The sequence below is a fragment of the Rhodanobacter sp. KK11 genome, from assembly GCF_033345435.1.
Taxonomy (GTDB): domain Bacteria; phylum Pseudomonadota; class Gammaproteobacteria; order Xanthomonadales; family Rhodanobacteraceae; genus Rhodanobacter.
The window spans coordinates 110,922-224,901 of sequence record NZ_JAWPMI010000003.1; the positions used below are offsets into that span (position 1 = coordinate 110,922).

General features: G+C 67.6%; 102 protein-coding genes, 1 tRNA gene and 1 pseudogene (2 of these 104 only partly in view). 54 read left to right on the forward strand and 50 right to left on the reverse strand.

Going from position 1 to position 113,980, the window contains the following annotated elements:
- Positions 1–298 carry the 5' end (the start) of a response regulator gene (locus R5H19_RS08410; protein WP_318158536.1) on the reverse strand. Its footprint begins 440 nt before the window's first position, so the window shows 298 of its 738 coding nt (coding positions 1–298); its start codon is at positions 296–298; its stop codon lies off the left edge, out of view.
- Positions 299–343: 45 nt separating this feature from the next.
- Between R5H19_RS08410 and R5H19_RS08415 the strand changes: the two genes are divergently transcribed.
- The 13 genes from R5H19_RS08415 (at position 344) to R5H19_RS08475 (ending at position 13,503) form a co-directional block, all read left to right on the forward strand.
- On the forward strand, positions 344–2,365 hold the full coding sequence (locus R5H19_RS08415) for a hypothetical protein (RefSeq protein WP_318158537.1): 2,022 nt from the start codon (positions 344–346) through the stop codon (positions 2,363–2,365).
- A gap of 50 nt (positions 2,366–2,415) precedes the next feature.
- The gene (locus tag R5H19_RS08420; RefSeq protein ID WP_318158538.1) at positions 2,416–3,018 is read left to right on the forward strand and encodes a YdbL family protein; all 603 of its coding nucleotides are present in this window, start codon (positions 2,416–2,418) and stop codon (positions 3,016–3,018) included.
- Between the two features lie 71 nt (positions 3,019–3,089).
- A complete protein-coding gene (rlmD, locus tag R5H19_RS08425) occupies positions 3,090–4,427 on the forward strand; it encodes a 23S rRNA (uracil(1939)-C(5))-methyltransferase RlmD (RefSeq protein ID WP_318158539.1) in 1,338 nt (445 codons plus the stop codon).
- Positions 4,428–4,540: 113 nt separating this feature from the next.
- Positions 4,541–5,062, forward strand: a complete 522-nt coding sequence (locus R5H19_RS08430; RefSeq protein WP_318158540.1) for a CYTH domain-containing protein — start codon at positions 4,541–4,543, stop codon at positions 5,060–5,062.
- Positions 5,056–6,069 carry a beta-N-acetylhexosaminidase gene (gene nagZ / locus R5H19_RS08435; protein WP_318158541.1) on the forward strand — a complete coding sequence of 338 codons (1,014 nt, stop codon included), beginning with the start codon at positions 5,056–5,058 and terminating at the stop codon, positions 6,067–6,069. The genes R5H19_RS08430 and nagZ overlap by 7 nt, the downstream gene beginning before the upstream one ends.
- Positions 6,066–6,629: a hypoxanthine-guanine phosphoribosyltransferase gene (locus R5H19_RS08440; protein WP_318158542.1), complete on the forward strand. Its 564-nt coding sequence runs from the start codon at positions 6,066–6,068 to the stop codon at positions 6,627–6,629. Before nagZ ends, R5H19_RS08440 begins: the two co-directional genes overlap by 4 nt.
- Positions 6,630–7,213: 584 nt before the next feature.
- Positions 7,214–7,975, forward strand: a complete 762-nt coding sequence (locus R5H19_RS08445) for an S-methyl-5'-thioinosine phosphorylase (protein ID WP_318158543.1) — start codon at positions 7,214–7,216, stop codon at positions 7,973–7,975.
- A 158-nt stretch (positions 7,976–8,133) separates the two neighbouring features.
- Complete coding sequence (locus R5H19_RS08450; protein ID WP_214557400.1) at positions 8,134–8,340, forward strand: cold-shock protein; 207 nt, start codon at positions 8,134–8,136, stop codon at positions 8,338–8,340.
- 82 nt (positions 8,341–8,422) lie between these two features.
- Positions 8,423–9,463 (forward strand): N(4)-(beta-N-acetylglucosaminyl)-L-asparaginase, encoded by a 1,041-nt coding sequence (locus tag R5H19_RS08455; RefSeq protein WP_318158544.1) that lies wholly within the window; start codon positions 8,423–8,425, stop codon positions 9,461–9,463.
- Complete coding sequence (locus R5H19_RS08460; RefSeq protein ID WP_318158545.1) at positions 9,460–10,203, forward strand: copper homeostasis protein CutC; 744 nt, start codon at positions 9,460–9,462, stop codon at positions 10,201–10,203. Before R5H19_RS08455 ends, R5H19_RS08460 begins: the two co-directional genes overlap by 4 nt.
- 251 nt (positions 10,204–10,454) lie before the next feature.
- Entirely contained in the window at positions 10,455–11,657 is a 1,203-nt protein-coding gene (gene fabV / locus R5H19_RS08465) for an enoyl-ACP reductase FabV (RefSeq protein WP_318158546.1), read from the forward strand.
- An 84-nt stretch (positions 11,658–11,741) separates the two neighbouring features.
- Positions 11,742–13,079: a hypothetical protein gene (locus R5H19_RS08470; protein ID WP_318158547.1), complete on the forward strand. Its 1,338-nt coding sequence runs from the start codon at positions 11,742–11,744 to the stop codon at positions 13,077–13,079.
- Positions 13,080–13,272: 193 nt separating this feature from the next.
- A complete protein-coding gene (locus R5H19_RS08475) occupies positions 13,273–13,503 on the forward strand; it encodes a hypothetical protein (RefSeq protein ID WP_318158548.1) in 231 nt (76 codons plus the stop codon).
- 68 nt (positions 13,504–13,571) lie between these two features.
- Here the strand turns inward: R5H19_RS08475 and R5H19_RS08480 are convergent, their stop codons facing one another.
- Complete coding sequence (locus R5H19_RS08480; RefSeq protein ID WP_318158549.1) at positions 13,572–14,864, reverse strand: hypothetical protein; 1,293 nt, start codon at positions 14,862–14,864, stop codon at positions 13,572–13,574.
- Here R5H19_RS08480 and R5H19_RS08485 point away from each other — a divergent pair.
- Complete coding sequence (locus R5H19_RS08485; RefSeq protein ID WP_318158550.1) at positions 14,847–15,614, forward strand: hypothetical protein; 768 nt, start codon at positions 14,847–14,849, stop codon at positions 15,612–15,614. The genes R5H19_RS08480 and R5H19_RS08485 overlap by 18 nt on opposite strands.
- Positions 15,615–15,837: 223 nt before the next feature.
- Here the strand turns inward: R5H19_RS08485 and R5H19_RS08490 are convergent, their stop codons facing one another.
- The 3 genes from R5H19_RS08490 to R5H19_RS08500 all read right to left on the reverse strand — a co-directional run bounded on the left by R5H19_RS08490 (position 15,838) and on the right by R5H19_RS08500 (position 18,651).
- Positions 15,838–17,364, reverse strand: a complete 1,527-nt coding sequence (locus tag R5H19_RS08490) for a tetratricopeptide repeat protein (protein ID WP_318158551.1) — start codon at positions 17,362–17,364, stop codon at positions 15,838–15,840.
- 193 nt (positions 17,365–17,557) lie between these two features.
- The gene (locus R5H19_RS08495; protein ID WP_318158552.1) at positions 17,558–18,178 is read right to left on the reverse strand and encodes a DedA family protein; all 621 of its coding nucleotides are present in this window, start codon (positions 18,176–18,178) and stop codon (positions 17,558–17,560) included.
- A gap of 152 nt (positions 18,179–18,330) precedes the next feature.
- Complete coding sequence (locus R5H19_RS08500; protein ID WP_318158553.1) at positions 18,331–18,651, reverse strand: hypothetical protein; 321 nt, start codon at positions 18,649–18,651, stop codon at positions 18,331–18,333.
- A gap of 351 nt (positions 18,652–19,002) precedes the next feature.
- On the opposite strand from R5H19_RS08500, the gene R5H19_RS08505 reads away from it, so the two are divergent.
- The 6 genes from R5H19_RS08505 to R5H19_RS08530 all read left to right on the forward strand — a co-directional run bounded on the left by R5H19_RS08505 (position 19,003) and on the right by R5H19_RS08530 (position 22,900).
- Positions 19,003–19,416, forward strand: a complete 414-nt coding sequence (locus R5H19_RS08505; protein ID WP_318158554.1) for a BON domain-containing protein — start codon at positions 19,003–19,005, stop codon at positions 19,414–19,416.
- Positions 19,417–19,433: 17 nt separating this feature from the next.
- The gene (locus R5H19_RS08510; protein WP_318158555.1) at positions 19,434–19,955 is read left to right on the forward strand and encodes a hypothetical protein; all 522 of its coding nucleotides are present in this window, start codon (positions 19,434–19,436) and stop codon (positions 19,953–19,955) included.
- Between the two features lie 239 nt (positions 19,956–20,194).
- Positions 20,195–20,608, forward strand: coding sequence for a response regulator transcription factor (locus R5H19_RS08515; RefSeq protein ID WP_318158556.1), 414 nt, complete (start codon positions 20,195–20,197; stop codon positions 20,606–20,608).
- Positions 20,609–20,714: 106 nt separating this feature from the next.
- The gene (locus tag R5H19_RS08520; RefSeq protein WP_318158557.1) at positions 20,715–21,251 is read left to right on the forward strand and encodes a DUF4199 domain-containing protein; all 537 of its coding nucleotides are present in this window, start codon (positions 20,715–20,717) and stop codon (positions 21,249–21,251) included.
- Between the two features lie 177 nt (positions 21,252–21,428).
- Complete coding sequence (locus tag R5H19_RS08525) at positions 21,429–21,980, forward strand: amino acid permease (protein ID WP_318158558.1); 552 nt, start codon at positions 21,429–21,431, stop codon at positions 21,978–21,980.
- Positions 21,890–22,900, forward strand: coding sequence for an amino acid permease (locus R5H19_RS08530; RefSeq protein ID WP_318158559.1), 1,011 nt, complete (start codon positions 21,890–21,892; stop codon positions 22,898–22,900). Before R5H19_RS08525 ends, R5H19_RS08530 begins: the two co-directional genes overlap by 91 nt.
- A gap of 65 nt (positions 22,901–22,965) precedes the next feature.
- Here R5H19_RS08530 and R5H19_RS08535 read toward each other — a convergent pair whose 3' ends face one another.
- Positions 22,966–23,466, reverse strand: coding sequence for a GNAT family N-acetyltransferase (locus R5H19_RS08535; RefSeq protein WP_318158560.1), 501 nt, complete (start codon positions 23,464–23,466; stop codon positions 22,966–22,968).
- A gap of 321 nt (positions 23,467–23,787) precedes the next feature.
- Between R5H19_RS08535 and R5H19_RS08540 the strand changes: the two genes are divergently transcribed.
- From R5H19_RS08540 to R5H19_RS08550, 3 genes are all read left to right on the forward strand, one after another.
- Entirely contained in the window at positions 23,788–24,327 is a 540-nt protein-coding gene (locus tag R5H19_RS08540) for an isochorismatase family protein (protein WP_318158562.1), read from the forward strand.
- Positions 24,275–25,276 carry a DJ-1/PfpI family protein gene (locus R5H19_RS08545; RefSeq protein ID WP_318158563.1) on the forward strand — a complete coding sequence of 334 codons (1,002 nt, stop codon included), beginning with the start codon at positions 24,275–24,277 and terminating at the stop codon, positions 25,274–25,276. The genes R5H19_RS08540 and R5H19_RS08545 overlap by 53 nt, the downstream gene beginning before the upstream one ends.
- A gap of 161 nt (positions 25,277–25,437) precedes the next feature.
- Complete coding sequence (locus R5H19_RS08550) at positions 25,438–26,385, forward strand: alpha/beta hydrolase (RefSeq protein WP_318158564.1); 948 nt, start codon at positions 25,438–25,440, stop codon at positions 26,383–26,385.
- Positions 26,386–26,495: 110 nt separating this feature from the next.
- On the opposite strand, the gene R5H19_RS08555 is transcribed toward R5H19_RS08550, so the two are convergent.
- On the reverse strand, positions 26,496–26,999 hold the full coding sequence (locus tag R5H19_RS08555) for a PepSY domain-containing protein (protein WP_318158565.1): 504 nt from the start codon (positions 26,997–26,999) through the stop codon (positions 26,496–26,498).
- A 252-nt stretch (positions 27,000–27,251) separates the two neighbouring features.
- Here R5H19_RS08555 and R5H19_RS08560 point away from each other — a divergent pair, with 252 nt between their 5' ends.
- Complete coding sequence (locus tag R5H19_RS08560) at positions 27,252–28,454, forward strand: serine hydrolase domain-containing protein (RefSeq protein ID WP_318158566.1); 1,203 nt, start codon at positions 27,252–27,254, stop codon at positions 28,452–28,454.
- A gap of 170 nt (positions 28,455–28,624) precedes the next feature.
- On the opposite strand, the gene R5H19_RS08565 is transcribed toward R5H19_RS08560, so the two are convergent.
- Complete coding sequence (locus R5H19_RS08565) at positions 28,625–29,395, reverse strand: SDR family oxidoreductase (protein ID WP_318158947.1); 771 nt, start codon at positions 29,393–29,395, stop codon at positions 28,625–28,627.
- A 101-nt stretch (positions 29,396–29,496) separates the two neighbouring features.
- Here R5H19_RS08565 and R5H19_RS08570 point away from each other — a divergent pair, with 101 nt between their 5' ends.
- Positions 29,497–30,399: a LysR family transcriptional regulator gene (locus R5H19_RS08570; RefSeq protein WP_318158567.1), complete on the forward strand. Its 903-nt coding sequence runs from the start codon at positions 29,497–29,499 to the stop codon at positions 30,397–30,399.
- A gap of 404 nt (positions 30,400–30,803) precedes the next feature.
- Entirely contained in the window at positions 30,804–31,856 is a 1,053-nt protein-coding gene (locus tag R5H19_RS08575) for an NAD(P)-dependent alcohol dehydrogenase (RefSeq protein ID WP_318158569.1), read from the forward strand.
- Positions 31,857–32,778: 922 nt separating this feature from the next.
- Here R5H19_RS08575 and R5H19_RS08580 read toward each other — a convergent pair.
- The 5 genes from R5H19_RS08580 to R5H19_RS08600 all read right to left on the reverse strand — a co-directional run bounded on the left by R5H19_RS08580 (position 32,779) and on the right by R5H19_RS08600 (position 38,777).
- The gene (locus R5H19_RS08580; RefSeq protein WP_318158570.1) at positions 32,779–34,551 is read right to left on the reverse strand and encodes an ABC transporter transmembrane domain-containing protein; all 1,773 of its coding nucleotides are present in this window, start codon (positions 34,549–34,551) and stop codon (positions 32,779–32,781) included.
- Positions 34,552–34,656: 105 nt separating this feature from the next.
- Positions 34,657–35,253 (reverse strand): YigZ family protein, encoded by a 597-nt coding sequence (locus R5H19_RS08585; RefSeq protein WP_318158571.1) that lies wholly within the window; start codon positions 35,251–35,253, stop codon positions 34,657–34,659.
- A complete protein-coding gene (locus R5H19_RS08590; RefSeq protein ID WP_318158572.1) occupies positions 35,250–36,176 on the reverse strand; it encodes a hypothetical protein in 927 nt (308 codons plus the stop codon). Before R5H19_RS08590 ends, R5H19_RS08585 begins: the two co-directional genes overlap by 4 nt.
- Complete coding sequence (locus tag R5H19_RS08595) at positions 36,173–36,727, reverse strand: RNA polymerase sigma factor (protein ID WP_318158574.1); 555 nt, start codon at positions 36,725–36,727, stop codon at positions 36,173–36,175. Before R5H19_RS08595 ends, R5H19_RS08590 begins: the two co-directional genes overlap by 4 nt.
- A 271-nt stretch (positions 36,728–36,998) precedes the next feature.
- A complete protein-coding gene (locus R5H19_RS08600; RefSeq protein ID WP_318158575.1) occupies positions 36,999–38,777 on the reverse strand; it encodes a VWA domain-containing protein in 1,779 nt (592 codons plus the stop codon).
- A gap of 107 nt (positions 38,778–38,884) precedes the next feature.
- Between R5H19_RS08600 and R5H19_RS08605 the strand changes: the two genes are divergently transcribed.
- Together R5H19_RS08605 and R5H19_RS08610 are read left to right on the forward strand one after the other, a co-directional pair.
- Entirely contained in the window at positions 38,885–39,358 is a 474-nt protein-coding gene (locus tag R5H19_RS08605) for a DUF1456 family protein (protein ID WP_318158576.1), read from the forward strand.
- A gap of 169 nt (positions 39,359–39,527) precedes the next feature.
- The gene (locus tag R5H19_RS08610) at positions 39,528–40,367 is read left to right on the forward strand and encodes an EamA family transporter (RefSeq protein WP_318158577.1); all 840 of its coding nucleotides are present in this window, start codon (positions 39,528–39,530) and stop codon (positions 40,365–40,367) included.
- 15 nt (positions 40,368–40,382) lie between these two features.
- Here the strand turns inward: R5H19_RS08610 and R5H19_RS08615 are convergent, their stop codons facing one another.
- Together R5H19_RS08615 and R5H19_RS08620 are read right to left on the reverse strand one after the other, a co-directional pair.
- On the reverse strand, positions 40,383–43,808 hold the full coding sequence (locus R5H19_RS08615) for a glycosyltransferase (RefSeq protein ID WP_318158578.1): 3,426 nt from the start codon (positions 43,806–43,808) through the stop codon (positions 40,383–40,385).
- 159 nt (positions 43,809–43,967) lie between these two features.
- On the reverse strand, positions 43,968–45,407 hold the full coding sequence (locus tag R5H19_RS08620) for a phospholipase (protein ID WP_318158579.1): 1,440 nt from the start codon (positions 45,405–45,407) through the stop codon (positions 43,968–43,970).
- A 116-nt stretch (positions 45,408–45,523) separates the two neighbouring features.
- Between R5H19_RS08620 and R5H19_RS08625 the strand changes: the two genes are divergently transcribed.
- A complete protein-coding gene (locus tag R5H19_RS08625) occupies positions 45,524–46,279 on the forward strand; it encodes a YdcF family protein (RefSeq protein ID WP_318158580.1) in 756 nt (251 codons plus the stop codon).
- A gap of 66 nt (positions 46,280–46,345) precedes the next feature.
- Here R5H19_RS08625 and R5H19_RS08630 read toward each other — a convergent pair whose 3' ends face one another.
- The 3 genes from R5H19_RS08630 to R5H19_RS08640 form a co-directional block, all read right to left on the reverse strand.
- Positions 46,346–47,779: an aldehyde dehydrogenase family protein gene (locus tag R5H19_RS08630; protein ID WP_318158581.1), complete on the reverse strand. Its 1,434-nt coding sequence runs from the start codon at positions 47,777–47,779 to the stop codon at positions 46,346–46,348.
- Between the two features lie 173 nt (positions 47,780–47,952).
- Positions 47,953–48,573 (reverse strand): HAD hydrolase-like protein, encoded by a 621-nt coding sequence (locus R5H19_RS08635; protein ID WP_318158582.1) that lies wholly within the window; start codon positions 48,571–48,573, stop codon positions 47,953–47,955.
- Positions 48,574–48,625: 52 nt separating this feature from the next.
- Entirely contained in the window at positions 48,626–48,778 is a 153-nt protein-coding gene (locus tag R5H19_RS08640) for a hypothetical protein (RefSeq protein WP_318158583.1), read from the reverse strand.
- Positions 48,779–48,911: 133 nt separating this feature from the next.
- Here R5H19_RS08640 and R5H19_RS08645 point away from each other — a divergent pair, with 133 nt between their 5' ends.
- Positions 48,912–49,727 (forward strand): AraC family transcriptional regulator, encoded by an 816-nt coding sequence (locus R5H19_RS08645; protein WP_318158584.1) that lies wholly within the window; start codon positions 48,912–48,914, stop codon positions 49,725–49,727.
- Positions 49,728–49,748: 21 nt separating this feature from the next.
- Here the strand turns inward: R5H19_RS08645 and xseA are convergent, their stop codons facing one another.
- From xseA to ccoN, 9 genes are all read right to left on the reverse strand, one after another.
- Positions 49,749–51,119, reverse strand: coding sequence for an exodeoxyribonuclease VII large subunit (gene xseA, locus R5H19_RS08650; RefSeq protein WP_318158585.1), 1,371 nt, complete (start codon positions 51,117–51,119; stop codon positions 49,749–49,751).
- A gap of 97 nt (positions 51,120–51,216) precedes the next feature.
- A complete protein-coding gene (locus tag R5H19_RS08655) occupies positions 51,217–52,683 on the reverse strand; it encodes a phospholipase D-like domain-containing protein (RefSeq protein ID WP_318158948.1) in 1,467 nt (488 codons plus the stop codon).
- A 172-nt stretch (positions 52,684–52,855) separates the two neighbouring features.
- Positions 52,856–53,044: a cbb3-type cytochrome oxidase assembly protein CcoS gene (gene ccoS, locus R5H19_RS08660; RefSeq protein WP_318158586.1), complete on the reverse strand. Its 189-nt coding sequence runs from the start codon at positions 53,042–53,044 to the stop codon at positions 52,856–52,858.
- Positions 53,041–55,299, reverse strand: coding sequence for a heavy metal translocating P-type ATPase (locus R5H19_RS08665; RefSeq protein WP_318158587.1), 2,259 nt, complete (start codon positions 55,297–55,299; stop codon positions 53,041–53,043). Before R5H19_RS08665 ends, ccoS begins: the two co-directional genes overlap by 4 nt.
- Positions 55,296–55,532, reverse strand: coding sequence for a hypothetical protein (locus tag R5H19_RS08670; RefSeq protein ID WP_318158588.1), 237 nt, complete (start codon positions 55,530–55,532; stop codon positions 55,296–55,298). The genes R5H19_RS08665 and R5H19_RS08670 overlap by 4 nt, the downstream gene beginning before the upstream one ends.
- On the reverse strand, positions 55,516–56,424 hold the full coding sequence (gene ccoP, locus R5H19_RS08675; RefSeq protein WP_318158589.1) for a cytochrome-c oxidase, cbb3-type subunit III: 909 nt from the start codon (positions 56,422–56,424) through the stop codon (positions 55,516–55,518). The genes R5H19_RS08670 and ccoP overlap by 17 nt, the downstream gene beginning before the upstream one ends.
- Positions 56,421–56,603, reverse strand: a complete 183-nt coding sequence (locus R5H19_RS08680; RefSeq protein ID WP_318158590.1) for a CcoQ/FixQ family Cbb3-type cytochrome c oxidase assembly chaperone — start codon at positions 56,601–56,603, stop codon at positions 56,421–56,423. Before R5H19_RS08680 ends, ccoP begins: the two co-directional genes overlap by 4 nt.
- Complete coding sequence (ccoO, locus tag R5H19_RS08685) at positions 56,600–57,262, reverse strand: cytochrome-c oxidase, cbb3-type subunit II (protein WP_318158591.1); 663 nt, start codon at positions 57,260–57,262, stop codon at positions 56,600–56,602. The genes R5H19_RS08680 and ccoO overlap by 4 nt, the downstream gene beginning before the upstream one ends.
- 12 nt (positions 57,263–57,274) lie before the next feature.
- Positions 57,275–58,741 (reverse strand): cytochrome-c oxidase, cbb3-type subunit I, encoded by a 1,467-nt coding sequence (gene ccoN / locus R5H19_RS08690; RefSeq protein WP_318158592.1) that lies wholly within the window; start codon positions 58,739–58,741, stop codon positions 57,275–57,277.
- 321 nt (positions 58,742–59,062) lie between these two features.
- On the opposite strand from ccoN, the gene ispG reads away from it, so the two are divergent.
- Both ispG and R5H19_RS08700 read left to right on the forward strand, forming a co-directional pair.
- The gene (gene ispG, locus R5H19_RS08695) at positions 59,063–60,322 is read left to right on the forward strand and encodes a flavodoxin-dependent (E)-4-hydroxy-3-methylbut-2-enyl-diphosphate synthase (RefSeq protein ID WP_318158593.1); all 1,260 of its coding nucleotides are present in this window, start codon (positions 59,063–59,065) and stop codon (positions 60,320–60,322) included.
- A 103-nt stretch (positions 60,323–60,425) separates the two neighbouring features.
- A complete protein-coding gene (locus R5H19_RS08700) occupies positions 60,426–61,226 on the forward strand; it encodes an HD domain-containing phosphohydrolase (RefSeq protein WP_318158594.1) in 801 nt (266 codons plus the stop codon).
- A 3-nt stretch (positions 61,227–61,229) separates the two neighbouring features.
- On the opposite strand, the gene aat is transcribed toward R5H19_RS08700, so the two are convergent.
- From aat to trxB, 3 genes are all read right to left on the reverse strand, one after another.
- Positions 61,230–61,955: a leucyl/phenylalanyl-tRNA--protein transferase gene (gene aat / locus R5H19_RS08705; RefSeq protein ID WP_318158595.1), complete on the reverse strand. Its 726-nt coding sequence runs from the start codon at positions 61,953–61,955 to the stop codon at positions 61,230–61,232.
- Positions 61,952–63,097 (reverse strand): GNAT family N-acetyltransferase, encoded by a 1,146-nt coding sequence (locus tag R5H19_RS08710; protein ID WP_318158596.1) that lies wholly within the window; start codon positions 63,095–63,097, stop codon positions 61,952–61,954. The genes aat and R5H19_RS08710 overlap by 4 nt, the downstream gene beginning before the upstream one ends.
- A gap of 100 nt (positions 63,098–63,197) precedes the next feature.
- Positions 63,198–64,163: a thioredoxin-disulfide reductase gene (gene trxB / locus R5H19_RS08715; RefSeq protein WP_318158597.1), complete on the reverse strand. Its 966-nt coding sequence runs from the start codon at positions 64,161–64,163 to the stop codon at positions 63,198–63,200.
- A gap of 211 nt (positions 64,164–64,374) precedes the next feature.
- On the opposite strand from trxB, the gene R5H19_RS08720 reads away from it, so the two are divergent.
- The 4 genes from R5H19_RS08720 to R5H19_RS08735 all read left to right on the forward strand — a co-directional run bounded on the left by R5H19_RS08720 (position 64,375) and on the right by R5H19_RS08735 (position 69,284).
- Positions 64,375–65,439 (forward strand): alanine dehydrogenase, encoded by a 1,065-nt coding sequence (locus R5H19_RS08720; RefSeq protein WP_318158598.1) that lies wholly within the window; start codon positions 64,375–64,377, stop codon positions 65,437–65,439.
- 29 nt (positions 65,440–65,468) lie between these two features.
- Positions 65,469–67,790 carry a DNA translocase FtsK 4TM domain-containing protein gene (locus R5H19_RS08725; protein WP_318158599.1) on the forward strand — a complete coding sequence of 774 codons (2,322 nt, stop codon included), beginning with the start codon at positions 65,469–65,471 and terminating at the stop codon, positions 67,788–67,790.
- 128 nt (positions 67,791–67,918) lie between these two features.
- Entirely contained in the window at positions 67,919–68,584 is a 666-nt protein-coding gene (gene lolA, locus R5H19_RS08730; protein WP_318158600.1) for an outer membrane lipoprotein chaperone LolA, read from the forward strand.
- A 7-nt stretch (positions 68,585–68,591) separates the two neighbouring features.
- On the forward strand, positions 68,592–69,284 hold the full coding sequence (locus R5H19_RS08735) for a YoaK family protein (protein ID WP_318158601.1): 693 nt from the start codon (positions 68,592–68,594) through the stop codon (positions 69,282–69,284).
- Positions 69,285–69,296: 12 nt separating this feature from the next.
- Here the strand turns inward: R5H19_RS08735 and R5H19_RS08740 are convergent, their stop codons facing one another.
- Positions 69,297–72,326 (reverse strand): diguanylate cyclase, encoded by a 3,030-nt coding sequence (locus R5H19_RS08740; RefSeq protein ID WP_318158602.1) that lies wholly within the window; start codon positions 72,324–72,326, stop codon positions 69,297–69,299.
- A 186-nt stretch (positions 72,327–72,512) separates the two neighbouring features.
- On the opposite strand from R5H19_RS08740, the gene R5H19_RS08745 reads away from it, so the two are divergent.
- From R5H19_RS08745 to R5H19_RS08765, 5 genes are all read left to right on the forward strand, one after another.
- On the forward strand, positions 72,513–73,850 hold the full coding sequence (locus R5H19_RS08745; protein WP_318158603.1) for a replication-associated recombination protein A: 1,338 nt from the start codon (positions 72,513–72,515) through the stop codon (positions 73,848–73,850).
- Positions 73,851–73,928: 78 nt separating this feature from the next.
- Positions 73,929–74,507, forward strand: a complete 579-nt coding sequence (locus R5H19_RS08750; protein WP_318158604.1) for a hypothetical protein — start codon at positions 73,929–73,931, stop codon at positions 74,505–74,507.
- Positions 74,508–74,740: 233 nt separating this feature from the next.
- Positions 74,741–76,021: a serine--tRNA ligase gene (serS, locus tag R5H19_RS08755; protein WP_318158605.1), complete on the forward strand. Its 1,281-nt coding sequence runs from the start codon at positions 74,741–74,743 to the stop codon at positions 76,019–76,021.
- Positions 76,018–76,383, forward strand: a complete 366-nt coding sequence (locus R5H19_RS08760) for an LrgA (protein ID WP_318158606.1) — start codon at positions 76,018–76,020, stop codon at positions 76,381–76,383. Before serS ends, R5H19_RS08760 begins: the two co-directional genes overlap by 4 nt.
- Positions 76,384–76,542: 159 nt before the next feature.
- Positions 76,543–76,632 (forward strand) — tRNA-Ser (locus tag R5H19_RS08765).
- A 210-nt stretch (positions 76,633–76,842) separates the two neighbouring features.
- Here R5H19_RS08765 and R5H19_RS08770 read toward each other — a convergent pair.
- Positions 76,843–76,986, reverse strand: coding sequence for a hypothetical protein (locus R5H19_RS08770; RefSeq protein ID WP_318158607.1), 144 nt, complete (start codon positions 76,984–76,986; stop codon positions 76,843–76,845).
- 461 nt (positions 76,987–77,447) lie between these two features.
- Between R5H19_RS08770 and R5H19_RS08775 the strand changes: the two genes are divergently transcribed.
- On the forward strand, positions 77,448–80,111 hold the full coding sequence (locus R5H19_RS08775; protein ID WP_318158608.1) for a TonB-dependent receptor: 2,664 nt from the start codon (positions 77,448–77,450) through the stop codon (positions 80,109–80,111).
- Between the two features lie 142 nt (positions 80,112–80,253).
- Here the strand turns inward: R5H19_RS08775 and R5H19_RS08780 are convergent, their stop codons facing one another.
- The 4 genes from R5H19_RS08780 to R5H19_RS08795 form a co-directional block, all read right to left on the reverse strand.
- Complete coding sequence (locus R5H19_RS08780; RefSeq protein WP_318158609.1) at positions 80,254–80,517, reverse strand: hypothetical protein; 264 nt, start codon at positions 80,515–80,517, stop codon at positions 80,254–80,256.
- Positions 80,518–80,685: 168 nt separating this feature from the next.
- Complete coding sequence (locus tag R5H19_RS08785; RefSeq protein WP_318158610.1) at positions 80,686–81,696, reverse strand: NAD-dependent epimerase; 1,011 nt, start codon at positions 81,694–81,696, stop codon at positions 80,686–80,688.
- Positions 81,697–81,711: 15 nt separating this feature from the next.
- A complete protein-coding gene (gene tviB / locus R5H19_RS08790) occupies positions 81,712–82,989 on the reverse strand; it encodes a Vi polysaccharide biosynthesis UDP-N-acetylglucosamine C-6 dehydrogenase TviB (RefSeq protein ID WP_318158611.1) in 1,278 nt (425 codons plus the stop codon).
- Positions 82,990–83,390: 401 nt separating this feature from the next.
- On the reverse strand, positions 83,391–83,825 hold the full coding sequence (locus tag R5H19_RS08795) for a low molecular weight protein-tyrosine-phosphatase (protein ID WP_318158612.1): 435 nt from the start codon (positions 83,823–83,825) through the stop codon (positions 83,391–83,393).
- Between the two features lie 645 nt (positions 83,826–84,470).
- Here R5H19_RS08795 and galE point away from each other — a divergent pair.
- On the forward strand, positions 84,471–85,472 hold the full coding sequence (gene galE, locus R5H19_RS08800; RefSeq protein ID WP_318158613.1) for a UDP-glucose 4-epimerase GalE: 1,002 nt from the start codon (positions 84,471–84,473) through the stop codon (positions 85,470–85,472).
- Between the two features lie 174 nt (positions 85,473–85,646).
- Here galE and R5H19_RS08805 read toward each other — a convergent pair whose 3' ends face one another.
- Both R5H19_RS08805 and R5H19_RS08810 read right to left on the reverse strand, forming a co-directional pair.
- A complete protein-coding gene (locus tag R5H19_RS08805) occupies positions 85,647–86,933 on the reverse strand; it encodes a divalent metal cation transporter (RefSeq protein WP_318158614.1) in 1,287 nt (428 codons plus the stop codon).
- 150 nt (positions 86,934–87,083) lie between these two features.
- Complete coding sequence (locus tag R5H19_RS08810; RefSeq protein ID WP_318158615.1) at positions 87,084–87,575, reverse strand: universal stress protein; 492 nt, start codon at positions 87,573–87,575, stop codon at positions 87,084–87,086.
- A gap of 630 nt (positions 87,576–88,205) precedes the next feature.
- On the opposite strand from R5H19_RS08810, the gene R5H19_RS08815 reads away from it, so the two are divergent.
- Together R5H19_RS08815 and R5H19_RS08820 are read left to right on the forward strand one after the other, a co-directional pair.
- Positions 88,206–89,009 (forward strand): universal stress protein, encoded by an 804-nt coding sequence (locus tag R5H19_RS08815; RefSeq protein WP_318158616.1) that lies wholly within the window; start codon positions 88,206–88,208, stop codon positions 89,007–89,009.
- A 4-nt stretch (positions 89,010–89,013) separates the two neighbouring features.
- Positions 89,014–90,006 (forward strand): cyclic nucleotide-binding domain-containing protein, encoded by a 993-nt coding sequence (locus tag R5H19_RS08820; RefSeq protein WP_318158617.1) that lies wholly within the window; start codon positions 89,014–89,016, stop codon positions 90,004–90,006.
- A gap of 6 nt (positions 90,007–90,012) precedes the next feature.
- Here the strand turns inward: R5H19_RS08820 and R5H19_RS08825 are convergent, their stop codons facing one another.
- A complete protein-coding gene (locus R5H19_RS08825; protein ID WP_318158618.1) occupies positions 90,013–92,049 on the reverse strand; it encodes a PAS domain S-box protein in 2,037 nt (678 codons plus the stop codon).
- A gap of 8 nt (positions 92,050–92,057) precedes the next feature.
- Positions 92,058–92,795, reverse strand: coding sequence for a response regulator transcription factor (locus R5H19_RS08830; RefSeq protein WP_318158619.1), 738 nt, complete (start codon positions 92,793–92,795; stop codon positions 92,058–92,060).
- A gap of 226 nt (positions 92,796–93,021) precedes the next feature.
- On the opposite strand from R5H19_RS08830, the gene R5H19_RS08835 reads away from it, so the two are divergent.
- Positions 93,022–94,005 (forward strand): zinc-dependent alcohol dehydrogenase family protein, encoded by a 984-nt coding sequence (locus R5H19_RS08835; protein ID WP_318158621.1) that lies wholly within the window; start codon positions 93,022–93,024, stop codon positions 94,003–94,005.
- Between the two features lie 57 nt (positions 94,006–94,062).
- Here the strand turns inward: R5H19_RS08835 and polX are convergent, their stop codons facing one another.
- The 3 genes and pseudogenes from polX to R5H19_RS08850 form a co-directional block, all read right to left on the reverse strand.
- Positions 94,063–95,790: a DNA polymerase/3'-5' exonuclease PolX gene (gene polX, locus R5H19_RS08840; RefSeq protein WP_318158623.1), complete on the reverse strand. Its 1,728-nt coding sequence runs from the start codon at positions 95,788–95,790 to the stop codon at positions 94,063–94,065.
- Between the two features lie 9 nt (positions 95,791–95,799).
- Entirely contained in the window at positions 95,800–96,231 is a 432-nt protein-coding gene (locus R5H19_RS08845; RefSeq protein WP_318158624.1) for a host attachment protein, read from the reverse strand.
- Positions 96,232–96,392: 161 nt separating this feature from the next.
- A pseudogene (locus R5H19_RS08850) lies at positions 96,393–96,818 on the reverse strand (SDR family NAD(P)-dependent oxidoreductase); the annotation flags it as partial.
- Between the two features lie 231 nt (positions 96,819–97,049).
- On the opposite strand from R5H19_RS08850, the gene R5H19_RS08855 reads away from it, so the two are divergent.
- From R5H19_RS08855 to R5H19_RS08875, 5 genes are all read left to right on the forward strand, one after another.
- Entirely contained in the window at positions 97,050–97,700 is a 651-nt protein-coding gene (locus R5H19_RS08855) for a BON domain-containing protein (RefSeq protein ID WP_318158625.1), read from the forward strand.
- 234 nt (positions 97,701–97,934) lie between these two features.
- A complete protein-coding gene (locus R5H19_RS08860; protein ID WP_318158626.1) occupies positions 97,935–98,522 on the forward strand; it encodes an OmpA family protein in 588 nt (195 codons plus the stop codon).
- A gap of 3 nt (positions 98,523–98,525) precedes the next feature.
- Positions 98,526–99,899: an alpha/beta family hydrolase gene (locus R5H19_RS08865; protein WP_318158627.1), complete on the forward strand. Its 1,374-nt coding sequence runs from the start codon at positions 98,526–98,528 to the stop codon at positions 99,897–99,899.
- 161 nt (positions 99,900–100,060) lie between these two features.
- Positions 100,061–100,504: an Hsp20/alpha crystallin family protein gene (locus R5H19_RS08870; RefSeq protein WP_318158628.1), complete on the forward strand. Its 444-nt coding sequence runs from the start codon at positions 100,061–100,063 to the stop codon at positions 100,502–100,504.
- A gap of 49 nt (positions 100,505–100,553) precedes the next feature.
- On the forward strand, positions 100,554–101,897 hold the full coding sequence (locus R5H19_RS08875) for an erythromycin esterase family protein (RefSeq protein ID WP_318158629.1): 1,344 nt from the start codon (positions 100,554–100,556) through the stop codon (positions 101,895–101,897).
- Between the two features lie 18 nt (positions 101,898–101,915).
- Here R5H19_RS08875 and R5H19_RS08880 read toward each other — a convergent pair whose 3' ends face one another.
- From R5H19_RS08880 to R5H19_RS08890, 3 genes are read right to left on the reverse strand one after another with little or no spacing between them, the layout of a single operon-like run.
- Positions 101,916–102,803, reverse strand: coding sequence for a universal stress protein (locus R5H19_RS08880; RefSeq protein ID WP_318158630.1), 888 nt, complete (start codon positions 102,801–102,803; stop codon positions 101,916–101,918).
- Entirely contained in the window at positions 102,743–103,228 is a 486-nt protein-coding gene (locus R5H19_RS08885; protein ID WP_318158631.1) for a DUF3775 domain-containing protein, read from the reverse strand. The genes R5H19_RS08880 and R5H19_RS08885 overlap by 61 nt, the downstream gene beginning before the upstream one ends.
- A 33-nt stretch (positions 103,229–103,261) precedes the next feature.
- Positions 103,262–103,414 carry a hypothetical protein gene (locus R5H19_RS08890; protein ID WP_318158632.1) on the reverse strand — a complete coding sequence of 51 codons (153 nt, stop codon included), beginning with the start codon at positions 103,412–103,414 and terminating at the stop codon, positions 103,262–103,264.
- A gap of 221 nt (positions 103,415–103,635) precedes the next feature.
- Here R5H19_RS08890 and R5H19_RS08895 point away from each other — a divergent pair, with 221 nt between their 5' ends.
- Positions 103,636–105,180 carry a thymidine phosphorylase family protein gene (locus R5H19_RS08895; protein ID WP_318158633.1) on the forward strand — a complete coding sequence of 515 codons (1,545 nt, stop codon included), beginning with the start codon at positions 103,636–103,638 and terminating at the stop codon, positions 105,178–105,180.
- Positions 105,177–106,097 (forward strand): ribose-phosphate diphosphokinase, encoded by a 921-nt coding sequence (locus R5H19_RS08900; RefSeq protein ID WP_318158634.1) that lies wholly within the window; start codon positions 105,177–105,179, stop codon positions 106,095–106,097. Before R5H19_RS08895 ends, R5H19_RS08900 begins: the two co-directional genes overlap by 4 nt.
- A 100-nt stretch (positions 106,098–106,197) precedes the next feature.
- Here the strand turns inward: R5H19_RS08900 and R5H19_RS08905 are convergent, their stop codons facing one another.
- Complete coding sequence (locus R5H19_RS08905; protein ID WP_318158635.1) at positions 106,198–106,707, reverse strand: CDP-archaeol synthase; 510 nt, start codon at positions 106,705–106,707, stop codon at positions 106,198–106,200.
- Positions 106,704–109,217, reverse strand: coding sequence for a magnesium-translocating P-type ATPase (gene mgtA / locus R5H19_RS08910; protein ID WP_318158636.1), 2,514 nt, complete (start codon positions 109,215–109,217; stop codon positions 106,704–106,706). The genes R5H19_RS08905 and mgtA overlap by 4 nt, the downstream gene beginning before the upstream one ends.
- 279 nt (positions 109,218–109,496) lie before the next feature.
- Between mgtA and R5H19_RS08915 the strand changes: the two genes are divergently transcribed.
- Positions 109,497–111,899, forward strand: coding sequence for a phosphoketolase family protein (locus R5H19_RS08915; protein WP_318158637.1), 2,403 nt, complete (start codon positions 109,497–109,499; stop codon positions 111,897–111,899).
- On the opposite strand, the gene R5H19_RS08920 is transcribed toward R5H19_RS08915, so the two are convergent.
- Together R5H19_RS08920 and R5H19_RS08925 are read right to left on the reverse strand one after the other, a co-directional pair.
- A complete protein-coding gene (locus R5H19_RS08920) occupies positions 111,896–113,095 on the reverse strand; it encodes an acetate/propionate family kinase (protein WP_318158638.1) in 1,200 nt (399 codons plus the stop codon). The genes R5H19_RS08915 and R5H19_RS08920 overlap by 4 nt on opposite strands.
- Positions 113,092–113,980, reverse strand: the 3' portion of a protein-coding gene (locus R5H19_RS08925) for a bifunctional enoyl-CoA hydratase/phosphate acetyltransferase (protein WP_318158639.1). 524 nt of this gene lie beyond the right edge of the window; 889 of the gene's 1,413 nt are visible here — the last part of the coding sequence; its start codon lies off the right edge, out of view; the stop codon is at positions 113,092–113,094. The genes R5H19_RS08920 and R5H19_RS08925 overlap by 4 nt, the downstream gene beginning before the upstream one ends.

Genomic DNA, 113,980 nt, shown 5'->3' on the forward strand with positions numbered 1-113,980 from the left:
TGGTGGCCACCGCGACGCTTTCCGCCGAGCGGGCCTGCTCGTCTTCGCGCAGTGCGGTCAGCACCTGCAGCGCGCCGGCGCCGGGCATGCGGCAGTCCAGCAGCAACAGGTCGAAGGGCTCGGTGCGTGCGCGCTGCAGCGCCGCCGTGCCGTCCGTGCAGGCTTCCGCGAAGGCCCCCATCGAGGCCAGCCCGTCGCACAGGAAACGGCAACTGCCGGGGTCGTCGTCGGCCACCAGTACCCGGGCACGGGTGGCGCTGGTCGGGTCGAAATCTGCGTTGGCGAGGGGACTGTCCATGACGAAATCCATATCGTTCATCTTGATTTGGCAGAATGGCCTGACATGCGCCCGACTTCAAGCTACTTCCTGCTGTGTTGCTGCCTGTTGCTGGGGATCGGCTGGGCAGCGCCTGCGTGGGCGGAGGTGCTGCTCACGGCGAAGTCGATCAGCATTCCCGGCGTCCATCTGCAGACGGTAACCCTGCGTCTTGGCGAGGACGCCGCCGGCGGACTCCGGCTGCAGCTGAGCGCCGGGCAGGCCGACGTGCCGGCGATGGGCTGGCGGCGGCTGGGCTTGAATCTTGACGGCAACCTGCAACGGGATGCCCGCCTGCGCTGGACCCTCGACGGCACCGTGCGCCTGGCCGGCGCGCCGGGCGGTGCGCTCAGCGACGCTCACGTGAACGTCCAGCTCAGCGAGGCCGCCAATACCGTGCAGGTCGATATCCTGCAGGGCAAGGCGCACGCCAGCACCGCGCTGCCGCTGGACCAGCCCACCCACGCGCAGATCAGCCTGGACAACCTTCCCGTCGGCTGGCTGCAGGGCCTGCTCGGCACGGTCTGGTCGGGGCGCCCCACCGGCGGCCGGCTGGATGCCGAGCTGGCGCTGGACCTGCGCGACCCGGGCCTGCAGTCGTCCGGGCGGTTCACCCTCAGCAATCTGGGTTTCGACACCCCGAGCGGCACCCTGGCGGGGCAGGGGCTGGACGGCAACGGGCGCTTCAGCCTCGACACCACCACCGGCCCGGCGCGGATCGAGCTGGACGCCGCCCTGCGTGGCGGCGAATTGCTGCTGGGCTCGATCTACGCCAGGCTGCCGGATCATCCGGTGCAGCTGGGTCTGCATGCGAATGCACAGAATGGCGCCTTCGAGTTGAGCCGCCTGCGGCTGGGCGATGCCGATGCGCTGCAGCTCGACGGCGCCATGGCCTTCGACGCGAAGGGCACGCTGAAGACCTTGCGGCTGGACCGCCTGCACGCGAGGTTCCCGGAGGCCTACCAGCGCTACGGCGAGGCCTGGCTGAGCACACTGGGCCTGCACAACATGCGCATCGCCGGCCAGCTGAGCGCCAGCCTGGACTTGCGCGCGGACGGTCCGCACGCCTTCGCCTTCGATACCGACGGTCTGAACCTGGCTGATGCGGATGGCCGGCTGGCGATCGACGGCCTGCAGGGCGGGCTGGACTGGGCGATCGACGGCGAGCGGCCGGCCACGACGCTGGGTTGGCGCACGCTGCAGTTCCACCGGATCGTGAACGGCGCGGCCCAGTCACGGTGGCAAAGCCGCGCCGGCACACTCAGTCTGCAACAGCCGCTGCTGGTGCCGGTGCTGCAAGGCCAGTTGCGGATCGGCCAGTTGGACTGGCGCCCGGCGGCGGCCAAGGGACAGCGGCTGGCGGCTTCGCTGGCGCTGACCGACGTCGACATGAGCGCCTTCAGCCGGGCCATGGGCTGGCCAGCGTTTCCCGGCACGCTCGGCGGCGCGATTCCCTCGCTGCGCTGGGTCGACGATCGCTTCGAACTGGACGGCGGTCTGTCGGCCAGCCTGTTCGGCGGTTTCGTCGACATCACCCGGCTCTCGCTGCAGCAGCCGTTCGGCGCCACTCCGGTACTGAACGGCGACATCGCGCTGAAACAACTGGACCTGGCCGCGATCACCAGCGTGTTCGACTTCGGCAGCATCACCGGCCCGCTGGACGGTTCGATCGAGGACCTGCGCCTGGTCAACTGGAGTCCGGTCGCGTTCAAGGCCAGCCTGCTCGCGGGCGAGGGCGGACGGATCAGCCAGCGCGCGGTGAACAACCTCACCGCGGTCGGTGGCGGCGGCATCGCCGCGGGCCTGCAGGGCGCCGTGCTGAAACTGTTCAAGACCTTCGGCTACAAGCGCATCGGCCTCAACTGCACGCTGCAGGGCTCGCTTTGCCGGATGAGCGGCCTGGAAAGTACCGACGACGGCTACACTATCGTCGAAGGCAGTGGCTTGCCGCGGTTGCAGGTGATCGGCCACCAGACCCAGGTCGACTGGCCGACGCTGGTGCGGCGCCTGCAGGACGCGATCCACGGAGAGACGCCGCAGATCCGCTGAGCGGAGCGTGGGTGGTGGCTCTTCCACCCTTTCAACTACGGGAGTTCGTCATGCGCAAGCTCGTCTACGTCATCCTGACCTCGCTGGCCGTGGCGCTGGTCGGCTGCGTCACCATCAACGTGTACTTCCCCGAGGCGGCGGCGCAGAAGGCCGCCGACCAGTTCATCGGCAACGTGCTGAACGAGGCGGCGCCCGCCGCTCCGTCGCCGAAGGTGCAGCAGCCGGCGGCAAAGGATGGCAAGCAGCCGTCGGCGATGCTGCTCGACCTGCTGGTGCCGGCCGCTTACGCCGCCGATACGCCGGACATCCGCATCCAGACCGCCGCCACCGAAGCGATCCGCGGGCGCATGCAGAGCCGTTTCCAGGGCGCGCTCGGCGACCTGCTCGACAGCGGCGCGGTGGGCTTCACCCGCGACGGCATGGTGGCCATGCGCGACGCCGCCAAGGTGCCGCTGAGCCAGCGCGCGCAGGCGAATGCCACGGTGGCCGACGAGAACCGCGACCGCACCGCGCTGTATCGCGAAATCGCCAACGCCAACAACCATCCGGAATGGGAAGCGCAGATCCGCACCACCTTCGCCAGGACCTGGATCGAGAAAGCGCACGCGGGCTGGTATTACCAGGATGCCTCCGGCGCCTGGCAGAAGAAGTAAGCCGCGGGCGCCATCCGGGCCGATCTGGGATAATCGGGGGCCAGCCCGCATGGCCCCATCGTCCGTAGCTCATGTCCCGATCCAACTCCGTTCCGTCGACGCCCTTCGAAGCCCACATCACTGCCCTCGGCCATGACGGTCGCGGCGTGGCCCGCATCGACGGCAAGACGGTGTTCGTCAGCGGCGCATTGCTGGGCGAACACGTGCTGGCCCGGCTGCGCAAGCGCCACCGCCACTTCGACGAAGCCGAAGTGGCCGAAGTCATCGCCGCTTCGCCGCACCGCGTCGAGCCGCGTTGCCGGCACTACGCGCAGTGCAGCGGCTGTTCGCTGCAGCACATGGACGCGGCCGCGCAGATCGAGGCCAAGCAGCGCGTGCTGGCGGAGAATTTCGAACGCATCGGCAAGGTGACGCCGGCCGCCTGGCTGCCGCCGCTCACCGCCGAACCGTGGGGCTATCGGCGCAAGGGCCGGCTGTCGGTGCGCAACGTGGCGAAGAAGGGCCGCGTGCTGGTGGGCTTCCGCGAGGAACAGAACCCGCGCTTCGTCACCGAGATCCGGCAGTGCGAAGTGATGCATCCGACGTTGGGCCCGAAGGTCGGCCTGCTCGCCGACCTGCTTGGCACGCTGGACGCGGTCAACGACATCCCGCAGATCGAGTTTGCCGCCGGCGACGATCTGATGGCGCTGGTGTTCCGCCACATGCAGCCGCTGGGCGAACGCGACCTGGCCGCGCTGACCGCGTTTGGCCAGCAACATGGTTTCGCGATCTACCTGCAGCCCGGCGGCACCAGCAGCGTGCATCCACTGTGGCCGGAGCATCCGCGGCTGGCGTTCCGCATCGGCAGTGGCGACGCACGTTTCGCCGACGTCGAGCTGGAGTTCCAGCCGCTCGACTTCGTGCAGGTCAACGCCGGCATGAACCAGCTGATGATGGCGCGCGCGCTGGAGCTGCTCGATCCGCAACCGGGCGACCGCGTGCTCGACCTGTTCTGCGGCCTCGGCAACTTCACCCTGCCGATCGCCCGCCGCGTGGCCGAAGTGGCGGGCGTGGAAGGCGAGCATGGCCTGGTCGAGCGCGCCGCGCAGAACGCCGCGCGCAACGGCATTGCCAACGCGCGCTTCCACGTGGCGAATCTGTTCGAAGACCAGCGCGCCGCCGACTGGGCGCGCGCACCGTGGGACAAGCTGCTGCTCGACCCGCCGCGCGCCGGTGCGGACCAGGTGCTGGACTACCTGCCGCACAAGGCCACCAAGCGCATCGTCTACGTCTCCTGCCATCCTGCCTCGCTCGCGCGCGATGCCGGCATCCTGGTCAACCAGCACGGCTTCCGGCTGTCCGCGGCCGGCGTGATGGACATGTTCCCGCATACCTCGCACGTCGAATCCATAGCTTTGTTTGAGCGGTGATGCTTGTGCATTCGTCCGTGAATGCGAAGATCAAGAAGCGGCCATCCATGGCCGCACTCTTCGATGAAGCCTCGCTTCATTCGGCTTTTGTCATTGGCTGAGAGCGTCTGTCCGTGCCTGTAGAGATCGAGAGGAAATTTCTGTTGCGCGACGACAGTTGGCACGCGCAGATCGAGCGCAGCGAGTCGATGGCGCAGGGTTACCTGGTCGGCGCGCAGGCGTTGCGCGACGGAACGGCGCGCGCCTCGGTTCGTGCCCGGCTCGCCGGTGCGCAGGCGTGGCTCAACATCAAGGCGGCCAAGCTGGGCATCGAGCGGGCCGAGTTCGAGTACCCGATCCCGATCGACGACGCCAGGAACATGCTGGCCACGTTGTGCGATGGCGTGCTGGAGAAGACGCGACACCATGTGCGGGTCGACGGAGTGCTGTTCGAGGTCGACGAATTCGGGGGCGACAACGCCGGGCTGGTCGTCGCCGAGGTCGAGCTGCCGGCGGTCGACGCGCCGTTTCCGCGGCCGTCGTGGCTGGGCCGCGAGGTGAGCGCGCTGGCGCGCTACTACAACGTCAACCTGATCGCGCATCCGTACCGGCAATGGTCGCCGGCGGAGCGCGCCGCCGAGGATGCCGCATGCTGATGATCGGCGTGGCCGCGCTGGAACTGGCCGAACGGGAGAAGCGCTGGCTCACCGCGCCGGGCGTGGCCGGGGTGCTGCTGTTCGCGCGCAACTACGCCTCGCGCGAGCAGCTGATCGCGCTGTGCGAGGCGATCCGCGAGGTCGGCGGCGACGACCTGCTGATCGCGGTCGACCAGGAAGGCGGCCCGGTGCAGCGCTTCCGCGACGGCTTCACCCGCCTGCCGCCGCTGGCGGCGATCGGCGCGGTGCACGGTCGCGACCCCGACGAAGCGGTGCGCCTGGCCGAGGAACACGCCTGGGTGATGGCCAGCGAGCTGCGCGCCAGCGGCGTCGATTTCAGCTTCGCGCCGGTGGTCGACCTGGCCCGCGGCAACGCGGCGATCGGCCTGCGCGCGTTCCACGCCGATCCGGCGATCACTGCCGAACTGGCCCAGGCCTACGTGCGCGGCATGCACCTGGCCGGCATGGCGGCGGTCCTCAAGCACTTCCCGGGCCACGGCTCGGTCTCCACCGATACGCACAAGGCGCCGGCGATCGATCAGCGCAGTCTGGAGCAGATCCGCCGCGACGACCTGCTGCCGTTCGCCGAATGCATCGAGGCGCGGGTCGAGGCGGTGATGATGGCTCACGTCACCTATCCGGCGGTGGACAGCCGGCCGGCCGGTTACTCGAAGGTGTGGATCGAACAGATCCTGCGCGGCGAACTGGGTTTCGCTGGCGCGGTGGTCAGCGACGACATCAGCATGGCTGCCGCCGGTGCAGCCGGCAGCGTGGGCGAGCGCGTGCGCGCGCACCTGGACGCCGGCTGCGACCTGGTGCTGGCCTGTTTCCCCGAGGTGGTGGACGAGGCGATCGCCGCGCTGCCCGGCGGCATCACGCCGTCGCCATCGCTGGCCGCGCTACGCGGCGCCATCGGCGCCAGCTGGGACAGCCTCACCGACAACCCGCAGCGCGACCGCTTCGTCGCGCGCATCACGGCACTCCATGCCGATCGAGGAACCGCATGACCACTCCGACCCCACTTCTGGCCGACGCGCTGGCGCAGGCCGAGCTGTTGTACGACCGCGGCACGCTGGAAAGCGTGATCGCCGACATGGGTCGGCAGGTCGACGCCGCGCTGGACGGCGAGCGCGCGGTGTTCCTCACCGTGATGAACGGCGCGCTGATCTTCGCCGGCCAGCTGGCGCTGGCGATCCGCACCGACCTGGAGTTCGACTACGTGCACGCCACCCGCTACCGCGGCGCCACCAGCGGCAGCGAGCTGCACTGGCTGCGCGAGCCGGCGGTGCCGCTGGCCGGCCGCACGGTGCTGCTGGTCGACGACATCCTCGACGAAGGCCACACGCTGAAGGCGGTGCGCGACGACTGTTACCGGCGCGGCGCGAAGCGCGTACTGATCGCCAGCCTGTGCACCAAGCGGCATGACCGCCTGGTCGAAGGCATCGCCTCCGATTTCAACGGCGTCGAGCTGCCGGACCGCTACGTGTTCGGCTACGGCATGGATTACTACGAACAGGGCCGCAACCTGCCGGGGATCTATGCGTTGAAGGATGAGGGCGGAGAGTAGGGCGCGGGCGTCTTTGCTCCTCCCCGCTCGCAGGGGATGGGGCAAAGCCGCCGTCGCGTGCTTTCTCCTTCCCCTATTGCGCAGGGGAGGGAGTAAAGCCGTCGTCGCGCGCTTTCTCCTCCCCCTGCTTGCAGGGGGAGGTCGGGAGGGGGTAAAGCTCTTGCCCTTGATTTGAAGATCAAGAGCGACCCCACCCCAACCCTCCCCTGCTGCGCAGGGGAGGGTGCAAAAGCCGCCGTCGCGTGCTTTCTTCTTCCCCTAGTGCGCAGGGGAGGGAGCAAAGCCGTCGTCGCGCGATTTCCCCTACCCCTGCTTGCAGGGGGAGGCCGGGAGGGGGTAAAGCTCTTGCCCTTGATTTGAAGATCAAGAGCGACCCCACCCCAACCCTCCCCTGCTGCGCAGGGGAGGGGGCAAAAGCCGTCGTCGCGTGCTTTCTTCTTCCCCTAGTGCGCAGGGGAGAGAGCAAAGCCGTCATCGCGCGCTTTCTCCTCCCCCTGCTCGCAGGGGGAGGTCGGGAGGGGGTAAAGCTCTTGCCCTGCCGGCGATGCATCCTTTCAACTTCAGCCCACCACCGGATCACCACGATGCCTCACCCTGACCACGCCCCGCTCGACCTCGCCGTCATCGGTGGCAGCGGCCTGTACAACTTTCCTGGCCTGGAAAACGTCTCCCGCCACAGCGTGGATACGCCTTACGGCCCCGCATCCGGCGACGTGGTGATCGGCGATTTCGCCGGCAAGCGCATCGCGTTCCTGGCCCGCCACGGCGAAAGACACACACTGCCGCCGCACCGGGTCAACTACCGCGCCAACCTGTGGGCGCTGCACAGCCTGGGCGCGCGCCGGGTGATCGGAGTCAACGCGGTGGGCGGCATTCGCGGCGACATGGGGCCGCGGGTGATCGTGGTGCCCGACCAGCTCATCGACTACACCCACGGCCGCTACACCAGCTACTGCGATGTCGAGGGTGCCGAGGTGAAGCACATCGACTTCAGCGAGCCGTACACCGAATCGCTGCGCCGGCAACTGCTGGCGGCGGCGCGCGCGGCAAACGTCGAGGTGATCGGGGGAGGCTGCTACGGCGCCACCCAGGGACCGCGGCTGGAAACCCGCGCCGAAATCGCCCGGATGAAGCGCGACGGCTGCGACCTGGTCGGCATGACCGGCATGCCCGAGGCGGTGCTGGCGCGCGAGCTGGAACTGGACTACGCCTGCCTGGCGCTGGTGGCGAATTTCGCCGCCGGCTGCGGTGACGAGGCGGAAATCAGCATCGAGGAAATCTTCGCGCATCTGGCCGCGGCCACCGCCGAGGTGCCGCGCATTCTCGCCGCACTGCTGAAAAGCTGAGCGCCGCGGCGAATTCGTGGACTGGCCGGATATTTTCGTATTGCATTCGGCCTTCACATGTTGATACTTTTCCCCGGCCAGGGCGGCGAACCGAGGGGAGAACGATGGTTCAGCGCGATTCCTGGCGCACCCATTCCATGGATCCAGAGGTTCACGCAATGCGTTTCGGTACGGTCAAATGGTTCAACGATGCCAAGGGTTTCGGTTTCATCGCGCCTGAGGACGGCGGGGAGGACGTATTCGTCCATTTTTCCGCGATCAATTCCAAGGGCTTCCGCAGCCTGCAGGAAGGTCAGCGCGTACAGTTCGAAGTGACCCAGGGCCCGAAGGGCGCCCAGGCATCGGCAGTCGAAGTGGCCGCCTGATCAACCTGGCCCACGTTGCACGGCAAGAATGAAACCCCGCATCCTGTGCGGGGTTTTTGCTTTTCATGAGCGGGAGAACGCGATGACCGACCGCAGGCAGTTCCTCAAGGCCTCCGTACTGGGGGCGTCGGTCTCGATGCTGGCCTGGGGCGGCAAGCTGGTTGCCGGGCCGGCGCGCCGCATGTCGGCGACGGCGGGCGTGCGGGTGGTCTCGACCTGGGACTTCGGCGTGGCGGCGAACCGGGCGGCCTGGACCGTCCTCGGCCAGGGCGGCCATGCGCTGGACGCGGTCGAGCTCGGCGTGCAGGTGCCGGAGTCGGACCTGAGCAACCACAGCGTCGGCAAGGGCGGCCACCCGGATCGCGACGGCCACGTCACCCTAGACGCCAGCATCATGGACGCCGACGGCAATTGCGGCGCGGTGGCCGCACTCGAGCACATCGAACATCCGATCTCGGTGGCCCGGCGGGTGATGGAGCGCACGCCGCACGTGCTGCTGGTCGGCGAAGGCGCGCTGCAGTTCGCGCTGGAGCAGGGTTTCAGGAAGCAGGACCTGCTCACGCCGGAAGCCGAGCAGGCCTGGCACGAATGGCTGAAGACGGCGAAATACCAGCCTTCGATCAACAGCGAAGTGCGCGACTACGGCAAGACCGGCCGCCCCGGCGGCAAGGACAACCACGACACCATCGGCATGCTGGCGCTGGACGCGCACGGCAAACTGGCCGGCGCCTGCACCACCAGCGGCATGGCGTGGAAAATGCGCGGCCGCGTCGGCGACAGCCCGATCATCGGCGCCGGCCTGTACGTGGACGGCGAGGTCGGCGGCGCCACCTCCACCGGCGTGGGCGAGGAAGTGATCCGCAACGCCGGCAGCTTCCTGGTGGTCGAGCTGATGCGCCAGGGCCGCACGCCGCACGAGGCCTGCAAGGAGGCGGTGATGCGCATCGTCAAGAAGCGCCGCGAGGCATCGAAGACCCTGCAGGTCGGCTTCCTGGCGATGAACCGCGCCGGCGAGGTCGGCGCGTACGCGATCCAGCACGGTTTCTCCTACGCCGTGTGCGATGCGCAGAAGCAGGACGCCTTGATCCCCTCGCAAAGCGTCTACACCACGAGCTACTCGTGATCCTGGAAATTGCCGCCAACTCGGTCGCCTCTGCGCTGGCTGCCCAGGAAGGCGGGGCTGGGCGGGTCGAACTCTGCGCGGCACTGGAGCTGGGTGGCCTCACGCCTTCGCATGCGCAGATCGCGCTGGCCAGGGAACGCTTGCGCATCCCTCTGTACGTGCTGATCCGCCCGCGCGCCGGCGACTTCCTCTACGGCGACCTCGAAGGCGAGACCATGCAGCGCGACATCGAGGCCTGCGTGGCGCTGGGCTGCGACGGCGTGGTGCTGGGCATGCTCGACGCCGAGGGCAACGTGGACGTGGCACGCTGCCGCGCCCTGGTCGCTGCGGCGGGAACCTTGGGCGTGACCTTCCACCGCGCCTTCGACCTCAGCCGCGACCCGGCACGCGCGCTGGAAGACATCGTCGCCTTGGGCTGCCGGCGCGTGCTGACCTCGGGCGCGCAGGCCAGCGCGGTGGAGGGCGCCACGCTGATCCGCGATCTGGTAGCACAGGCCGCCGGGCGCCTTGCGGTGATGCCCGGCGCCGGCATCACCGCGCAGAACATCGCCGCGCTGGCCGCCGCCACCGGCGCACACGAATTCCATGCCTCCGCCAAACGCCAGTTGCCCTCGGCCATGCGCCATCGGCACCCGCTGCTGGAGGACATGCAGGCCGGGGAGCTGCGCAGCGATGTCGGGCAGGTACGCGCCATGGCGGCGGCGCTGGCGACCGCGGCGCAGGACGCGACAAGACTCTGAGTGGGTTTCCATCGAGAGCCGCCCCTTCGCAGCGCCTCGCTCCCCACATCGTCATTCCGGCGCAGGCCGGAATCGCACTTCGGCGACGGGGCAGGCTATCCGGCGAACCGCTTGCAACAGCCAGTGCGATCCCGGCCTGCGCCGGGATGACGAGCAAGGGGCGCTCCCTACGGCAGCGCATGGCTGTCCCGCTTGGTTAATATGGCGGAATGCCTGATACCGGCAGCCGAATACCAGCAGGAGCCACCCGAGTGATCATCAAGCCCAAAGTCCGCGGTTTCATCTGCATCACCGCCCATCCGGTCGGTTGCGAGCACAACGTGCTCGACCAGATCAAGGTCACCCAGGCTGCGGGCCACGACAAGTCCAAGGGCCCGAAGCGCGTGCTGGTGATCGGCGCCTCCACCGGCTACGGGCTGGCCTCACGCATCACCGCCGCGTTCGGCTACGGCGCCGCCACGCTCGGCGTGTTCTTCGAGAAGCCCAGCAGCCACGAGAAGACCGGCACCGCCGGCTGGTACAACTCCGCCGCGTTCGACAAGGCCGCCAAAGCCGCCGGCCTGTACAGCAAGTCGATCAACGGCGACGCGTTCGCCCACGAAACCCGCGCGCGCGCGATCGAGATCATCAAGAACGAGATGGGCGGCCCGATCGACCTGGTGGTCTACTCGCTGGCCTCGCCCGTGCGCAAGCTGCCGGACACCGGCGAAGTGGTGCGCTCGGCGCTCAAGACCATCGGCGCGCCGTTCCACAACACCTCGGTCGACACCAACAAGGACACCGTGATCGAGGCCACTGTCGAGCCGGCCACCGAGCAGGAGATCAAGGACACCGTCACCGTGATGGGCGGCGAGGACTGGGCGCTGTGGATCGACGCGCTGAGCGCCGCCGGCGTGCTGGCCGAGCACGCCAAGACCGTCGCCTACAGCTACATCGGCACCGAGATCACCTGGCCGATGTACTGGCATGGCACCCTGGGCCAGGCCAAGCAGCACCTGGACAACACCGCGAAGCAACTGCGCAGCCGCCACCACGGCCTTGACGCCTATGTCGGCGTGATGAAGTCCGTGGTCACCCAAGCCAGCGCCGCCATCCCGGTGATCCCGCTGTACGTCTCCATCGCCTTCAAGATCATGAAGGAGAAGGGCATCCACGAAGGCCCGATCGAGCAGGCCAACCGTCTGTTCCACGACCGCCTCTATCGTGCCGATGGGAAAGCTGCACCCACCGACGACGAAGGCCGCATCCGCCTGGACGACTGGGAGCTGCGCGCCGACGTGCAGGAACCCTGCAAGACCCTCTGGCCCACCGTCACCACCGAAAACCTGCGCGAAGTCACCGACTACGCGGGGTACAAGCACGAGTTCCTGAAGCTGTTCGGGTTTGACCGCGACGACGTGGACTACGACGCGGAGATAGAGGCGGATCGGCGGTTTGATTGCGTGGAGATGTAATAAACATTGATTATTTGCAGGTGGAGCAAGAATCGTCCGATTCTGGTTTGACATTCGGGTGACGGCGGGTATAGGGGGAGGCAGATGAAGAATGCTTATGCGGAATTTCAGTCACTGCGTCGCGCATGGGAGGCACTCCGCAAGTCACGTCCTAGTGAAACAGATTTCACTCCATTTGGCCTGAAAGGCGGTGATGCCAAAGACTTTGACGCGTTGTTTGAGGAGTGGGAAGTAGCTCTATCTAACGCAGCGTCCAAGACCAAAGCACTGGGCGGAGATGACAAAGCTCTTGAATCGATTGTTGTAACGCTCATTGGGCAACTACTTGGCTTAGTGACTGCCGCGCCAAGCAATGGATATCCATGGCTATTCCAGTCAGGGTTTCCCGCTAAGCTCTCAGAGCTTAATGTCGCGCTCACTCCAATTTTGGACAGGCGCTTTCGTGTCCGCAAAGCAGTTATCGCGGCCGCTCAGGAAGAGCTCAATAACGACATCTCCCGAGTTGAGAATGCTGCCCCGCTAGCAGACAAGCTCGTCGAGCAGCAGGCCAAGATCAACCAGCAATCAGAAGATACCGGGACTGCACTACAAAGTGCACAGTCGGCTGCAGCTCAAGCCACTCAAGCTGCGGAGAAGATCGCGGAGTACCTGAAATCTGTTCAGCAAATTGCTCAGGACGCCACTTCAGCAAAGACTACATATGACGTGACCATTGAGGATGCTCAAAAGCTCCTTAAAGATGCAGGCATCAAGCTGGAAAGCGTCACGGTAGACAGGGAAACTGCGGATAAGAAAATTGTCGAGGGTGCAGATCTTTTAGCAATTGCAAACGAAAAGATTTCAAAAGCGATTGCCGACTTGAACCGGCAGGGGCTTGCGGGTTCATTCGCTAATAGTGCGAGGCGCCTCGGATACGAGAGGATAGGCTGGCTTGGCGCCTTCATTATTGCGATTGCCTACCTCATATGGATTGCCGGCAGCACCTTTTCAGCGGGTCCTAATAGCTTGTTAGAGCTGATTCGACAGTTTTCCAGCAATGCCGAGACCAATGTTCAATCCCCTTCGTTCTGGGAGCGCGTACTCCATTTCCTCCCCTTGTTTGCCCCGGGAATATGGCTTGGCTGGTTCGCTGCCCGCAATGCCAGCCTCACTGCACGTATCCAGCAGGACTACACCTACAAAGTGGCAACTGCACAGTCGTTTGAAGCGTACAAGAGGGAAGTCGAAGCATCTGGCGACAAAGAACTGGCTGCGAAACTTCTTGAGACAACTATTCGGAATTTTGGAGACAACCCGATTCGCATTTATGACGGAACCGGATTTGAGGGTCATCCATTGGAGTCTCTAAAATCTGTTATGGATGATAAGCAGTTCGACAAGCTCATCAAGCTCCTGGATACATTAAAGCCTTCTCTTAGGTGACATGCGATCGGAAACCCGGGTCAGAGTGCACTTTAGAGCGCCTTCTGCTGGCTTGAATCGATGCGGCGCACCCGCACCCGCAAGTCGCGAACGGCAACCGCGCCCACTCGGCATGCCTCCTGGCTTCGACCAGTAAGTCCTCGTGTGCGCCTTGTGCCACGAGGTCGCGCAGGTCGGCGACCCCGACAGTGACGTGCAGAACCTCGACGCAGACATCAGCCACGTCGACGGGGACGTTCTGAACTACGGAGGGAAGGTTCGGCACGTCGGCGAGGACGTACGGAAGGTCAAGGCAGAGCTTGCCAACCCCGACGGGGACGCTGCCGACCTCGGCATGGACTTCCCGGACCTCGACATGGAGGTTTCCGACCTCGACGAGGAAGTTCCCAGTTCAACCGGGACGGAGGGAGTTAGGTCCGAATAGGTACCAGGGACAATCTGGAGGCGTGCGCGGTACTTGGATTGTCCTTGACACCTTATTTGTATTTGGCCTCAGGCCTTGTCGTAGTCCAGCACGTAGTAGCGGACGCGGCCACGCAGCTTGGTGATCTGCTCGGCGAACTCGGCGGTTCCCTCGCCGTACTTGCCGATGTCCTTGGCGCGGGCAGTGGCTTCGGTCTTGCCCATGACCGAGCCGCCGACGCGTTTCATGTTCGCCCGGATCGGGGCATCGATGCCGCCGGCGTTGTCGGCCTGATAGACCTCCGGCGGCTTGATGGCGTCGGCGTAACAGTAGAAGCCTTGGGGGTGCAGCCGGGCCTTTGCCTTGACGATCGGATGCGAAGACGCGATCGCCACCTGCACGTCAACCACCCGGCTGAGATCCGATCCCATTTCCGCGCAGATCTGCAAGCCGAAGTCCAGTCCGTCCACCGAAAACAGGCTGTCCCGTGGCCCCGGAACCCAGAAGACGTCGTCCCCGTCCGAGGCGCGGTTCGTCTCGCCGCCGTTGTTGCGCTTGTGGTACTTCAGCACGGTCTTTCCCGCGTGCATCACGAAGCAGGTGTTCTCGGCCAGGTAGTACTGATTGCCGCTGGCGCGGTGCTGGTCGAAGCGGTTCTTGTCCGAGACCTCCGTGGCCAGCGCCGTGCGCCGCTGGTGGGCGCGTTTCCCGCGGTCGGGCCTGAACGCGGCGAACATGCCGGAACGGATCGCCGGCTTCTTCCACGCGATCGTGCCGGGGAAGAGCACCACCGAGGGGAAGCGCTTGCTGAGACCGGCCAGCTTGGCGAGCAGCCGATCCTTCTCGTGGTGCGTGATGAAATGCTCCGCTTCGTCCTTGGCGAACAAATACTCCGGCGCGGCAAACACGGTGAGCGAACGCGCGCCCTGGTTCGCTGGCTGGCCGTGGAAGTACGTGACGGCCTTGGCCACGCGTTGCTCAAGGATGTCCATGCGCTCGTCAATGGTCATGGTGCCCGTCACATTGGTGCCCAGTCGCTGCTCCGCTTCATCGCGGCCGCCGTTGACCACCATCGTGGGTACCTGCCACAGCGCCACGTTGATCCGATATGACGTACCCATGCCTTCCCCCCGGCTGCAAGCGGTAATGTTCAAGCATAGCGAAATGGTGTCGGCGACGAGCGGCGCCGGCTTGACCTCGTCATCCCCAGGCACGCGGTCAGCTTCACTTGCAGCCGTTTGAATTGCGGCTCCGGCTTGGCGCCGACCGCTTCGGTTGGATCTATATTTGCGTGCACTTCGGCCCAGGGGGGAAAGGCGATGCCCAAGCATGAGCAGGATGAGGAAGACAACCGCAAGTTCGGCATGGCGCTCGATGAGCATGGCAGCGTCGTTTTTGTCGGCCGGCCCGACTGGGCGACCAAGGCCAAGGCGATCAAGGTCAATCAAGATGCAAGGAAGGGGCCGGTGGAGGACCGCCGCCACCTGCTGCACTGGGACGAGCAGCTCAAGCCGATCCTCGCTTCCGTCATGGGGGCAATGTTCAAGGAACACGGCAATGCCGGGCCGAAGCTGAAGCAGGCGCTGCTGGGGCCGCTCAAGAGGCGCCTGCAACGCGTCACCGGCAATGAGACCGAGATTGCCGAGCGCGTGGCCAAGGAGATCAATGGCGCCGTGATCAACCTGGTGCCGGATCGCGCCGACATCAACAAGGCCATCGAGATCGTGCGCGAGCGTGTGCGCAAGCTCACCCGCAGACTCACGGACGATCCCGGGCTCACCACCCGAGTGGGCGAAGCCATGCGCAAGCCCTCGGCCAACGACGCCATCATGGAGGTCTACCTCGACGAGGCGTCGCAAGAGTTGCTGGGAGGAACCAGCGACGATACCGAGATCAAGTCGCAGGTCCAGGACATCTGCTTCCAGATCGTCGGCCTCGTGCAGTCCTGCCGCGCACCATGCGATTTCGTGATGCTGCTGCAGCAGGTGTCCGACTCGGTCACCTTCGACCTGTCGCAAAAGGCGCAGCGCGAGCAGACCAGACGCACGCTTGCGTGGCTGCGACAGATGGAGTCCAACGTGCGGGATCCCGCGGACAAACGCTACGAGGCGATGCTGACCTTGCTGGATTGATCCGGGCAGTTTCGGCGCCGCCTCGTTCTTGTTCGCCCCGCGGATGTCCGGCGCCGCCAGGCATAGCGAAACAGGGGTCTAGCGAAACAGGGGTCAGAGTGCACTTTGATCGGGCGGAGTTGAGGAAAGTCTACTCTGCCCTTGGTTTCGGAATGGTCCCTGACACACGATTTTTAAAGGCGGAACAGCGTGGGTGCCTGGGTCCATCACCAGCCCCTCGACACTAGCGCGACAAAAGCTCCCGCATCTGCCTGGCCGTGCGAGTATCGCCAATCGCATCGGCGGCCAAGGCCGCGCCGTGGAGTGCGCCCCGTCGGCCCGGCGCCACCGTCAGGGCGGTCTTGTAGGCCTCAAGCGCCTCCTGCGGCTTGTGCAGTTGCAGGTACAGGTCGCCGAGCTGCTCGCGCGCGGGAATGATCGGGCCTGGCGTCACCGGCAATTTCTCGATGGCGTCTTCCTGGTCGGCCGCCCGCCGGAGCATCGCGATGCCAGCGTCGGGATGCGCGCCGGCCGCTGACTGCCAGGCCCTGGCTTCCTTGCCGAGGATGTCGACCTGGGTTGCCCAGTAATCTTTCTTGCTGGCCAGCAACTGCCGCCGACAGGCGTCCAGTCGCGCGATGTCGGCATCGGCTGCCTGGGCATGCCCGGAGCGTGCGTTGGCCACCGCGCGGGCCCAGTAGACTATGGCTGCCACCTCCGGCGCCGCGCCGTCGCCGGCCTGCAGGCGCGAGGCATCGGACCATTGGCGGCCTTCCATGGCGAGGCGGATCGGCATCGCCGTGGCGGCGTAGCCGACCTTGAAGTCGGCACCGGCGTGGACGCCCATGCCGTCAAGCGAACGCACCACCTGTTCCGCGTCGGCGCGGCGGCCGCGCTGGAGATATGCGTAGGTGAGGTAGTCCATCGCATGGAGTTCCTCGCCAAGGTCGCCCTGGTTGTGCGCCGCGGCGCGCGCCGCCAGGTTCGAGGCGATGGAGTCGTCCCACAGGCCCAGCCGCGTGAAGATGTGCGATGGCATGTGCAGCGCGTGCGGTGCCGAAGGCGCGATCTTCGCGTAGGCGCGCGCCGGCGCCAGGCCGCGGGGCGCCAGTTCGGCACTGTCGTATGCGTGGATGAGGTAGTGGGCCACGCCGGGGTGGTCGGGATGTGTCTTGTAGATCGGCTCCAGGATGGCGCCCGCCTGTTTCTGGTTGGCGTGCGATGTGTCCTGCGGGGAGGCCGTGGCCAGCAGCGACAAGGCGTAGAGCACCTGGACTTCGGTGTCGGCCGGATAGCGGCTCGCCGCGACCGCCATGGCCGCTGCATAGGCCTTGGCCCGGGCGGGCGGCGGTACCTGCCCGGCATCGTGGTAATAAGCCGCGATCGCGGCGATCAACGCGCGTTCGCGCGCGGTCTTCGCGCCAAGGCTCGTGGCCCGGAGGGCTTCCGCTTCGCCCTTGGCCAACTCGTCCGGGGCGGGCGGGCTCCACAACGGGTGGAAGTGGGACATCGCGATGCCCCAGTGCGCCATGGCACAGGACGGATCGGCGTCGGCAACCTTCCGGAAGGCTTGCTCCGAGGCGGTATAGGCAAAGGAGTGGAGCAGGGCGACGGCGCGTTCGAAGTCGTGCGCTACCGCGGGCGCGCAGGAGGTGGGGAAACTGACCCGGCCCAGTTTTTCCGGTGCCGGGTGCGCATGCATTTCCTGGGAAGAAGCGGCCGGCGCGCAGGCGAGCGTGCTGGCCAGAAGCAGGGCAGTGAAAGTCTTCATCGCGCAGGCTCCGGCAGGCGGTGGGGACGATCATAGGCCCACTGGCAATCTTTATCGCCGCCGGCGGTGGGCCGGGAAGCCGGGCGCGAAGCGGCGCACCGAGGCGACCCGCCGACCGCACTCCGCCGAGGGGAGCGCTGACCATGCATGGCGCCCGAACCGTTTCCGGCGCCACGCTTCGGCGAGCGGCGGCTCACTCTTCGCGCAGATGCCGCACGTGGCGCCACACGTAATGGCCGAAGGCGATCAGCAGCACGGCGAGGATGAGCGCATCGAAGCGGTGGAACCAGCTGCCCAGGGTGTCCCAGTGCTGCCCCAGCTTCACCCCGATCCAGGCCAGCAGCGCACACCAGATGAGCGAGCCCAGGAAGGTGTAGAGGCAGAAGCGCCAGATCGGCATGCGCGCCACGCCGGCGGGAAAGGCGATGAAGGTGCGCACCACCGGCAGCAACCGCCCCACGAAGACGATGATGCCGCCGTGCTCGCGAAACCAGCGGTCGGCCAGATCCAGATCCCTGCGCGAGATCAGTACGTACTTGCCGTAGCGTTCCACCAGCCTGCGTCCGCCCCACGCGCCGACCGCATAGGCCACCAGGGAGCCGAGCACGCAGCCCATGGCGCCGGCCAGGACGACGAGCCACAGCTCCAGGGTACCCTGGAAAACCAGATAGCCGGAGAACGGCATGATCACTTCCGACGGCAACGGGATGCAGGCGCTCTCGATGCCCATCAGCAGCACGATGCCCAGATAGCCGCCGCGCGTGATCAGGTCAATGATGGCGGCGGCAAGCAGGCTGAACAGTTTCGCGACCATGGGTTTCCGTGAATGCGGGGAAGCGTGATGTGTGGGGCAGGGGATGCGCCTGGCTCACGGGTTGCGGCTGCCATGTCTTCGGCGATGGCCGGTGGCTCCGCGAGCCGCGGCCACGTCGGCATGCTGCCGCGCACCCGATCCAGCGGGACATGTTACTTCCTCAGGCGTTTTACATTGCTGCGCACGGTCTTCTGGTAAGGCGTGAGGCCGGCGCCGAGTACCCGCGCGGTGGCGCGCTGGAGTTGCGTGGCGGTGCGCGCGCGCCCGCCCCACAACGAAGCCAGCCAGAGCGATTGGCACGATGCCGCGGCGGTGAACGCCATCCCGGTCAACGACGCGGCGCAGGCATCGACCTTCTCGTCCACCATGCGTTTCATCTCGCGATCGTGCGCGGCGGAGGGGCGGGTGCCGGCCTTCGCCATGGCCGTGGTGCGCGTGGCGATCACGGTCGCCGAGCCCTGCATCATGTCCATGGAGCGTTGCGCGAGGTCGAACCAGGCGGCGGCGAGTGAAGGCGGGCGTCGTTTGATGATCGTGCTCCGTGACAGGGGGCGTTTTTTTTCGAGGCATGGGATCGCGCAGGCGCGCGCATGGGCTGGCGCAAACAACGACCCCACAGGTCTCATGGGGCGTGAGGAAGCGTGCGGCGCTTGCCATGAAGGGGGCGTGCAGTGGCAATGTGCCGCGTCTTCCGGATGAACAAAGCCACACCCGTCATCGGCGGCTTGAGGGTTGCTGCACGTGCACTTCACTCGCCGCCCCCGATAACGGACGTCCGCTGAGCAGTTGACCCTTTTGCGGTTCTCATTCGAAGGACACCATCCATGCGTCACATTCCCGCCATTCTCCTTTCAACCGCCACGCTGGCCCTGGGGCTGGCGATGACTGCGGATGTTTGCGCGCAGCAACATGCGTCCAGCAGCGCGGCCGGCATGTCGGTTCCTGCCGACAACTCGGGCGTGAACGCGCGCGATCGTTCATCGCAGACGGCCACGCCGTTCGACCAGTCCAATGACAAGACCGACATCAAGCTGGCGGCCGCGGTGCGGCGTGCCATCGTCAAGGACAAGTCACTCTCGATGTCGGCACACAACGTCAAGCTGGTGGTGGCGGGTGGCGTCGTCACGCTGCGCGGACCGGTCGACAGCGCTGACGAAAAAGCCAGGGTCGAGTCTGTCGTGCAAGGCGTCTCCGGCGTATCCCGCGTCGACAACCAGCTTGATGTGAAAACCCAATAATCAAGGATTCAAACTTTATGAACGCTTCCGTCTTTTGCACCACCAAGACCGTCGACCAGGCCGAGAACATCGTTCTCGAGCTGAAGCAGGCGGGCTTTACCAGCGACGACATTTCCGCCCTGCTTCCCGACAAGCGCGGCACGAAGGATTTTGCCCACGAGCACAGCACCAAGGCGCCGGAGGGTGCCACGACCGGTGGCGTGGCCGGGCTTGGTGCCGGCGCCGCGCTGGGTTGGCTCGCCGGTATCGGTGCGCTCGCGATCCCCGGCGTCGGCCCCTTCATCGCCGCCGGCCCCATCATGGCGGCGCTCGGCGGTGCTGCCGTCGGCACGGCGGCGGGCGGCATCATCGGCGCGTTGGTCGGCCTGGGCATCCCCGAGTTCGAAGCCAAGCGGTACGACGCCAAGATTCGCGAGGGCAACATCCTGATTTCGGTGCACACCGAAGATGGCAAGCAGAAGGAGATCGCCAAGGACATCTTCAAGCGCAACAACGCGGATGACATTTCCAGCGCATCGGAGGCGAGTGCGAAGAAGTAAGCCACCCCACGCCAACGCAAGTCGCTCAGGAAAAAGGTCGGGCCATCGTGCCCGGCCTTTTTTGCGGCTGGTGGCTCCTTTTCGTGCGCGACGAGACGAACCACGCCGCGATCAAGGTGACCACCGTGGCCGGCCACTGGATGAGTCTGTGTTGCCGCCGGAACGAACCGGGTGGCCATTTTCTTGCCGCCCGCGGACCGGCGCTAAGATGACCTCGTGCGGGACGGGCGGAGACGGCGATGTGGAAGCAGGTGGTCGGCTACGGGGCGCTGCTGGCGGCGGGAACGCTGGCCCTGCAGTGGCTCGACTACCAGCGCCTGGTGCGGATGCATGCGGGCGACGTCTACCTGTTCCTGGTCGCGGCCGCGTTCCTGGTGCTCGGCATCGTGCTGGGCGTGCGGGTGTTCGCCGCGCCGGCGCCGGCTGCCTTCGACGGCAACCCGAAGGCGCAGGCGGCGCTGGGCCTGAGCGGGCGGGAGCTGGAGGTGCTGCACGAACTGGCCGCCGGCCACTCCAACAAGGAGATCGCGGCGCACCTCCACGTGTCGCCGAACACGATCAAGACGCACGTGGCGCGGTTGTTCGAGAAGCTTGGCGCGAAGCGGCGCACCGAGGCGATCCGTCGGGCGCGCGAGCTGGGAATCGTGCCCTGAGGGCGGTGCATTCGGGGGAATCGGCCACATTCACCCGTTCGGGTGATTGCCACGGCGGGCGGGGCGGCGGTCAATGGCGACACCAACCATCAAAGGGGAACGGCTCATGTGGATCACGATCTTGAAATACGGCGTCATCGCGGGCGTGGTCGTCGGCGGGTTGATGTTCGCCACCTTCCTCGGGTTCGACGGCATGCCGCCGCTGAAGTACGGCATGCTGATCGGCTACACGACCATGCTGATCGCGCTGAGCGCGGTGTTCGTGGGGATCAAGCGACACCGCGACGTGGACCGCGGCGGCGTGGTCGGGTTCTGGCCGGCGTTCGGGATCGGCCTGGGCGTCAGCTTCATCGCCGGGATCCTCTACGTGGTCGCGTGGGAAGCGCTGCAGGCGATGACACACATGGATTTCGCCACCTCGTATTCGAACGCGATCATCGCCAGCGAGCAGGCAAAGGGCGCGAGCGCCGAGGCGTTGGCGAAGCTGACTGCCGACATGGAGACGTTCAAGGTGCAGTACGCGAACCCGATGTTTCGCCTGCCGATGACCTTCGCGGAGATCTTCCCGGTCGGCGTGCTGGTGTCGCTGGTATCGGCGGGGCTGCTGCGCAACAGCCGGTTCCTGCCCGCGCGGCGGGGTTGAAGCGTTTTACGAACGTCGGTGGGTCGGGTGGCGTGCTGCGCGGGTTTCAAACCATGCGGGCTTTGTCTGCGAAGGACTGCTCCCCCCGACCCAAGCAAACATTCCCATGACTCAACCTGAGGGCGCAGGATCTCCCGGTGCGAGTAGGCTGGACACCTCCGGCAACGAGCCCTCCGTATGAGCCTGTTCCGCACCAAGTCCATCGAGCAGTCGATTGTCGACGCCGCCGAGCCCGGCCACCAGCTCAAGCGCTCGCTCAGTGCCTGGGACCTGATGATCCTGGGCGTCGCAGTGGCGGTCGGAGCCGGGATCTTCTCGGTCGGCGCGCGCGCTGCCGGCAGCTTTGCCGGGCCCGCGGTCACGGTGTCGTTCCTGTTGGCGGCGCTGGCTTGCGCACTGGCGATCATGTGCTATGCCGAGTTCGCCTCGACCATTCCCGTGGCCGGCAGCGCCTACACCTATACCTACGCCACCCTCGGCGAGCTGCTGGCCTGGATTGTCGGCTGGGACCTGCTGCTGGAACTGCTGACCGCGGCGGCGGTGATCGCCAAGTACTGGGGCATCTACCTCAGCACGGTGTTCGCCCTGCTCGACGTGCACATCCCGACCACGCTCCATCTGTTCGGACTGGCGGTGGAGTGGGGCCCCTGTTCATCGTCGGCGTGTTCACCGGCTTGCTGGTCCTGGGCACCAAGGTATCGGCGCGGGTCAACAACGTGTTCACCATGATCAAGGTCGGCATCGTGCTGTTCGTGATCGTGGTCGGCTTCACTTACTTCGATGCCGCCAACCTCGTGCCGTTCGTCCCGCCGGCAGTACCGAGCGCGGGCAGCAGTGCGGACGTCTGGTCGCAGTCGTTGCTGTCGTGGGCTACCGGCGATGCGCCGGCAAAATACGGCATCGCCGGCGTGCTGTCCGGGGCTGCGCTGGTGTTCTTCGCCTTCATCGGCTTCGACGTGGTCGCGACCTCGGCCGAGGAGGTCAAGGACCCGCAGAAGACCTTGCCGCGCGGCATCTTCGGCGGCTTGGCGCTGGTGACGACCCTGTATCTGCTGGTCGCGCTGGCGCTGACCGGGATGGTGCCGTACACGGTGCTGGCCGAGGCGACGAATCCATCGCTGGCCACCGCCTTCATCGCCGTCGGGGCGAACTGGGCGGCGCAGCTGATTTCGGTGGGCATTCTGATCGGCTTGACCACGGTGATCATGGTGTTGCTGATGGGAATGTCACGGGTGCTGCTGGCAATGAGCCGCGACGGCCTGCTGCCGCGCTGGCTCAGCGTCACCTCCGAAAGCCGCAAGACGCCGGTGCGCCTGCAATTGATTTGCGGTGCAGTGGTGGCCTTGATGGCAGGCTTGACCCGCGTCGAGATTCTCGAGGAGATGATCAACATCGGCACGCTGTCGGCGTTAGTGCTGGTGAGCATTGGCGTGGTGGTCCTGCGGCGCACGCGGCCTGACCTCAGGCGCGGCTACCGGGTGCCGTTCTCGCCGTTGCTGCCGGTGGCGTCTACGCTGCTGTGCCTGTACCTGATGCTCAACCTGACCACGCTCACCTGGGTGCGCTTCCTGGTCTGGCTGGTCGTGGGCATCGTGATTTACTTCGCCTATGGCCGGCGCCATGCGCGGGTGGGGATGGCGCCGAAATAATGAACGGCAAGCAGGAGTACCGCTTTCGCGACCCAAGGCGGAATGCAAGCCAGGGCTGGTAGCCATCAGGTTGCTTGCCGCAAGCCTTCCGCGTGGTAGCGCATGGCCACGTCGCATCTTTCGTAGCGTGCGCCATATCGAGCCATGATCTCGGCATCGTGCTGGAAGCCAAGCTTCTCGTACAGATGAATGGCAGCGGCGCATTTGGCGTTGGTGAGCAGGTACAGCGGCTCGGCGCCCAATGACCTTGCGCGGTCGATGATCGCGGAGAGCAGGAACTCCCCGGCCTTCCTGCCGCGTGCCGACTCGCGCACGCCCATCTTGGTGAGCTCGTAGCTGGTGGCCCCCGTCTTCTGCAGGGCGCATGCGCCAACGATCCCGAGCCCGCTTGCCTCGACGAAGAGAATGACGCCACCCGCGTCGATGATCCTCGCCCGCGGGTTCTCCAGCACGTCGCGGTCGGTTGCTTCGAGGCGGAACATGGCGTTGATCCATTCCGCATTGATGTCGCGGAAGTGCACGGCGAATTCGTCGCTGAACTCGCGGATGGCAAGGACGTCGCTCATGGCGCTCCGGGCTTCACTAAGGTGGAAAGTATCGTAACTGCTGCCGGGGCGAAGTGGCTGGCGGGCAAGGCGCGAAACGAAGGCCCGCGCCGTCGCGCACGCCACGCTCATGACCTGCCTCCACCATTCGTCGGACGGGAAGCCCGGTGTGACGACCGGGGCGCGGGGCGCCGGTTGCGCGCCCGCCTGCGGCAGGCTCGCCCTTGCCGACCGGCGGACTGGCCCGATCCGTCCGCTCGTGGTCCGCCGCGGTGCTCGTTCGCCACATGCGCGCTGCCTACAGTGGCGACTCCTTTCCCGATGGAGTTGCCCATGTCCACGATGCCTGCCGTGCTGGTCATCGACGTCCAGCAGTCGTTCCTGCATGCGCCGTACTGGCGCGAGGACGATGTGCCCGTTTTCCGCAAAAACCTGGTGCGGCTGCTCGATGCGGCGGCGGCGCGCGGCTGGCCGATCGTGCGGATCCTGCACGAAGACGACGACGCGCATTTCAGCGCGGCGTCCGGCCTGGTGCGACCGATGGACTGGGTTCCGGAGGCGCACGACGTGGTGTTCCGCAAGCACGTCCACAACGCCTTCACCGATACCGGCCTGCAGGTCTGGTTGCGCGAGCGCGGCATCGAGCGGGTCATCGTCAGCGGCATCCGTTCCGAACAGTGCTGCGAGACCACGGCGCGCGTGGCGTCGGATCTCGGCTTTGCCGTCGACTACGTGACCGAGGCGACGCTGACGTTCCCGATGGTCCATGCCGGCAGCGGAACTCGCTACGATGCGCAGGACATCAAGCAGCGTACCGAGCTGGTTCTGGATGGCCGTTTTGCCCGCATTCGCACCGTCGATGACGTCCTCGCCGATCACTGAGGTGTGCTTCGTGCTGCCGCCGGCGCTGATCCTGCTGGATCTTGCCGGCGCGGCCGATGCCTTCAGGATCGCCGCGTCGATGGGCTTGCCGGTGCACTTGCGGATGGTGGCGCCCATACGGCGCGGCGAGGCAGCCTCGACCGCGCTGGGCGTGGGCCTCGCCGGCATCGAGCCGTTGCCGGCCCGGCTCGGCGAGCACACGCTGATCGTGGTTTGCGGCGCCACCGGCAGCGGCGAGGCGGTGTTGTCGTCGCCCGCCAGCCAGGCCCTGGTCGAGTGGCTGCGGCGGCATGGCGGCAACGGCCGGCCGCTGGCCTGCGTCTGTTCCGGCGCGTTGATGGCCGGCGCCGCTGGCTTGCTGGATGGCCGACGCTGCACCACCCACCACAGCCTGCTCGACACGCTGCGCCGGCTGGCGCCCGGCGCCGACGTGCTGGACAGCCGCGTGTTCGTCGAGGACGGCGAGGTGTGCACCAGCGCCGGCATCACCGCCGGTATCGATCTGGCCTTGCACCTGATTGCCCGGATCGGCTCGCCGTGGCTGGCCGCTGCCGTGGCGCGCGAGATGGCCGTCTACATGCGGCGCGCCTCCGGCGATCCGGCGCTGTCGCCGTGGCTGGAAGGGCGCAACCACATGAGCGTGGCGATCCATCGCGTGCAGGATGCATTGGCACGGGCGCCCGACCAGGACTGGCCACTGGCGCGCCTGGCCGGCATCGGGCACATGAGCGTGCGCAGCCTTACGCGCCATTTCCGCGAGGCCAGCGGCATGTCGATCAACCGCTACCACGCCCGCCTGCGGCTGGCGCTTGCCCGCCAGGCGCTGGCCAGCGGCGACAGCGTGGAACGCGCGGCCGAACGCGCCGGGCTGGGTTCGGCACGCCAGCTGCGTCGATTGTGGTCGGCGCACGCCGACGACAGCCCCGCCTCGGCGCGCCGGCGGCACTGAAAGCCGTTCGGCGTTGCCGGCGCGGGCAGCACGGACTGTCCCCGGCCTGCCCGAAGAAATCCATGGAAGCGGCAGCAGCGCGCCCGATGCGGCGCGCAGCATGCAGGGCCTGTCTGCCGCGTTGATCGCACAGCGGGTGGGCGCCGGAACGGAGAAGCGTCATGAGGCCTTGGATCATTGCCGTATGTCTGCTGGCGGCATGGGCTGGCGCGTCTGCGAAGACGCTGGTCTGGCAGCCCGCCGCCGGGCATGCGCAGGTGCCGTTGTGGCCCGCCACGCCGCCGGATCCCCAGCCGCTGCCGGGGCCGGAGTACGCCGCCACCGGCAAGAAGCTGATCGGCGGCAAGACGATCACCGGCGTCTACAACGTGTCGCAGCCCACGATGACGTTCTACGCCCCCACTGGCATCAACACCGGCGCGGCGGTGGTGGTGTTCCCCGGCGGCGGCTTCCAGGGCCTGGCGATGGACCTGGAAGGCACCGAGGTCTGCGACTGGCTGACGACCAGGGGCATTGCCTGCGTGCTGCTGAAGTATCGCGTGCCGAGTATCCCTTATGTCTGGCAATGCGATTGCCGCCCGCACAACCGCGAGCTGTCGGTGCCGTCATTGCAGGACGCGCAGCGAACGATGCGGCTGGTGCGCCATCGCGCCACGGAGTGGCATATCGATCCGCACAAGGTGGGCGTGCTCGGGTTTTCGGCGGGCGGCTATCTGGTGGCGGAGATCAGCACCAACTTCGCACGCCCCCTGTATGCGCCCGTGGACGCTGCCGACGCGGAAAGTGCCCGCCCGGATTTCGCCATGCCGATCTATCCCGGGCATCTGGCGACCGATGGCGGCAAGTTGAATCCCAATATCCCGGTCTCGCGCGAAACGCCGCCGACGTTCCTGCTGCAGGCCGAAGACGACGACGTGGACGGTGTGGACCAGGCGCTGGTCTACTACGCCGCGCTGAAGAACGCCGGCGCGCCGGTGGAGATGCACCTGTATGCCCACGGCGGCCATGCGTTCGGGCTGAGGCCGACGTCGGATCCGATCACCCAGTGGCCCGCCTTGGCCGAGACATGGCTGCGCAGCATCGGAATGCTTCCCGCGGCAGGCCGATAGATGGGTCCAGGGAAACCGATGGCTGAGAATGTCCGATTTCGACGGTGGACATCACCGAAAGCCCGATGCGTTGCGCACCGGGCTTTTGTGACCGTCGCAGGCGCAATGCGTCAATCGCGCGACTTGGCTACCACGCTGCCATCGTCCGGATCGACCAGCAGGTCGACATCACTACCGTTCGTGGTCCTGGCGTCGGCACTCCACAGGCCGTGCTCGTACTCCACGTCATGGACGTTCTGGTAGCCAGCTGCCGCCAGTTTGGCCGTGACCTCATCCTTGTTGAGTCTGGACGGTGCATCGTTGACGTAGACCTTGCCGCTCACCGGCCCCGCGGCGAGCTCGACCCATTGCTTGTTGCCGCCGCGGGCCTTGCTGCGCCATACGCCGTCCTTGAACTCCAGCCCCTTGACCTCCTTGTAGCCGGCGTCGGCGATCGCGGTCTTGATGGCCTCCTCGTTCAACGCGCCGGTCGGTGGTTGGGAAGTCCTGGTCGAGGTCGTGGTGGTGGTCTGGGTGGTCGTTGTCGTCGACTGTGCGGCGGCAGGCAGATCCTGTGCGAAGGCCGCACTGCCAAGCGACAGTCCGATCAACAGGGGAAGTACGTGCTTGATCATGGGGGACTCCTTCTGGTTTGACGCGGCACGCGACGCCGGAGCCGGCGTGCCCTGGCGGTGGGGGACTGATGGGACCACCGTGCCCGGAACGACGGCGTGAAGATGCAAGCCCGAACCCGAAAGCCTGACCGAAGCACACTGGGTGCGCGCCGGCGTGCCCGGCCGCGTGCGAATCGCGCACGTCCTGCAGCGACCGACATGGGCACAAGTCGCTAAAATGGCGGTTTCGCCACCGATTCGGCAAACACCACCATGTGTCCAACCTTCCGGGTCCGTCTGCTTGCCGCACTGTGCTTGCTCGTCGCGTTGCCATCGGTCGCCAGCGAGCCGGGCACGCCGACCATCGGCCAGCAACGCGAAGCCGTGCTGTTCTGGCCGCAGGCACAGCGCGAAGTGCAATTCCGGCAGATGGGCAAATTGTTTCCCAGCGATCGCGCCGCGCGCGGCACGCATGTCCACGCCTTGCCGCAGGGCAAGCCGCTGGCGCTGGGCGGGCAGGGTGCTTCCGGGTTGCTGGCCAGCTACATGGACCGGCACCACCTCGCCGGCGTGATGGTGCTGCAGAACGGTCGCGTGCGCCTGCAGCGTTATGCGCTGGGTTTCGGGCCGGCGCAGCGCTGGGAGTCGTTCTCGGTGGCCAAGTCGGTGACTTCCGTCTTGCTGGGGATCGCGTTGCAGCGTGGCGACATCCGCAGCCTGGACGACACGCTGGGCATGTACATCCCGGAGTTGCGCGACAGCGCCTATGCCGAGGTCACCGTGCAGCAGCTGCTGACGATGACCTCCGGCGTGCAGTGGAACGAGGACTATGCCGACGCGAAGTCGGACGTGGCGCAGATGTACATGCACGCCTGCGTCGACGGCCAGGCGCACATCGTGTCGTACCTGAAGAAGCAGCCGCGGCAGTGGCCCGCCGGCACGCACTGGAACTACAACACCGCCGAAACCGACCTGCTCGGCATCCTGGTGCAGCGGGCCACGCACCGTTCGCTGGCGGCGTATCTCTCGCAGACGATCTGGCAGCCGTACGGCATGGCCGCCGACGCGACCTGGATCAAGGACGAGTGCGATGGCAGCGACACCGGCGGCAGCGGCCTGTCGGCCACGCTGGGCGACTACGCCCGGCTGGGGCAGTTCATGCTCGACGGCGGGCGCATCGCGGGCAAGCCGGTGATCGCCGAGGCGTGGCTGGACGGCGCGCTTCGCCGCCAGGAAAGCGTCGACGACCCCGACCGCGGCTACGGCTACCTGTGGTGGACCGATACCGACGGCAGCTATGCCGCCATCGGCATCTTCGGCCAGATGGTCTACGTCGATCCGTCGCGCCAGCTGGTGATCGCGCAGGTCGGCGCGTGGCCGCATGCCACGTCCGACGAGCTGGTCGCCGCGCGGCGCGAGTTCGTGGCCTCGGTGAAGCTGGCGGTGGATGCGGAACGGAAGGCGACGACGTACTGAGCCGCGAGGCCATCAGGGCAGGTTTTCCTGCTCCCTGCGGCGAGCGCGCGGAGTCTTTTCATAAGTGAGGCGGCGCGCCGCGAGGGATGAGGGCGCCGGCGCAGCGGGACTCCGGCCTCCGCCCGTACCCGCGCGGCGCTGACGGAAGCACGCAATCAGGTCGCTCGGCCTTACAGGAACATGCCGCCGGACGCCTCGACGCGCTGCGCATTGATCCAGCCGCTGCCGGGGGCGAGCAACGCGGCAACCGCGCCGCCGATGTCGTCGGGCAGGCCGGCTCGGCCCAGTGCCGTGGTGCCGGCGACCAGTGCATTGAGAGCATGGTTGTCGCGCACCGCGCCGCCGCCGAAATCGGTTTCGATGGCACCGGGCGCCAGCGTGTTCACGCGGATGCCGCGCGCGCCGAGTTCCTTCGCCTGGTAACGGGTGAGCACTTCGATGCCGCCTTTCATCATCGCGTACGCGGCGTAACCGGGCAGGGTAAAGCGGGCCAGGCCGGAGGACACATTGAGGATGCGGCCGCCATCGGCGATCAGCGGCAGCAACGCCTGGGTCAGGAAGAACGGTCCCTTGAGGTGGACGGCGCTCATCAGGTCGAACTGCGCGGGCGTGGTGTCGGCGAAGGAGGCATGCGCGCCCGACCCGGCGTTGTTGAGCAGAAAGTCGAAATCGTCGCGCTGCCAGTGACTGGCCAGCGCCTGGCGAACCGTGTCGGCGAAGGCCGCAAAGCACCCGATGTCGGTCAGGTCGAGTGGCAGGGCCACGGCGCGACGGCCTAGCGCTTCGATCGCGCTGACCACGGCCCGTGCTTCGTCGGCGTGGCTGCGGTAAGTGAGGATGACGTCGGTGCCCTGGCGGGCTAGCGCCAGCGCAGCATTGCGACCAAGGCCACGGTTGCCGCCGGTGATCAGGGCGATGGGAGAGATGACGGTCACGGGTATTCCTGCTTCGGTGGGAGGGTGGGCATCAAGTTATTGGTTTCAATCATCGGCATAAACAATGAAAATGAAATCTGTCTGTTCATTCATGGATAACAAATACCGTGCACGACATCGACGCCATGAAGGTCTTTGCCCGCGTGGCCGAGCGCGGCAGCTTCACCCGGGCCGCGGCGGATCTGGGCCTGCCCAAGGCCAGCGTCTCGATCGCGGTGCAGCAGCTGGAGACACTGCTCGGGACCCGCCTGCTGCATCGAACCACCAGGCGCGTGGAACCGACCCAGGATGGATTGGCGTTTCTGGAGCGCTGCCGCGACATGCTCGACGACATCGACGAGCTGCAGTCGATGTTCCGCGACGACGAGCGCGACCTGCGCGGCCGCCTGCGCGTGGATATGCCGACCACCTCGGCACGCCTGTTCGTGTTGCCGCAGCTGCCGGATTTTCTCGCCGCACATCCCGGCATCGAACTCGAGCTGAGTTGCGCCGATCGGCGCGTCGACCTGATCCACGAGGGCTTCGACTGCGTGCTGCGCGTCGGTGCGCTGGAGAATGTCGACAATCTGGTGGCGCGGCCGCTCGGGCAGCTCGTCATTGGCACCTTTGCCAGCCCGGGCTATCTGGCGCGTCATGGCGAACCGCACAGCCCTGACGATCTGGGCGGCCATCGCATGGTGCACTACGCGCAGAGTTTCGGTGGACAGCCGGATGGCTTCGAGTACGTCGACGCCGATGGCGTGCAGGTGCGGCCGGTAGCGGGTGCGCTCACGGTCAACAACACCGAGAGTTATCAGGCTGCTTGCGTCGCGGGGCTGGGCCTGATCCAGGCACCGACGGCCGGCCTGCAGCCCCTGGTCGACGCCGGTCAGCTGAGGGAGGTGCTGCGCGATTACCGTGCCGCGCCGATGCCGATGAACCTGCTGTATGCGCATCGACGCCATCTGCCTCGTCGCGTGCGCGTGTTCATGGAATGGCTGGCCGGGCGCCTGGCACCGATTCTGGTCTAGCCGAAGCGGCCGGGTTCCGGCCGCACGGATACCTCGCCGGCGAGCTGCGCGTCGCCCCGCCGTTGCGTGGCATGGCGGCGAACGCGCCCGGTGCCGCTGCGACTTTCGAGCCGGGCGCAGGCCGCGCCTGGCCCACCCATCCGCCGGGATCGTCACCGCGGGGCAAGGCTGGGCCCGCAGCGAGGCGGGCCGTTCGTGGGGATCAATGCCCGGCAACATCTCCGCTGCCCGTCGAACCGCCGGCACTGGCGTCGGCCACGCCGATCGCCGCGATGGCCTGCCTCCCCTCCGGGAGGCGAAGCACGGCGAGGCGGTCGAGTAGATAGAGAAGATGACTGATGAGGAATATCTTGTGGGTCCGACCGCCTGACCCCATTGCCCCATTCCCCAGCAAGGAAAACCCCATGACCACCAAAGCCTACGGCGCCCACGCCGCCGACAAGCCGCTGCAGCCCATCGACATCGCGCGCCGCGTGCCCGGCCCGCAGGACGTGCAGATCGAGATCGCCTATTGCGGCGTGTGCCATTCCGACCTGCATACCGTGCGCTCCGAGTGGGGCGGCACGCTGTATCCCTGCGTGCCCGGCCACGAGATCGTCGGCCACGTCAGCGCCGTGGGCGGCGAGGTGACCGGCTTCAAGGTCGGCGACACCGTGGGCGTGGGCTGCCTGGTCGGCAGCTGCCAGCATTGCGCGGCCTGCGACGAGGGACTGGAGCAATACTGCGAGAACGGTTTCGTCGGCACCTACAACGGCCCGACGAAGGATGCGCCCGGGCACACGCTGGGTGGTTACTCGCAGCGCATCGTGGTCGACAAGAAGTTCGTGCTGAAGATTCGCCATCCCGAGGAACAACTGGCCGCGGTCGCGCCGCTGCTGTGCGCGGGCATCACCACATACTCGCCGCTGCGGCACTGGCATGCCGGCCCGGGCAAGAAGGTCGGCGTGGTCGGCATCGGCGGGCTGGGTCACATGGGCGTGAAGATCGCGCATGCGATGGGCGCACACGTGGTGGCGTTCACCACCTCGGAAGGCAAGCGCCAGGATGCACGGGACCTGGGTGCGGACGAGGTGGTGGTTTCGCGCAACGCCGACGAGATGAACGCGCATGCCAACAGCTTCGATCTCATCCTCAACACCGTGGCCGCCAGCCATTCGCTGGATGCCTTCACCGGGCTGCTCAAGCGCGACGGCACGATGGTGCTGGTCGGCGTGCCGGAGCATCCGCACCCGTCGCCGAACGTCGCCAACCTGATCTTCAAGCGCCGCGCCATCGCCGGCTCGCTGATCGGCGGCATCGCCGAGACCCAGGAGATGCTGGATTTCTGCGCGGACAAAGGCATTGTCGCCGACATCGAGATGATACGTGTGCAGCAGATCGACGAGGCCTACGACCGCATGGTCAAGAGCGATGTGAAGTACCGCTTCGTGATCGACAACGCCACGCTGGCCGACTGAGCCCTGCTTCCCCCCTCCCCTGCGCAGCAGGGGAGGGCTGGGGGGTGCTATTGATCTTCAAATCCAGAGCAAGAGCGTCACCCCCTCCCAACCTCCCCCTGCGAGCAGGGGGAGGGGAAATGACGCGATGCCGGCTTCGCTCCCTCCCCTGCGCAGCAGGGGAGGGCTGGGGTGGGGTGCTCTTGATCTTCAAATCCAGAGCAAGAGCGTCACCCCCTCCCAACCTCCCCCTGCGCGCAGGGGGAGGAGAAATGACGCGATACCGGCTTCGCTCCCTCCCCTGCGCAGCAGGGGAGGGCCGGGGAGGGGTGCTCTTGATCTTCAAATCCAGAGCAAGAGCGTCACCCCCTCCCAACCTCCCCCTGCGAGCAGGGGGAGGGGAAATGACGCGATACCGGCTTCGCTCCCTCCCCTGCGCAGCAGGGGAGGGCTGGGGTGGGGTGCTCTTGATCTTCAAAAATCCAGAGCAAGAGCGGCACCCCCTCCCAACCTTCCCCTGCGAGCAGGGGGAGGGGAAATGACGCGATGCCGGCTTCGCTCCCTCCCCTGCGCAGCAGGGGAGGGCTGGGGTGGGGTGCTCTTGATCTTCAAATCCAGAGCAAGAGCGTCACCCCCTCCCAACCTCCCCCTGCGCGCAGGGGGAGGAGAAATGACGCGATGCCGGCTTCGCTCCCTCCCCTGCGCAGCAGGGGAGGGCTGGGGTGGGGTGCTCTTGATCTTCCAATCCAGAGCAAGAGCGTCACCCCCTCCCGGCCTCCCCCTGCGCGCAGGGGGAGGAGAAATAACGCGATGCCGGCTTTGCTCCCTCCCCTGCGCAGCAGGGGAGGGCCGGGGAGGGGTGCTCTTGATCTTCAAATCCGGAGCAAGAGCGTCACCCCCTCCCGGCCTCCCCCTGCGAGCAGGAGGAGGAGAAATCATTCCCTCACGCCACGAACTGCAGCCTTGCCAGCTCCGCGTACAACCCGCCCTCGGCCAGCAGGCTTTCGTGCGTGCCCTGCGCCACGATGCGGCCGCCATCCATCACCACGATGCGGTCGGCACGCTGCACAGTGGCGAGGCGGTGGGCGATCACCAGCGTGGTGCGGCCTTGTTCCAGCCGCGCCAGTGCCTGCTGGATGGCGGCTTCCGATTGCGCATCGAGTGCCGAGGTGGCCTCGTCCAGCAACAGCAGCGGCGCATCGCGCAGGATCGCACGGGCGATCGCGATACGCTGGCGCTGGCCACCGGACAGGCGCACGCCGCGCTCGCCCAGTTCGGCGTCGTAGCCGCGGTCCAGCGCGCTGATGAACTCGTGCGCCTCGGCGGCGCGGGCGGCTTCGCGCACCTCGTCGTCGCCGGCGTCCTGGCGGCCGAAGCGGATGTTGTCCGCGGCGCTGCCGGCGAAGATCACGGTCTCCTGCGGCACCAGCGCGATCGCGCCGCGCAGGCCGGCCAGGGTGGTGGCACGCAGGTCGATGCCGTCGATGCGGATGCTGCCGCTCTGCGGATCGTAGAAGCGCAGCAGCAGGGCGAACACCGTGCTCTTGCCGGCGCCGGAGGGGCCGACCAGGGCCACCGTCTCGCCCGGCTGGACGATTAGCGTGAAGTCGTGCAGCGCCGCCGCATCGGGGCGGGTGGGGTAGTGGAAGGTCACGCCGTCGAAGCGCAGCTCGCCGCGCATCGGTTGCGGCAACGCCTGCGGCTGCGCCGGGTCGACGATGTCGGCGCGTTCGGCCAGCAGTTCGCCGATGCGTTCCATCGCGCCGGCCGCACGCAGCACGTCGCCCCATACTTCGGACAAACCGGCTACCGAGCCGGCAGCGAATACCGCGTACAGCACGAACTGGCCCAGCACGCCGACGCCGAGGGTGCCGGCCAGCACGTGGCGCGCGCCGACCCACAGCACCAAGGTGATCGCGCCGAACACCAGCACGATCACCGCCATGGTCAGCAGCGCGCGCATGCCGATGCGCCGGCGCGCGGTGGCCAGCGCGCGGGCGATCGCACTGCCATAGCGGGTGCTCTCGATGCGCTCGCGCGCATACGCCTTCACCGCGGTGGAGGCATTCAGGGTTTCGTTGGCGATCGCCGCGGCGTCGGCAAGGCGGTCCTGGCTGGCCCGCGACAGTTTCTGCACGCGGCGGCCGAACAGCAGGATCGGCAGCATCACCGCCGGAATCACCAGCGCGGTGAGGCCGGCCAGCGACGGTGCGGTCCACACCATCATGGCGCTGGCGCCGATCAGCATCACCGCGCTGCGCAGCGCCACCGACACGCCCGAGCCGATCAGCGCCTGCACCACTTCGGTGTCGGCACTGAGGCGTGACAGCAGCTCGCCCACGCGGCTCTTCTCGAAGAAGCCCACGTCGAGCCGGATCACGTGCGCGTACAGCGTCTGCCGCAGCGCGGCCAGCGCGCGCTCGCTCAGCAGGGTGATGCAGAAGTAGCGCGCGGCGGTGGCGAAGGCCAGCACCAGCGCCACGCCGAACAGCACGATGAAGGTCTGGTTGATCACCGCCGGGCTGGAGTGGCCGAAGCCCTGGTCGATGATGTGGCGGAAGGCCATCGGCAGTGCCAGCGAGGCGCCGGAGGACAGCGCCAGGAACAGCAGCCAGCCCAGCGCGAGCGCACGGTGCGGCTTCAGGAACGGCCAGAGTTCGCGCAACGCGCCGAGGCGGTGGACGGGGCGGGAGGTGTCGGTGGCGGGGTCGCTCATGGGCACTCGCAGGCGGATCAAGGATGCACGCGGCCCGCGCACGGGCGATCCGTTCAAGGTGGGGCGGCTTGCCGCCGATTCAATCCAGAGCTGCGTGATGGTGGCTCAATCCAGCCGTCGCGCTTCGCTGCGGCCGCGGCTGATGTCGCTGATTCGCAGGCAGGCTTCGGCGACGCGGCTGTCCGGCAGGCGCAGTTGCAGTTCCACGCCGTCGGCGCCGAATGCCTCGTGTTCGACCTCGGCCTGCAGGTCTTTCAGGCGGGCCTTGAGCAGGGCCAGCTCGGCGAAGTCGCAGCGCAGGCCCAGCCGCGCCATCGCCACGATCGGCACGCGCTCGGCACGGCGCAGGCATTCCGCCGCGGTGCCGCCGTAGGCGCGCACCAGGCCGCCGGCGCCCAGCTTGATGCCGCCGAACCAGCGCGTCACCACCACCGCGACGCGGTCCATCGCCTGGCCCTCGATCGCCTGCAGGATCGGCCGGCCGGCGGTACCGCCGGGTTCGCCGTCGTCGTTGAAGCGGTAGTCCTGGCCGAGGCGGTAGGCCCAGCAGTTGTGCGTGGCGGTGGGGTCGCCCACCTCGCGCACGAAGGCCAGCGCCTGCTCGGCGGACTCGACCGGGGCGGCCTGGGCGAGGAAGCGGCTTTTCCTGATCTCTTCCTGATGGCGACACGGCTGGGCCAGGGTGGACAGCGTTTCGCTCATGGCTTGCGCAGTTTCGCCTGCAACTCCGGCGGCAGCTCCCATTGCGGATGTGCGTGGCGGAACGCGGCCAGCCGCTGCTGCGCCTGGTCGTCGTGGCCCTGCGCGAACAGTTGCCGGATCTTGTCCAGTTCCTGCGCCGGCGTGTCGCTGGCGTTCGCCGCGGTGTCGGCGGCGGCGGGTGGCGCCGGCGCGGCGGCCATCGTGGCTTGCCGCATGTACGGCGCACCGGCGGCGGCTTCCGCTTCCGCAGTCGCGGGCCTGGCCACCTTGGCGGCAGCCTTGCTGGCGGCTTGTGCGTTCGCGTCGGCTGCGGCGCGCCGCGTGGCGTCTGCCAACTGCTCTTCGCGGGCGGCGGTTGAGGCCTGCTTGTCGGCCACGGTCCGGCGTGGCCTGGTGGCCATGGACGCGGGAGGCACTGCGGCAAGGGGCGGCGGTGCAGCTTGCTCCGGCGGTGCGCCTGCCGGAGCCGGTGGCGCAGGTGCGTTCGATGCCGCCGCGACCACCTCGGCCTGCGCCGGCGCAACGCTGCCGCTCGCCACCGGCGCGGATTCGCTTCGGGGTGATTCGTGCATGCGCCAGGCCAGTCCGGCGGCGAGCACGAGGGCGGCGGCGCTGCCCAAGCCGAGCAGCCAGCGCGGCCGGGGTTTCCTGGTGGCTCCCGCCGACGCTGCGGGAGCGACGGCAGCGGGCTTCGGATGCACCCAGTCGCCGCGCTCGCGCGGGGCCTTGCGGCGCTCGACCGGGACGGCGGCTCGCGTGCCATCGGTTTCCAGCGCCTGAGCGGCCGCGCGCAACACGGCCGCGTCCAGCGCCGGGCCGGGTTCGTGCTGCGGCAGCTGGCGATACAGCGCGGCCAGCTCGGCTTCGCCGGGCAGCGTCTCGTCCGGCTCGCGTGGACCGTGTGGTGGCAGTGGCGTGGTCATTCGGACAGCACTTCGCGTAGACGGGTCATGGCATAGCGCAGGCGCGACTTCACCGTCTCGCGGCCGGCGCCGGTTACCGCGGCGATCTCCTCCAGGCTCAGTTCCTGTTCCAGCCGCAGCAGCACCGCCGTGCGCTGCTCGTCCGGCAACTGCTCGATCGCGCGCTGCAGGCCGCGGCGGCGCTCGAACTCGGACAGCGCATGGTCCGGTTGCTCGCGTTCCGGCGTGGCGAGGTGGGCCAGCGCGGCTTCGGCCTCGTCGCCGTCGGCCATCGGCCGCTGGCGGCGTGCGTTGTCGATCATCAGGTTGTGCGCGATCTGCAGCAGCCAGGTGCTGAACTTCGCCTGCGGCTGGTAACGCGCCCGTGCGCTGATCACCCGGCTCCAGGTTTCCTGGAACAGCTCGTCGGTGCGATGCGGATCGCGCACGCTGCGCAGCAGGAACCGGTACAGCATGCCGCGATGGCGCGCATACAGCGCCTCGAACGCGGCCAGGTCGCCGCGCGCGTAGGCAAGCATCAGCATGGCATCGGGATCGACCGCGGCATCCATGGAGGGCGAGGGTAAGGCAAATTGCCGGAGAACGGGTAGGTGGCGAGGGCGTTCCGCGAAAAGCCTCACCCCCTCCCGACCTCCCCCTGCACGCAGGGGGAGGAGCAAAGTCTGGCGGCACCGTGCCTGGCAGGCATGGCTGCGCTGCCCCCCTCTCCTGCACATGGAGAAGGGCCGGAGCGTGCCGCTCCTGCTCCCTCCCCTGCGTGCAGCGGAGGGCCGGGGTGGGGTGCTTCCGGATGACGCACCCCGCGCCGCAAGGCAAGCAGGCTCAGCGTGCCGCCGTGTCGCTGGCGTCGTCATGTCCGTGTGCGGCCAGCCCACCGGCGAGTTTCACCAGTTGCACCAAGCCGGCGCGGTAGCCGTCGGCATCGCTGCCGCGGGCACCATGGGCGAGCTGCGCGATCTGCGCGTAGCCGTAGCCGTCCAGGTACTTGCCGCCGCGCAGGGCGTCGGCGAAGGCGGCCACCGCGGCGGCGAAGCGCAGGCGTTCACTGGCCTGTGCTTCGGTCTGCGCGGCGATCGGCCGTTCGATCAACTGGCTATCGGACTGTCCCGGCAGCTTGTAGCGCAGGCGCAGGAAGGCCAGTTCGTTGCCGCTCCCGGTCGGTGCGGACGGGTTGCCGTAGCGCAGCGGGTCGATGCGTGCGGCGGCCGAACCCTTCGGGGTGATCTCGTAGATCGCGGTGACGTTGGCGCCCGCGCCGATCTCGCCGGCGTCGACCTGGTCGTTGTTGAAATCCTCGCGCTTGAGCAGACGCTTCTCGTAGCCGATCAGGCGGTATTCCTGCACCTGCGCGGGGTTGAATTCGAGCTGGATCTTCACGTCCTTGGCGATCGTCAGCAAGGTGGCGGACATCTCGTCGACCAGCACGCGGCGGCCTTCCTGCAGGCTGTCGATGTAGTGGTGGCTGCCGTTGCCCACATCGGCGAGCATCACGGCCATCGCATCGTTGTAATTGCCTTCGCCGAATCCCAGCGTGGTCAGCGCCACGCCACTCTTCCGGTGATCCTCGATCATGGTCTTCAACGCTTCTTCGCTGACCGTGCCCACGTTGAAATCACCGTCGGTAGCCAGCATCACCCGGTTCACGCCGCCCTTGATGAAACCCTGTTCGGCCTGCGCGTAGGCCAGTTCGATGCCGGCGCCGCCATTGGTGGAGCCGCCCGCGCCGAGGCTGTCGATGGCTGCATTGATGGTGGCGTGCCGGTCGCCGGCGGTGGAGGGCAGGGCGACGCCGGCAGAGCCGGCATAGGTGACGATTGCCACCCGATCCTGTTTGCGCAGTTCGCGCACCAGCTGTTTCAGCGAGGCCTTGAGCAGCGGCAGCTTGTCCGGCTCGTTCATCGAACCGGAGGTGTCGATCAGGAACACCAGGTTCGAGGCGGGGATCTGCGCCTTCGGCACGCGATAGCCCTGGATACCGATCAGCAGCAGTTGGCGCTGTGCATTCCACGGCGCCGGCCCCAGCTCGGTGGTGACGCTGAATGGTTGTTCGCGGTCGGCCGGCGGCGTGTAGCCGTAGTCGAAGTAGTTGATGAACTCCTCGGCGCGCACCGCGTCGGCCGGCGGCAGCCAGCCCGCGTTCAACATGCGTCGCACGTTGGTGTACGCGCCGGTGTCGACGTCGATGCCGAAGGTGGACACCGGCTGCTCGCTCGCCAGTTGCACCGGATTGCTGTCGCGGTGGGAGTAGTTCTCGCGGTTGATGTCGCCAGGCATCGGTTGCATCGGCAGGAGCGGCGCCGGCATGTAAGCCATTCGCTGTGCGCTATGGGACGTCGCGGCGATCTCCGCCGCCACGGGCGGCGCGGGAGGAGCGGGCCTCGTTGCGGGCTGGCGGTCGATCCGGCCATCGGCCTTGTCCCGATGAAGGTTCCGCGCCATGGCCGGGGCCGATTTGGCGATCGGCTGTTCGACGGGTGGAGCTGCGGATGCGCGCTCGATCCTGCGCACCGGGCGGTCGGCGTCGGGCCGGGATACGCTGCAGCCGGCGCCGATCGCCAGCAGGGCCAGCAGCAGGCTGCGCAGCAGGACTTTCACGTTCATGGGGCGGTTCTCCTCCGGTGGGTGGAAGATGGAACGCCGCTTCGTGCCGGATGGGGTTGGTCGCCGCGCGGTAACATGGCGCCTTCGACGGGATCCACCGGAACACCATGATCAACAACGACGTACTGCGCGCCATCCGCTACATGCTCGACCTCAGCGACGCCAAGGTGGTCGACATCATCCATCTGGCGGATCCGTCGGCTTCGATCGGGAAGGAGGACGTGCAGGCGTTCCTGAAGAAGGACGACGAGCCGGGCTACGCCGAGTGCAGCAACAAGGTGCTGGCGCTGTTCCTCGACGGCCTGGTGTTCCATCGCCGCGGCAAGGACGACAGCCGACCGCCGCGCCCGCCGGAGAAGCGCGTCACCAACAACGTGGTGCTGAAGAAACTGCGCGTGGCGTTCGAGCTGAAGGACGTGGACATGCACCAGATCCTGGAAAGCGCGGGTTTCCCGGTTTCCAAGCCCGAGCTGAGCGCGCTGTTCCGCCAGAGCGGGCACAAGAATTTCAAGCTGTGCGGCGACCAGCTGCTGCGGAATTTCCTGAAGGGACTGACGATGCGGATGCGCGGCGCCGGCTGAGTCGGTCGCGCCGCGTACTGCTGCCAGGCGCTGTCAGCAATGACGGTCGCAAGATGGCTGGCACGATGGGCTTCGCCTGGCGGTTCGAGCATCATGGGCGAATCCCCCCGTCGCCACTGCACCCATGTCGTCACGCTCCGCCGTTGCCCCGCTCGTGTTTGCCGTCGGCATGCTGTTGATCAGCATGGTCTCGTACCAGTGCGGCGCGTCGCTGGCCAAGCACCTGTTCCCGCAGGTTGGCGCGCAGGGCGCCACGGCCTACCGGCTGGGGCTGAGCGCGCTGATCCTGCTGTTGTGGCGGCGGCCGTGGCGACGCTCGGGCGAGCGGCGCGACTGGCGCGCGCTGTGGGGCTACGGCCTCGCCATGGGCGCGATGAACCTGGTGTTCTACATGTCGTTGCGCACGATTCCGCTGGGCATCGCGGTGGCGCTGGAGTTCACCGGGCCGCTGGCGCTGGCGCTGTTCGGTTCGCGCCGCCTGCTCGACTTCGTCTGGATCGCGCTGGTGGTGGCCGGGCTGGCGCTGTTGCTGCCGCTGCGCGGACAGCTGCACGCGCTCGATCCGGTAGGCGTGATGTACGCGCTGGCGGCCGGCGCCGGCTGGGCGCTGTACATCGTGCTGGGCAAGCGGGCGGGGGCGAGCCACGGCGCGGACGCGGTGACGCTGGGCACCTCGGTCGGCGCGCTGCTGGCGATCCCGTTCGGCATCGCGCATGCCGGCAGCGCGCTGCTGTCGCCGGCGCTGCTGCCGTACGCGCTGGGCGTGGCGGTGCTCAGCTCGGCGTTGCCGTATTCGCTGGAGATGATGGCGCTGACCCGCCTGCCGGCGCGCACCTTCAGCACCTTGCTGAGCCTGGAACCGGCCATCGCGGCGGTCGCCGGCGTGGCCTTGCTGGGCGAACGGCTCAGCCTGCTGCAGTGGCTGGCCATCGCGACGATCATCGTGGCGGCGGCAGGTACCGCGTTGAGCGTGCAGCGGCCCGCACTGGCGGAGCCGCTGGCGAACTAGGCGGCGCGCCGCCGCTCACGATCGCAATGCCTCGCTGGCATTCACCGTCGCCTTGCGCTCCTGCTTGCCCCAGCCCACCGACGGTCCCTTGATGGCGGTCCATACCGAGCGCACCACCACGTAGTACATCAGCTGGCGGTAGCCGAAGCGTTGCAGCACCAGCCACCACAGCAGGCTCCACTTTTCCTTCTTCTCCAGCGCGAACGCCAGCGCCGACGCGCCCAGGTCGACCGCCATGAAGGCGGCGTAGAACGCCAGCATGCGCAGCAGGTTGGTGTCGTCGAACTGGGCGCGGTGCTGCAGGTAGTCCATGCCGGTGCTGACGATCTGCCACACCAGTACCAGGTCGACCAGCGGCGACACCACCGAGAACAGGATCTGGAACAGCCACACCTGCGGCAGCGCCACCGTGCCGAGCGCGCCGTAGCGCGGGTTGAAGGTGGCGTCGCGGTGCTTCCACAGGCACTGCAGGGTGCCGTAGGCCCAGCGGAAACGTTGGCGGGCGAGGCCGCGGGCGGTGTCGGGCGCCTCGGTCCAGGCGACCGCCTCGGCGTCGAACAGGGCGTGGTAGCCGGCTTTCTGCACCGCGATGGTGAGGTCCTGGTCCTCGGCCAGGGTGTCGGCAGGGAAACCGCCGAGCCGTTCCAGCGCCTCGCGCCGCCACGCGCCGACGGCGCCGGGCACCACGGTGATCGCGCCCAGCGCGGCCAGCGCGCGGCGTTCGAGATTCTGCGCGGTGATGTATTCCAGCGCCTGCCACAGCGTAATCAGGTTGATCCGGTTGCCGACCTTGGCGTTGCCGGCCACCGCGCCGACCTTCGGGTCGGCGAACCAGCGCACCAGGCGCGAGATGGTGTGCGGCTCGAACTGGGTGTCGGCGTCCAGCGCCACCACCACGGCGCCGTGCGATTCGCGCAGCGCGGTGTTGACCGCGTGCGCCTTGCCGCCGTTGGGGATGCTGATCAGCCGCACGCGCGGCTCGGCGGCGTAGTGCTCGCGCACCACTGCGGAAGTGCCGTCGGTGGAGCCGTCGTCGACCACGATCACCTCGAGGTGGGCGTAGCGGCTCTTGAGGATGCGGCGGATCGAGCTGGCGATCACCTTCGCCTCGTTGTAGGCGGGAATCAGCACCGAGACCAGTGGGGGTTCGTCCGGCAGGGCCGGCGGTGCGCGCCGGCGCTCTTGCCAGCGGTTGACCAGCGCCAGCCCGCCAAGCAGCAGCAGCCGGGCCACGCCGAGCGTGATCGCGGCGGTGAGCAGCCAGCGGATCAGGTGGCCGAACCAGCCCAGCGCGAGGAACACCGAGCGGTCGGCCCACTGCGACAGCGAACCGGGCGCCAGCGACGGCATGGTCTGTTCGCGGCTGAGCCCGGCCAGCGTCGAGACGGTGGCGAAGTCGTAGCCCTTCGCGCGCAGGCCATCGATGATGCGCGGCAGCGCCGCGATGGTCTGCGAGCGTTCGCCGCCGGCGTCGTGCAGCAGCACCACCTGGCCGGTGCGCTCGGAGTTGCTGGCGGCGACCTGGCTCAGCACGTTGTCGACGATCCGGTCGACGCCGGGGCGCTGCCAGTCTTCCGCGTCGACGTGCAGGCCGACCGAGATGTAGCCCATCTTCTGGGCGATGCCGATCGGCACCAGTTCGTCGGCGGTGGTCGGTTCGGCGTCGCCGAAGTAGGGCGCGCGGAACAGCCGCATCGAATGGCCGGTGAGCGCCTCGAACAGGCGCTGGGTGGCGTTGAGTTCCAGCGACACGATGCCTGCGGGGCTGTCGCCGAGGTTGGGGTGGGTGAAGGTGTGGTTGCCGACATCGTGGCCCTCGGCGACTTCCCGCTGCACCAGCTTGGGCGACATCTCGGCGTTCTCGCCGACGATGAAGAAGGTGGCCGGCACGTGCTTCGCCTTGAGAATGTCGAGGATCTGCGGTGTCCACTGCGGGTCGGGGCCGTCGTCGAAGGTCAGCGCGATCTTGTGCGGCAGCGTGCCGGCACGGCGGATCACGTAGGAGCTGGGCAGCGCGCTGTAGCTCTCGTCGTCGATGCTGCCGTCGTCCTTGTCCACTTCGATGCTGCGTGCGCCGGGCGACGGCTGCGCAGCAATTTCCAGCACCTCGCCCTGGCCCTCGATGTCGATGTCCTCGCCCTGACCGATGGTACGCAGTTGCTCCGGCGCTGCCGCGCCGTAGGGCCGGCCGAGCACCGACCACACCGACGGGTCTTCCGAGCCCAGCCGCCACAGCGCGTAGCCATAGGGTCGGTAATCGTCGGCGGCGTGGATCTGGTTGTAGGCGGTGACGCCGTCGAGGAACCAGACCTGGTGCGTGCTGCCGTCGTCCTCGCTGTAGGAGAAGTTCGGGTTCTGCGTGTCCGGGTCGAACGCGATGTCGGCTTGCGCGTCGCCGGCGCGGTCCATCGCGTCCTGGAAGGTCAGCGCCTCGGCGTTCTGGCCGTGTGACCAGTCGTAGCCGTAGCTGCCGATTGCGACGATGACCTGGTCCGGGTCGAGCGCCTTCATGCGCTTGTCGAGGGTGCTTTCAAACCAGTCCTGGGCGGCGATGCTGCCCGGGTCCTTGCCGGCCCAGTGCTGGTCGTAGGCCATCAGCAGCTCGAAGTCGACGATGTCGGCGTAGCCGGCGTAGTCCCAGCTGGCGTCGTCGAACGGCACCGACAGCACGATGCCCCAGCCATGCGGGTCGAACGCGTCGTTGAGTTCGTTGAGGAAGGCCTTGAGATCCTTCTGCGAGGTTTCGGGCACTTCCTCGAAGTCGACGGTCACGCCCTGGAAGCGGTTGGCGCCGAGGAACGCCACGATCTGCGCGATGCGTGCCTGGCGCACGGCCGGGTCGGCCAGCATGCGCGCCAGGCCGGGGCCGTCCCAGTTGCCGTTTGCCGCGTTCTGCAGCAGCGGCAGGATCGGCGTGGACGGTTTCTGTGCGCGGATCAGGTTCAACGCCTTGGCGTCGATGCTGGTGTGCAGCGCCATGTCCGGGCCGCTGAGGCTCATCCAGGTCGGGATGACCCAGTCCAGCGTGGGCAGCGCGCGCTTCAGCGACGGGTAGCTGTTGTCGTCCCAGTTGACGTAGAAGCCGATCGCCAGCGGCCGGCCGGCCGGCTTGTCCAGCGACGGCGGCGGCGTGTGCGTGGAAGCAGCCTTGCTGGCGTGCGTGTGTCGCAAGTGCAGCAACTTCTGTCGGGCGCGCACCTCGGCGGCCAGCCGGGCCGCCGGCTTCAGCAGTTCCGGTTCGGCCGCCTTCACGCCGGCCAGCGCGTGCCGGGTCCGGCTGTGCTCGCCGATGTGCAGGCCGGCCATGCTGGGCCACACGAACAGGCTGGCCGCGCACGCCACCACGAACAGCGTGCTGACCACCGCGGCAACCAGCGCCAGCCGCGAGACGTGGCTGGCCCGCCGGCCGGTGGGGTCGAAGAAAATCGGTTTTTTCTGCATGCGGGGATCGGGTCGGCGAACGCCGTGCTGCGTGGCTCTGCGTGGATCTCGGCGCCGCCCTGGCTTGGCGCGGCGCCGGGATGCGCAGTATCGCCGATCCGGATCCGGCCACGCAGCGGGCCGGTGAAGGCGGTCAGCCTGCGTTGCCCATCCGCCGGCTCAGCCGATCAGCGGTCCCGCCACCGGTTTGCTGAAGTCCTGCGGCGTCAGCGTCTGCGTCAGCCGGAACACGCCTTCGTGGATCTTGCGTGGCAGCACCACGTCGAGCACGGTGGTCTGGTGCGGCCCGAGCATGGCGAACAGGTCGTCACCGGCGTCGCTTCTGGCCAGCGCGTGATGGACCAGACCGTCGAGGTCGACCGGCCGCACGCTGGCGCCGTAGGGGCGGTGGCTGGCGACGGCGGGGCGCAGTGTCTTGCGGCTGTTGCGCGGGTCGGCCACGCGCTCGTCGCCGGCGAGCAGGCTGTGGTCGAGGAACAGCGAGATGGTGGTGCGCTGCTTCGAGTTGGCCTGGCGGTCGAGCAGGAAGCCGTCCGGCAACAGGTTGGGGCTGGCCTGGCTGCCTGCGGTGAGCAGGAAACCGGCACCGGTCAGCGCTTCGCCGGCCTCGTCGGCGAGCCGCACGATCAGCAGGCTGCGCGGGTCGTGGATGTGCACGCGCGGGGCGAACGGCCCGGCCGGTTCCAATTCCACCTTGTCGGCGTCGCGCGCGGCGTTTTCACGCTCGAAGGCGTCGCACAGGCCTTCGTAGTCGTCGGCGCCGCGCACCTGCAGGCAGCGCAGGATCGCCTGCACGGTGGCCGGCGCGGCGCTGGCCATGATGCCGCGCTCTTCGCCCGAGTGCGCCGCGCCGGCGATCAGCTTGAACGCGCAGCGCGGTCCGCGGCTGAGGGTGAGCGCCAGCGTGTCGATGCCACCGGCGCCGCTGGCCTGCGGCGACAGCACGGCGTGGTGGGCGTTGAGGTTGGCCGCGGCGATGCGCACCACGCCGTCGGAACCGTCCTCGCCGGTGTAGCTGTTGAGGTGGTCGTACAGCTGGCGGTCGGGTCGATCGCCGGTCAGCACGAACAGGAATTGCCCGCGCTGCGCCGGGTCGTCGCCATGGATGTAGTCGAGGTTGAGCGACAGCGATGCGGCACTGCCCAGTTCCAGCCAGTCGAGGATGCGCTGCCCCGGTTCCACCCCGCCGAACCATGCCTTGAGCCGGCCGAGCAGGCCCTTGCCCAACTGCGCCAGCGCCGAGCCGAAGTTCGCCGGTGCCAGCATCACCAGGTGGCTGAGCCGGATCGTGCTGTGCGTGGCCGGCTTGTCGCGTTGCGCGCGCAGCCACTCGCGCACCACCGGACCGCCGGTGGAGTGGGTGACGCAGGCGAAGCTGGCGTCGAGCAGGTGCAGGTCACGCAGCGCGTGGTCGAACGCGCGCACCAGGTCGGGCATGGTCACCGCGTCGTCGAAGCTCACGTATTCGGACAGCCAGATGTCGGCCAGGGTCAGCGCGAGGCCGGCGGCGGCCGCCTGCTGCTGCAGCTGCTGCGGCAGCTGGCCGTAGGTCGAGGTATTGGTGACGCTCCAGCCGTGGACGAAGACGAGGGTGGTCATGGCTCAGCTCCGGTGCAAGGGTCCGGTCCGGCGAAGACTGTGCGCAGAGCGGTTCAGTCCGCGCCATGCCTCGGCATAATGGCACCCTCGCCCCGCCATCTCCACCGGCCTTGCCCATGACCGTGAACGTGCTGCTGATCCTGATCGTGCTGGCCGTGGCGTTGGCGCGGCTGCGTTGGCGCCGTTGCAGCTACGCGCTGCTGGCGTCGGCGCTGGCCCTGCTGCTGGCCACCGGCTGCGGGCCGTTGCCGATCTGGTTGCTGGCGCGGCTGCAGGCGGGCTATGCGACGCAGGCCCCCGCCTGGGGCCAGCGCAACGCGATCGTGCTGCTGGGCGCCGGCACGGTGCGTGCAACCGGCGGCGAGGTCGAGCCGAGCCTGCTTGCCTACGGCCGCATCAGCAAAGCCGCCGAGCTTTACCGTGCGTGCCGACAGGGCGGGCGCGAGTGCAAGGTCGAGGTGAGCGGCGGCGACGCGCGCGGACTCGGCCGGCCGGAGGCGCTGGTCTATGCAGGCAACCTGCAGCGGCTCGGCGTGGATGCCGCCGACCTGCTGCTGGAGCCGCGCAGCATGAACACCTGGCAGAACGCGCAGTTCAGCGGCCCGCTGCTGCAGGCGTACGGCGCCGACCGCGTGCTGCTGGTGTCGTCCGGCTACCATCTGCGCCGCGGCCTGCTGTACTTCGCGCACTTCGGCGTCCATGCCGAAGCGGTGCGCGCCGATTACGTCGACGGCGTGCGGTCCTGGTTGCCGCTGTCGTACAACTTCGCCATGGCCGACCTGGCCCTGCACGAGTACGCCGGCATTGCGCGCTACCGCGTGTACAACGCGATGGGCTGGAACGCGCGGGCGACGAAACCCGGCGCACTGTAGGAGCGCACCCCGTGCGCGATGGCTCTTCACCACGTGACGGAAAGCATTCGCGCACAGGGTGCGCTCCTACATGGATTCGCGCATCACCATCAGGCGAATCTCGCTCATGTCCTCGATGGCGCTGCGCACGCCCTCGCGGCCGAGGCCGGACAGCTTCACGCCGCCGTAGGGCATGTTGTCCACGCGGAAGCTGGGGATGTCGTTGACGATCACGCCGCCTTGTTCCAGCTCGTTCCAGGCGCGCATCGCATGGTCGAGGCTGTCGGTGAAGATGCCGGCCTGCAGGCCGTAGTCGGAGTCATTGACCATCGCGACGGCGTCGTCGAACTTCTCGAACGGGGCGAGCAGGGCGAACGGGCCGAACGCCTCCATGCGGTTGGCCTTCGCATCGGCCGGCACGTTCTCCATCAGCGTGGCGTCGAGCATGTTGCCGTGGCGCTTGCCGCCGCAGAGGATTTTCCCGCCGGCCTTCTTCGCCTCGAGAATCCAGCCGTGCAGGCGTTCGGCGGCGGCCGCGTCGATCATCGGGCCGAGGAACACGCTGTTGTCCTTCGGGTCGCCCGATTTCAGTTTCTTCGTGGCGGCGACCAGCTTGCGCTTCAGCGCATCGTAGACATCGGCATGGGCGTAGATGCGCTGCACGCCGATGCAGCTCTGGCCGGACTGGTAGAACGCGCCGAATACCAGCCGCTGCACGATATGGTCCAGCTTGCCGTGCTGATCGGCGTCGACGATGCACGCGGCGTTGCCGCCCAGTTCCAGCGTTACCTTCTTGTGCCCGGCGCGCGCCTTGAGCGCCCAGCCGATCTGCCCGCCGGTGAAGGAGAGCAGCCTGAAACGCGGATCCTCGACCAGCGGAGCGGCATGCGCGCCGTCCAGCGGCAGGATCGAGAACGCGCCGCGCGGCAGGTCGGTCTCGGCCAGCACCTCGCCGATGATCAGCGCGCCGATCGGAGTCTTCTCCGACGGTTTCAGCACGAACGGGCAACCGGCGGCGATCGCTGGCGCCACCTTGTGCGCGACCAGGTTCAGCGGAAAGTTGAACGGCGTGATGAAGGACACCGGGCCGATCGGCACGCGTTTGGTGTAGCCGTGATAGCCGTCCAGTCGCGCGGCCAGTTCCAGATTGATCGTCTCGCCGTTGATGCGCACCGCCTCCTCGGCGGCGATGCGGAACGTCTCGATCAGCCGCGTCACCTCGCCGGCCGCATCCTTGATCGGCTTGCCGGCCTCGATGCACAGCGCCTCGGCCAGTTCGTCGCGGCGCTCGGCGAAACGCGCCGCGCAATGCTGCAGCACCGCCTGCCGCGCCCACGGCTTGAACTCGCGCATCGGCTTCGCCGCTTTCACCGCGGTGGCGATGGCCTTCTCGACGGCCCTGGCATCGGGCACCGCCACGCGGGTGGCGAGCTTGCCGCTGAACTTGTCGAAGACGTCCAGCATCGTCTTCGCGGTCTGCGGCTGGTTGGCGAGGTAGTAGGGGTAGCTCTTGTTCAACATGGTGCTTGCCTGCGGCTGCGATCCGACAAGCATAGGGCGTCGCGGTGTTCAGGGGTCGTGAGGCGGGGTGCCCGTGTGGCGCGCGTCACGCCGCGCTGATGCCCGGCGCGAAGTGGTTGGTGGTGTTGCCCGATGGCCCGACGGCAAGCGGGACCACCGCGGTTCCGGTGCACTCATGCGGCCAGCGCGATCAGGTCTTCCACGCAGCAGAACAGGTGTTCCGGCTGGATGAGTTCCAGCGAAGCGCGCGTGGCGTAGCCCCACGCGACGGCGCCAAAGGCCACGCCGGCCGCGCGGGCGGCCTCGGCATCGGTGGCCTGGTCGCCGATGTAGATGGTGCGGGCCGGATCGATGCCGGTGGCGTGCAGGGCGCGCGCGATGCGACGGCGCTTGCCGAAGATCGACGCGCCGCACTCGACATGGACCAGCCGCTGCCAGTGAGCGTCGCCGAGGATCCTCCGGCAGTTGCCGGCGGTGTTGGACGAGACCAGGGCCAGCGCCGCTCCGCTCTGCTGCAGGCGTTCCAGCACCGGGCCGATGCCCGCGAACAACGGGATGTCCGCCTCGCGCATCAACCTGGCGAAGCTGCGCGCGACCAGCGGCAGCTTCCAGCGCGGCAAGCCCACGTGGCGCATGATCTCGCGCGCCGGGCGACCGCGCAGCGTCTCGATTTCCGCCGGCGCGATACGGCGGAAGCCATGGCGGTCGGCGAGCTGGTTGTGCACGCTGACGAAGAACGCGAAGGAATCGGCAAGCGTGCCGTCCAGGTCGAAGATGATCAGGTCGTATGGCATGGAAAAGCCCGGGCGGCGCGCGTGATGCGCACCGCCCCTGGGGGTGAAGTGCTCAGGCACCCGTCTCGCCGCAACGGCACGGCTGGCCGGTGCCGCAGCCGCAGCCGCAACCGGACTGGCTGGCAGGTGCGGCCTGGCAGCCGCAGGTGCAGGTGGCGCCGGCGCAGCTGGGGCAACGGCAGGCGAAGGTGTCGATGGTGTTCATGGTCGTGTCCTCGTTGGGTTCGGAAAGGGCTACGGAGGCTTGCTCCGTGGTGCCATTGTCGGCATCGCCCCTATCGGGCGCTTGAACCAAGGGGCTAACCTTCGCACGTCCTGTCTCGACGCGAAGAGCCGCCATGCCCCGATCCACGCCTGCCGCAGAACCCCGTCGCGCGGTCGTCGGCGTCGGCCGCGTGGCGATGTGGAAAGGCGGCAGCGTGTGGATCGGGCGCGACACGGGCCAGGCGCAGCCGCACAGTCACCACGCCATCCAGATCACGCTGGCCGCGGCGCAGCCGTTCCGCATCCGTGGCGCGGCGGCGGGCGCCTGGCAGCAGACCTCGGCCGCCATCGTCATGCCGGATCGGCCGCACTTGTTCGACGGTTGCGGCCACACGGTGGCGCTGGTGTTCGTCGAGCCGGAGACGCTGGCCGGTCGCGAACTGATCGCGCGCCATCGGCAGCACGACGTGGACCTGTTGCGCGACGAAGGGCTGGCGGCCCGCACGGCGGCGCTGCATGCCGTGTTCGAAGCACGTGGTACGGACGTTGCGCTGGTGGAGGCCGCGCAACGCATCGTCGAGCATCTGGCAGCCCAATCCACGGGACCGCAAGCCGTCGATCCGCGCATCGCACGGGTGCTGGATCGCATCCGCGAGCGCCCCGATGCAGAACTCACCCTGGCCCTGGCGGCCGCCATGGCGCACCTGTCGCCGGGCCGCTTCCGGCATCTGTTCGTGGCGCAGACGGGCATCTCATTCCGTGCCTACCTGTTGTGGGCGCGCGTGGGGCTGGCCGTGGCGCGAGGCATGGCGGGTGACTCGTGGACGGACGCGGCGCAGCAGGCTGGCTTTGCCGACTCGGCGCACCTCAGCCGTACCTGCCGCCGCATGTTCGGCATCGCGCCGACGATGCTGGTGCGCGAGGACGCGGCGGGACAGAACCGGGTCTAGGCAAAGCCGGACCGGACGCGCTTACCCGCGCGGCTTCGCCGGCCGGCACTCCCTCACCAGTAGCCCCAGTTCCCCATCCACCAGGCGCGCGCGCAGCGCGCTGCCGGCTGCGACACCCTGCACCGAGCGCAGCACCTGGCCGTTTGCATCGAACAGGATCGCGTAGCCGCGTTCGAGCGTAGCCAGCGGGCTGACTGCGTGCAGTGCATGGCCGGCGTGGCGCAGCACTGTCTGCCGGCGTTCGAGGGCGTGCGCGATCGCGCGGCGCAGGCGCTGATCCTGTTCGGTCAGCCGGCGCGCCAGCAGTGGCAGGCGTGCACGCGGATGCTGGGCCAGTAGGCGCGCGTGCAGGCGCTCGAGTCGGGTGCGGCGACGCTGGCCTTGCTCGCGCAGCACGGCAGTGAGGCGGTGCTGCAGGTGCTGCAGCCGTTCGCGGTCGCGTTGCAGCCGCGCCTGCGGCCGCTGCGCCTGCAGGCGCGCCAGCAGGTGGTCCACGCGTTGCGCATTCGCCTGCATGCGGCGTTGCTGGAGGGTGGCCAGGCGTTGCTGCAGCTGGCGCAAGTGGCGGCCGACCGCCACCGCGTCGGGCACCAGCAATTCGGCGGCGGCCGACGGCGTGGGCGCGCGCAGGTCGGCGACGAAGTCGGCGATGCTGAAGTCGATCTCGTGGCCCACCGCGCTCACCACCGGCACCGCGCTGGCGTGGATCGCCCGCGCCACCGCTTCGTCGTTGAACGCCCACAGGTCTTCCAGCGAACCGCCGCCACGGGTCAGCAGCAGCGCGTCGTAGCGCGCACTGGCCGAGGCCTTGCGCAACATGTGGACGATCGCGGGCGGCGCTTCGCGCCCTTGCACCGGCACCGGCAACACCTCGACCTCGGCCAGCGGCCAGCGCCGTGCCAGCACGCTCATGACGTCGCGCACGGCCGCGCCGGTGGCCGAGGTGATCACGCCGATGCGTCGCGCGTAGCGGGGCAGCGGGCGCTTGCGCGCGGTGTCGAACAGGCCCTCGGCGTCGAGCCGCGCCTTGAGCTGCTCGAACTCGCGCTGCAGCGCACCTTCGCCGGCCGGCTCCATGGATTCGACCACCAGCTGGAACTCGCCGCGCGGTTCGTACAGGCCGACCCGAGCGCGCAGCAGCACCTGCATGCCGTCGGCCGGACGAAAGCGCAGCGCGGTCGCCTTCATCTTGAACATCGCGCAGCGCACCTGGGCGCCGCTGTCCTTCAGGGTGAAGTACAGGTGCCCGGACGCGGGCTTGGCCACGTTCGACAGTTCACCTTCGATCCACACCAGCGGCAGCGCGTCGCCCAGCAGGTCGCGCACCAGCCGGTTGAGCGAGCTGGGGGTAAGGACGTGGCGTGGCGTGGAGTCGTCGAATGGCGCTGGCATAAGGGCGCGAGCCTAGCACGCTGACGGTATCAAATTGCGGGAAAACATCTGCTTGACGCAGGAAACGAATGAAAAGCCTCAAGAGATGAAGTCGGCTTCAGTCGTCATCGGCGTGGCGCAGTTCGCGCCAGCGGCGCTTGCGCGCGCGCCAGCTGCGGATGCCCAGGTTCAGCGCGAACCAGGCGGCGAGGGTGCCGAACGGCCAGCCGATCCACGCCGGCCATACGAATGCGATGGCCGCCAGCGCGGCGAGCGCGAGGGTACCGAGCACCAGCGGCCCGCTGCCGGCGTCGCCGAGCACGCGGCGGTTGGCCAGCACGGCGCCCATGCTGTTGGCGAGGCGCAGGGCGCCGGCGGCGGCGCGGCCGGAGCTGCCGCCGCCATGGCGCACCCGCGGCGACCGGGCGTTGCTGCTGCGGACCCGCTCGCGGTTGCCGTGGCCATGGCGGCGAGGGCGCGAGGCCAGCACGATCTCGGTGGCGTTGTCCAGGTCCTGCTCGTATTGCGCGACGAGCTGGCCGGCAAAGCCGGCGTCCTCGATGGCCACGTCGAGTTCGCGGTTGCCGAGCCAGCTGGCGATGTTGAGGTTGGACGAACCGACCCGCGCCCACTGGCCGTCGGCCACCGCGGTCTTGGCGTGCAGCATCGAGCCGTTCCATTCGAACACGCGCACGCCGGCCTTCAGCAGCGGTCGGTAGCCCGAACGCGACAGGCTCGCCACCGCGGGGATGTCGCTGCTGCCGGGCACCAGCAGGCGCACGTCCACGCCGTCGCGTGCGGCTGCCACCAGCGCCTGCACGTACGGCGCCAGGCCCACGAAGTAGGCATCGGTGAGCCACAGTGTCTTGCGTGCCATCGCGGCGATCATCTGGTCGAGCCGGTACATGCCGGCGGTGGACGGCTGGGTGGCGATCACCCGCAGTGCCACCTCGCCGGCCGGCGCGGCGGCTTCCGCCTGCACCGCGAACGGCCCCAGCGCCGGCCCGGTCTCGGACCAGCTCTGCGCGAACGCGACCTCCAGTTCGGCCACCGCGGGGCCGCGCAGCGCCACGCCGGTGTCGCGCCACGGCGGCACGCCGCGCCGCGGGTTGCCCAGCCACTTGGCGCTGATGCACACGCCGGAGAGGAAACCGTGGGCGCCGTCCACCACCAGCAGCTTGCGGTGGTCGCGGCTGACCCAGCCGAACGGCTGGCCCAGCTGCGGCGGGTTGAACACCCGCACCTCGCCGCCGGCCGCGCGCAGCGGTGCCCAGAACGCGCCGCGCGACTGCCCGAGGCAACCGAGCCAGTCGACCACCACCGCGACGAACACGCCTGCCTGCGCGCGTTCGACCAGCGCGTCGCGGAAAGCGCGCCCCACCTCGTCGTTGCGGATGATGTAGTTCTCCAGCAGCACGCGCTGCCGCGCACCGCGGATCGCCGCCAGCCAGGCGTCGTAGTGGGCGGCCGCGTCGATCAGCAGTTCCACCGCGTTGCCGCCCAGCAGCGGCGCGCCGGCGGTGCGGCTCAGCGCCTGTTCGGCGAGCAGTCGGCTCGGGGCGGAAGGAAGCAGCGGCGTGGGCATGGCCCGAGTGTAGGCGATGGTTCGGCGGTGCGTCGCCATCACGGGGCTTTCGGCGTGACCGTACATGCCGCCGGCCGCCTGGCACCACGCCGCCATCGCAGGAACCCGCTCGCGGGCAATGCTTTCTGCTGTTGCGGATCCCGCATACCGGAACCCGGCCTTCAGGGCATCCCTAGGGCGGGTCCGTGGGATGGGGTTCGGCGGGCGATGCCGGCACGGGCTGATCGTCGTCCAGCAGCGGCAGTGACGCCGGGCTGTCCAGGTCGTCGAACTGCTGGTGGTTGACCGCCCAGAAGAACAGCCACACCCCGACCCCCACGATCAGCGAGGTGACCGGGATCAGCACCAGCAGGATGTTCATGCGTGCAGCTCGCGCGGGCGCAGTGGCGGGCCGGGGACGTCGGCCGGAGCGACGGCTCCGGTGTTGCCGACGCGCAGGGCGTACAGCACCACCAGCAGCGAACTCAGCGACATGCCGATCGCGGCGAGCCACGGCGTCACCAGGCCAAAGGCGGCAAACGGCACGGCGGCCAGGTTGTACCACAGCGACCAGCGTCGGCCCCGCCGGGTCACCTGCCGCAGCTGACGGGCGATGGCGCGGGCATCCGCCAGGCTGCCGAGGTGGCCGTCGAGCAGCAGCAGGTCCGCGTGGGATTGCGCCAGCTCGGTGCCCGAGGCCAGTGCGGCGGAGACGTCGGCGCCGGCCAGCAGCGGAGCATCATTGCTGCCGTCGCCGACGGCGAGCGTGATGCGGCCTTCGGCGTGCGCCGCCTGCAGTCGGGCCAGCTTGTCGTCGGGCGACTGCCGCGCGTAGCGGTCGGCGACGTCGAGGCGGTCGGCCAGCGCGCCCACGCGGGATTCGTGGTCGCCGCTGGCGATGGCGATGGCGATGCCGTCGGCGCGCAGCGTGTCGAGCAGGCGGCGAGCCCCGGCGCGTGGCTGTTCGGCGAGATGGAAGGCGGCGATCGCGCCGTCGGCATCGGCCAGCACCAGTGCGTCGGCGTCGGCCGGCAGCGGGTGGCCGGCGGGCGCCAGCGCGAAATCGGCGCGACCCAGCCGCAGCATGCGGCCGTCGACCTCGCCGCTGATGCCGGCACCGGCATGCACCCGCACCGATCGCGCCTGCAGCGGCAGCGCCTGCTGGCGGGCCGCGTCGGCCAGCGCGCGGGCCAGCGGGTGCGAGCTCTCGTGGGCCAGCGCGTCGGCCAGTTGCAGCACGTGCTCCGGCGTGTCGCCGCGCAACGGTTCGATGGCGCGACGGTCCAGCTGCGGCACGCCGAGGGTGCCGGTCTTGTCGAACAGCGCGTAGTCGACCCGGGCCAGTGTGTCCAGCGCCTTGCCGTCGGTGACCAGCACGCCGCGCGCGGCCAGCACGCCGAGCGCGCGGGTCAGCGCGGCCGGGCGGGCCAGCGCGAACGAGCAGGGGCAGGCCACCACCAGCACCGCCACCGCGGCCTCGAATGCGCGCGACGGATCGACCAGCAGCCAGCCCAATGCGGTGAGTGCGGTGAGCACCAGCACGCGGGCGACGAAGCGGCCGATCTCGCGGTCGCTGGGCGCGATCAGCGAACGCGCCTGCCGCGCACGGGTCGCCAGCGCGCCCAGCCGCGCCGCGACGGTGGTGGCGCCGCTGTGTTCCACGCGCAGTTCGGCCGGCCCGGACAGCAGCACGCTGCCGGCGACCAGGCGCTGGCCGCGCGCGCGCCGTACCGGGCGCGACTCGCCCGACAGCAGCGCTTCGTCCACCTGCGCGCCGGCACTTTCCAGCACGCCGTCCGCCGGCACGGTGCCGCCTTCGGCGATGTGCACGCGGTCGCCGGGCAGCAGGGCGATCGCGGGGACCGTCTCCAGCTCGCCGTCGGCGCGGCGTCGCTGCGCCAGCAGGGGCGCCGCATCGATGGCGGCGTCGCCCAGCGCGCCGCTGCGGTGGCGCGAGCGCAGCTCCACATAGCGCCCGGCCAGCAGCAGGAACACGAACATGGTCACCGAATCGAAGTAGATCTCGCCGCTGCCGCGCAGCGTGTTGAATCCGCTGGCCAGGAATACCAGCAGCACCGCCAGTGCCACCGGCAGGTTGATGCCGAGCCGGCGCCCGCGCAGCTCGCGCACGGCGCCGGCAAAGAACGGCTGCGCCGAGTAGAACACCACCGGCAAGGTGGTCAGCAGGCCGAGCCAGCGGAACAGGCTGCGCGTGCTGAAGTCGACGAAATCGACCACGCCGACGTAGATCACGAACGCGTACGTCATCACCTGCATCGAGCACATGCCGGCGACCAGCAGGTGCTTCAGCGCCTGGTGCTGTTCCCGCGCGCGGGCGTCGTCGATGCTGTCGCGCGGCAGCGGCTGCGCCGGGCAGTCGGCGGCGGCGAAACTCTCGAGCAGGGCCGGCAGCGGGGTGCGTTGCGCGTCCCACACCACCCGCACGCGCTGCGCCGGCCGGTCGATGGCCACGCGCCGCACGCCGGGCAGCGCGCGGATTCGTTGTTCCAGCCACAGCACCTGGCGTGCGTCGTGCAGGGACTCGACCCGCAAGGCGATTTCGCTGCAGCCGTCGCGGCGCGGGCGCAGCACCTGCGCGGCGAGTTGCGGGTGGGCCCAGGCCGCGTAGCCGTTCATCGCGGCGGATCGGTGGGCGGGTGCGGCGGTGTGGCGCTGCTGTGCGCGCTCACCGGCACGCCGAACACGGTGTGCGGGGTATCCAGCGGCGTGTCGGCATGGTTTGCGCCGAGCACGATGATCCACACGCAGCCGGCCAGCGAGGCCACGAAGATGAAGGCGCCCAGCCACAGCACCGGCTGGCGATACCAGGCCGATGCCGTGCGGGCGACGATGTCATTGCCTGCCTTCATCGGGCTGGTGCGACAGTTGGTAGACGTAGGCGGCGAGCACGCGGATCTGGTCGTCGGACAGGCGCGGGCTCCACGCCGGCATGTGGCCCTGGCGGCCCTCGCCGATGCTCTTCTCGATGTCGGCCACGCTGCCGCCGTGCAGCCACACCTTGTCGGTGAGGTTGGGTGCGCCCAGCGCATGGTTGCCCTTGCCGTCGGCGCCGTGGCAGGCCGCGCAGGTGGTGAACAGCGGCTGCGCCGCCGCCGCCTTGGCCGCGTCGTGCGGCGAACCGGACAGGCTCAACACGTACTGCGCGAGGTTCTTCACGTTGTCTGCGCCGAGGCTGGCCCACGGCGGCATCACGCCGCTGCGACCGTCGTGGATCGAGGTGACGATGTCGCTGCCGCTGCCGCCGTACAGCCAGTCGTCGTCGCTGAGGTCGGGCGCACCGAGCGTCACGTTGCCCTTGGCGCTGCGCTGGTGGCAGGCGGCGCAATTGTCCTCGAACAGCACCTTGCCCATCTGCAGGGCGGCCGGGTCGTTGGCCAGCTGTTCCACCGGATACAGCTTGAAGCGCTCGACCAGTGGGGCGCGCCTGGCTTCGTTGGTGGCCACTGCCTGCGCCAGTTCGCCGTGCGAAGTCCAGCCCAGCACGCCCTTGAAGCTGCCGAAACCGGGGAACAGCACCAGGTAGACGAAACCGGCCACGAACATCGCGCCGGACAGCACGATCCACCACATGGGCAACGGACGCACGCCTTCGCGCAGCACGCCGTGGGCCCAGACGTGGCCGCTGGTGCCGTCGGGCAGGGTGGGGATCTTCGCGCGCGGCCCCCACAGGTACAGGAAGAACGTGATGCCGAGGTTCAGCACCACCAGGAACATCACCCAAAACGACCATCCCGTACTCATGGGCGATCCTCCTTGCTGTCGAACTCGGGCTCGTCTTCCATCGGCAGGCGTGCCATGCGGTTGAACGTGGGTACGTGGTACTTGCGCCAGGCCCAGAACCAGATGCCGATGAAGGTGAACATCATCAGCAGGATCAACACCCCGGCGAGGTGGCCCCAGAGCGGATTCATCGGCGTCATGGCGTGCCTCCCGTGCCGGTGGATGCGGTGGCCTTGGCGCCAGCCGCGTCGGGCTCGTTCTTGATGCCGAGTCCTTGCAGGTAGGCGATCAGCGCATCCATTTCGGTCTTGCCTTCCACCGCGGCGGGTGCGGCGGCGATGTCGGCGTCGCTGTACGGGTCACCCAGCTTGCGCAGGGTGCGCATGCGCGCCTGGATGTCGGCGGCGTCGAGTTTCTTGCCGACCAGCCACGGGTAGGCCGGCATGTTCGACTGCGGCACCACGCTGCGCGGATCCAGCAGGTGCATGCGCTGCCAGGCGTCGGAGTACTTGCCGCCCACCCGGGCCAGGTCCGGGCCGGTGCGCTTGGAGCCCCACTGGAACGGGCGGTCGTAGACCGACTCGGCGGCGGTGGAGAAGTGGCCGTAGCGCTCGGTCTCGAAGCGCAGCGCGCGGATCATCTGCGAGTGGCACAGATAGCAGCCCTCACGCACGTAGACGTCCTTGCCGGCCAGCCGCAGCGGGTCGTACGGGTGCACGTTCGGCGGCGCTTTCAGCGAATGCGCCTCGACGAACAGCGGGGTAATTTCGGCCAGGCCGCCCAGCGAAACCATGATCGCGGTGAAGATGCCGAGCAGGCCGGCGTGTTTCTCGATCAGTTCGAAATGCTTGTAAGCCATGATGGATCTTCCTCAGCCGGCAGCAGGCAGTGGTGCGGGCACCTGGTGCGGCACCGGCTCGGGAATGGGGACCGGGATCGGCTTGATCAGCCGCGCGCGCGCATCGGCCGCGGTGTGCCACAGGTTCCACGCCATCACCACCATGCCCGACAGGATCAGCACGCCGCCCAGCCAGCGGATCAGGTACATCGGCTTGATCGCGATCAGGCTGTCCAGGAAGCCGTAGGTGAGCGCGCCGTCGGGCTGGGTGGCGCGCCACATGTGGCCTTCCACGCCGCCGGCGGTCCACATCGCGCCCACGTACAGCAGGGTGCCCATGATGTGCAGCCAGAAATGCACTTCCATGCCCTTGTGCGAATACATCTCCGGGCGGCCCAGTGCACGCGGCGCCATCGCGTACAGCGAGCCGATGGTGATCATCGCCACCCAGCCCAGCGAGCCGGAGTGCACGTGGGCGACAGTCCAGTCGGTGTAATGGGTGAACTGGTTGACCGTCTTGATCGCCATCATCGAGCCTTCGAAGGTCGACGCGGCATAGAACACCAGCGACATCACCATGAATTTCGCGGCAGGGTCGGTCTTCAGCTTGTGCCAGGAGCCGTTGAAGGTGAGCAGGCCGTTGGCGGCCGAACCCCAGCTCGGCATCAGCAGCACCAGCGAGAACGCCATGCCCACCGACTGCACCCAGTCAGGCAGCGCGGTGTACATCAGGTGATGCGAACCGGCCCACATGTAGACCGAGATCAGCGCCCAGAAATTGACGATCGAGAAGCGGTAGCTCCACAGCGGCTGCTGCGCCTGGCGCGGCACGAAGTAGTACATCATGCCGAGGAAGCCGGCAGTGAGGAAGAACGCCACCGCGTTGTGGCCATACCACCACTGCACCATCGCGTCGACCACGCCCGAATAGATCGGGTAGGACTTGGCCCAGGACACCGGAATGGCGAGGTTGTTGACGATGTGCAGCAGGCCCACCGCGATGATGAACGCGCCGTAGTACCAGTTCGCCACGTAGATGTGCTTGATGCGCCGGCGCGCCAGGCTGCCGAAGAACACCACGCCGAAGCTCACCCAGACGATCGCGATCAGGATGTCGACGAACCATTCCGGCTCGGCGTACTCCTTGCTCTGGGTCAGCCCCAGCGGCATCGTGGTCATCGCCAGCACGCAGACCAGCTGCCAGCCCCAGAAGGTGAACGCGGCCAGGTTCTTGAACGCCAGCCGGGCGTGGCCGGTGCGCTGTACCACGTAATAGCAGGTGCCCATCAGCGCCGAGCCGCCGAAGGCGAAGATCACGCCGAAGGTGTGGTCGGGGCGGATCCGGCTGAAGGTCAGCCAGGGGATCTCGAAGTTCAGTACCGGCCACATCAGTTCGGCGGCGGCATACACGCCGACCGACATGCCGATGATGCCCCACACTGCCGCGGCCAGCAGGAACTGGCGTACGACCTTGTCGTTGTAGTACTCGGTGTTCGGCATGGGCTTCCCCGAAAAAATAGCGGCGCATTTTGGCGCGAAGCATGCAGCGGCATCATGACTTCGATCAAGCAACTGCGGCAATCCGTCCATTGCACGCGGGCAGTATGCGCCGTACCGGGCTGACCGGCGCATCGCGTGCGGCGGGTCGGCAGCGGTTCGCCCGGGGAGACGAGTGGCGCGCGGATCGCTCCCGGCGATTGGCTGGTTGCCGGCGCACGTTTCTGCGACCGCGGCACGGGCCTGCCGCGGGGAAAGGCGGCCGATCGGGTATTCTTGGCGGGTCGTCGCGGACGATCGCGACCTGTCATTTCGGTTGATTCCATGAGTGAGCTTGTTTCGCAGGAACCGCGTCCGGCCGCCCCGGCTCCGCGCCGGCCCAGCGTGGCCGTACAGATAGGCAAGGTGAGGGTAGGTGGCGGCGCGCCGGTGGTGGTGCAGTCGATGACCAACACCGACACCGAAGACCCGGCCAGCACCGCGAAACAGATTGCCGAGCTGGCCCGCGCCGGTTCCGAACTGGTGCGCATCACGGTCAACACGCCGGCCGCCGCCGCGGCGGTGCCGCGCATTGCCGAACGGCTGGCGATGATGGGCGTGGACGTGCCGATCGTCGGCGACTTCCACTACAACGGCCACCAGTTGCTGGAACGCGAGCCGGCCTGCGCTGAGACGCTGGCCAAGTACCGCATCAATCCCGGCAACGTCGGCTTCGGCAAGAAGCACGAAAGCCAGTTCGCCTCGATCATCGAAAAGGCGCTGCGCTACGGCAAGCCGGTGCGCATCGGCGCGAACTGGGGCTCGCTGGACCAGGGCATGCTCACCGCGCTGATGGACGAGAACGCCCGTCGCGCCGATCCGTGGGACGCCTCGCACGTGGGGCGCGAGGCGCTGATCCGCTCGGCGCTGGACTCGGCCGCGCTGGCCGAGAGGATCGGCCTGCCGCGCGAGCGCATCATCCTGTCGTGCAAGGTCTCCGGCGTGCAGGAGCTGATCGCGGTGTACCGCGACCTGGCCGCACGCTGCGACTACGCGCTGCACCTGGGCCTGACCGAGGCCGGCATGGGTTCCAAGGGCATCACCGCCTCCAGCGCCGCGCTGGCGGTGCTGCTGCAGGAAGGCATCGGCGACACCATCCGCATTTCGCTGACGCCGGAACCGGGCGCCTCGCGCACCGGCGAGGTGATCGTGGCGCAGGAACTGCTGCAGACCATGGGCCTGCGCTCGTTCACCCCGCTGGTCACCGCCTGTCCGGGCTGTGGTCGCACCACCAGCGAGTTCTTCCAGGAACTGGCCAAGACCGTGCAGGAACACGTGCGCGAGCAGATGCCGATCTGGCGCATCAAGTACGACGGCGTGGAGAACCTCACGCTGGCGGTGATGGGCTGCATCGTCAACGGCCCGGGCGAGTCCAAGCACGCCAACATCGGCATCTCGCTGCCCGGCAACGGCGAGGCGCCGGCGGCGCCGGTGTTCATCGACGGCGAGAAGGCGATGACCCTGCGCGGCGACCGCATCGCCGAAGAGTTCGTGGGCATCCTCGACGATTACGTCGCGCGCAAGTACGCGATGCGGGCGGGCTGAGGCGCCGGTCACAGCGTCACGCCGGGCCTTGATTCATATTCTCGTCGACGTGCAGGGCGCGCGGCACGTGCGTGCGCCGAATGAGCCTGGCAGGGGAGCGTCTGTGAGAATCAGCCCGCAGTTCCGTACGGTTCTGCTCTACGTGTTGCTGTCTGCGTTGTGGATATGGTCGTCCGATCGCGTGCTGGATGCGCTGGTGCGCACCCGGGCCGAACTGAGCTGGTTGCAGAGCATCAAGGGCTGGCTGTTCGTGGCGTGTACCGGCGCGCTGCTGTACTGGATGATCGCGCGTGACCTGCGTCGGCTGCAGGCTGCCAACCGCAGGCTGCTGGACGGGCATGAGCAGGCTCTGCGCGTGCTGGTGTCGGCGATGGACATCCGCCACCGCGAAACCGGCGACCATTCCGACCGGGTGATGCGCATGGCCACCGGCTTGGCCCGGCTGGCTGGTGTGCATGGCGAGGCGCTGCGCAACCTCAGCTTCGGCGCGCTGCTGCACGACATCGGCAAGCTGGCCTTGCCGGACGCGGTGCTGATCAAGCCGGGCAAGCTGGACGACGAGGAGCTGGCGGTGATGCGCCAGCACCCGCAGCTTGGCCACGAACTGCTGCAGCGGGTGGATTTCCTGCGCGACGCCGGCGATATCCCGTACAGCCACCACGAACGCTGGGATGGCAGCGGTTACCCGCAGGGCCTGCGCGGCGAGGAAATTCCTTTGGCGGCGCGCATCTTCAGCGTGGTCGACGTGTGGGATGCGCTGATCACCGCGCGCGTGTACAAGCCGGCGTGGCCCGAGGCGGACGTGCTGGCCTATCTGCGCGCCGCCGCCGGCAGCCAGCTCGACCCGGACCTGGTGGCGCTGTTCCTGGGCAATTACGACGAGCTCAAGGCGCTCGCGCGCTGACCTTCAGCCGCCGCAGGGCTGGATCAACCGTGGCGTGAAGGCGGCCCAGCTGCCGACCAGTCCGGGCCGTTGGCCGAGCCGGGCGATCTGCCGCAGGAACTCCGCGCGCGGTACCTCGACGGCGCCCAGACCGAGCGTGTGCGGGTTGCTGACCTGGGTATCGAGCAGCGGGAAATCCATTTCGTGCAGCAAACGCGCCAGCGCGACCAGGGCGAGCTTGGAACCGCCGCTCTCGGCGCTGAACATCGATTCGCCGCAGAACAGCCGGCCAATGGCCACGCCATAGATGCCGCCGACCAGACGCTCGCCGTCCCACACCTCGACGCTGTGCGCATGACCGAGCCGGTGCAGTTGCACATACGCGTCGATCATCGCCGGCACCAGCCAGGTGCCGGAGTCGTTCGCACGCGGCGCGGCGCAGGCACGGACGACCTGCTCGAACGCGTGGTCCACGCTGAGCCGCCACCGCTTGCCCCTGAGCTGGCGGCGCAGGCTGCGGTTGATCCGCGGGTTTCGGGTATGGAACACGCAACGCGGATCGGGCGACCACCACAGGATCGGCTCGTGTTCGCCGAACCATGGGAAGATGCCCAGGCTGTACGCGGCCAGCAGCCGCCGCGGCGACAGGTCGCCGCCGAACGCAAGCAGGCCGTTCGGCTCGGTCAGCGCCTGGCGCGGATCGGGAAAGCGGTCCCAGGCCTCGGGGTCCAGCAGGGGCAGCCGGTTCATCGTGCGACCTTGCCGTGTTCGGCATAGGGGCTGTGGTCCAACAGCTCGGCGGCATAAGCGTCGACCGCTTCGGCTTCGCTGGCAAGCGCCTTCGCCACCGCGGCACGGAAGTCCGGGTTCGCCAGGTAGTGGCGCGAATGCGTGCGCGCCGGCAGGAAGCCGCGCGCCAGCTTGTGTTCGCCCTGCGCGCCAGGCTCGAAGCGCTGCAAGCCCCGGGCGATGGCGTACTCGATGCCGCGGTAGTAGCACAGTTCGAAATGCAGGCCCGGTACCTCCGCTGCCGCACCCCAGTAGCGGCCGTACAGCACGTTTCCACCCTGCACGAACAGCGCCATCGCCACGATGGTACTGCCGTCGCGGGCCAGTGCCAGCTGTGCGGTCGATCCCAGCGTGCCGAGCCGGCGGAAGAACGCGGCAGTCAGCGCCGCGTGGTTGCCCTTCATGTCGAAGGTGGCTTCGTACAACGCATGCACGCGCTGCCATTCGTCGTCATCGAGCGTGTCGCCGCTGCGCCACTCGATGGCCAGTCCACTGGCCGCCACCTGGCGGCGTTCGTGCAGGATGTTCTTGCGCTTCTTGTGGCTGAGCGCGGCGAGGAAATCCGGGAAGTGGCGGTAACCGCGGTTGTGCCAGTGGAACTGCACGTCGGAGCGCGCCAGCCAGTTGTCGCCGAACGCGGCCAGTTCGGCGGGTTGCAGGAAATTCGCATGCACCGACGACAGGCCGAGCCGTGCCGCCTCGTCGTGCATGGCATCGACCAGCGCGCGCTGCAGCCGCGGCGTGCGTCCGTTGCTGCCGGCCAGCAGGCGCGGACCGGGCACGGGCGAGTAGGGCACGCCGTTGAGCAGCTTCGGGTAGTACGCGCCGCCGGCGCGTTCCCACGCGCGCGCCCAGCCCCAGTCGAACACGAACTCGCCGTGCGAGTTGCCTTTCAGGTACAGCGGCGCGGCGGCGACCAGTCGATCGCTTTCGTACAGGCCCAGGTGATGCGCCTGCCAGCCCCAGTCGGGGCGGATGCAGCCGCTGCGTTCCAGCGCGAGCAGGAATGCATGCGACACGAACGGGTTTTCGTCGGCGCGCAAAGCGTCCCACTCCGCGGCAGGCAGTTCGGCGATCGCGTCGTGGAAGCGGATCTCGAGCATGGCATGGCTTGGCGTAAGAGCCCGCTCGCGGGCGATGCTTTTGGCCGGGATTCTCAAAAACAAAAGCATCGCCCGCGAGCGGGCTCCTACAGTGCGGGCGTCAGCCGGCCGGGGCCTGCTGGTCCAGCCAGCGTTCGGCATCCAGCGCGGCCATGCAGCCGAAGCCGGCCGAGGTGACGGCCTGGCGATAGATGTGGTCGGCCACATCGCCGGCGGCGAACACGCCGGGCACCGAGGTCATCGTGGCCATGCCGTGCTGGCCGCTGCGGATCCTGATGTAGCCGTCGTGCATGTCGAGCTGGCCTTCGAAGATGCCGGTGTTCGGCGTGTGGCCGATCGCCACGAAGAAACCGGTCGCCGCGATGTCGCGGGTGGCGCCGGAGTTGACGTCCTTCACGCGCACGCCGGTGACACCGGAATCGTCGCCCAGCACTTCGTCGATGGTGTGGTTCCAGACCAGCTCGATCTTGCCGGCAGCAGCCTTCTCGAACAGCTTGTCCTGCATGATCTTCTCGGCGCGCAGCTTGTCGCGGCGATGCACCAGGTAGACCTTGCGGCCGATGTTGGCCAGGTACAGCGCTTCCTCGACCGCGGTGTTGCCGCCGCCGATCACCACCACGTCCTGGTCGCGGAAGAAGAAGCCGTCGCAGGTGGCGCAGGCGGACACGCCCTTGCCCTTGTACTTCTCCTCGCTTTCGATGCCGAGGTACTTGGCGGTGGCACCGGTGGCGACGATCAGTGCGTCGGCGGTGTATTCGCCGGAATCGCCCTTGAGCCGGAACGGGCGCTGTTTCAGGTCGACCGTGTGGATGTGGTCGAAGATCATCTCGGTGTGGAAGCGCTCGGCGTGCTCGGCCATGCGCTGCATCAGCGCCGGACCCTGCAGCCCCTCGACGTCGCCCGGCCAGTTGTCCACGTCGGTGGTGGTCATCAGCTGGCCGCCCTGCTGCAGGCCGGTGATCATGGTCGGCTTGAGGTTGGCGCGGGCTGCATACACCGCGGCGGTGTAGCCGGCGGGGCCGGAGCCGAGGATCAGCAGACGGCTGTGTCTGGGGGCGACGCTCATGGTTATAATCCTTGGGTTTTCTGGTGATTTGAGTGGTTATTCGCTCGAGCCCCTGCGGCGGTTTCCCCGGGGGCCGCATCGGTGATGACGACGGAGCGCATGACCCCCGAAGAATGGGGAATGTGCAGCACCGATTCAAGGCATCGGCAGACCGGCGAGCTTGCCGCGGCGATTGCACGATGGATTCACCCTCCCACAGGATTCCTTCTTCATGCGCATCGGCATTCCCTCCGAAACCAAGACCCTGGAGGGCCGTGTCGCCCTCATTCCCGCCGCTGCCGCCGACCTGGTGCGTCGCGGCCACGACGTGTTCATCCAGTCCGGAGCCGGCCTGAAGAGCGGCTTTGCCGACGCGGCCTACGCCGGGGAAGGCATCCGGGTCGTGCCGGACGCCGCCGCGCTGTACGAGGCCGGCGAGTTGATCGTGAAGGTGAAGGAGCCGATCGCCGGCGACCTGGCCTTGCTGAAGAAACACCACCTGTTGTTCTGCTACCTGCACCTGGCCGCCGAACCCGAGTTGACCAGGCGCCTTCTCGACATCGGCCTGACCGGCGTGGCGTTCGAGTCGGTGACCGAGAACGGCGTGCTGCCGCTGCTGTTGCCGATGTCGGTGATCGCCGGCCGCATCGCCATCCAGCTCGGCACCACGCTGCTGCATCGCCCGCAGGGCGGCAAGGGCAAGCTGCTCGGCGGCATGGCTTCGACCACGCGCGGCAAGGTGGTAGTGCTCGGCGCGGGCGCCGCCGGCGGCAATGCCGTGGCGCTGGCCGCCGCGACCGGTGCCAACGTGGTGGTGTTCGACAAGCGCCAGGACCGCCTGGCCGACATGATGGTGCTGGGCCCGAACGTCACCGCGCTGTATGCCTACGAGTCGTCGGTGGCCGAGGAAGTGCGCGATGCCGACATCGTGGTCGGCGCGGTGCTGATCCCCAGCGCCCGCGCGCCGCACGTGGTCAGCGAGGCCATGGTGAGGACGATGGAGCCCGGCAGCGTGCTGGTGGACATCGCCATCGACCAGGGCGGCTGCTTCGAGACCTCGAGGCCGACCACCTGGGAGAAGCCCACCTACGACGTGCACGGCATCACCCACTTCTGCGTGACCAACATGCCCGGCGCGGTGCCGCAGACCTCGTCGCTGGCGATCTCCGCCGCGATCCTGCCCTACGTGCAGCGCCTGGCCGCCGGCAACGAGTGGCGCCAGTTCGAGCCGCTGAAGGTCGGCATCAATGTCGACGGCGGCAAGCTGGTGCATCCGGCGCTGCAAGGTATGCTCTGACCTTGGCAGGCAAGAAAGGGGCACCCAGGGTGGCGCGCAGCACGAACGTCAGGCAACAACCGAAGGAAGGCCTCAGCGAGGAGCTGAAGCGCCGGCTGCGCGAAGCCGGTGCCCTGCTGCTGCTGCCGCTGGCGCTGTACCTGCTGGTGTGCCTGTTCAGCTACGACCCGCACGACCCCAGCTGGACCAACGCCGGCCAGCTGGAGCACGCACGCAATTTCGGCGGCACCGTGGGCGCCTACATCGCTGACCTGCTGCGCTGGATCTTCGGCCTGGTCGCCTACTGCTTCCCGTTGCTGTTGCTGTTGCTGGGCGTGCAGGTGTTGCGCCAGCGCGGCGAGCAGGTGGTGCATCCGTGGGAGCCGGCATTGCGCCTGATCGGCTTCGTGTTCTTCTTCATCACCGGCCCGGCGCTGCTGTACCTCAATTTTCATGAACAGGTTCTGCCGCAAGGTGTCGGTGGCATCGTTGGTGAGTGGACTGGCAAGGCCCTGCTCAGCGCGTTCGGCGACAAGGGAGCGCCATTGCTGCTGCTGGCCGTGTTCCTGATCGCGGTGACCCTGGCCACCGGCTTGTCCTGGTTCAAGGTGATGGACCTGACCGGGCATGGCGTGCTGAAGCTGCTCGACTGGGCCAAGGGCAAGCTGCGCGAGGCGCCGCAGGCACTGGCGGCGCGGCAGGCGCGCAGCGAGCGCGAGGTGGTCAAGAAGGCCGATGCGGTGCGCCAGGCGAAGCGCGAGCCGGTGCGCATCGAGGCGCCGCCCGCGCCGGTGACCAAGAGCGAGCGGGCCAAGCTCGAAACGCAGATCCCGTTGTTCGTCGGCGCCGCCACGCCGGGCGAACTGCCGCCGCTGTCGCTGCTGGACGAGGCGCCGCCGCAGGGGCCGGGCTATTCCGAGGAAACCCTCGAGGTGCTCTCGCGCCAGGTCGAGTTCAAGCTGAAGGACTTCAAGATCGACGTGAAGGTGGTCGGCGCCTATCCGGGCCCGGTGATCACCCGCTTCGAGATGGAGCCGGCGCCCGGCGTGCGCGGCTCGCAGGTGTCCAGCCTGGACAAGGACATCGCGCGCGGCCTGTCGGTGGTCAGCGTGCGCGTGGTGGACGTGATTCCCGGCAAGAACGTGATCGGGCTGGAGATCCCCAACACCCACAAGCAGATCGTCTACCTCTCCGAGATCCTGCGCTCGGACAAGTACGACCAGACGAAGTCGCCGCTGTCGCTGGCGCTGGGCAAGGACATCGGCGGCAAGCCGGTGGTGGTCGACCTGGGCAAGATGCCGCATCTGCTGGTGGCCGGCACCACCGGCTCGGGCAAGTCGGTGGCGGTCAACGCGATGGTGCTTTCGCTGCTGTACAAGGCCAGCCCGAAAGACGTGCGGATGATCATGATCGATCCGAAGATGCTGGAGCTCTCGGTGTACGAGGGCATCCCGCACCTGCTGGCGCCGGTGGTCACCGACATGAAGGAAGCGGCCAACGCGTTGCGCTGGTGCGTGGCCGAGATGGAGCGCCGCTACAAGCTGATGGCCGCGGTGGGCGTGCGCAACCTGGCCGGCTTCAACAAGAAGGTGAAGGACGCCGAGAACGCCGGCCAGCCGCTGCTGGACCCGCTGTTCCGGCCGAACCCGGAGATGCCGAACCTCGCCGCCGAACCGCTGGAGCCGCTGCCGTACATCGTGGTGTTCATCGACGAATTCGCCGACATGATGATGATCGTCGGCAAGAAGGTGGAGGAGCTGATCGCCCGCCTGGCGCAGAAGGCGCGCGCCGCCGGCGTGCACCTGATCCTGGCTACCCAGCGCCCGTCGGTGGACGTGATCACCGGCCTGATCAAGGCCAACATCCCCACCCGCATCGCGTTCCAGGTGTCCAGCAAGATCGACTCGCGCACGATTCTCGACCAGAGCGGCGCGGAGACCCTGCTCGGCCACGGCGACATGCTGTACCTGCCGCCGGGCACCGCCACGCCGGAACGCGTGCACGGCGCCTTCGTCGACGACCACGAGGTGCACCACGTGGTGGCCTGGCTGAAGTCGCAGGGCGCGCCCAACTACATCGAGGGCGTGCTGGAGGAAGTCCAGGCCACCGCCGACGGCAAGTTCATCAACGACGCCGGACTGCCGCAGGAAGGCGAGGAAGGCGGCGACGCCGATACCCAGCTGTACGACAAGGCCGTGGCGGTGGTCACGCAGACCCGGCGTGCCTCGATCTCCGGCGTGCAGCGCCACCTGCGCATCGGCTACAACCGCGCCGCGCGGCTGGTCGAGCAGATGGAGCAGGACGGCGTGGTCAGCGCCCCGCAGCACAACGGCAACCGCGAAGTGCTGGCGCCGCCTCCGCCAAAGAACTGAAGTCACTCGGCAGGGCGGGCACGGCCCGCATCCTGCGAAGCCCGAAGAACATCGCCCGCCGCTCCTACCGATCCGTTAAGCCGGCACTGTCCACAATCCACCGCCACCGCCACGTTCCGGGGAATCCGATGAAACGCTTCATGCTTGCCCTGTCCGCCGTCGTGATGACGCTGTCGCTGAGCGCCGTGGCGCAGGCTGCCAGCGGCTCTGCGCGCGCCCGGCTGGACGCATTCGCCACCGGCCTGCATTCGCTCACCGGCCACTTCAGCCAGACCCTCACCGACATCAACGGCCACGCCGGCAAGAACAGTTTCGGCACACTGGCGCTGCAGGCGCCGCGCCAGTTCCGCTGGGACACGCTTGCGCCGTACAAACAGACCATCGTCGCCGACGGCAGCCGGGTGTGGATGTACGACCCCGAACTCGAACAGGTCACCGTGCGCGTGCAGAGCACCGAGGAGGCGCACAGCCCGCTCACCGTGCTGACCGATCTCAAGCAGATGGACAAGGACTTCAAGGTGGTCGAGCAGGGCGAGCATGACGGCCTGCTCTGGCTGCGGCTCAGCTCCACCGCGAAGGACCCGCAATTCGACTACGCCGACCTCGGCTTCGACGCCAACGGTCTGGCCCGCATGACGTTCCGCGACCAGCTTGGCGCCACCACCGACATCCGCTTCTCCAACTGGCAGCGCAACGCGCCGATTCCGCCGGCCACCTTCAACTTCGTGCCGCCGAAGGGCGCTGACGTGATCGGCGATGCGCCGGTGATCGACGTGCAGCCGCTCAAGGACTGATGCGGTCATGCCCGTGCTGCGCCGATTGCCGCGCTGGGCCTGGATCGGTGGCGGCATCCTCGCCTTCATTGCCGGCATGGTCAACGCCGCCGGCTACATGGGTTTCCGCCACCAGTCGATCACCAACCTCACCGGCTCCACCAGCCTGCTCGGCATTGCGGTGGGCACCGGCGACGGCGGCGAGACATGGCACTGGCTGCTGTCGATCGGCGCCTTCGTGCTTGGCGCGCTGCTCAGCGGCCTGATCGTGCAGCAGCACACGCTGAAGCTCGGCCGTCGCTACGGGGTGGCGCTGGTGCTGGAATCGCTGCTGCTGTTTGCCGCGGTGCCGCTGCTGGACAAGGGCAGCTCGTACGGCCTGGACCTGGCCGCGATGGCGGCCGGGCTGCAGAACGGCATGGCCAGCACCTACAGCGGGATGGTGTTCCGCACCACCCATGTCTCGGGCATGTTCACCGACCTTGGCATCTACGTCGGCCAACGCCTGCGCGGGCTGGAGGTGGACACCCTGCGCATCCGTGTCTGCCTGCTGGTGGTCATCACTTTCACTTTCGGCAGCGCGGTGGGCGCCATGCTGTTCCGCGTGCTCGGCGAGCACACCCTGCTGATTCCGGCCGTGCTCACCGGCCTGTGCGGCGTGGGCTACGGCGTCTATCGCCAGTACACGCTGGTCCGGGGCATCGACGCCGATGCGACCTGAGCGCGGTGCGCTTCAGCTGGCGACGGCGCAGCGGTTGCGGCCGGCGCGCTTGGCCTCGTACAGCGCCTTGTCGGCGCGCGACAGCCATTGCTCGATGGATTCGCCCGGACGCAGCGCGGCAACGCCGATGCTGGCAGTCACCGGGATCGGGCGCCCGTCGTGCTTCACCGTGGTGGCGGCCAGCGCCGCGCAGATGCGTTCGGCGATGTCCCGCGCCAGCGGCAGTGGAGTATCGGGCAGGCACAGCACGAATTCCTCGCCGCCATAGCGGCCCACCAGGTCGCCCTGGCGGCAGTGCTGCCTGATCACCTCGATCGCGCCGCGGATCACCGCGTCGCCGGCCAGGTGGCCGTGAACGTCGTTGATCAGCTTGAAGCGGTCCAGGTCGAACAGCGCGATGCAGGCCGACCCGCCCTGTGCCCGCTCGCGCTCGCGCGCGGCCAGCTCCAGGAAGCGGCGGCGGTTGTAGACGCCGGTCAGCCCGTCGGTGCTGGCCAGTTCGTCCAGGCGGCGGTTCGCCACGAGCAGGTCGCGCGTGCGTTCGTCGACCTGCCGCTGCAGCTGGGCTGCCTGCCGCCTGAGGTACAGGGTGCGCAGATGCACCAGCGCAGCCATCAGCGCCAGCAGCAGCAGGGCGGCAATGGTCCGGCTGAGCGTGGTTTCGTACCAGCGCGGCCTGACCTCGACCGCAAGGTCGGTCTCCACCGTGCGCGGCTGCAGGCCGCGGGTGGTGGCGCGCAGGCGCAGCCGGTAATGGCCGTGCGGCAGGCTGGTGTAGATGGCGCTGGGCGGGTTGCCTTTGGGGATGACTGTCCAGCCCTCGTCGAGGCCGTCCATGCGGTAGCTGTAGGCGGTTTCCGTCGGTGCCTGGTAGTCGAGCAGGGCGAAGTCCAGGCGCAGGTTGCGGTTGCCGTGCTCCAGCGCGATCTTTCCGCCGCTGGCGGGCAGGCGGCCGAACGGCATGGTGGCGCCGCCGACGATGGCGTTGGTGATGGCCAGCGCCACGTTGGCGACCGGCGGCGACTGCCAGTGCGGGCGGATCACGGTCAGCCCGCCCAGCCCGCCGAACAGCAGCTCGCCGCCGGGCGTGCGCGCCGCAGCGACGTTGACGTAGCTGGCGATGTGCAGGCCGTCGCGGGTGCCGAGGTTGGCGGCTTCGAACGTGTCGCCGTCGATCCTGGCCACGCCGTTGGACAGGCTGGCCCAGAGCCGGCCGTGGTCGTCGGTCAGCACCGCATTGACCTTGTCGCTGGACAGGCCCTGCGCCAGGCCGACCGTGCGGAAGCTCCACGGTTCGCCGTCGAGCGGAGGGGTGACGACGCCGAGCCCGCCGAAGGTGCTGACCCATACCTGGCCGTGCGGACTGCTGCTGATCGAGCCGATCAGGTTCTGCGGCAGGCTGTCCGGGTCACCGGCGCGGTGGCGCAGGTTGGTGAAACGGCGCGGCAGGCTGTTGCCGCGGGCGATGCTGATGCCGTTGCCGGTGCCGTACCACCAGTCGTTGCCTATTCGCGCGATGTGCCGCACGGTATCGCCGGCGAGGCTGTCCGGGTCGTTCGGCACATGGCTGGCGTGGTCGAGTGCGCGGGTATGCAGGTCGTAGCGATAGAGGCCGTCGTAGGTGCCGATCAGCAGGCGCGGGCCGTCCGGCCGCAGGCTCAGTACCGGCTTGTCGTGCAGTGCTGGCAGCACGGAGTCCTTGATCGCAAACGTATCCGGGTCGACCTGCGCCAGCCCCTGGGTGCCGACCCAGATCGAGCCGTCGGCGGTTTCGGTGAGGCTGCGCACGTCGCGTTGGGTCTGGCTGCCGCCCAGGCGAAGGTGGCGCATGTCGCCGGCCTCGAGGTCGATCACGTCGATGTGGCCGGCACCGAGGCCGAGCCAGATCCGCCCGCGCGAGTCGACGAAGATGCTGTGCACGTTGGTGTCGGACAGCGCGTTGCGTTCCAGTGGCGAAGGCAGCAGCGAGAACGCGGTGCGCGCCTGCGGATTGTTGCGGGCGACGCCCAGGTCGGTGGCCGCCCAGATATTGCCCCAGCGGCCGCGCAGCAGTGCGCGCACCGCGTCGCCGGGCAGGGACGAGGGCACCGCCGGGTCGTGATCGATCCGGCGCACGCCGGCTTCGCCGGGCGCGTATTCGATCACGCCGCTGCCGTCGGTGGCGATCCATACCTTGCCGGCGTCGGTCTGCAGGAAATCGCGCACGGTGGGGTGGCGCATGCTGCCCGGGTAGCCGCTGAAGCCCGGCACGCCGTGCCAGCGGTCGCCGGTGTCCCGGTAGGCTGCGCCGGCCTGGCCGCTGCCGACCCAAAGGCGGCCTTCGCGGTCCTGCATGATCGCCCAGATCTGGTTGCCGAGCACCGTGGCGGCAGGTTCGTCCGTCGCCATCGGGCGCACGAAGGCGTCCGTGCCGGCGCGACGCACGAACAGGCCGTTGTTGTTGCCCAGCCACAGGTTGCCGTGCCGGTCCTGCATCACGCTGAAGTTGCGCGGCGAGGTTTCCGGCCCGGTGCCTACCCGGCGGATCCTGCCGGTGCGCAGGTCGAGGTGGTCCAGTCCATTGTCGGTGGCGATCCAGACGCCGCCGGCATGGTCGTCGCCCAGCGCGAAGACCTTGCGGTCGGAGAGGCCGCCGGCACCGATCGGATAGACGTGGAAGCTGTTGTCCGCCTGCTCGAAGCGGGCCAGGCCGCCGGCATTGGTGCCGATCAGCAGGTCGCCGTCCGGCAGCGCGAGCAGGCTGCGCACGTAGGCATCGGGCAGGCCGGGAACCTTGTCGCTAGCGGCGCCGAACACCTGCAGGCGATAACCGTCGTAACGGACCAGGCCGCCCATGGTGCCGATCCAGATCAGGCCGTCGCGGTCCTGGGCGATGGCCGTGGCGATCGAGTGCGGCAATCCGTCGGAAATGCCCACCTGGTCGAACCAGGGGGCATCGAACGGCGCCCACGGGTCGCGGCCGGCATGCAACGGGGCGCACAGGCAGAACAGCGACAGCAGCAGCCCGGCAAGGGTCGGACAGAAGCGGCGGACGGCGTTCATGCGTTGGGCGACAAGCCGGTCCGTTGCGCCCAGGCACGGCCTGTCGCGATGGAAGGAACTTGCGTCCTCGCCTTCACCTGCGTCCTGCCCCCGGCACTGCGTTGCGGAGCAAGGCCGCAACGTGCGGGCATCATAGCGGCAATCGCCCGACCGGATGAACCGGCAGGCATGGCTTATCATGCCCGCATGCCCCGTCCCGCCTCGCCATCTGCTCCCGGTCTGTTTGCCGAACCCGACGCACTCAAGCCGCTGGCCGAGCGCATGCGTCCGCGCAGCCTTGACGAAATCGTCGGCCAGCAGCGCCTGGTCGGTCCGGACAAGGCGCTGCGCCGTGCGCTGGAAGCCGGGAAGATCCATTCGATGGTGCTGTGGGGGCCGCCCGGCTGCGGCAAGACCACGCTGGCGCTGCTGGTGGCGCGCTACGCCGACGCGGATTTCCGCGCGATTTCCGCCGTGCTGTCCGGCCTGCCGGACGTGCGCAAGGCGCTGGCCGAGGCCGAGGCGAACTTCGCCCAGGGGCGGCGCACCGTGCTGTTCGTCGACGAGGTGCACCGCTTCAACAAGACCCAGCAGGACGCCTTCCTGCCGCACATCGAGCGCGGCGTGATCATCTTCATCGGCGCCACCACCGAAAACCCCTCGTTCGAGTTGAACTCCGCGTTGCTCTCGCGCTGCCGCGTGCACGTGCTGGAGCCGGTTTCCACCGACGACATCATCGCCGCGCTGAAACGCGCGCTGGTAGATACCGAGCGCGGCCTGGGCGAATTGCAACTGCAAGTTTCCGACGAATCGCTGGAGTCGATCGCCCAGGCCGCCGACGGCGACGTGCGCCGCGGGCTGACCCTGCTGGAAATCGCCGCCGAGCTGGCCGAAGACAGGCGCATCGACGAGACCACGCTGACCCAGGTGCTGGCCGACCGCACCCGCCGCTTCGACAAGCAGGGCGAACAGTTCTACGACCAGATCTCGGCGCTGCACAAATCCGTGCGCTCGTCCGACCCCGACGCCGCGGTGTACTGGCTGTGCCGCATGCTCGACGGCGGCGTCGACCCGCTGTACCTGGCCCGGCGCATGACCCGCATGGCGGTGGAGGACGTCGGCCTGGCCGAGCCGCGCGCATGGCGCATGGCGCTGGATGCGTGGGATACCTACGAGCGCCTGGGCAGCCCCGAAGGCGAACTGGGCCTGGCCCAGCTGGCGATCTGGCTGGCCATCTCGCCCAAGAGCAACGCCGCCTACATGGCCTACAACAAGGCCCGCACCGCGGTGCGCGAGGGCGGCACGCTGGAGGTGCCGATGCACCTGCGCAACGCGCCGACGAAATTGATGAAGGGTCTCGGTTACGGCAAGGGCTACCAGTACGACCACGACGCCGAAGGCGGCATCGCGCTGGACCAGCAGTGCCTGCCCGACGCACTGGTCGGCAGCGTGTTCTACGAACCGGTCGAGCGTGGCCTGGAACTGCAGCTGCGCGAAAAGCTGCTGGCCCTGCGTGCCGCCCGCGCCAAGGCCCGCGGCAGATAACGCCGGCTGCTGCACGCGCCCTTGCCGCTGCCCCGACGCACGGCCTAGATTCGCCGCACCAACCGGGGAGGATGAACCATGCGCGTACTCGTGGCGGGTCTGATCGGCGGCATCGTGATGTTTGCGTGGGGTGTGGCGGCGCACATGGCGCTGGGGCTGGGTAACGTCGGCATCCAGATGCCGGCCGACGAAAACGTCGTGTTGAACAGCCTGCATGAAGGTCTCGGCAATCAGCCGGGCGTTTACATCCTGCCGTCGCTGGACCCGAAACGGATGGGCGACGAGGCCGTGCTCAAGGCTTATTCGGCCAAGGCGGCGACTTCGCCCTACGCCTTCGTGGTCTACCTGCCGCAAGGCGAGGACATGATGCAGATGGGGCCGCAGATCGGCCGGCAATGGGCGTCCGACACGCTCGCCGCGCTGGCGCTGGCCTTCGTGCTGGGGCTGGCCGGGCTGGGTTTCCGGCGGCGCGTGGTGCTGGCCGCGGCCGCGGCGGTCTTTGCCTGGCTGTGCACGGTGGTGCCGTACTGGAACTGGTATCGCTTCCCGCTTGACTTCACCCTGGCCGCGCTGGTCGAGCAACTCGTCGGCTGGCTGCTCGCCGGCGCCGCCATGGCCTGGTGGCTGGGCCGCAGCGAACGCAGGATGGCCAGCTGACGCTCGGCATCTCCCTCCCCTGCAAGGCAGGGGAGGGTTGGGGTGGGGTCAGCTCTGAGTTCGGCGCCAGTCCGGGGCAACCCCCTCCCAACCTCCCCCTGCAGGCAGGGGAGGAGCCGAATGCGGGGGAGCGGGGGAGAGAGATGCGCCCCACGCCAAGCACGTGTCGCATTGCGACTGCGCCCGCCCGGCAGCGATAATTCACGGTTCAAGCCTTCACCTGGACTCTGATCATGCTGGATCCCGCCCTGCTGCGAGCGCACCTCGCCGAAACCGCCGCGCGTCTCGCCGAAACCCGCGGCTACACGCTCGACGTGGCCGCCGTGGAGTCACTGGAGAGCGCACGCAAACAGCTGGCTACCGAAACGCAGGATCTGCAGAACCTGCGCAATACGCGCTCCAAGGCGATCGGTCAGGCCAAGGCGAAAGGCGAGGACACTGCATCGCTGATGGCCGAAGTGGCCGGCATCGGCGACAAGCTCAAGGCCAATGAGGCCCGGCTGGCCGAGGTGCAGGCGAAACTGGCCGGCATCGCGCTGGGCATCCCGAACATCCCGCACGCCTCGGTACCGCTCGGCAAGGACGAGCACGACAACGTCGAGGTCGCCCGCTGGGGCACGCCGCGCGAGTTCGCGTTCGCGGTGAAGGACCACGTCGAACTGGGCGAGCGCCACGGCTGGCTCGACGGCGACGCCGGCGCCAAACTGTCCGGCGCGCGCTTCACCGTGCTGCGCGGCCAGCTCGCCCACCTGCACCGCGCACTCGGCCAGTTCATGCTCGACCTGCACACCGGCGAGCACGGCTACCTCGAATGCAACGTGCCGGTGATCGTCAACGCCGACAGCATGCAGGGCACCGGCCAGCTGCCGAAGTTCGAGGAAGACCTGTTCGCCACCGAGGTCGGCGAGACGAAGCGCTACCTGATCCCCACCGCCGAAGTCTCGCTGACCAACCTGGTGCGCGACACCATCCAGGACGCCGACGCGCTGCCGCTGCGCATGACCGCGCACACGCTGTGCTTCCGCGCCGAGGCCGGCAGCTACGGCCGTGACGTGCGCGGCATGATCCGCCAGCACCAGTTCGAGAAGGTCGAGATGGTGCAGATCGCCCGTGCCGGCGACTCCTACGCACAACTGGAGGAAATGGTCGGCCACGCCGAGAAGGTGCTGCAGAAACTCGGCCTGCCGTATCGCAAGCTGCTGCTGTGCACCGGCGACATGGGCTTCGGCTCGGCCAAGACCTACGACCTCGAGGTGTGGCTGCCCAGCCAGCAGACCTACCGCGAAATTTCCAGCTGCTCCAACTGCGAGGATTTCCAGGCCCGCCGCCTGCAGGCCCGCGTGCGCAACGCCGACACCGGCAAACCCGAGCTGGTGCATACGCTCAACGGCTCCGGCCTCGCCATCGGCCGCACCCTGATCGCGGTGATGGAGAACTATCAGAACGCCGACGGTTCGATCGACGTACCCGAAGCGCTGCGCCCGTACATGGCTGGCCTGGACCGCATCGCATGAATGCACCGACACCAGCAGGCGGCAGCTGGGGCAGGGTGGAGTTCTATACCAGCTTCTCCCTGCTGATCGTGCTGGCCACGGTGATCGGCATGCGGCTCGGCTTCGAGAGCGTGTGGCACCTGCCCACGCTCGATCTCGACCTGTCCGTGATCGCCTTGGCGCTGGTCCTCGCCAGCTTCTGGCTCGCCCGCCACAGCCGCCGCTGGCGCCTGGCCATCGTCGCCTTCGCCAGCGCTACCCAGTTGGTGCCGATGGTGGTGCGCGAACCGGTGTTGCTGCTGCCGCTGCTCGGCGCATTGGTCCCGGTGGGAATCCTGATGGGGTGCCTGGTGGCGTTGTCGAAGAAGGACACCGGACTGTAGGAGCGCACCCTGTGCGCGAACTCTTCGTTACGTTACCGAAAAGCATCGCGCACAGGGTACGCTCCTATAGAACCACGATCATCCGGCTTCCTCGGCAGGCACCCGCCTGCCGTGTTCCTGATAGCATTGCGACCCTCGCAGAAGGATCGCGAACAAGTTGGAGAGATGGCCGAGCGGTTTAAGGCAGCAGTCTTGAAAACTGCCGTAGTGGTAACACTACCGTGGGTTCGAATCCCACTCTCTCCGCCAGAAGTGCAAAAAAAGCTCCTGATTCCAGGAGCTTTTTGTTGCGCTATTTTTTGTTTCGTGTCGCGCCGCCGCTTGTGGCAAATTGTGGAATGGCTGGCGCTTAGCGCCTGCTTCGCCGGCTCCTCCAGATCTCCGGGTCGGCTCGCAACAGTGCCGTTCGATCCCGTTACTGGCTAGGCTCCCATCATGCATATCGTTCGCGAGCTTGAGCTACTCATAGAGCGGTCCCGTGCCCTGTTGGCGTTGGAGATAGAGCATCTGCAGCGCGTGGTTGCCGCGGGGCTTGATGCTACGGATGCGCAATGGACGGTCGATCGGCGCTGTCGCTACATCGAGCGCCTCGAACTTCAGCATGACCGGGTTCTCGCGCACCGGACCGCCATCCACGAAGCGGAGCAGGAGGCCGCAGGTGGCAAGCCCACTCCCGATCTGAGCTATACGCCAGGTCGGTCATAGCGCCGCGTTTCAGTCCCTTTCGGCTTCGCCCTGCGCGTGCCGGCTGCTGCCAATCGCGGCGGTCGGCTTGGACCAGGTTCGCGGGACCAGGGGCAACCCGTCGAGCAGCGGCCCCACGGGTCGGCGGAATCCCCTGGGCTGGGGGATGGCCGGGGTGCGGGCAGCGCTTTCGCGGGTGGCCACCCCTACCGCTGCCCTGTCGCGGCGAACGGCGCCAGTGACGGGTGTGCCGCGGTGGCGAAGCTGTCGCCAACAGAGTGATTTCACGCACGCAATACCAAAGGAGGGCTTTTTCGACTGAAAGGGGCGGAGTAGGTTGCGCCGGAGGGGGATACAAGGCCAACCAGAGGGGAGAGAAGATGCCCAACCATACAGGTGTCAACGTAGTGCTTTTGCGTGCGGTGCGCACGGCGCTTGCCGCCGCCACGCTGCTCGCGTGTTCGGCGCAGGCGCAGGATCCGGGAGCGTCGGACAGCGGGCAGGCCACGGCCAGCCAGGCGAGCGGAACGCAGCAGCGCAGCGATGCGCCGAAAGACAAGTCGACCACCAACCTGCAGGAGGTCGTGGTGACCGGCACGCATCGGGCCGGCCTGTCGCCGACCGAATCCCTTTCGCCGATCGACGCGTTCAGCGGCAGCCAGATCGCGAACCAGCCCTCGGCGGATCTCACCGACGCGCTGACCAACATCGTGCCGTCGCTGACCACCCAGCGCTTTCCGATCGCCGACGGCACGGCCTTCGTGCGGCCGGTGTCGCTGCGCAACCTGTCACCCGACCAGACCCTGGTGCTGGTGGATGGCGTGCGCTTCCATCGCTCAGCGCTGGTCAACCTGCAGATCGACCCGCTCGGCACCTTCAACCAGGGTGCGCAGGCGGTCGACTTCTCGGTGTTCCCGTCCAACGCGGTCGAGCGCGTGGAAGTGTTGCGCGACGGCGCCTCGGTGCTGTACGGCTCGGACGCGATCGCCGGCGTGGTCAACGTGATCCTGAAGAAGGCGCCCAAGGGCGTGACGGTCAGTGCGGAGCTGGGCAAGTACGGCAAGGGCGACGGCTCCCTGCGGCGCTACGATGCCGATGCGGGCTTTCCGCTCGGCACCGACGGCTTCGTGCATGTGAGCGCCGAGCGCGAAACGACCGACCCCACCTCGCGCGGCGTGCCGCAGGGCGGCGCGGCCGCGGTGGCGGCGGTGGTGGGCGCGAACCTGGTGCCGTACGACGGCCTCGGCCAGCGCTGGGGCGATCCGCAGACCAAGACCAACAAGCTGTTCGTCAACGCCGGCCTGCCGCTGGCCGGCGACGCGCAGCTGTACGGCTACGGCAACTTCATGGACAAGAAGGTGCTGTCCAGCTTCTTCTACCGCAGCCCGGTGCTGCCGGCGCAGTACGGCATCAGCGGCCGCTCCACCCTGGTCAGCTACGCCGACGGCACCCTGACGCCGGCGGACGCGCCGCAGTCGCTGGTGGACAGCATCGTGGCCGGCGGCGGCAACCCGGCGAATTACCTGACGGCCAATGCCGCCAGCCCGAGCGGCTGGATGCTGCTCAATCCGATCTACACGCAGTTCCCCGGCGGCTACAGCCCGCTGTTCGGCGCCGACATCGCCGATCACCAGCTGGTTGGCGGCGTGCGTGGCGGCGGCCAGGGCAACCTGCAGTGGGACGTGCATTACCGCAACGGCAGCAACGAGGTCGATTACCGCCTGCAGGGTTCGATCAACCCCAGCCTGGGCAGCCTTTCGCCGACCAGCTTTCGCCCCGGCAAGCTGACCCAGCGCGAGCAGGGCGCCGGTGCGGATTTCGTCCGCTCGTTCGACAACTCGCCGCTCACGCTCGCCTTCGGCGCGCAGTGGCGCCAGGAAACCTACATCATCCACCAGGGCGATCCCGGCTCGACCGAAGTGGGGCCGACTGCCTCGGTGTTCGGCGTGGGTTCGGACGCGTTCCAGGGCTTTCCGGCCAACGCGGCAGGGCGCTTCACGCAGAACAGCGATTCGGCCTATGTCGACGCCGAGACGAATCTGACCGACAAGTGGTCGGGCGCCGCGGCGGTGCGCTACGAGCATGCGAACGGCTACGGTTCCAAGGTGGTGTACAAGCTCTCCAGCCGCTACGCGTTCACCGATGCGTTCGCGCTGCGCGGCACGTTCAACACCGGCTTCCGTACGCCGACCCCGGGCCAGGCGAACACGCTCAACGTCACCACCACGGCGAACGCCCAGGGTGGCCTGATCCCCAGCGGCACCTATCCGGTGAACAACCCGGTGGCGCGCGCGCTCGGTTCCACGCCGCTGCAGACCGAAACATCGAGGAGCTTGTCGGTGGGCGCGGTGTGGACGCCGACCGACAGCATCACGACCAGCCTGGATTACTACCGGATCCGGATCGCCAATCGCATCGGCCTGGTCAGCAAGACCGTGACCCAGGCCACCGTCGACCAGCTCGCCGCCGGCGGCTACCCGAATGCGCAGCTGCTGCTCGGCAGCGACGCCAGCTACTTCGGCAATGCGTTTGACTCCCATGTCAAAGGCATTGATTTCGTGGTCGACACGCGACACCAGCTGGGCAATGGCACGCTCAACGTCGACTTCCGCTACAACCGCAACAAGCAGGACGTGGTCAAGGTCAGGCCGAACACGCTCAACGACGATTTCGTGTACGACCTCGAGCACCAGGTGCCGAAGAGCCGCGCAGTGCTCAGCTTCGACTACGGCTTGAGCCAGTTCGACTTCATCGCGCGGGTCAACCGTTACGGCGGCTGGAGCACCACGGTCGGTCTGTTCGGCAGCAACAACCCGCCGGAAGACGTGGACCACTACAGCGGCAAGACGCTGCTGGACCTGGAGGCGCGCTACAAGTTCAACGACACCTTCTCGGTAGCCGTCGGCGGCAACAACGTGTTCGATACCTACCCCGGCAAGGAACAGAACGCCACGCTGCAGTACTTGGGCGTCAAGTACGCGCTCACCTCGCCGTTCGGTTTCAACGGTGCCTTCTGGTATGCGCGGGTAACGGCCAGCTTCTGACCGGCGTTGCCATGTAGGACCATCTCCCCGGGCGTGCCCGGGGAGATGGGATATCCAGGTCAGTCCCGCCTGTTATCCGGGTGCACTGACGATTGGCGAACCACTGCAATCCCGGGGTGGCTCCTGACGGTCAGTGCGGCCGTCAATTCTCGCGTCCCGGCGGTGCCGCGCCCGGATCGGGTGCCTCGGCATGACGTTCGTCGCGCGCCTCGATGACCTGCCTGGCGCGGCCGGCTTCCAGCATATCCTGCAGTTCGAGCATGGCCGCACCGATGGCGGAACCCTTGGCCCGGCGCCTGCGCCAGTAGATCCAGCCGCGGGCCTCCATCCACAGCGCAAGGCGATCCAGGGCAAAGAGGGCGACCCCCGCCAGCGTGGCCCAACCCGTGATGATCCAGCCGTTCATATGGGTTTTCCTCCGTCCTGTGTCGGCTTGAGCGCTTCAGCGAAGCTTCGATGGCATGACCGGGCAAGGGCGACCCGGAGAGTTTCACCCGGTATTTTTGATGGCAGGGATAATCACAAAACTGTCCTGTATCGGCAATGCGCCTGTCCGTGTACGGGCAGGGGGCGATTACACGCCGTAATAGCCGCGATACCAGTCCACGAAGTTGGCGATGCCTGTTTCTATCGAGACCTTCGGGGCGTAGCCGACCGCGCGGATCAGTTCCGACACGTCCGCCTCGGTGTCGGGAACGTCGCCGGCCTGCATGGGCAGCATCTCCATCTGCGCCTTGCGCCCCAGGCACTGCTCCAGCACCGCGATGTAGCGCATCAGCTCCACCGTTTCCGCATTGCCGATGTTGTACAGCCGGTACGGCGCAACCCCGCTGCTGGCCGGGTCGGGGGCGTTGCCGTTCCAGTGGCTGTCCCTGGCTGGCAGTGTGTCCAGCGTGCGGATCACGCCTTCGACGACGTCGTCCACGTAGGTGAAGCTGCGCTTGTGCCGGCCATGGTTGAACACCTTGATCGGCTCGCCGGCCAGGATCGCCCGGGTGAACAGGAACAGTGCCATGTCCGGGCGCCCCCATGGCCCGTAGACCGTGAAGAAGCGCAGGCCCGTGCACCGCAGGCCGTACAGGTGCGCATAACTGTGCGCCATCTGCTCGTTGGCCTTCTTGGTGGCGGCGTAGAGGGTCAGCGGATGCTCGGTGGGCTGATGTTCCGAGAACGGCATGGCGGTGTCGGCGCCATACACCGAGCTGGTGGAAGCGAATACCAGATGCTCCACCTCATGCCGGCGACAGCCTTCCAGCACGTGCAGGAAACCGGTGACGTTGCTGGCCACGTACGCGTGCGGGTTCTCGGCCGCATAGCGCACGCCGGCCTGCGCCGCGAGATTGATCACGCGCTGCGGCTTGTGTGTGGCGAAGGCATTTTCCACCGCCGTGCGGTCGACAAGATCGGCATGGACGTGCGCATAGCCGGGATGTGCGATGAAGCGTGCCAGCCGCGCCTTCTTCAGGTTGACGTCGTAGTAGTCGTTGAGGTTGTCGAGGCCGACCACCTCGTCGCCGCGTGCGAGCAATTGCAAGGCGACGTGCGAGCCGATGAAGCCGGCGGTGCCGGTGACCAGTACTTTCATGGCATGAAGTCCCGCTCAGAGGCGGCCGTCGACGGCGTCGCGCGGCAGCAGGCATTTCACGTCGTACAGCACCGAGGCGGCCTTGCCGAACGCGCGGATGCCGGCCGGGCCCATGCCGACGAACTGCTCGTGGCCGACCGCGATGATCACGGCGTCGTAGCTGCCGGTTTGCGGCTGCGCAAGCGGCGTGATGGCATATTCATGTTCGGCTTCGGCGGCGTTGATCCATGGGTCGTGGACGTCGACCTGGGTGTTGTAGCCGCGCAGCGCCAGCACGATGTCGACCACGCGGGTATTGCGCAGGTCCGGGCAATTCTCCTTGAACGCCAGGCCAAGGATCAGCACGCGCGCGTGTACCGGGTTGATGCCCTTGCGCACCATCAGCCTGATCACTTCGCCGGCGATGTACGGACCCATGCCGTCGTTGGTGCGGCGACCGGCCAGGATCACGTCGGAATGGTGGCCCACCTCCTGCGCCTTGTGGGTGAGGTAGTACGGGTCCACGCTGATGCAATGGCCGCCGACCAGGCCCGGGCGGAACGGCAGGAAGTTCCACTTGGTGCCGGCTGCCTCGAGCACTTCCAGCGTGTCGATGCCGAGCTTGTTGAACAGCATGGCCAGGTCGTTGACCAGCGCGATGTTCAGGTCGCGCTGGGTGTTTTCGATCACCTTGGCCGCCTCGGCCACCTTCAGCGAACTGGCCTTGTACGTGCCGGCGGTGATCACCGAGCCGTACAGGCGATCGACGAAATCGGCCGTCTCCGGCGTGGAGCCCGAAGTGACCTTGCGGATGCCGGTGACACGATGCTGCTTGTCGCCCGGGTTGATGCGCTCGGGACTGTAGCCGGCGAAGAAATCGCGGTTGTAGACCAGGCCCGAGCCCTTTTCCAGGATCGGGACGCATACCTCTTCCGTGCAACCGGGATACACGGTTGATTCGTATACCACCACGTCGCCGGGCTTGAGCACCCTGGCCAGGGTTTCGCTGGCCTTGATCAGCGGCTTCAGGTCCGGGCGCTTGGCCAGGTCGATCGGCGTGGGCACGGTGACGATGTAGGTGTTGCGGTCGCGCAGATCATCCAGCTCGGCGGTGAAGCGCAGCTGCCTGGCTGCGGCCAGCTCCGCCGCATCGACTTCCAGCGTCTTGTCGTGGCCGGAAGCCAGCTCGTCGATGCGGTCCTGGTTGATGTCGAAGCCGACGGTGTCGTAGTGCTTGCCGAATTCCACGGCGAGCGGCAGGCCGACATAACCCAGGCCCACGATGGCGAGCTTGGTGTTCTGGATGTTCCGCATACGGTCACCTCGGAGGCTTGGGTGGGACGCGCCGATGCGCGCGTCGATCGGCATTCACAGCCACGACCGGGCGCGCTTGTGGATCAGCGTTCAGGTAAGGTGCCAGCAGCCGCGGAACGGTGGAGACGCGCGTTGCGCGGGCCGCAGCCGTGGGACCACGGCGGCGGCATGCCGGGCGGCGGGGGCCCCGAGGCCGGATCCGCTGGCCATCCCGTGTTCACGCGCCGTCATGGCCACTCGCAGAAGGCCTGCGTACGTGGCGCGACGGGTTTCACGTTGCGCTGACACTGACATGGTGCCGACTATGCCAAGGTGGACTGTGCACGAATCGTGCACGCCGGCGTCCGCGGACCGGTGGGGAGCCCCGAAGATCGCCGCACCTGCACGCGAAACATCGGAAATCACAGATGGGGTTCCCAGCTACTGACACCCTGCGTGATTATCTGGTGAACATGCTCGAATACTTTCCGCTGCTGGCGATAAGGGTCGGGAATATCTTTTCCGCGCAGCCATTTGTCGAGCAGATAAACCTTGCCGCGAACCTCGGGCGCCAGTTGCACCATTGCCGCCACATGGCTTTTTTCCATACCCAGCACCAAATCGGCGTCACGCAGAATGGAGGGCGTCAGCTGGCGCGCGCGGTGCATGCCGCCGTCGATGCCGTTCTCGGCCAGCACTTGCAGGGCAGTCGCGTCCATGGGACTGCCGACGAGCGCGCCGAGTCCGGCACTGGCGAACTCGATGTCACGCCCCGCCATGCGCTGTCGAAACAGGTATTCGGCCACGGGGCTGCGGCAGATATTGCCCATGCAGACGATCAGTATCCGTTTGACCACGATGCCGATTTGCTCCCGGAGCCACGTCAGTCGGCGTCGGTCAGGACGCGAGAAATGGCGGGCGGATTATTTACTGTCCCATTTCCCGAGGGCTGGCGCCGTAATCGCCGGAAGCATTGCCGCAGGCAACCTGGCGTGCGCCTCGTGGTAACGGGTCGATAATCAGGCAACAAAGCCTGTCGCCTGTTCATTTGATTATCCAATGCTTGCAGTCGTGAAAAGTTCGCCTGGTCGCTTTGGATGCTGCTGCATGCCGGCGAGGGAACCGTCACGTGGCCTCGGATCATTGCACGTTCGAATTGGCTGGCAGTGAATATTGACCAAACGGAGCATCCAATCCGCGCAAGTCATGAAAATGTGAATGCAAGTGTGAATGCGATTTTCACGCCAGCTTGTCCTGATCATGAAGTCGAGCGCGCGAAGGTGAAACGAGTCTGTTTCCCTGACGGGGATGGGGGCACCGCCTGCGGCGAAGTCGTCCGGGAGCCGCCGCGTGTCTGGCGGCCTGCTTGAGGAACTCCGGCGTCGTCGCCCGTCAGGCCCCGATGTCCCGCCCGAAGCGGGAGGGTGGCATGGCACACCCGGCAGTGAGCGCCGCGGCGTGCGGTGAGCATGCCGTCTTCGCCGTCCATGAAGGAGTCGCTCATGAACCACAGCGTCCTCGTCACCGGCGGCGCCGGATACATCGGCAGCCATGTCGTGCAGCAGCTGGTCGCACGTGGCGAGCGCGTGGTCGTCGTGGACAACCTGTGCACCGGATTCCGCGATGCGGTGCGGGGCGCCGAACTGGTGGTCGGCAATGTCGGCGACCGCGCGCTGGTCTCGCGCGTGCTGGCCAGGCACCGCGTCGATGCGGTGCTGCATTTCGCCGCGCATACGGTGGTGCCCGAATCGCTGAGCGATCCGCTCAAGTACTACGGCAACAACACCTGCAACACGGAAAACCTGCTTGCCTGCTGCGCGGAAGCCGGCATGCGGCACTTCATCTTCTCCTCCACCGCGGCGGTCTATGGCGTCACCGAAAGCGGCATGGCGGACGAGGACACGCCGACCCGGCCGATCAATCCCTACGGCATGTCCAAGCTGATGTCCGAAACCATGCTGCGCGATCTGGGCGCCACCGGGGCCATGCGTCACGCCACGTTGCGCTACTTCAACGTGGCCGGCTGCGATCCGCAGGGCCGCATCGGGCACTCGACGCTGCATTCGACGCTGCTGATCAAGGTGGCCTGCGAGCATGCGGTCGGCAAGCGCGCCAGCGTGTCGATCTTCGGCAGCGACTACGACACGCCGGACGGCACCGGCATCCGCGACTACATCCACGTCGAGGATCTGGCCGCAGCACATCTGCGGGCACTCGACCACCTGCGCGATGGCGGCGAGTCATTGACCCTCAATTGCGGCTACGGCCATGGCTACAGCGTGCGCGAGGTCATCGACGCCGTGCAACGCGTCGGCGGCCGCCCGCTGGCGGTGATCGAGCAGCCGCGTCGTGCCGGCGACACGCCGATGCTGGTGGCGCGCAGCGACCGCCTCAAGCAGCAGCTCGACTGGAAACCGCGGTACGACGACCTGGATTTCATCGTGCGCACGGCGCTGCTGTGGGAGCAGAAGCTCGCGCAACAGCCGGTAGCGTCGGGGGCGTGAGTTTCAGCGCAGTCTCTCGCTGCGCGCCTGCTCCACCGCCACCGGCTTGGCCAGGTTGCGCGGCCGGTCGACGTCGGTGCCGCGCAGCACGGCGACGTGGTAGACGTTTGGCCGTCCATCGCAGGCAGCCGTGATGGCGCCACCGATGCGCAGTGTGATCGACCGCTCGAGGGTCTAATTTCGCCAGGTGGCGAACATGACCGCCACGGCCGCCGCCATCGCCGCCGTGGCCAGCCAGCCGAACAGTTTCAGCGGCCACGGCATGGTGAATTCGCCCATGACCTTGCGCTGCGAGCCCATCAACATCATCGCGACCATCAGCGGCACGGCGGCGACGCCGTTGATCACCGCGCTCCAGTACAGCGCCTTGATCGGGTCGAGCGGGGTGAGGTTGAGCGCGATGCCGAGCAGGGCGGAGCCGATCAGCACGCCGTAGAAGAAACGGGCTTCGTGCGGCTTGTGTTCGAGCCCGCTGCGCTGGCCGAACGCGCCGGCGACGGCGTAGGCGGTGGCGCCGGCCAACACCGGCACGGCGAGCAGGCCGGTGCCGATGATGCCGGCGGCGAACAGCGCGAACGCCAGGTCGCCGGCCAGCGGCCGCAGGGCTTCGGCTGCCTGGGCCGAGGTCTGGATGTCGGTCTTGCCGTGCGCGTGCAGCACCACGGCGGCAGTGAGGATGATGAAGAACGCGATCAGGTTGGAGAAGATCATCCCCACCGCGGTGTCGATGCCGATCCGGCGCAGCGCGCTCGGCGCCTGTTGCGGTGCGTCCTGCAGCGGCTTGCGTTGCGGGCTCGATTTGATCTCCTCCACTTCCTCGGCGGCCTGCCAGCAGAACAGATAGGGGCTGATGGTGGTGCCGAGCAGGGCGACCAGGCCCACGGCGTACGCCGCGTTCCAAACGATCGGCGGCAGCACGATGCTCCTGAGCACGACGCGCCACGGCACGTCTATCACCAGCACGGTGGCCACGTAGGCAAACAGGCTCAGGGTGAGCACTTTCAGGATCGGCGCATAGCGGGTGAACGGGATGAAGATCTGCAGCAGCAGCGACAGTACGGCGAAGCCCGCGGCATAGAGCAGGGCCGATCCGCCGACCAGCAGTTTCAGGGCCGCGCCCATGGCGCCGATGTCCGCCGCCAGGTTGATCACGTTGGCGATGAAGATCGACGTGACCAGCGCATACACCAGCTTGTGCGGGTAGTACTGGCGCATGCCATCCATCAGGCCATGGCCGGTGACCCGGCCGATGCCGGCGCTGATCGCCTGGATGGCGATCATCAACGGCATGGTCAGGAACGCGCACCACAGCATGCCGTAGCCGAACGCCGCACCCACCTGCGAGTAGGTGGCGATGCCGCTGGGGTCGTCGTCGGCCGCGCCGGTGATCAGGCCGGCGCCGAGGTTGGCCCAGGGAGGGGTTTCCGGGCCGCCGTCTTCAGTGTTTTCGCGTACGGCCATGCGGTTGTTCCGGTGGGTGGCCCAGGCCGGACGCTACGCCAGCAGGACGCGGCAGGTAAAGGTGTCCGGATGATGGCGTCGTCAAACCCGCGCGGCGAGCTGCCGCAGCGGGATTCCCAGCCCGTGGGCGGCATGGTTTGCCGCGCCGGCTTACCGACAGACCAGCACCGGAACTTCGCTCAGCAGCAGCACCTTCTGCGTTTCGCTGCCCACCATCAGCCGGTTCAGGCCATGCCAGCCATGGGCTGCCATCACGATGAGGTCGCAATGATGTTCGCCGACAGCTTCCAGGATGGCCTGATGGGGGAGCTCGCCGAAGGCGTAGCGGCATTCGCAGGGTACCCGTGCGTCCATGGCCAGCTTCTTTGCCTCGTCCAGATAGCGCGTGGCGCTTTGCACTGCCTGTTTGCTGTAACTCAGCTCTGCTGCGACGAGAAACTCGGTCATGTAGGCGATGGAGTTGAACGGCGGCACGACGTGCAGCGCCAGCACCCTGGCGTCGAACGCCTTTGCCAACTCCAATCCCAGGCGGAAAGCCCGCCGCGACAGGTCCGATCCATCGATCGGCAGAAGCAAGTGCCGGAACAGCGCTTTCCGCTTCCCTTCGGCGACGTCCGGACTCGGAGAGGTCTCGGTGGACATGGACGAATGTCTCCAGAGCTTGGGGATGCCGCGCCTGTATTCAGTCGCGTTGGGCGCCATGGTGGCCTGAACGTTTCCCGCGGTATTGATCGCGGTCAACTCGTCGCTGCGGGAACGGGTGTCGCCGGGCCCTGCGGCAACGCGAGAGAGGAAAGGTAAGGATCAGTTGATCGTCATCAAGACGGGCTCCGACAGTCAACCCAAGCTGTCGTCGGCTTGATCGAAAGAGCCGCCATGCGCGTGCCGGAGCTTCGGCAATCGGCCGGATGCGGTCGTTGGCCCATGTGCCCGGCCGCTCATGCCCGGCGGCCACTGCGCAACGCGGCGTGGCCGCCCCCGCGTGTGGAGGCGTGCCATGAAAAACCATGTCGCCAAACGAGCATTTTCGACGTCGTCAGCGTGGTGGCCACGGTGGTCAGCCCGATCCGTGACGCGCGCAGGCAACCCGGCATTTCACCGCATCCGTGCGACCGGAAAGGCCTTGTCGAATTCTCTGGAACAGCCACCGATGCGACCGCAGTTCGCGAACCAGCGAGCCCCAACGGCGCCGGTGACGATTGACCCAGATCAAACCGAGCACCCCGCGTTCTGCGAGTGTCGACGCGGCGAAGTCCGCCGCGGGACGCCGTCATGTTCGAGATTCTGGTCAACGTCGAAGAAATGCGCGATGACAACCCTGTCGTACAAACCGGCTTTTCGCTTGCAAGCCGCCACCACGCCTATGCGACCGGGCTGAACATCGTCGAGGTATTTCCTTCGACCATGGCCATGCCCGATGTGATGGCCGCGCTGGCGACGCAGGAGCACGAAGCCAGGCGGCGCGACGCCTGGTGGGCGAAGCAATGTTCCGAACACGGCGTCAACGGCACCTGGGAAGTGATTCGCGGCGTCTACGTGCCGGTGCTGGCGCGGCGTTCGTGCATGGCGGACATCACGGTGAGCCGCCTGCCGAACCGTGAAGCCGGCTTTCCCGCAGGCATGGACTATGTGACGAGGGTATTGCTCACTGCTGCGTCCGCGATGCTGCTGGTTCCGCCGGATTGGGATGGGAGCTTCCGGCATGAGAGAGTGCTGGTGGCATGGAACAGCACGAAGGAATCCATGCACGCATTGCGTGCTGCCGTGCCTTTTCTGCGCGAGGCCAAACAGGTGTGCCTTGTCGATGGTGCCAACGACGAATCCCCCGGCGTCGCTCCGCCGCCTTTGCCCGTGCACGACTGGCTTGCGCGGCAAGGCATCACGCCGCACTCGGTGCAGCAATTCCCGGCCACGGCCAAGGCTGGCGAAGCACTGCTCGTCCAGGCATTTGCCATGCATGCCGACCTGCTGGTGATGGGCGCATGGGGCCATTCGCGGATGAGCGAGCTGATACTTGGCGGTACCACGCGCTATGTGCTCAATCACGCCCCATTGCCGGTGTTGCTGTCGCATTGAACCATTGAACCTGACGACGCCTCGGGCGGACCCGGCCGCGTCCGGCCGCGTGCGGCCGTATCCGGTACACGGCAACGCCCGCTCCCCGGACTCCGGGCCAGCCGGCGAAGGCGGCCCGACGTGCGTCAGACGCCTGCCGGGCGGACCACGGTTACAAACCGTTACGCACTGTTGCCGGATCGAGCTATTGCCGTTACGGGCCAGGTCTAGAGTCGTCAGCCTATTCCATCGCGACCGCACCCCGGGGGTACGTGTCATGGCAGCGCAGGCGACCGACATACGCATCACGCAGGCTGGCAATCTTCACGCTTCCATGATCCTGGCCGCCTCCGACACCGACCTGGGCATCGATATGGAAGCCATCCGCGAACATGTCCCGGTGCGGCGCTGCAAGCATGCCGCGGGGCAGAGCATCTATCACGCCGGCCAACCGTTCCGCGCGATCTACCTGGTGCATGCCGGTTCCTACAAAACCTGCGAACTGGCCGACGATGGGCGCGAACAGGTCACCGGCTTTCGTATGCGCGGCGAGTTCGTGGGCATGGAATCCATCGGCCTGAAAGCCTATGCGAGCGATGTGATCGCCCTGGAGGCCAGCGAGGCCTGGGAGCTGCCGTACCCGGCGGTGTTGCGCGCCTGCCAGCATGTGCCGGAACTCCAGTCGCGGCTGACCGCGGCATTGGCCGCGGAAATACGCTGCGATCGCTCCTGGATGCTGATGCTGGGCACGCTGGCGGCGGAGCGCCGCGTGGCCGCCTTCCTGCTCGACGTTGCTGCCCGCTATGCGCGCCTCGGCTACAGCGCGAGGCATTTCATATTGCGCATGAACCGCATCGACATGGCCAGCTTTCTTGCCCTGAAGCACGAAACCGTGAGCCGTGCGCTGTCGCACCTGCATGACCTGAGCTACATCGACGTGCAGCGCCGCGAGATACGCATGCTGGATGTCAAGGGACTGCGTTCGATGGCGGGCGCAAGCAGTACCGCGGTGAACTGAGCGGTATCACTTGCCACCGGCGCGATCGAGCGCCCGGCGGACCGCCACGTCAAGCTGTTCGCGCCGATAAGGCTTGCGCAGAAGTTCGAAGCTGCCGAAAGCGCGGGTGTCGATACCCATCGCGGCGTATTCGTAGCCGGAGGTGAAAAGCACGGGGAGCTGGAGATGCTTTTCGCGCGCTTTCATGGCCAGTTCGAAACCCGTCATCCCGCCGCCAAGCACGATATCCGTAAAGAGCAGATCGATCTTCGAACGTTTCGCCGCCAGCTGCGCCAGCGCGGCGGCAGCATCGGCGGCTTCGCAGGGGATATACCCCAGCGTACGCAGAAAGGCGACGGCGACGCGCCTTACTTCCTGTTCGTCTTCCACCACGAGAACGGTTTCGTGGCCGCGGCGCGATGGTGCGCTGATCGTTTCCTGCACAGTGGCCGAAGCGGCTGCCGGCAGAAAAAGCTCGACACGGGTGCCGTGGCCCACCTGGCTCTCGATATGGAAATGGCCGCCGGACTGCTTCACGAAACCGTAGACCATGCTGAGGCCGAGTCCGCTGCCTTTGCCGGCTTCCTTGGTGGTGAAAAAGGGTTCCAGCACGTGTTCCAGGATGTCCGCCGGGATGCCTTCGCCGTTGTCCGACACGGTAAAGACCACATACGTGCCGGGGGCAAGCCTTGGGTCGTCCTCGGCGCTGGCGACGTGGTAAGGGCGGGCCGCGATGGCAAGGCGGCCGCCGTGCGGCATCGCATCGCGCGCATTGAGCGCCAGATTGATCAAGGCCGCTTCCAGTTCGCCCTCGTCGGCGTATACCGCAGGCACTTCGTTGCTGCACTCGGCGATCACGGCGATGCGTTCGCCCAGCGTTCGGCCCAGCATCTCGCTCAGGTCGGCCAGCAGCTGCACCGTGCGCACGGCGCGCGGCAACAGGTGCTGGCGGCGGGAGAAGGCGAGCAGCTTGCGGGTGAGCGCCGCGCCACGCTCGACCGCGCGCGATGCGCTGGCGAGGGTCTTCCGGGTTGCCGGATCCTCCGGCAGGTCGATCTCCAGCAGTTGCAGATTGCCGGAAATCACCGTCAGCAGATTGTTGAAGTCGTGCGCTATGCCGCCGGTAAGCTGGCCGAGTGCGTCCAGCCGCCGCGCATGCGCCAGTTGCTCATCGCTGCGTTCGCGCTGAATGGACGCGGCCAGGATATTGCCGACCGATCGCAGAAAGTTCAGCCGGTCCCGGTCAAAACTGCTCTTCTGGTGCGCAAGTGCCAGCAGCATCCCCATGGGGCCACGCCGGTCCGGCAACGGCACGAGGGCAGCCTCCTGGTAATGCTCGCTCAGGGACGGACATATGCCGCGGAGGACCTCGATGACGCTGCCTTGCACGGGTGAGGGCTCATCGGTTCCCGGTGCCTGGCTGCACATCACGCTCAGCGACTCGTGGGCGCTCGACAGGCTTTCCAGTACGGCTTGCGGCAAACCCTTCGATGCGATGGTGCGCCAGCCTGCACGATACGGGTGATTGATGAGGATCGCTGTCGCAGGAATGTCGAGGGTAGCGGCCACCAGCACCGGAATCTCGCCGACGGCCTTTTCGTGATGGGTGGCCTCAAGCAAGTGTCGGCCCATCTGGGCGATGGCAGCGTCGAAACGGGAGCGCTCCTGAGCCTGGCGCGCGCGCCGGGTTTCGGAGATATCGCGGATCGATGCCGCATACAGCGTCCCCTGCGAAGCGGTAACCGGGCTCAGCCCGATTTCCACCGGAAACGATTGGCCGTCGGCACGTATGCCGGTCAACTCATAGCCGGCGCCCATCGTGCGCTCGCGCGGATGGGACACGTAATGGGCGCGATGGGCGACGTGCGCCTGCTTCAGCGAAGCCGGCAGCAGCGCTTCCACCGGCAGGCCGACAAGCGTCCCCGCCGCATAGCCGAACAGGCGCTCGGCGTGCGCATTGGTCAGCACGATGACGCCCTGCCGGTCGACCACGATCATGGCATCCGGCGCCGCCTCGAACAGCGAGCGGAACAGGGCGGCATCGGGAGCCTGCTTGCTGAACATGGCGCTGCCTATATCTGCCGGACCGTCGGCGAGAACAGATAACCGGCGCCACGGATCGACTTGATCCATTGCGGATGGGCGGGGTCCGGCTCGATCTTGCGGCGCAGGCGCCCGACCTGCACGTCGATCGAACGATCGAACGGCCCTGCATCGCGGCCATGGACATGCGTCATCAGCTGGTCGCGGGTAAGCACCTGGTTGGCGTGTTCGAGGAAAATCTGGAGCAGGGTGAATTCGCCGCTGGTCAGCGGGATGAGTTCGCCGTGCGGCCCGGTCAGGCTGTGCGATTGCGGATCGAACACGCAACCGTCGAACCACAGGCGCCCGGCCTCTGCCCTGGGTGGAGCGGATGCACGGCGCAAGACGCTGCGCACGCGAGCCAGCAGCTCGCGCAGATCGAACGGCTTGGTAACGTAGTCGTCCGCGCCGAGTTCCAGTCCCACCACGCGATCCACCGATTCGCCGCGCCCGCTCACGATGATCACCGGGCCGTGCCAGTGCGTGCGCAAACTCCGGGTCAGGCTGAAGCCGTCTTCGCCGGGCAGGCCGATATCCAGCATCACGACATCGACCGCTTCGCTGTCCAGGACATGGCGCATGCGAACGCCGTCGCCGGCCGCGCTGACGCGGAAGCCATGGCCGCTGAAGTAGCGGCTGAGGATATGGACGATCTCGGTGTCGTCGTCGACCACCAGCAAGTGCGCCGGCGGAATCGTGGATGACGCAGAACTGGGCGAGACGGCCATCGGAACTCTCGATCCGCAGTGGTACCCGGTCAAGTGGAGCGTTCGGGCCGGAGCATACGCCTGCGCCCGTCGGCTTGCAGTGACTGACCGGCGCACCGGGCCATACGGGGCGCCGCGGCTGCAGCGACGGCCGGCGTCGCTTGCTCCGCGGAGGCGCGTTGAGCCATGTCAACCGGACCGCGACGGCGTGCGCGATGATGAGGCCACTCGGAGCGAGGACAAAATCATGCGCGCCATGGTGCTTGGCAAGGTCGGTGGGCCATTGGCGCTGCGGACGCTGCCCGACCCGCTGCCGGGCGACTACGAGATCCGGTTGCGAGTGGAGGCTTGCGGCGTATGCCGCACGGATCTTCACGTCATCGACGGCGAGCTGCCGAACATCGTGATGCCGCTGATCCCGGGGCACGAGTGCGTCGGTCTGGTCGAGGCGCTTGGCCCCGGTGTTACCGGGCTGAAGCTCGGGCAGCGGGCAGGCGTGCCATGGCTGGGCGGCAGCTGCCAGCGTTGCGAGTACTGTCGCGACGGCCGCGAAAATCTGTGCGATATGCCCGAATTCACCGGTTACACACGGCCGGGCGGGTTCGCCAGCCATATCGTTGCGCGCGCGGATTACTGCGTGCCATTGCGCCATGATGCCGACCCCATCGCGATCGCCCCGCTGCTGTGTGCCGGCCTGATCGGCTGGCGCTGCCTGGTGAAGGCCGGCCCGGGAAAGCGCATCGGCCTGTACGGCTTCGGGGCGGCGGCGCACATCGTCACCCAGATCGCCGGTCGGCAGCAGCGCCGGGTTTACGCCTTTACGCGGGCCGGCGACGTCACCGCGCAGGTTTTTGCGCGCTCGCTCGGTGCCGCATGGGCCGGCTCGTCCGACGAGCTGCCGCCCGAGCCGCTGGACGCGGCGATCCTGTTCGCGCCGGTCGGCGACCTGGTGCCGCAGGCGTTGCGTGCCGTGAAGAAAGGCGGCCGGGTCGTGTGTGGCGGCATCCACATGTCCGACATCCCGTCGTTTCCGTATCGCTGGCTGTGGGAGGAACGCGAGGTGGTTTCCGTCGCCAATCTCACCCGTGCCGATGCGCGCGATTTCTTCGCGGCCGGAGCAGGCAGGGACATAAAGACCACCACGCACGTCTATCCGCTCGAGCAGGCCAACCAGGCCCTGGATGACCTGCGCGCGGGACGTTTGAGCGGCGCTGCGGTGCTCAAGCCGTAACCCGCCGCGACATGCCGCATGGCGAAAGCAAGGCTTTGGCCGATGCGCCCGACCGCGCTAGGCCATGGTCGCCTTGAGCAACGCGCGAAGTCTCTTCAGCGGGAGGGTGTTGATCACGTCTCCGCTTTCCAGCCATCCGCGTTGCGCCTGGCCGATGCCGAAGCGCAGGGCCGCGAAGCCGTTCGGGTCATGCGAATCGCTGGAGATAGCCACCCGCACGCCGCCGTCCCTGGCCATCCGGCAGCCGACGTCGTTCAGATCGAGGCGATCGGGGTGCGCGTTCGCTTCCAGGAAGCACTTGCGCTCGCCGGCGTGGCGGATGAGCCGGTCCAGGTCGACCTCGTAAGCCTCGCGCTCGCCGATCAGGCGCCCGCTCGGGTGCGCCAGGATGCTGAAGCAGGGCTGGTCCATCGCGCGCATGATCCGTTCGGTCTGGCGGGTGCGCGACAGCTTGAAGTGGCTGTGGACGGCACCGACGACCAGGTCGAGCCGGCGCAGCACGGACGCAGGGAGGTCGAGCGTGCCGTCTTCCAGGATCTCGATCTCGATGCCTTTCAGCACGACGATGTCCCTGGAGGTCTCGTTGAAGCGATCGATCAGCTCGATCTGCCGCGCGAGCCGGCCCGCGTCGAGTCCGTGGGCGACGCCGAGCCCGCGAGAATGATCCGTGATGGCGACGTAGGAAAGACCGGCCTTGCGTGCCGCATCTACCATGTCGGCGAGGCTGGCATGTCCGTCCGAGGCATCGGTATGCACGTGCAGGTCGCCGCGCAGGTCACTGCGTTCGATCAGCGCCGGCAGCCGGTGTTGCCGGGCGGCTTCGATCTCGCCGCGGTTCTCGCGCAGCTCGGGGGGGATCGGCGGCAATCCCAGCGTTGCATAGACCGACTGCTCGGTGTCCCCCGCGATGCGGCGTGCACCGCGGTAGACGCCGTACTCGTTGATTTTCAGGCCATCCTTCCGGGCGATGCGTCGCAACGCCACGTTGTGCGCCTTGGAGCCGGTGAAATACACCAGCGCTGCGCCGAAGGCATCGGGTTTCATCACCCGCAAGTCGATCTGGAGCCCGCTTTTCAACACGATGCTCGAACGGGTCGGCCCTTGCGACAGCACGCGTGCCACTTCCGGGTAAGCCAGGAAACGGCGGCTGACCGCCGCCCCCTGGTCGGCGGCAACCAGCACGTCCAGGTCGCCGACCGTGTCCTGCTGCCGGCGGTAGCTGCCGGCGACAGCCAGCGCGTCGATGTCTTTCGATGCGTGCAGGTACCGCGATATCGCTTCGGCTTGCTGGGCGGCAAACGAAAGCTTCCAGCGGTGTCCGCTGGCCAGATGGGCCGCGGCCGCTTGCAGCAGGTCGGCTTGCATGCGCGGTCCGAAGCCCTTCATCGTACTCAGGCGGCCGGCGCGCGCGGCGTCCACCAGGCGGCGCGGCGTGCTGACGCCCGCCTCGTGGAACAGCCGGCTGGCCCGCTTCGGGCCGATGCCGGGGATGTGCAGCAATTCGCGCAGCCCGCGCGGGTGAGTCCGACGCAGGGTCTTGAGCTGGGCACAGGAGCCGGTATGCACGATCTCGTCGATCTTTTCCGCGAGATCCTCGCCGATGCCGGGCAGTTCGGCATAGGCGGTTTTCCCGTCGGCGGCCTCGGCCAGCGGCTTCGGCCACGAGGTGACCGTGCGCGCCGCGTTCCGATAGGCCCGGATGCGGAACGGGTTGGCCTGGTCCAGTTCCAGCCAGTCGGCGATCTCGTCGAAGATCGCGCCGATGCCGGCGTTGGTCGCGCTCATGCGCCGGGCTCAGGTCGGCAGATACGCGCGAAGTTCGGTGGGGGAGAGCGCAAGCAGGTCGCTGCCGACCTCGGCCGTGACGCACTTCAGCGTCTGATCGTCGAGGCGGTCGCGCAACACGCCGAGGAATCGCGGCGGCGCCATCAGCACGAGCTGGTCGTACTGGTTGTCCAGGCGTCCCTGTCGAACGGCGTCGCGCAGCAGGTCGGCGAATTGCAGCGCATGCTTTTCCCGCAAGGTGGTGTGCGGCTCGATGGCATGGCGTGCCGGGCTCGCGCTTTCCTGGCTGCGCCCCTGCCGCCCATGCTCGGGATGCTGCCCCGGGGAGCGGCCGTCGGGGTTGGTGTAGCACGCAATCTCCGTCAGGTTTCCGCCTTTCCTGGGCATCTCGAACAGGCGCGCCTTGGCGGCGTCGGCGACCAGTAACCAGATCTTCGGCATGTTGGCGTTCTCCCGTTGACCATGACGGCCGCCGTGGCCGGAAACGGCTGGCGGCAGCGGCGCCCGAAAGCCCTGTCTGTCGATCGCGATTCTCGGGACGACGACATGCTGGAAGGCTATGCCCACGGCCGGCACGCAACTTGACGCCAGTCAACAAACGACTACTGGTTCAACTGTTCGAAATGCCGGCCCAGTTCAGCCCGGGAAGCGCATATGAAGTCTTCGGTCAGGCCGTAGCCGATTTCCAAGGCATCGCCTTCCAGCTTTTTCATGACGGATTCCACAAACGTGGCTGCGCTCAGGCCAGCCGTGAAATGCCTTCGCTTGGCCCGGCCCAGCGGATTGAGTTCGGTATCGACGGCCGGCGGCACGATCTCGAACACCTGGATGCCGATCGACGACAACTGTTTGCGGATGGCCATCGAGTAGGCATGCAGGCCGGCCTTGCTTGCGCTGTAGACGGGCATGCGCGCAGACGGCACGAAACCCAGCCCCGAAGACACATTGATGATGGCGGCCTGCCGGTTCTTTGCCAGCATCGAGATGAACAGGCCGCACAGCACAATGGCGGCTTCCAGATTGGTCCGGAGCTCGTTTTCTCCGTTCCGGAAGTCGTCGCGGCTTCGCCGCGGGCGAGTTGACCTGAATCAACCTGGCCCGCGGGCCATTCGCCCGGATGCGCCGCAAGGTTGATCTTTGTCAACACACGCAGACGGCTCGTTTCTACAGTGACCACGCATCGATGGCGAGTTGCCGCTTCGCATCGACGTGCCATTCGTGCTCGCGCAACCGTGTGTGGAATATCCGAGGAAAAGCCCATGAAAACCGATCGTCAACTTCAAGAAGACATTCTGGACGAGCTCGATTGGGAGCCGTCGGTGAACGCCAGCCGCATCGGCGTCGAAGTGTCGCAAGGGGTGGCTACGCTGTCGGGCCACGTGGACAGCTTCACGCAGAAGTGGGCGGCCGAACGCGCGGCGCAGCGCGTCGCCGGCATCAAGAGCGTCGCGATGGACATCGACGTGGTTCTGCCCGGGCCGCATCAACGCGATGACACGGAGATCGCCAGGGCGGCCGCGGATGCCATCGGTTGGAATGCCTCGATTCCGAAGGATACGGTCAAGCTGGTGGTCGAAGACGGCTGGGTCACGCTTTCCGGCGACGTCGAGTGGGCGTTCATCCGCAACGCTGCGGAAGCCAGTGTCCGCCACCTGTACGGCGTCAAGGGTGTGGTCAACAAGATCGGCATTCGTCCGCGCATCGAGCCGCACGGCGTCAAGACCAAGATCGAGGCGGCGCTCTATCGTCGCGCGCACCTCGACGCGACTGCCATCACGGTCGGCGTGGACAAGGGTACGGTGACCCTGACGGGCGAGGTCGATTCGCTGGCCGAGCGCAACACGGTCGAATGGGCAGCGTGGAGCGCGCCCGGCGTAAAGAAGGTCGTCGACAACCTCGTGGTCGCTTGAGCAGTCGTCCGGGGGAGGGAAGGGCTGCATCCATGCGGCTCCTTCTTTTTTTGCGGAGCCGCGTTCCATCGGCGGCATCGACCCGGGCTGGGGCGCGCTTGGCCGCGTGCGACTCAGGTGATTTAGGTCAACAAGTCCCGCCACTCCACGCGTAGGTTGATGAGCCTCGGAATGGGCGGGTATCGATTCGCTGACCATGCGTCGCCGCACGCATTCACCAAGAAGGAACCAGCCATGTATTCCTATCGCCGTTTTGCTTATGTCACGCTCGGGGTGGCGCTCATCGCCCTCGGCGGCTGCACGGGCTATGTGAAAAAGGCCGATTTCGATTCGATGGTCAGCGAGCTGCGCGCCAACGATCAGAAGCAGCAGCAGGAGATCGACAATCTTTCGCAGCAGATGCAGCAGCGCTTCGCTGCCTATGACGCCAAGATCGCGCAGATGGGCGGGCGCGTACGCGTCGACGCCATTTCGCACTTTGCCTTCAACGACGCGACCCTGCGCGACGAGGGCAAGCCGCTGCTGGATGATTTCGCCAAAATCGTCTCGGCGCATTACCCGCAAGTCATGGTGACGGTGGAAGGTTTCGCCGACGCTGCAGGCGGCAGGAGCTACAACCTGCGACTCGGACATGCACGTGCCGAGGCAGTGCGCGATTACCTGATGAAGAGCGGCGAATTGGCTGCCGACCAGGTCCGCACAGTCAGCTACGGCAAGGCGGAAAACCGCCAGGTCCTCAAGGGCAAATGGGGCGACGGCGCCGAGCCGAACCGCCGCGTGACGCTGGTGGTCGACTTTGCCGGGTCACCGGCGGCACCGTGAACCTTGATCGCCGACGTCAGCCGCATGGCCCGGAGGCCGATGACCATGACGCAGTGGCAAACCGACGGCTTTCGCGACCGCACTGATGCCGGGCAGCAACTGGCGCAGGCGCTGTCTTCGCTGCGCGGCAAGCATCCGCTGATACTGGCCATCCCGCGCGGTGGCGTGCCGATCGGCCGGATCGTTGCCGATCGCCTGGACGGCGAGCTGGATATCGTGCTGGTGCGGAAAATCGGTGCGCCTGGCAACCCGGAGTATGCGATCGGCGCCGTCGATGAAGCCGGGGCGATCCAGCAGTCGGACGACGCACGCCTTGTCGATGCCGATGACCGCTACATCAGGCGCGAGGCGGCCAGGCAGCTGGCCGTCATCCAGGCCCGCAGGCAGGGCTACGGCCTTGGTCATCCACCGATCGATCCGGCCGGACGCACCGTGGTCGTCGTCGACGACGGATTGGCAACGGGTGCCACGATGCGGGCGGCGCTGCTGGCCGTGCGTGCGCGCAAGCCGGCGCGGCTGGTTTGCGCCGTTCCGGTGGCGTCGCCGCGTGGTCTGGTATCGGTGGCGGACGTGGCAGACAGTCTCGTCTATCTGTCCGCGCCCGATCACTTCCAGGCGGTAGGGCAGTTCTACGCGAATTTCCCCGCGGTCGATGACAGCGAAGTGGTGCACCTGCTGATGCGTTCCCCCTCCGGATCGCCCGTGCCTGTGCGTGCCGAGGACGTGCGGATTCCTGCCGATGGCCTGCTGCTCGACGGCAACCTGCAGCTGCCGCAGGAAGCCCGCGGGCTGGTCATCTTCACGCATGGCAGCGGCAGCAACCGGCATAGCCCACGCCATCGCCTGGTCGCCCAGGCCATGCACGCGAAAGGCCTGGCGACCCTGTTGTTCGACTTGCTGAGCGAGGATGAAGCCGCGGACCTATCCGCACGCTTCGACATTCCCAGACTCGCGGCGCGGCTCGACGCCGCCACCCGCTGGGCCATGCACCATCCGCGCACGCAGGCGCTGCCCATCGGCCTGTTCGGCGCCAGTACCGGCGCAGCGGCCGCCCTGGTGCTGGCCGCGCGTTACCCGAAGGTGATCAAGGCCGTCGTGTCGCGAGGCGGCCGCCCGGATCTTGCCGGGCACGGCGCACTGGCGCGGGTGCAGGCGCCCACCTTGCTGATCGTCGGCGGTGCGGACCACGAAGTCGTCGCGCTGAACCGCTCCGCTCTGTCGGTAATCCCATGCCATGTCGAACTGGTGCTGGTTCCGAATGCCACGCACCTGTTCGAGGAGGAGGGCGCCATCGAGCGGGTGGCGGAACTTGCCACGCACTGGTTCGTGCGGTGGATGCCGGATCAAGGCCGCGGCGTCACCGCCGACGTGCGCTGAACTCGTGAGCGGTTCTTTCCTGAATCATGCGCACGACGTTGATGTGGATCAAACCCGCTCCGCGTCGACTTCCTACGCTTGCCGGTGATCCCAGCCTGCCGGGAGCGGCAGGCCGGGGGCCAACCCAGCGACATCGAATGTCTTTCGTGGAGGATTTACCCATGGCAAACCTTACCCGTTGGAGCCCCTTCAAGGCCCTGTCACGGTTCGAGCAGGGCGCTCCTTTCGACGACTTCTTCCGCGGTTTCGGGCTGCGGCCGCAGTGGTCCGAACTGGAGGCGCCGAATGTGCGCATCGACGTTGCCGAAAGCGAAGGCGCCTATCGCGTCAAGGCGGAAATGCCCGGCGTGGACAAGAACGACATCGACGTCTCGATCAGCGGCAACCAGGTCGCCATCAGCGCCGAGGTGAAGCGCGAGAGCAAGAAGAAGGACGACGAACGGGATATCTACACCGAGCGCTATTACGGACAGGTCTACCGTTCGTTCAGCCTTCCCGACGAGGTGGACAACGACAAGGCCACGGCCCGTTACGAAGGCGGCGTACTTATCCTGGAACTCCCCAAGAAGGGGAACGGCAGTGCCCGCAAATTGACGATCAGCTGATCGCCTCCTGCGCTGCCCGCTGCCTGGCGGTCGTCCCGGCAGGGGCAGCGTGAACTGGCGCAATCACGCGGCGACGCCGATGCCCAACCCTTCCCACACCGCGCTGGACGTCATCCGCAACGAAGCCCTGCGACTGGATGGCGACGAGCACGATTACGATGCACTGCTCGATGCCATCGGGGAGCGCAGCCTGGTGCTGCTCGGTGAAGCCACCCACGGTACCCGGGAGTTTTACCGGATGCGTGCCGAGCTGACGCTTCGCCTGGTGGTCGAAATGGGGTTCGATGCCGTCGCCGTGGAGGCGGACTGGCCCGATGCCTATCGCCTGAACCGGTTCGTGCGCGGCGAAGGGTCCGACCAGGCCGCGTCGTTCGCATTCGACGATTTCCAGCGCTTTCCGCGCTGGATGTGGCGCAACGAAGAGGTCCTGCGCTTCGTGGAACGCCTTCGCGACATCAACATGACGCGGCAGGCCGACGAGCGCGTCGGCTTCTACGGCCTCGACATGTACAGCATGTACCGATCGGCCAACGCCGTCGTCGATTATCTTTCGGCGGTGGACGAGGAGCAGGCGGCGATCGCCAAAAAGCAATACGCCGCCCTCGACCATGTGCGCGATCCGCAGCGCTATGGCTACGAGGCGGCACTGGGCCTTCGCCCCGCTTGTCGCGAGGCGGTACGGCAACGGTTGCTGGACCTGTGGACGCTGGCCCCGGAATATCTGGCTGCCGACGGCCGGGGCGCCGTGGACGCGTATTTCTTCGCCGAGCGCAACGCCCACGTCGTGGCCAGCGCCGAAAGCTATTACCGCGCCATGTTCGGGCCGAGGGCGGCGAGCTGGAACGTCCGCGACGAACACATGGCGCAGACCCTGTTCGCACTGCAAGAGCACCTGCGCGCGCTCGGCAACGCCGGCAAGGTGGTGGTGTGGGCGCACAACTCGCACCTCGGCGATGCGCGCGCCACGGAAATGTCGCGTGCCGGCGAATGGAACGTCGGTCAGCTGGTACGCGAGAGGGCCGGTGCCGAAGCCGCGTGGCTGCTCGGCTTCACCACCTGCAGCGGCACGGTGACGGCGGCCTACGAGTGGGACGGTGAGGCCGAGTGCCGTCAGGTCAAGATGGCAAGGCAGGACAGTTATGAGGGGCTGTTTCATCGCACCCGGCTGGACCGCTTTTATCTGCCCATGCAGGGAGAAGCGGCGCGCGTGTTGCGCGATCCCCTGCTCGAGCGGGCCATCGGCGTGCTGTACCGCGCAGATACCGAGTACGAGAGCCACTATTTCATGGCGTCGATCGCCGCGCAGTTCGACGCGGTGTTCCATCTCGATGAAACCACCGCGGTCGAGCCGCTGGACACGGCGGCCTCGCGGCTTGAAATGCAGCCCGGGTAGCGCGCCCCGCATGCGCGCTCAGTGACGCATCAGTACCGGAATCACGGTCTGCTCGAGCACCTCCCTGGTGGCGCCGCCCAGGATCCATTCGCGAAGCCGGGCATGGCCGTAGCCGCCCATCACCAGCAGGTCGGCCTGGGCATCGCCTGCGGCGCGAAGCAGATCGCTGCCGATCGCTCCGCCGCGATCGGGCAGCACCTGGGTCTGCGCGATGACGCCGTGGCGCTGCAGATAATCCGCCAGCTCGAACTCCGGCAGCCATTGGTCCATGGGGGAAGCCCGATTCCCGCCCCGATTGAGAATGACCACCTTCCGCGCACGGATCAGCATCGGCAGCGCCGCGTACACGGCTCTCAGCGCTTCGACCGAACCGTTCCAGGCGATCGCCATGCGATCGAGAACCGGTGGCCCGGCGTGCACCTCCGGCACGATCAGGCAGGGTGCGCCGCCGCAGCCCAGCACGATGTCGCCGATGGCCGACGACGAACCCCAGCCCGGGCTGGAGGTGCGTCCGAGCACCAGCAGGTCGTGCCAGTTTCCGATCAGCTTCATGCTGCGCGGTACGTCGCCATCGGCGACCTGCCAGAAAGCGTCGCTCGCGCCCAGTTTGCGCGCCAGCGCCAGGAACGAGGCTTCGGCCGCGTGGGCGTCACTCATCAGCTGGCGCGCCTCCTTGATCGATTCCAGCACAAGGACTGGCGCGTCGTGCGCGGACATCACCGTTTCGGGCGACGGGCAGACGCAGACGCCCGTCACGCTTGCGTCGAACGCCGCGGCCAGGCGGATCGCGTATTCCACATGCGGGAACCAGGCCTTGAAGCTTTCCGAGTACACGGCAATGTTTTTCATGGCGTATCCCCGGCGGGCCGTGGCGGCCGTTCCGCAGCGGCGTGCTCGTCGGACCATCCGAGCGTCGACAGGCCTTCCTCCAGGAAATCGCCCGCCATCGACATGCCAAGCAGGTAATCGGCCGTCCGTGCGTTGTGCGCCTCGGCGGCTTCCTCGCGGGTCGACCGCCAGTCGGCGGCCGAACAGTTGTCGCGACCGAGCCACGCCAGCGCCACCAGGTCGACTTGCTGGTCCTCCGGCAAGTCGCCGATGACTGCGTGCAGTTCCTGCAGCACGGTCGCGTTGCGGTAGTCGTTCTCCTGCTCGCGCAGCACGTCGACGTCCTCCGACTCCAGCGGGGAAGGATCTTCCACCGGTTCGGCCAGCATGTCGCGGCTGTCGTATTCGCGAAGTTTGCCGATGATGAAACGGACCGTGTCGACCGGTATCGAGAGTACTGATTCGGATGCGTTCATCGGCGGTTCGGCAGCAGACGGGTTCATGGGATTCTTCCGATTCGGCCGGGCCGGGGCCGTTCAGGTTTTCGGGTAGCCGACCGTCCGGACGAAGGTGACGAACAGGTCGTCACCCAGCCTCGGGGCCTGCGCCAGTTTCTTCGGGTCGAACGCGCCGCGGAACACCGTGGCCGGGCCTTCGGATGCGCAAAACCGGGATTCGCGCAGACGCAAGGGATATTTACCGCCCCATGCGACCGCGCTTGTTGATGTGGCTCAATATCCCGAGCCGCGCAGAGGCGCCGTGAGTGGTTCCAGGCACGGGCCCGTGGACGGTGCGGTCGTTCCGGTCGCAGCCGACCTGCAGCTGAGGCAGTCCCGATTGATGAAGATCAAGCCGGCTGGCCCTGAAGCGGCGTAAATGGAGAACGCCCTCCATGGCCGGCCGGTCGTCCATGTCCGCTCAAACCACAGGCTTTGAAACCTTTCCCCGGCCGCGTCTCGAGACGGGCTACCTGCGCCGGCTCGGCATCGATACCGGGCATGAGCACGTCGTCTACCTCAACAAGGATTCGCCGATCTGCCGCAGCGAGGGATTCGGTGCGCACTCCCGCCTCGAGTTGCGCGTGGGCGCGCAGCGGGTGCTGGCGACGCTGAATATCGTGCAGGACGGCTTGCTGGGCGTGGACGAGGCCGGGCTGTCCGAGTCGGCATGGCTCGCCCTGCAGCCTGGCGCCGACGAGCGCGTGATCATTGCCCATCCGCCCAGCGTGGATTCGCTGGCTTCGGTGCGGGCGAAGATCTACGGCAAGGAACTGGACGGGCCCGCACTGCACGCGATCATCCGGGACATCGTCGGAAACCGGTATTCCGCCATCGAAATGGCCGCGTTCATCACCGCCGCCGGCGGTGATCGCCTCAGCCTCGATGAAATCGTCGCACTGACGAAGGCCATGGTGCATACCGGCACGCAGCTGCACTGGCGGCAGCCGCTGGTGGTCGACAAGCACTGCATCGGCGGGCTTGCCGGCAACCGCACCACGCCCATCGTGGTGGCGATCGCGACGGAGCTGGGGCTCACGATGCCCAAGACGTCTTCGCGTGCGATCACCTCGGCGGCAGGCACCGCCGACACCATGGCGATGCTGGCGCCTGTCGATCTGGACGAAGCGCAGATACGCCGCGTCGTGGAGACCTGTGGCGGCTGCATCGCCTGGGGCGGCGCCATGAACCTGGCTCCTGCAGACGAGAGGCTGATCCGCATCGAGCGTGCACTGGACATCGACAGCGCCGGCCAACTGGTGGCTTCCGTGCTGTCGAAAAAAATAGCCGCCGGCTCCACCCACGTGGTGATCGACATGCCGGTCGGGCCGACTGCCAAAGTGCGCGATCGGCCGGAAGCCGAGTCGCTGGCTGCGCTGCTGCAGAAAGTGGCGGCCACGTTCGGCTTGCAGCTGCGCGTGTTGATCAGCGACGGCACCCAGCCGATAGGGCGGGGCATCGGCCCTGCGCTGGAGGCGCACGACGTGCTGGCAGTGCTGCGCAACGAACCTCATGCGCCTGCCGACCTGCGCGCCCATGCCCTGGCCATCGCCGCCGCCGTCCTGGAGTTGGGCGGCGTTGCGGGTGTCGGCGCATCGCTGGCGATGGCGACCAGCTGCCTGGAAACGGGCAGGGCGTGGCAGCGCTTCCAGTCCATCTGCGCCGCGCAGGGCGGCATGCGCACGCCGGGGCAAGCGGCTTACCGGCAAGCGGTTCCGGCTGCGCAGTCGGGGTGCGTGACGGCGATCGACAACCGCCGCCTGTCCCGCGTCGCCAAGCTGGCCGGTGCGCCCGCCGCGCCGCTGGCCGGAGTGACGCTGGATGCACACCTTGGTGAAGCGGTGGCGGCCGGGCAATCGCTTTTCACGCTCCATGCGCAAAGCCCCGGCGAGCTCGCTTACGCCATGGAATACGTTTCCCGGCATCCCTGCATCGTCTGCGTCGGGGCGTCCGCATGAACACGCTCTATGCCATGCCCGGCAACGATACCTTTGCCGAACTGTTGTCGCTGCATACGGGCTATCGGCGCCAACAACTGCTGCTTCATCACTTCCCGGATGGCGAAACGCTGCTGCAGATGGCTGCGCCGGTTGCCGGCGGCGACGCCGTGATCGTATGCACGCTGGACCGACCGGATCCCAAGCTGCTGCCGCTGATGATGGCGGCAGCGACCGCGCGCGAACTGGGTGCCGCGCGTGTCGGCCTGGTCGCGCCTTATCTGGCCTACATGCGCCAGGACACGCGCTTCCACCCCGGCGAAGCCATGTCCGCCAGGATCTTCGGCGATTGGCTGGGCCGCACCTTCGACTGGCTGGTCACGGTGGAACCGCATCTGCATCGCCACGCGACGCTGGCCGAGGTGTATCCGCACGCTTCGCATGTCGTGCATGCGGCCGCGCAACTGGCCGCCTGGATCGATGCCCATGTGGCCAGGCCACTGATCATCGGGCCGGATGCCGAAAGTGCGCAGTGGGTGGCCGCCGTGTCCCATCTGTTGCGCGCACCGAACGTGGTGGCACGCAAGGAGCGTCATGGCGATCGCAAGGTGGAAATCTTCCTGCCGGATATCGACAGTTGGCGCGACCACACGCCGGTCCTGCTCGACGACATCGTCGCCAGTGGCGCGACCATGATCCAGACGCTGCGCTGCCTGCGCGGGCGGACGTCGTCGCCGCCCGTCTGCGTGGCTGTGCATGGCCTGTTCGCCGATGAGGTACGCGAAGCCATGCGGGCCGAGGGAGCCGGGTCGATTGTCACCAGCAACAGCATCGTCACCGACACGTCGCAGATCGACATCAGCAGGCCGGTCGCCGAGGCGATGGTCGGCCTGTGTGCGACCCATTCGGCCGCAGCAGGGAGGCCGGCGCCGGCATGAGTTGCGAAGCCCGTCCGCCATCGCCAGCGAGAGCCTGGTTCATGGCGTCCGCCGGGTCATGGCGGTCGGCGCGTGCGGGCCCAGCATTGGCGATTCGGCCTTACCAGGGGCTGTCCTTGATGCCCAGGCGATGCGAGAGCCGGTTCACGGCGATGTCCCCCACGAAGCTCATCAGGGCGATAGCCGCCACGTCCGTCGCGCGCAGGCCGGCACAGGCCCCGGTCAGCGCCAGTGCGCCGACCACGAAGTCGAGCTGGTCGAAGGGAATCCATCGCGCGCCCGGACGGATGTGCAAGCTGCGCTTGATGAGACTCTTCAGCACATCGCCGAGCATCGCGCCGCCACCCAGGCCGAGGCCAAGCAGCAGCCAATGCCGATAGTCGACCAACGACCACGGTGCATGGATCCGGGATTGCACGGCGGCCACCAGCACCCCCGCAGCAACGCCAGCCAGAAAGCCGAGCACGGTCTTGTGGCTGCCGAGGAGGCGCTCGTGGATGGGGCGATTCCAGCCGCGCCAGTAGCGGAGGAAGGGCGGCGCCATGTTCGCGCAGTAGGCGGGAAGCATGAAGTAGGCAAGTTGCAGCAGACGGGCACCCAGGGCATTCATGAAGCCGTGCTCCCGGCGCTCGCCGTGTCGTCGTGCGCAGCGGAGACATCGTCAGCGGAGCGCATGAATCGCCGCTTGGCCATTTCGACCAGCAGCAGGTAAGTCACCGTCGCCACGACCAGGAATACAAAGAAGGCGGGCGGCAGCAGCACGAAGCCGAGGTCGGCCGCCAGCGGCGTCGCAGGAAGGAGGATCCCGGCGACAAGGGCCGCCAGCACGCTGGCGAGCAATGCCTTGCTTGGCCGGCTTCGCAACGGATTGCCCGAGGTCCGGATGACGAACAGCACGAGTGTCTGGGTGGCCAGCGACTCGATGAACCAGCCGGTGTGGAAGGCCGCTTCCGAAGCATGCAGCCAGTGGAGCAGGACGTAGAAGGTCAGGAAGTCGTAGAGCGAACTGATCGGCCCGATGCCGAGCATGAAACGCCGGATGAGGGCAACGCTCCAGCGGCGCGGTCGGCGCAATTGCACGCTGTCCACGTTGTCCGTCGGGATGGTGGTCTGCGCCATGTCGTACAGGAAATTGTTCAGCAGGATCTGGGTCGGCAACATCGGCAGGAAGGGGAGGAAAAGCACGCCGATCGCCATGCTGAACATGTTGCCGAAGTTCGAGCTGGTGCCCATGAGCAGGTATTTCATGACGTTCGTGAAGGCTCTTCGTCCTTCGATGACACCGGCATGCAGTGCCTTCAGGTCGCGCTCGCGCAGCACGATGTCCGCCGCCTCCCGCGCAACGTCCACGGCGCTGGCGACTGAAATGCCGACATCGGCGGCGTGCAGCGATGGCGCATCGTTGATGCCGTCGCCGAGAAAACCGACCACGCAATTGCGCGCCTTGAGCGCGAGCACGATGCGGTGCTTCTGTGCCGGATTGACCCGCGCGAAGATGCTGGTCCGTTCGGCCAGCATGCCGAGCGCGGTTTCCCCGAGGCTGTCGATCTGCGCGCCGGTAACCAGCCGGCTGGCGTCGATGCCGACCTGTGCGCAGACATGACGCGCCACGCGCTCGTTGTCGCCGGTCAGGATCTTCACTGTCACGCCGTCCTCGGCCAGCGCACGCAGGCATTCCGCCACACCGGGGATGATGGGGTCGGCGAACAGGGCGAACCCGACGAGGGTCAGATCAGACTCGTCGCTGGCGGCATAGCGTTCCTGCGAGGGAACGTTGCGGCAGGCCACGGCAAGCACGCGCAGGCCCTGTTCGCCAAACGCCTCGTGGGTGCGCATGCAACGTTCCAGCGATGCGACATCCATGGGCCGCACGAGGCCACCCGTCTCGTACCGCGTGCATTGGGCGATCACCGACTCCGGTGCGCCCTTGACGATCAGCAGCCGCTCGTCGTTGCGCTCGACGACCACGGACAGCCGCCGCCGTTCGAAATCGAACGGAATCTCGTCCAGCTTGTGGTACTCGCCCGTCGCAAGTGTCCGGCAGTTCAGTATCGCCGTGTCGAGCGGGCTGCGAATGCCGGTCTCGAACGACGCATTCAGGTAGGCCAGCAGCTGTGGCCGCTCGGACGCGCCGCCGAACGGGTCGACCGTCGAGGCCAGTGACGTCTCGCTGCTGGTCAGCGTGCCGGTCTTGTCGCTCAGCAGCACCGTCATGCTGCCGAAGTCCTCGATGGCGGCGAGATGCTTGACGATGACCCGCTGGCGCGCCATGCGCACGGCCCCGCGCGCCAGGGTGACCGTGGTGATCATCGGCATGAACTCGGGCGTGAGGCCGACCGCCAGGGCCAGCGCGAACAGCATGGTCTGCAGCGGTGGCCGATGCGAAGCGATGCCGATGAGCAGTACGGCGAGCAGCAGGAACACCATGGTGTACATGATCAGCCGCGCGAAATCGCTCAGCCCGCGCTCGAATTCGGTGGGCGGCGGGCGCTCGGCCAGCGCCTCGGCAACGTCGCCGAACGCCGTATGGCGGCCGGTGGCAAAAACCAGCGCGGTTGCCGTACCGGCGACGACCGATGTGCCAAGAAAGACCAGATGCCGCGCGTCGGCGCTGCGATCCGGGCCCGCTTGTCCAGTGGCCGCCTCCTTTTCCACGGGCATCGACTCGCCGGTGAGCGCGGCCTGCAGCACATGCAGGTCGCGCGCGCTGACCAGGCGCGCGTCTGCAGGTATCCGGTCCCCCGCGGCCAGCCGGATCAGGTCGCCCGGCACCAGCTCACGGCGGGGGCGCTCCTGCCAGCGGCCGTCGCGGCAGACGGTGGCCGTCGGTGCGATCTCGTCGCGCAGACGATTGGCCGCACGCTGGGAGCGGTAGCTCATCGCGAAATTGAGGGTGACGCTGAGCATCACCATGGCCGTGATGATGGCGGCACCGACGATGTCCCCGAGGAATCCGGAGACGCCGGCGGCCAGCAGCAGGATGACCACCAGCGGATTGGTGAACAGCAAGAGCAGGGCCGAGATGGCGCCGCCATGGCCGGCGGTGCGGGTCTCGTTCGGTCCATACCTGGCCTGCCGGTTTTGAGCCTCGCGTTCCGCCAACCCCTCGGCGTGGCCCACGGGCACATCCGACGGGGCACCTGCCGGCTTGCCGGCCGAAATCCGCGGAAGCGGGGCGGCTGTAGGGGTGTCGTGCATGGTGCCGGCAACGCTAGGAAAAACACCGTGCCGCCATATTGATGCTCGTCAACACCCCATGCCGAGGTTGCCGCCAAGGTGGGGCCTGACGGCGAAGCTGCCGAACTCCGTGCGGCGAGCTGTCACAGCGAAATTCACGCTCCGGGGTGTACACAGTGCGCCGAACCGGGTTTCCTCCACGTCCACCGGGATGGCCAGATCATGACTACCGACAGCTTGGCTCGCCAGCCGCTCGATTCCGTCGAACTGCATGGCGTCGACGCCTGGTGGCGCGCCGCGAACTACCTCTCGGTCGGGCAGATCTACCTGCGCGCCAACCCCTTGCTGAAGGAGCCGCTGGCACTGGCCCACGTCAAGCACATGTTGCTGGGTCACTGGGGCACCACGCCCGGACAGAACTTCATCTATGCACACCTGAACCGGGCGATCCGGCAGCACGACCTGGACATGATCTACCTCTCCGGCCCCGGCCACGGCGGCCCCGCGGTGGTGGCGAACGCCTACCTGGACGGCACCTACAGCGAGGTCTACCCGGACATCAGCCGGGACGAGGCGGGACTGCAGCGGTTGTTCAAGCAGTTCTCGTTTCCGGGCGGCATCGCCAGCCACGCCTCGCCGGAATGTCCCGGCTCGCTGCATGAAGGCGGCGAACTCGGCTATTCGTTGAGCCACGCGTTCGGCGCGGTGTTCGACAACCCTGACCTGATCGCGGCCTGCGTGGTCGGCGACGGCGAGGCGGAAACCGGGCCGCTGGCCACGGCCTGGCATTCGAACAAGTTCCTCGATCCGGTGGGCGACGGCGCGGTGCTGCCGATCCTGCATCTGAACGGCTACAAGATCGCCAACCCCACGCTGCTGGCGCGGATCGGCCGCGACGAGCTGGAACAGCTGCTGCGCGGCTACGGCTGGACGCCGTATTTCGTGTCGGGCAGCGAGCCCGCGGCGATGCATCAGACGATGGCGGCGACGCTGGATGCGGTGGTGGCGCAGATCCGGCAGATCCAGCGCGGCGCGCGCGAGCAGGGGGTCAAAGCGCGGCCGCGCTGGCCGATGATCGTGCTCGATTCGCCCAAGGGCTGGACCGGACCGAAGCTGGTGGACGGCAAGCCGAACGAGGGCACTTTCCGCGCGCACCAGGTGCCGCTGTCGGTTTCCGCCAGCAGCCCGCCGGAGCACCTCCAGCAGGTCGAGGTGTGGCTGCGCAGTTACCGGCCGGAAGAGCTGTTCGATGCGCACGGCCGGCTGCGGCCGGAACTCGCCGCGCTCGCGCCCGTCGGCACGCGCCGGATGAGCGCGAACCCGCACAGCAACGGCGGCCTGCTGTTGCGCGACCTGCGCCTGCCGGACTTTCGTGACTATGCGGTCGCGGTGCCGCAGCCCGGCGTGGGCGGCAGCGGCGACACGCGCGTGCTGGGGCCGTTCCTGCGCGACGTGATCCGCTTGAACGAGTCGTCGCGCAACTTCCGCGTGTTCGGTCCGGACGAGACGATATCGAACGGCCTCGGCGCGGTGTTCGAGGTCACCAACCGCCAGTGGCAGGTCGCGCTGAAGCCGAACGACGAATTTCTAGCGGCGCAGGGCCGGGTGGTGGAGATGCTCAGCGAGCACCAGTGCGAAGGCTGGCTGGAGGGCTACCTGCTGACCGGGCGGCACGGCCTGCTCAACTGCTACGAGGCGTTCATCCACATCGTCGATTCGATGTTCAACCAGCACGCCAAGTGGCTGAAGATGACCGCGGCGATCCCGTGGCGGCGCCCGCTCGCCTCGCTGAACTACCTGCTGGCCTCGCACGTGTGGCGGCAGGACCACAACGGCTTCACCCACCAGGATCCCGGCTTCATCGACCACGTGGTCAACAAGAAGGCCGAGATCGTGCGGGTGTACCTGCCGCCGGACGCGAACTGCCTGCTGTCGGTGATCGACCACTGCCTGCGCAGCCGGCACTACGTCAACGTGGTCGTGGCCGGCAAGCATCCGGCGCCGCAGTGGCTGGCGATGGACGCGGCGCAGCGGCACTGCAGCCTGGGCATCGGCCTGTGGCCGTGGGCCAGCAGCGACCAGCACGGCGAGCCCGACGTGGTGATGGCCTGCGCCGGCGACGTGCCCACGCTGGAGACGCTGGCGGCGGTGTCGATCCTGCGCCGCTACCTGCCGGAGCTGAAGGTGCGCGTGGTCAACGTGGTCGACCTGATGAAGCTGCAGTCGCCCAGCGAACATCCGCACGGCCTGCACGACGACGATTTCGACCAGCTGTTCACCCGCGACAAGCCGGTGATCTTCGCGTTCCACGGCTATCCGAGCCTGATCCACCGGCTGACCTACCGGCGCACCAACCACGACAACCTGCACGTGCACGGCTACAAGGAGGAGGGCACCATCACCACCGCGTTCGACATGACCGTGCTGAACGCGCTGGACCGCTTCCACCTGGTGATCAACGTGATCAACCGCGTGCCGCAGGCGGGCGAGCGCGGCATCTACCTCAAGCAGAAGCTGCTGGACAAGCTGATCGAGCACAAGCAGTACATCGACGAGAACGGCGAGGACCTGCCGGAGATTCGCAACTGGGTATGGGGCGCCCCGGAGGCCGGCGTGCTGGCCTAGGATCGGCAGCGGACGAGCGCCGCGGCGGCCGTGGCGGCCACCCATTCCTCGTTGGTGGCTTCCACTACCACCTTGACCCGGCTGGCGGCGCTGGAGATGACCGGCGCATGGGCGGCGTTGGCGGCCGGGTCGAGCGCCACGCCGAGAAAGCCCAGGCCGCCGCAGACGCGCTCGCGGATCGCCGCCTGGTGCTCGCCGATGCCGGCGGTGAAGGCCAGCATGTCCAGCCCGTCCAGCGTGGCCGCCAGCGCGCCCACTTCGCGCACGATGCGGCGCACGTACAGGGCCAGTGCCTCGCGTACCGGCGCTTCGTCCTCGCGCGGCAGCAGTTCGCGCGGGTCGGAGGACACCCCGGAGACGCCGAGCAGGCCGGATTCGTGGTAAAGCATGCGCCCCACGCGCTCGAGCGACAGCTTGCCGATCTCCATCAGGTAGATCACCGCGCCGGGGTCCAGCGCGCCGCAGCGCGTGCCCATCATCAGCCCGTCCAGCGCCGAGAAGCCCATCGTGGTGGCGACGCTGCGCAGGTTGCGCATCGCGCACAGGCTGGCGCCGCTGCCCAGGTGCGCCACGATGGTGCGCCCACGCGCGGCGTCGCCGTAGCGCTCGCCCAGCACCTGCGCCTGGTACGCGTAGGACAGGCCGTGGAAACCGTAGCGGCGCAAGCCCTGATCCCACGCTGAGCGCGGCAGCGGCAGCATCTTCTCGACGGTCGGCATGCTCTGGTGGAAGGCGGTGTCGAAGCAGGCCACCTGCGGCAGCTGCGGCAGTTCGTCCAGCAGCGCGCCGATCGCTTCCAGCGCGAACGGCTGGTGCAGCGGCGCCAGCGGGATGTAGCTTTTCAGATCGGCCAGCACGGCGGCATCGACCCGCACCGGCTCGAAATACTTGCTGCCGCCGTGCACCACGCGGTGCGCGATCGCCACGATCCGGCGACCCTGCAACCGCGCCACGATGCGCTGGCGCAGATAAGTCAGCGCGGCATGGTAGGGATGCTCGCAGTCCAGGGCCAGCGTTTCGGCCGCGGCGCCGCTTTCGCTGAACGCCGGGGCGTCGCCGGTGATGCCCTCGATCTTGCCGCCCCATGCGGGCGTGCGCGCCAGCGGCGTCGCGTCCGCGTCGAACAGTGCGAACTTGATGCTGGACGAACCGCAGTTCAGCACCAGGATCAGCGCGTTGCCGCCGCGGTCGTTCATGGCGGGCTGAGCCGGTAATGGTGGGCCACCAGTGAGGCGAGCGCGCATGAGGCGATGCGTGATTCGCGCGAGTCGGCGCGGCTGGTCAGCACGATCGGCACGCGCGCGCCCATCACCAGCGCCGCGCTGCTAGCGCCGCCCAGGTATTCCAGTTGCTTGGCCAGCATGTTGCCGCTTTCCAGGTCGGGCACCAGCAGGATGTCGGCGAGGCCGGCCACGTCGGAGACGATGCCCTTGATCCGCGCGGCGGCGACGGAGATCGCGTTGTCGAACGCCAGCGGCCCGTCCAGCACGGCGCCGGTGATCTGGCCGCGGTCGGCCATCTTGCACAGCGCGGCGGCGTCGAGCGTGGTCTGCATGCGCGGGTTGACCGTCTCCACCGCGGCGAGGATCGCCACGCGCGGCACGGCCACGCCCACGATGTGCGCCAGGTCGATCGCGTTGCGCACGATGTCGGCCTTCTCCTCCAGCGTCGGCGCGATGTTGACTGCGCCGTCGGTGATGATGAACGGCCGCGGATACGCCGGGCTGTGCATCAGGTAGCAGTGCGAAATGCGCCGCGCCGTGCGCAGGCCGGCGGCGGAGGCCACCACGGCCGCCATCAGCTCGTCGGTGTGCAGGCTGCCCTTCATCAGCGCGTCGACGCGGCCGCCGGCGGCCAGCTCGACCGCGCGCGCGGCGGCGGCGTGGCTGTGCGGCACGTCCTCGATGGCGATGCCGGAAAGATCGAGACCGGCCCGGCGCGCCACTTCCGCGAGTTTCGCCTGCGGCGCCACCAGCAGCGGTTCGATCAGCCCGGCCGCATGCGCGTCCAGCGCGGCGGCGAGGCTGGTTTCGTCGCAGGGGTGCACTACTGCGACGCGGATCGCGCCCAGCGACAGTGCG

Coding starts and splice junctions, on each gene's coding strand:
- trxB (WP_318158597.1), bottom strand. CDS start 64,163: ATGAGCGTCGCCCCCAGACACAGCCGTCTGCTGATCCTCGGCTCCGGC.
- polX (WP_318158623.1), bottom strand. CDS start 95,790: ATGAGCGCGACCAACGCCGGCATCGGCGCGATCTTCGACGAGATCGCC.
- R5H19_RS08510 (WP_318158555.1), top strand. CDS start 19,434: ATGAACGCTTCCGTCTTTTGCACCACCAAGACCGTCGACCAGGCCGAG.
- R5H19_RS08520 (WP_318158557.1), top strand. CDS start 20,715: ATGTGGATCACGATCTTGAAATACGGCGTCATCGCGGGCGTGGTCGTC.
- R5H19_RS08500 (WP_318158553.1), bottom strand. CDS start 18,651: ATGGACATGATGCAGGGCTCGGCGACCGTGATCGCCACGCGCACCACG.
- R5H19_RS08645 (WP_318158584.1), top strand. CDS start 48,912: ATGCCCCGATCCACGCCTGCCGCAGAACCCCGTCGCGCGGTCGTCGGC.
- R5H19_RS08900 (WP_318158634.1), top strand. CDS start 105,177: ATGAACACGCTCTATGCCATGCCCGGCAACGATACCTTTGCCGAACTG.
- R5H19_RS08515 (WP_318158556.1), top strand. CDS start 20,195: ATGTGGAAGCAGGTGGTCGGCTACGGGGCGCTGCTGGCGGCGGGAACG.
- R5H19_RS08635 (WP_318158582.1), bottom strand. CDS start 48,573: ATGCCATACGACCTGATCATCTTCGACCTGGACGGCACGCTTGCCGAT.
- R5H19_RS08835 (WP_318158621.1), top strand. CDS start 93,022: ATGCGCGCCATGGTGCTTGGCAAGGTCGGTGGGCCATTGGCGCTGCGG.
- R5H19_RS08815 (WP_318158616.1), top strand. CDS start 88,206: ATGTTCGAGATTCTGGTCAACGTCGAAGAAATGCGCGATGACAACCCT.
- R5H19_RS08665 (WP_318158587.1), bottom strand. CDS start 55,299: ATGAACGGCTACGCGGCCTGGGCCCACCCGCAACTCGCCGCGCAGGTG.
- ccoN (WP_318158592.1), bottom strand. CDS start 58,741: ATGCCGAACACCGAGTACTACAACGACAAGGTCGTACGCCAGTTCCTG.
- R5H19_RS08775 (WP_318158608.1), top strand. CDS start 77,448: ATGCCCAACCATACAGGTGTCAACGTAGTGCTTTTGCGTGCGGTGCGC.
- R5H19_RS08770 (WP_318158607.1), bottom strand. CDS start 76,986: ATGCTGAAGTTCGAGGCGCTCGATGTAGCGACAGCGCCGATCGACCGT.
- R5H19_RS08420 (WP_318158538.1), top strand. CDS start 2,416: ATGCGCAAGCTCGTCTACGTCATCCTGACCTCGCTGGCCGTGGCGCTG.
- R5H19_RS08805 (WP_318158614.1), bottom strand. CDS start 86,933: ATGGCCGTACGCGAAAACACTGAAGACGGCGGCCCGGAAACCCCTCCC.
- tviB (WP_318158611.1), bottom strand. CDS start 82,989: ATGCGGAACATCCAGAACACCAAGCTCGCCATCGTGGGCCTGGGTTAT.
- R5H19_RS08540 (WP_318158562.1), top strand. CDS start 23,788: ATGCCTGCCGTGCTGGTCATCGACGTCCAGCAGTCGTTCCTGCATGCG.
- aat (WP_318158595.1), bottom strand. CDS start 61,955: ATGAACCGGCTGCCCCTGCTGGACCCCGAGGCCTGGGACCGCTTTCCC.
- R5H19_RS08905 (WP_318158635.1), bottom strand. CDS start 106,707: ATGAATGCCCTGGGTGCCCGTCTGCTGCAACTTGCCTACTTCATGCTT.
- R5H19_RS08485 (WP_318158550.1), top strand. CDS start 14,847: ATGGCGCTCGATGAGCATGGCAGCGTCGTTTTTGTCGGCCGGCCCGAC.
- R5H19_RS08740 (WP_318158602.1), bottom strand. CDS start 72,326: ATGAACGCCGTCCGCCGCTTCTGTCCGACCCTTGCCGGGCTGCTGCTG.
- R5H19_RS08680 (WP_318158590.1), bottom strand. CDS start 56,603: ATGACGCCGATGAATCCGCTCTGGGGCCACCTCGCCGGGGTGTTGATC.
- serS (WP_318158605.1), top strand. CDS start 74,741: ATGCTGGATCCCGCCCTGCTGCGAGCGCACCTCGCCGAAACCGCCGCG.
- ispG (WP_318158593.1), top strand. CDS start 59,063: ATGAGTGAGCTTGTTTCGCAGGAACCGCGTCCGGCCGCCCCGGCTCCG.
- R5H19_RS08810 (WP_318158615.1), bottom strand. CDS start 87,575: ATGTCCACCGAGACCTCTCCGAGTCCGGACGTCGCCGAAGGGAAGCGG.
- R5H19_RS08560 (WP_318158566.1), top strand. CDS start 27,252: ATGTGTCCAACCTTCCGGGTCCGTCTGCTTGCCGCACTGTGCTTGCTC.
- R5H19_RS08885 (WP_318158631.1), bottom strand. CDS start 103,228: ATGAACCCGTCTGCTGCCGAACCGCCGATGAACGCATCCGAATCAGTA.
- R5H19_RS08490 (WP_318158551.1), bottom strand. CDS start 17,364: ATGAAGACTTTCACTGCCCTGCTTCTGGCCAGCACGCTCGCCTGCGCG.
- R5H19_RS08595 (WP_318158574.1), bottom strand. CDS start 36,727: ATGGATGCCGCGGTCGATCCCGATGCCATGCTGATGCTTGCCTACGCG.
- R5H19_RS08630 (WP_318158581.1), bottom strand. CDS start 47,779: ATGTTGAACAAGAGCTACCCCTACTACCTCGCCAACCAGCCGCAGACC.
- R5H19_RS08470 (WP_318158547.1), top strand. CDS start 11,742: ATGAAGAATGCTTATGCGGAATTTCAGTCACTGCGTCGCGCATGGGAG.
- R5H19_RS08505 (WP_318158554.1), top strand. CDS start 19,003: ATGCGTCACATTCCCGCCATTCTCCTTTCAACCGCCACGCTGGCCCTG.
- R5H19_RS08445 (WP_318158543.1), top strand. CDS start 7,214: ATGCCTCACCCTGACCACGCCCCGCTCGACCTCGCCGTCATCGGTGGC.
- R5H19_RS08615 (WP_318158578.1), bottom strand. CDS start 43,808: ATGCAGAAAAAACCGATTTTCTTCGACCCCACCGGCCGGCGGGCCAGC.
- R5H19_RS08670 (WP_318158588.1), bottom strand. CDS start 55,532: ATGAAGGCAGGCAATGACATCGTCGCCCGCACGGCATCGGCCTGGTAT.
- ccoO (WP_318158591.1), bottom strand. CDS start 57,262: ATGGCTTACAAGCATTTCGAACTGATCGAGAAACACGCCGGCCTGCTC.
- nagZ (WP_318158541.1), top strand. CDS start 5,056: ATGCTGATGATCGGCGTGGCCGCGCTGGAACTGGCCGAACGGGAGAAG.
- R5H19_RS08535 (WP_318158560.1), bottom strand. CDS start 23,466: ATGAGCGACGTCCTTGCCATCCGCGAGTTCAGCGACGAATTCGCCGTG.
- R5H19_RS08440 (WP_318158542.1), top strand. CDS start 6,066: ATGACCACTCCGACCCCACTTCTGGCCGACGCGCTGGCGCAGGCCGAG.
- R5H19_RS08550 (WP_318158564.1), top strand. CDS start 25,438: ATGAGGCCTTGGATCATTGCCGTATGTCTGCTGGCGGCATGGGCTGGC.
- R5H19_RS08710 (WP_318158596.1), bottom strand. CDS start 63,097: ATGCTCGAGATCCGCTTCCACGACGCGATCGCCGAACTGCCTGCCGCG.
- R5H19_RS08745 (WP_318158603.1), top strand. CDS start 72,513: ATGCCCCGTCCCGCCTCGCCATCTGCTCCCGGTCTGTTTGCCGAACCC.
- R5H19_RS08750 (WP_318158604.1), top strand. CDS start 73,929: ATGCGCGTACTCGTGGCGGGTCTGATCGGCGGCATCGTGATGTTTGCG.
- R5H19_RS08720 (WP_318158598.1), top strand. CDS start 64,375: ATGCGCATCGGCATTCCCTCCGAAACCAAGACCCTGGAGGGCCGTGTC.
- R5H19_RS08625 (WP_318158580.1), top strand. CDS start 45,524: ATGACCGTGAACGTGCTGCTGATCCTGATCGTGCTGGCCGTGGCGTTG.
- R5H19_RS08525 (WP_318158558.1), top strand. CDS start 21,429: ATGAGCCTGTTCCGCACCAAGTCCATCGAGCAGTCGATTGTCGACGCC.
- R5H19_RS08610 (WP_318158577.1), top strand. CDS start 39,528: ATGCTGTTGATCAGCATGGTCTCGTACCAGTGCGGCGCGTCGCTGGCC.
- R5H19_RS08545 (WP_318158563.1), top strand. CDS start 24,275: ATGGCCGTTTTGCCCGCATTCGCACCGTCGATGACGTCCTCGCCGATC.
- R5H19_RS08620 (WP_318158579.1), bottom strand. CDS start 45,407: ATGACCACCCTCGTCTTCGTCCACGGCTGGAGCGTCACCAATACCTCG.
- R5H19_RS08780 (WP_318158609.1), bottom strand. CDS start 80,517: ATGAACGGCTGGATCATCACGGGTTGGGCCACGCTGGCGGGGGTCGCC.
- R5H19_RS08640 (WP_318158583.1), bottom strand. CDS start 48,778: ATGAACACCATCGACACCTTCGCCTGCCGTTGCCCCAGCTGCGCCGGC.
- R5H19_RS08760 (WP_318158606.1), top strand. CDS start 76,018: ATGAATGCACCGACACCAGCAGGCGGCAGCTGGGGCAGGGTGGAGTTC.
- R5H19_RS08825 (WP_318158618.1), bottom strand. CDS start 92,049: ATGTTCAGCAAGCAGGCTCCCGATGCCGCCCTGTTCCGCTCGCTGTTC.
- R5H19_RS08580 (WP_318158570.1), bottom strand. CDS start 34,551: ATGAGCGACCCCGCCACCGACACCTCCCGCCCCGTCCACCGCCTCGGC.
- ccoS (WP_318158586.1), bottom strand. CDS start 53,044: ATGAACATCCTGCTGGTGCTGATCCCGGTCACCTCGCTGATCGTGGGG.
- R5H19_RS08605 (WP_318158576.1), top strand. CDS start 38,885: ATGATCAACAACGACGTACTGCGCGCCATCCGCTACATGCTCGACCTC.
- xseA (WP_318158585.1), bottom strand. CDS start 51,119: ATGCCAGCGCCATTCGACGACTCCACGCCACGCCACGTCCTTACCCCC.
- ccoP (WP_318158589.1), bottom strand. CDS start 56,424: ATGAGTACGGGATGGTCGTTTTGGGTGATGTTCCTGGTGGTGCTGAAC.
- R5H19_RS08480 (WP_318158549.1), bottom strand. CDS start 14,864: ATGCTCATCGAGCGCCATGCCGAACTTGCGGTTGTCTTCCTCATCCTG.
- R5H19_RS08555 (WP_318158565.1), bottom strand. CDS start 26,999: ATGATCAAGCACGTACTTCCCCTGTTGATCGGACTGTCGCTTGGCAGT.
- R5H19_RS08585 (WP_318158571.1), bottom strand. CDS start 35,253: ATGAGCGAAACGCTGTCCACCCTGGCCCAGCCGTGTCGCCATCAGGAA.
- R5H19_RS08655 (WP_318158948.1), bottom strand. CDS start 52,683: ATGCCCACGCCGCTGCTTCCTTCCGCCCCGAGCCGACTGCTCGCCGAA.
- R5H19_RS08590 (WP_318158572.1), bottom strand. CDS start 36,176: ATGACCACGCCACTGCCACCACACGGTCCACGCGAGCCGGACGAGACG.
- R5H19_RS08785 (WP_318158610.1), bottom strand. CDS start 81,696: ATGAAAGTACTGGTCACCGGCACCGCCGGCTTCATCGGCTCGCACGTC.
- R5H19_RS08735 (WP_318158601.1), top strand. CDS start 68,592: ATGCCCGTGCTGCGCCGATTGCCGCGCTGGGCCTGGATCGGTGGCGGC.
- R5H19_RS08415 (WP_318158537.1), top strand. CDS start 344: ATGCGCCCGACTTCAAGCTACTTCCTGCTGTGTTGCTGCCTGTTGCTG.
- R5H19_RS08880 (WP_318158630.1), bottom strand. CDS start 102,803: ATGGTCCGACGAGCACGCCGCTGCGGAACGGCCGCCACGGCCCGCCGG.
- R5H19_RS08455 (WP_318158544.1), top strand. CDS start 8,423: ATGACCGACCGCAGGCAGTTCCTCAAGGCCTCCGTACTGGGGGCGTCG.
- R5H19_RS08855 (WP_318158625.1), top strand. CDS start 97,050: ATGAAAACCGATCGTCAACTTCAAGAAGACATTCTGGACGAGCTCGAT.
- R5H19_RS08495 (WP_318158552.1), bottom strand. CDS start 18,178: ATGGTCGCGAAACTGTTCAGCCTGCTTGCCGCCGCCATCATTGACCTG.
- R5H19_RS08860 (WP_318158626.1), top strand. CDS start 97,935: ATGTATTCCTATCGCCGTTTTGCTTATGTCACGCTCGGGGTGGCGCTC.
- R5H19_RS08830 (WP_318158619.1), bottom strand. CDS start 92,795: ATGGCCGTCTCGCCCAGTTCTGCGTCATCCACGATTCCGCCGGCGCAC.
- lolA (WP_318158600.1), top strand. CDS start 67,919: ATGAAACGCTTCATGCTTGCCCTGTCCGCCGTCGTGATGACGCTGTCG.
- galE (WP_318158613.1), top strand. CDS start 84,471: ATGAACCACAGCGTCCTCGTCACCGGCGGCGCCGGATACATCGGCAGC.
- R5H19_RS08870 (WP_318158628.1), top strand. CDS start 100,061: ATGGCAAACCTTACCCGTTGGAGCCCCTTCAAGGCCCTGTCACGGTTC.
- R5H19_RS08450 (WP_214557400.1), top strand. CDS start 8,134: ATGCGTTTCGGTACGGTCAAATGGTTCAACGATGCCAAGGGTTTCGGT.
- R5H19_RS08920 (WP_318158638.1), bottom strand. CDS start 113,095: ATGAACGACCGCGGCGGCAACGCGCTGATCCTGGTGCTGAACTGCGGT.
- R5H19_RS08600 (WP_318158575.1), bottom strand. CDS start 38,777: ATGAACGTGAAAGTCCTGCTGCGCAGCCTGCTGCTGGCCCTGCTGGCG.
- R5H19_RS08915 (WP_318158637.1), top strand. CDS start 109,497: ATGACTACCGACAGCTTGGCTCGCCAGCCGCTCGATTCCGTCGAACTG.
- R5H19_RS08575 (WP_318158569.1), top strand. CDS start 30,804: ATGACCACCAAAGCCTACGGCGCCCACGCCGCCGACAAGCCGCTGCAG.
- R5H19_RS08895 (WP_318158633.1), top strand. CDS start 103,636: ATGTCCGCTCAAACCACAGGCTTTGAAACCTTTCCCCGGCCGCGTCTC.
- rlmD (WP_318158539.1), top strand. CDS start 3,090: ATGTCCCGATCCAACTCCGTTCCGTCGACGCCCTTCGAAGCCCACATC.
- R5H19_RS08845 (WP_318158624.1), bottom strand. CDS start 96,231: ATGCCGAAGATCTGGTTACTGGTCGCCGACGCCGCCAAGGCGCGCCTG.